This window comes from Vibrio sp. Isolate22, from assembly GCF_022398115.1.
In the GTDB taxonomy this organism is placed as follows: domain Bacteria; phylum Pseudomonadota; class Gammaproteobacteria; order Enterobacterales; family Vibrionaceae; genus Vibrio.
In genome coordinates this window covers 1-84,623 of sequence record NZ_JAKEUW010000020.1, presented here as the reverse complement: position 1 = coordinate 84,623, position 84,623 = coordinate 1, and the positions used below count along the sequence as shown (strand labels likewise).

Annotated in this window: 104 protein-coding genes and 5 pseudogenes; 86 read left to right on the top strand and 23 right to left on the bottom strand. The window is 43.3% G+C overall.

The features are described 5' to 3' along the window. Positions 1 to 210, bottom strand: a 210-nt coding sequence (locus tag L1D55_RS13625; RefSeq protein WP_239917779.1) for a transposase, incomplete at its 3' end; no start/stop codon positions are given. Between the two features lie 79 nt (positions 211 to 289). Between L1D55_RS13625 and L1D55_RS13620 the strand changes: the two are divergent. The 5 genes and pseudogenes from L1D55_RS13620 to L1D55_RS13600 all read left to right on the top strand — a co-directional run. Next, positions 290 to 430: pseudogene (locus L1D55_RS13620) on the top strand (glutathione S-transferase family protein); the annotation flags it as partial. Positions 431 to 915: 485 nt separating this feature from the next. After that, positions 916 to 1,494, top strand: a complete 579-nt coding sequence (locus tag L1D55_RS13615; protein ID WP_061031893.1) for a porin family protein — start codon at positions 916 to 918, stop codon at positions 1,492 to 1,494. A 187-nt stretch (positions 1,495 to 1,681) separates the two neighbouring features. Next, positions 1,682 to 2,935, top strand: coding sequence for an exonuclease subunit SbcD (gene sbcD, locus L1D55_RS13610; RefSeq protein WP_239917778.1), 1,254 nt, complete (start codon positions 1,682 to 1,684; stop codon positions 2,933 to 2,935). A gap of 5 nt (positions 2,936 to 2,940) precedes the next feature. Next, a complete protein-coding gene (locus tag L1D55_RS13605; RefSeq protein WP_239917777.1) occupies positions 2,941 to 6,657 on the top strand; it encodes an AAA family ATPase in 3,717 nt (1,238 codons plus the stop codon). Between the two features lie 305 nt (positions 6,658 to 6,962). Next, positions 6,963 to 7,106, top strand: a complete 144-nt coding sequence (locus L1D55_RS13600) for a DUF2256 domain-containing protein (protein WP_128160772.1) — start codon at positions 6,963 to 6,965, stop codon at positions 7,104 to 7,106. Between the two features lie 382 nt (positions 7,107 to 7,488). On the opposite strand, the gene L1D55_RS13595 is transcribed toward L1D55_RS13600, so the two are convergent. The 4 genes from L1D55_RS13595 to L1D55_RS13580 all read right to left on the bottom strand — a co-directional run bounded on the left by L1D55_RS13595 (position 7,489) and on the right by L1D55_RS13580 (position 11,770). Beyond that, positions 7,489 to 8,229, bottom strand: a complete 741-nt coding sequence (locus L1D55_RS13595; protein ID WP_239917776.1) for an SDR family oxidoreductase — start codon at positions 8,227 to 8,229, stop codon at positions 7,489 to 7,491. Further along, positions 8,229 to 9,788: a cryptochrome/photolyase family protein gene (locus L1D55_RS13590; protein ID WP_239917775.1), complete on the bottom strand. Its 1,560-nt coding sequence runs from the start codon at positions 9,786 to 9,788 to the stop codon at positions 8,229 to 8,231. The genes L1D55_RS13595 and L1D55_RS13590 overlap by 1 nt, the downstream gene beginning before the upstream one ends. Next, the gene (locus L1D55_RS13585) at positions 9,785 to 11,143 is read right to left on the bottom strand and encodes a DASH family cryptochrome (RefSeq protein ID WP_239917774.1); all 1,359 of its coding nucleotides are present in this window, start codon (positions 11,141 to 11,143) and stop codon (positions 9,785 to 9,787) included. The genes L1D55_RS13590 and L1D55_RS13585 overlap by 4 nt, the downstream gene beginning before the upstream one ends. A gap of 204 nt (positions 11,144 to 11,347) precedes the next feature. Further along, on the bottom strand, positions 11,348 to 11,770 hold the full coding sequence (locus L1D55_RS13580) for a universal stress protein (RefSeq protein WP_004739621.1): 423 nt from the start codon (positions 11,768 to 11,770) through the stop codon (positions 11,348 to 11,350). A gap of 235 nt (positions 11,771 to 12,005) precedes the next feature. Here L1D55_RS13580 and L1D55_RS13575 point away from each other — a divergent pair, with 235 nt between their 5' ends. From L1D55_RS13575 to L1D55_RS13560, 4 genes are all read left to right on the top strand, one after another. Continuing rightward, complete coding sequence (locus L1D55_RS13575) at positions 12,006 to 13,148, top strand: PcfJ domain-containing protein (RefSeq protein WP_239917773.1); 1,143 nt, start codon at positions 12,006 to 12,008, stop codon at positions 13,146 to 13,148. Positions 13,149 to 13,175: 27 nt separating this feature from the next. Continuing rightward, positions 13,176 to 13,313 (top strand): hypothetical protein, encoded by a 138-nt coding sequence (locus L1D55_RS13570; RefSeq protein WP_008223140.1) that lies wholly within the window; start codon positions 13,176 to 13,178, stop codon positions 13,311 to 13,313. Positions 13,314 to 13,390: 77 nt separating this feature from the next. Further along, entirely contained in the window at positions 13,391 to 13,858 is a 468-nt protein-coding gene (locus L1D55_RS13565; RefSeq protein ID WP_239917772.1) for a GNAT family N-acetyltransferase, read from the top strand. Between the two features lie 193 nt (positions 13,859 to 14,051). Beyond that, positions 14,052 to 14,306, top strand: a complete 255-nt coding sequence (locus tag L1D55_RS13560; RefSeq protein WP_239917771.1) for a DUF3297 family protein — start codon at positions 14,052 to 14,054, stop codon at positions 14,304 to 14,306. Between the two features lie 97 nt (positions 14,307 to 14,403). On the opposite strand, the gene L1D55_RS13555 is transcribed toward L1D55_RS13560, so the two are convergent. After that, on the bottom strand, positions 14,404 to 14,904 hold the full coding sequence (locus L1D55_RS13555; RefSeq protein WP_239917770.1) for a hypothetical protein: 501 nt from the start codon (positions 14,902 to 14,904) through the stop codon (positions 14,404 to 14,406). Between the two features lie 196 nt (positions 14,905 to 15,100). Continuing rightward, the gene (locus L1D55_RS13550; protein ID WP_239917769.1) at positions 15,101 to 15,817 is read right to left on the bottom strand and encodes a membrane lipoprotein lipid attachment site-containing protein; all 717 of its coding nucleotides are present in this window, start codon (positions 15,815 to 15,817) and stop codon (positions 15,101 to 15,103) included. Between the two features lie 571 nt (positions 15,818 to 16,388). On the opposite strand from L1D55_RS13550, the gene glpT reads away from it, so the two are divergent. The 9 genes from glpT to L1D55_RS13505 all read left to right on the top strand — a co-directional run bounded on the left by glpT (position 16,389) and on the right by L1D55_RS13505 (position 23,409). Continuing rightward, positions 16,389 to 17,759 (top strand): glycerol-3-phosphate transporter, encoded by a 1,371-nt coding sequence (glpT, locus tag L1D55_RS13545; protein ID WP_239917768.1) that lies wholly within the window; start codon positions 16,389 to 16,391, stop codon positions 17,757 to 17,759. Between the two features lie 82 nt (positions 17,760 to 17,841). Then, a complete protein-coding gene (gene glpQ, locus L1D55_RS13540) occupies positions 17,842 to 18,897 on the top strand; it encodes a glycerophosphodiester phosphodiesterase (protein WP_239917767.1) in 1,056 nt (351 codons plus the stop codon). A gap of 222 nt (positions 18,898 to 19,119) precedes the next feature. Next, on the top strand, positions 19,120 to 19,584 hold the full coding sequence (locus L1D55_RS13535) for an ASCH domain-containing protein (protein WP_239917783.1): 465 nt from the start codon (positions 19,120 to 19,122) through the stop codon (positions 19,582 to 19,584). A 97-nt stretch (positions 19,585 to 19,681) separates the two neighbouring features. Beyond that, positions 19,682 to 20,626, top strand: a complete 945-nt coding sequence (locus tag L1D55_RS13530) for a D-2-hydroxyacid dehydrogenase family protein (protein WP_239917766.1) — start codon at positions 19,682 to 19,684, stop codon at positions 20,624 to 20,626. Between the two features lie 37 nt (positions 20,627 to 20,663). After that, positions 20,664 to 21,164, top strand: coding sequence for a GNAT family N-acetyltransferase (locus tag L1D55_RS13525; protein ID WP_239917765.1), 501 nt, complete (start codon positions 20,664 to 20,666; stop codon positions 21,162 to 21,164). A 42-nt stretch (positions 21,165 to 21,206) separates the two neighbouring features. Continuing rightward, on the top strand, positions 21,207 to 21,728 hold the full coding sequence (locus L1D55_RS13520; RefSeq protein WP_239917764.1) for an HAD family hydrolase: 522 nt from the start codon (positions 21,207 to 21,209) through the stop codon (positions 21,726 to 21,728). After that, positions 21,721 to 22,323, top strand: a complete 603-nt coding sequence (locus L1D55_RS13515) for a class I SAM-dependent methyltransferase (protein ID WP_239917763.1) — start codon at positions 21,721 to 21,723, stop codon at positions 22,321 to 22,323. Before L1D55_RS13520 ends, L1D55_RS13515 begins: the two co-directional genes overlap by 8 nt. A gap of 106 nt (positions 22,324 to 22,429) precedes the next feature. Continuing rightward, positions 22,430 to 22,810, top strand: coding sequence for an STAS/SEC14 domain-containing protein (locus tag L1D55_RS13510; RefSeq protein ID WP_239917762.1), 381 nt, complete (start codon positions 22,430 to 22,432; stop codon positions 22,808 to 22,810). A 197-nt stretch (positions 22,811 to 23,007) separates the two neighbouring features. After that, positions 23,008 to 23,409: an NUDIX domain-containing protein gene (locus L1D55_RS13505; protein WP_128160750.1), complete on the top strand. Its 402-nt coding sequence runs from the start codon at positions 23,008 to 23,010 to the stop codon at positions 23,407 to 23,409. A 30-nt stretch (positions 23,410 to 23,439) separates the two neighbouring features. Here L1D55_RS13505 and L1D55_RS13500 read toward each other — a convergent pair whose 3' ends face one another. Further along, on the bottom strand, positions 23,440 to 23,841 hold the full coding sequence (locus L1D55_RS13500; protein WP_239917761.1) for a YkgJ family cysteine cluster protein: 402 nt from the start codon (positions 23,839 to 23,841) through the stop codon (positions 23,440 to 23,442). A gap of 142 nt (positions 23,842 to 23,983) precedes the next feature. Between L1D55_RS13500 and L1D55_RS13495 the strand changes: the two genes are divergently transcribed. The 38 genes and pseudogenes from L1D55_RS13495 (at position 23,984) to L1D55_RS13310 (ending at position 45,957) form a co-directional block, all read left to right on the top strand. After that, complete coding sequence (locus L1D55_RS13495) at positions 23,984 to 24,145, top strand: hypothetical protein (protein WP_198596896.1); 162 nt, start codon at positions 23,984 to 23,986, stop codon at positions 24,143 to 24,145. Between the two features lie 120 nt (positions 24,146 to 24,265). Then, the gene (locus L1D55_RS13490) at positions 24,266 to 24,655 is read left to right on the top strand and encodes a VOC family protein (RefSeq protein WP_239917760.1); all 390 of its coding nucleotides are present in this window, start codon (positions 24,266 to 24,268) and stop codon (positions 24,653 to 24,655) included. Positions 24,656 to 24,743: 88 nt separating this feature from the next. Then, positions 24,744 to 25,352 carry a sugar O-acetyltransferase gene (locus tag L1D55_RS13485; protein ID WP_239917759.1) on the top strand — a complete coding sequence of 203 codons (609 nt, stop codon included), beginning with the start codon at positions 24,744 to 24,746 and terminating at the stop codon, positions 25,350 to 25,352. A gap of 220 nt (positions 25,353 to 25,572) precedes the next feature. Next, positions 25,573 to 26,130 (top strand): cysteine hydrolase, encoded by a 558-nt coding sequence (locus tag L1D55_RS13480; RefSeq protein ID WP_239917758.1) that lies wholly within the window; start codon positions 25,573 to 25,575, stop codon positions 26,128 to 26,130. Positions 26,131 to 26,265: 135 nt separating this feature from the next. Then, a complete protein-coding gene (locus tag L1D55_RS13475) occupies positions 26,266 to 26,865 on the top strand; it encodes a glutathione S-transferase family protein (protein WP_239917757.1) in 600 nt (199 codons plus the stop codon). Beyond that, a pseudogene (locus L1D55_RS27690) lies at positions 26,831 to 26,972 on the top strand (DUF3265 domain-containing protein). Before L1D55_RS13475 ends, L1D55_RS27690 begins: the two are co-directional and overlap by 35 nt. A 37-nt stretch (positions 26,973 to 27,009) precedes the next feature. Next, a complete protein-coding gene (locus L1D55_RS13465) occupies positions 27,010 to 27,504 on the top strand; it encodes a GNAT family N-acetyltransferase (RefSeq protein ID WP_239917756.1) in 495 nt (164 codons plus the stop codon). Between the two features lie 158 nt (positions 27,505 to 27,662). Further along, entirely contained in the window at positions 27,663 to 28,730 is a 1,068-nt protein-coding gene (locus L1D55_RS13460; RefSeq protein WP_105069056.1) for a hypothetical protein, read from the top strand. Positions 28,731 to 28,843: 113 nt separating this feature from the next. Next, positions 28,844 to 29,377 carry a DUF6817 domain-containing protein gene (locus L1D55_RS13455; RefSeq protein ID WP_239917755.1) on the top strand — a complete coding sequence of 178 codons (534 nt, stop codon included), beginning with the start codon at positions 28,844 to 28,846 and terminating at the stop codon, positions 29,375 to 29,377. A 77-nt stretch (positions 29,378 to 29,454) separates the two neighbouring features. Continuing rightward, positions 29,455 to 30,276 carry an NAD(P)-dependent oxidoreductase gene (locus L1D55_RS13450; protein WP_239917754.1) on the top strand — a complete coding sequence of 274 codons (822 nt, stop codon included), beginning with the start codon at positions 29,455 to 29,457 and terminating at the stop codon, positions 30,274 to 30,276. Positions 30,277 to 30,300: 24 nt separating this feature from the next. Beyond that, positions 30,301 to 31,254, top strand: coding sequence for a transglutaminase-like domain-containing protein (locus tag L1D55_RS13445; protein ID WP_239917753.1), 954 nt, complete (start codon positions 30,301 to 30,303; stop codon positions 31,252 to 31,254). A gap of 150 nt (positions 31,255 to 31,404) precedes the next feature. Beyond that, positions 31,405 to 31,758 carry a tRNA-binding protein gene (locus L1D55_RS13440; protein WP_239917782.1) on the top strand — a complete coding sequence of 118 codons (354 nt, stop codon included), beginning with the start codon at positions 31,405 to 31,407 and terminating at the stop codon, positions 31,756 to 31,758. Positions 31,759 to 31,851: 93 nt separating this feature from the next. Then, positions 31,852 to 32,190, top strand: coding sequence for an aldehyde-activating protein (locus tag L1D55_RS13435; RefSeq protein ID WP_239917752.1), 339 nt, complete (start codon positions 31,852 to 31,854; stop codon positions 32,188 to 32,190). Between the two features lie 141 nt (positions 32,191 to 32,331). Next, positions 32,332 to 32,754 carry a GNAT family N-acetyltransferase gene (locus L1D55_RS13430; protein WP_239917751.1) on the top strand — a complete coding sequence of 141 codons (423 nt, stop codon included), beginning with the start codon at positions 32,332 to 32,334 and terminating at the stop codon, positions 32,752 to 32,754. 73 nt (positions 32,755 to 32,827) lie between these two features. Next, positions 32,828 to 33,406, top strand: a complete 579-nt coding sequence (locus tag L1D55_RS13425) for an HD domain-containing protein (RefSeq protein ID WP_239917750.1) — start codon at positions 32,828 to 32,830, stop codon at positions 33,404 to 33,406. Between the two features lie 21 nt (positions 33,407 to 33,427). Further along, the gene (locus tag L1D55_RS13420) at positions 33,428 to 33,907 is read left to right on the top strand and encodes an ATP-binding protein (RefSeq protein ID WP_239917749.1); all 480 of its coding nucleotides are present in this window, start codon (positions 33,428 to 33,430) and stop codon (positions 33,905 to 33,907) included. A 53-nt stretch (positions 33,908 to 33,960) separates the two neighbouring features. Beyond that, positions 33,961 to 34,410 (top strand): DUF3291 domain-containing protein, encoded by a 450-nt coding sequence (locus tag L1D55_RS13415; RefSeq protein WP_239917748.1) that lies wholly within the window; start codon positions 33,961 to 33,963, stop codon positions 34,408 to 34,410. Between the two features lie 354 nt (positions 34,411 to 34,764). Continuing rightward, positions 34,765 to 35,250 carry a GNAT family N-acetyltransferase gene (locus L1D55_RS13410; protein ID WP_239917747.1) on the top strand — a complete coding sequence of 162 codons (486 nt, stop codon included), beginning with the start codon at positions 34,765 to 34,767 and terminating at the stop codon, positions 35,248 to 35,250. A gap of 70 nt (positions 35,251 to 35,320) precedes the next feature. Next, entirely contained in the window at positions 35,321 to 35,710 is a 390-nt protein-coding gene (locus L1D55_RS13405; RefSeq protein WP_239917746.1) for an HIT family protein, read from the top strand. 47 nt (positions 35,711 to 35,757) lie between these two features. Then, positions 35,758 to 36,366, top strand: coding sequence for a pyridoxamine 5'-phosphate oxidase family protein (locus L1D55_RS13400; protein ID WP_239917745.1), 609 nt, complete (start codon positions 35,758 to 35,760; stop codon positions 36,364 to 36,366). A gap of 5 nt (positions 36,367 to 36,371) precedes the next feature. Continuing rightward, entirely contained in the window at positions 36,372 to 36,803 is a 432-nt protein-coding gene (locus L1D55_RS13395) for an NUDIX domain-containing protein (RefSeq protein ID WP_239917744.1), read from the top strand. A gap of 49 nt (positions 36,804 to 36,852) precedes the next feature. Then, positions 36,853 to 36,948, top strand: a pseudogene (locus L1D55_RS13390) (DUF2000 family protein); the annotation flags it as partial. A gap of 141 nt (positions 36,949 to 37,089) precedes the next feature. Further along, entirely contained in the window at positions 37,090 to 37,818 is a 729-nt protein-coding gene (locus tag L1D55_RS13385; RefSeq protein ID WP_239917743.1) for a class I SAM-dependent methyltransferase, read from the top strand. A gap of 9 nt (positions 37,819 to 37,827) precedes the next feature. Further along, positions 37,828 to 38,247 carry a GNAT family N-acetyltransferase gene (locus L1D55_RS13380; protein WP_239917742.1) on the top strand — a complete coding sequence of 140 codons (420 nt, stop codon included), beginning with the start codon at positions 37,828 to 37,830 and terminating at the stop codon, positions 38,245 to 38,247. Between the two features lie 26 nt (positions 38,248 to 38,273). Next, positions 38,274 to 38,609: a 5-carboxymethyl-2-hydroxymuconate isomerase gene (locus tag L1D55_RS13375; protein ID WP_239917741.1), complete on the top strand. Its 336-nt coding sequence runs from the start codon at positions 38,274 to 38,276 to the stop codon at positions 38,607 to 38,609. Positions 38,610 to 38,680: 71 nt separating this feature from the next. Next, positions 38,681 to 39,037, top strand: coding sequence for a hypothetical protein (locus tag L1D55_RS13370; protein ID WP_239917740.1), 357 nt, complete (start codon positions 38,681 to 38,683; stop codon positions 39,035 to 39,037). A 122-nt stretch (positions 39,038 to 39,159) separates the two neighbouring features. Further along, positions 39,160 to 39,699: a GNAT family N-acetyltransferase gene (locus L1D55_RS13365; RefSeq protein WP_239917739.1), complete on the top strand. Its 540-nt coding sequence runs from the start codon at positions 39,160 to 39,162 to the stop codon at positions 39,697 to 39,699. An 81-nt stretch (positions 39,700 to 39,780) separates the two neighbouring features. Further along, complete coding sequence (locus L1D55_RS13360) at positions 39,781 to 40,254, top strand: GNAT family N-acetyltransferase (RefSeq protein ID WP_239917781.1); 474 nt, start codon at positions 39,781 to 39,783, stop codon at positions 40,252 to 40,254. A 47-nt stretch (positions 40,255 to 40,301) separates the two neighbouring features. Further along, positions 40,302 to 40,646, top strand: coding sequence for a hydroxylase (locus L1D55_RS13355; RefSeq protein ID WP_239917738.1), 345 nt, complete (start codon positions 40,302 to 40,304; stop codon positions 40,644 to 40,646). A gap of 94 nt (positions 40,647 to 40,740) precedes the next feature. Next, positions 40,741 to 41,157, top strand: a complete 417-nt coding sequence (locus L1D55_RS13350; protein ID WP_239917737.1) for a VOC family protein — start codon at positions 40,741 to 40,743, stop codon at positions 41,155 to 41,157. A 41-nt stretch (positions 41,158 to 41,198) separates the two neighbouring features. Beyond that, the gene (locus tag L1D55_RS13345) at positions 41,199 to 41,621 is read left to right on the top strand and encodes a GNAT family N-acetyltransferase (protein WP_239917736.1); all 423 of its coding nucleotides are present in this window, start codon (positions 41,199 to 41,201) and stop codon (positions 41,619 to 41,621) included. A 45-nt stretch (positions 41,622 to 41,666) separates the two neighbouring features. Then, positions 41,667 to 42,248, top strand: coding sequence for an HD domain-containing protein (locus L1D55_RS13340; protein ID WP_239917735.1), 582 nt, complete (start codon positions 41,667 to 41,669; stop codon positions 42,246 to 42,248). A gap of 168 nt (positions 42,249 to 42,416) precedes the next feature. Beyond that, a complete protein-coding gene (locus L1D55_RS13335) occupies positions 42,417 to 42,830 on the top strand; it encodes a GNAT family N-acetyltransferase (protein WP_239917734.1) in 414 nt (137 codons plus the stop codon). 66 nt (positions 42,831 to 42,896) lie between these two features. Beyond that, entirely contained in the window at positions 42,897 to 43,289 is a 393-nt protein-coding gene (locus tag L1D55_RS13330; protein WP_239917733.1) for a hypothetical protein, read from the top strand. A gap of 162 nt (positions 43,290 to 43,451) precedes the next feature. Beyond that, complete coding sequence (locus tag L1D55_RS13325) at positions 43,452 to 43,709, top strand: hypothetical protein (protein ID WP_239917732.1); 258 nt, start codon at positions 43,452 to 43,454, stop codon at positions 43,707 to 43,709. Between the two features lie 117 nt (positions 43,710 to 43,826). Next, on the top strand, positions 43,827 to 44,273 hold the full coding sequence (locus L1D55_RS13320) for a GNAT family N-acetyltransferase (protein WP_239917731.1): 447 nt from the start codon (positions 43,827 to 43,829) through the stop codon (positions 44,271 to 44,273). A gap of 103 nt (positions 44,274 to 44,376) precedes the next feature. Beyond that, a complete protein-coding gene (locus L1D55_RS13315; RefSeq protein WP_239917730.1) occupies positions 44,377 to 45,390 on the top strand; it encodes a S66 peptidase family protein in 1,014 nt (337 codons plus the stop codon). A 111-nt stretch (positions 45,391 to 45,501) separates the two neighbouring features. Continuing rightward, positions 45,502 to 45,957 (top strand): DUF302 domain-containing protein, encoded by a 456-nt coding sequence (locus L1D55_RS13310; RefSeq protein WP_239917729.1) that lies wholly within the window; start codon positions 45,502 to 45,504, stop codon positions 45,955 to 45,957. A gap of 136 nt (positions 45,958 to 46,093) precedes the next feature. On the opposite strand, the gene L1D55_RS13305 is transcribed toward L1D55_RS13310, so the two are convergent. After that, positions 46,094 to 47,053, bottom strand: a complete 960-nt coding sequence (locus L1D55_RS13305) for an NAD(P)H-dependent oxidoreductase (RefSeq protein ID WP_239917728.1) — start codon at positions 47,051 to 47,053, stop codon at positions 46,094 to 46,096. Between the two features lie 153 nt (positions 47,054 to 47,206). Between L1D55_RS13305 and L1D55_RS13300 the strand changes: the two genes are divergently transcribed. The 4 genes from L1D55_RS13300 to L1D55_RS13285 all read left to right on the top strand — a co-directional run bounded on the left by L1D55_RS13300 (position 47,207) and on the right by L1D55_RS13285 (position 49,675). After that, positions 47,207 to 48,115 carry a LysR family transcriptional regulator gene (locus tag L1D55_RS13300; protein WP_239917727.1) on the top strand — a complete coding sequence of 303 codons (909 nt, stop codon included), beginning with the start codon at positions 47,207 to 47,209 and terminating at the stop codon, positions 48,113 to 48,115. A gap of 202 nt (positions 48,116 to 48,317) precedes the next feature. Then, on the top strand, positions 48,318 to 48,833 hold the full coding sequence (locus L1D55_RS13295) for an adenylate kinase (protein ID WP_239917726.1): 516 nt from the start codon (positions 48,318 to 48,320) through the stop codon (positions 48,831 to 48,833). Positions 48,834 to 48,964: 131 nt separating this feature from the next. After that, positions 48,965 to 49,363 (top strand): VOC family protein, encoded by a 399-nt coding sequence (locus L1D55_RS13290; protein ID WP_239917725.1) that lies wholly within the window; start codon positions 48,965 to 48,967, stop codon positions 49,361 to 49,363. Positions 49,364 to 49,450: 87 nt separating this feature from the next. Beyond that, entirely contained in the window at positions 49,451 to 49,675 is a 225-nt protein-coding gene (locus tag L1D55_RS13285; RefSeq protein WP_239917780.1) for a hypothetical protein, read from the top strand. Between the two features lie 88 nt (positions 49,676 to 49,763). Here L1D55_RS13285 and L1D55_RS13280 read toward each other — a convergent pair whose 3' ends face one another. Then, complete coding sequence (locus L1D55_RS13280) at positions 49,764 to 50,096, bottom strand: PBPRA1643 family SWIM/SEC-C metal-binding motif protein (protein WP_239917724.1); 333 nt, start codon at positions 50,094 to 50,096, stop codon at positions 49,764 to 49,766. 266 nt (positions 50,097 to 50,362) lie between these two features. Here L1D55_RS13280 and L1D55_RS13275 point away from each other — a divergent pair, with 266 nt between their 5' ends. The 4 genes from L1D55_RS13275 (at position 50,363) to catB (ending at position 53,055) form a co-directional block, all read left to right on the top strand. Next, the gene (locus L1D55_RS13275) at positions 50,363 to 51,079 is read left to right on the top strand and encodes an HAD family hydrolase (RefSeq protein ID WP_239917723.1); all 717 of its coding nucleotides are present in this window, start codon (positions 50,363 to 50,365) and stop codon (positions 51,077 to 51,079) included. Between the two features lie 41 nt (positions 51,080 to 51,120). Next, on the top strand, positions 51,121 to 51,516 hold the full coding sequence (locus L1D55_RS13270) for a nuclear transport factor 2 family protein (protein WP_239917722.1): 396 nt from the start codon (positions 51,121 to 51,123) through the stop codon (positions 51,514 to 51,516). 86 nt (positions 51,517 to 51,602) lie between these two features. Beyond that, the gene (locus L1D55_RS13265; RefSeq protein ID WP_171367226.1) at positions 51,603 to 52,334 is read left to right on the top strand and encodes a glucose 1-dehydrogenase; all 732 of its coding nucleotides are present in this window, start codon (positions 51,603 to 51,605) and stop codon (positions 52,332 to 52,334) included. A 94-nt stretch (positions 52,335 to 52,428) separates the two neighbouring features. Further along, a complete protein-coding gene (catB, locus tag L1D55_RS13260) occupies positions 52,429 to 53,055 on the top strand; it encodes a type B chloramphenicol O-acetyltransferase (protein ID WP_239917721.1) in 627 nt (208 codons plus the stop codon). Positions 53,056 to 53,089: 34 nt separating this feature from the next. Here the strand turns inward: catB and L1D55_RS13255 are convergent, their stop codons facing one another. Next, positions 53,090 to 54,268, bottom strand: a complete 1,179-nt coding sequence (locus L1D55_RS13255; RefSeq protein WP_239917720.1) for a BamA/TamA family outer membrane protein — start codon at positions 54,266 to 54,268, stop codon at positions 53,090 to 53,092. A gap of 115 nt (positions 54,269 to 54,383) precedes the next feature. Further along, positions 54,384 to 54,749, bottom strand: coding sequence for a cytochrome c (locus L1D55_RS13250; protein ID WP_239917719.1), 366 nt, complete (start codon positions 54,747 to 54,749; stop codon positions 54,384 to 54,386). Between the two features lie 204 nt (positions 54,750 to 54,953). On the opposite strand from L1D55_RS13250, the gene L1D55_RS13245 reads away from it, so the two are divergent. The 3 genes from L1D55_RS13245 to L1D55_RS13235 are packed head-to-tail and all read left to right on the top strand — an operon-like array spanning position 54,954 to position 55,949. Next, positions 54,954 to 55,205, top strand: a complete 252-nt coding sequence (locus L1D55_RS13245; protein ID WP_239917718.1) for a Rho-binding antiterminator — start codon at positions 54,954 to 54,956, stop codon at positions 55,203 to 55,205. Between the two features lie 8 nt (positions 55,206 to 55,213). Further along, a complete protein-coding gene (locus L1D55_RS13240; RefSeq protein WP_004741014.1) occupies positions 55,214 to 55,447 on the top strand; it encodes a hypothetical protein in 234 nt (77 codons plus the stop codon). A gap of 52 nt (positions 55,448 to 55,499) precedes the next feature. Next, a complete protein-coding gene (locus L1D55_RS13235; RefSeq protein WP_239917717.1) occupies positions 55,500 to 55,949 on the top strand; it encodes a GyrI-like domain-containing protein in 450 nt (149 codons plus the stop codon). A gap of 95 nt (positions 55,950 to 56,044) precedes the next feature. Here L1D55_RS13235 and gltS read toward each other — a convergent pair whose 3' ends face one another. The 3 genes from gltS to L1D55_RS13220 all read right to left on the bottom strand — a co-directional run bounded on the left by gltS (position 56,045) and on the right by L1D55_RS13220 (position 59,533). Then, positions 56,045 to 57,268, bottom strand: a complete 1,224-nt coding sequence (gene gltS, locus L1D55_RS13230) for a sodium/glutamate symporter (protein ID WP_239917716.1) — start codon at positions 57,266 to 57,268, stop codon at positions 56,045 to 56,047. Positions 57,269 to 57,343: 75 nt separating this feature from the next. Continuing rightward, complete coding sequence (locus tag L1D55_RS13225) at positions 57,344 to 58,729, bottom strand: patatin-like phospholipase family protein (RefSeq protein ID WP_239917715.1); 1,386 nt, start codon at positions 58,727 to 58,729, stop codon at positions 57,344 to 57,346. 144 nt (positions 58,730 to 58,873) lie between these two features. After that, positions 58,874 to 59,533: a glutathione S-transferase gene (locus L1D55_RS13220; RefSeq protein ID WP_239917714.1), complete on the bottom strand. Its 660-nt coding sequence runs from the start codon at positions 59,531 to 59,533 to the stop codon at positions 58,874 to 58,876. 104 nt (positions 59,534 to 59,637) lie between these two features. Between L1D55_RS13220 and L1D55_RS13215 the strand changes: the two genes are divergently transcribed. After that, positions 59,638 to 61,893: a peptidase U32 family protein gene (locus L1D55_RS13215; RefSeq protein WP_239917713.1), complete on the top strand. Its 2,256-nt coding sequence runs from the start codon at positions 59,638 to 59,640 to the stop codon at positions 61,891 to 61,893. A 106-nt stretch (positions 61,894 to 61,999) separates the two neighbouring features. On the opposite strand, the gene L1D55_RS13210 is transcribed toward L1D55_RS13215, so the two are convergent. Beyond that, positions 62,000 to 62,464 (bottom strand): acyl-CoA thioesterase, encoded by a 465-nt coding sequence (locus tag L1D55_RS13210; RefSeq protein WP_239917712.1) that lies wholly within the window; start codon positions 62,462 to 62,464, stop codon positions 62,000 to 62,002. Between the two features lie 146 nt (positions 62,465 to 62,610). Continuing rightward, positions 62,611 to 64,449, bottom strand: coding sequence for an ABC transporter ATP-binding protein/permease (locus tag L1D55_RS13205; protein ID WP_239917711.1), 1,839 nt, complete (start codon positions 64,447 to 64,449; stop codon positions 62,611 to 62,613). Between the two features lie 517 nt (positions 64,450 to 64,966). Here L1D55_RS13205 and artP point away from each other — a divergent pair. From artP to L1D55_RS13140, 13 genes are all read left to right on the top strand, one after another. After that, the gene (gene artP / locus L1D55_RS13200; RefSeq protein ID WP_004741003.1) at positions 64,967 to 65,695 is read left to right on the top strand and encodes an arginine ABC transporter ATP-binding protein ArtP; all 729 of its coding nucleotides are present in this window, start codon (positions 64,967 to 64,969) and stop codon (positions 65,693 to 65,695) included. 132 nt (positions 65,696 to 65,827) lie between these two features. Then, the gene (locus L1D55_RS13195) at positions 65,828 to 66,559 is read left to right on the top strand and encodes an arginine ABC transporter substrate-binding protein (protein WP_102424729.1); all 732 of its coding nucleotides are present in this window, start codon (positions 65,828 to 65,830) and stop codon (positions 66,557 to 66,559) included. 3 nt (positions 66,560 to 66,562) lie between these two features. After that, positions 66,563 to 67,249: an arginine ABC transporter permease ArtQ gene (gene artQ, locus L1D55_RS13190; RefSeq protein ID WP_171367241.1), complete on the top strand. Its 687-nt coding sequence runs from the start codon at positions 66,563 to 66,565 to the stop codon at positions 67,247 to 67,249. Next, positions 67,246 to 67,914 carry an arginine ABC transporter permease ArtM gene (artM, locus tag L1D55_RS13185; RefSeq protein WP_239917710.1) on the top strand — a complete coding sequence of 223 codons (669 nt, stop codon included), beginning with the start codon at positions 67,246 to 67,248 and terminating at the stop codon, positions 67,912 to 67,914. The genes artQ and artM overlap by 4 nt, the downstream gene beginning before the upstream one ends. Before the next feature lie 296 nt (positions 67,915 to 68,210). Beyond that, entirely contained in the window at positions 68,211 to 68,957 is a 747-nt protein-coding gene (locus L1D55_RS13180; protein WP_239917709.1) for a hypothetical protein, read from the top strand. A gap of 158 nt (positions 68,958 to 69,115) precedes the next feature. Further along, positions 69,116 to 69,571, top strand: a complete 456-nt coding sequence (locus L1D55_RS13175; RefSeq protein ID WP_239917708.1) for a GNAT family N-acetyltransferase — start codon at positions 69,116 to 69,118, stop codon at positions 69,569 to 69,571. Between the two features lie 73 nt (positions 69,572 to 69,644). Continuing rightward, the gene (locus L1D55_RS13170) at positions 69,645 to 70,199 is read left to right on the top strand and encodes a nucleotidyltransferase family protein (protein WP_239917707.1); all 555 of its coding nucleotides are present in this window, start codon (positions 69,645 to 69,647) and stop codon (positions 70,197 to 70,199) included. Between the two features lie 76 nt (positions 70,200 to 70,275). Then, entirely contained in the window at positions 70,276 to 70,755 is a 480-nt protein-coding gene (locus L1D55_RS13165) for a GNAT family N-acetyltransferase (RefSeq protein WP_239917706.1), read from the top strand. Positions 70,756 to 70,810: 55 nt separating this feature from the next. Then, complete coding sequence (locus tag L1D55_RS13160; protein ID WP_239917705.1) at positions 70,811 to 71,365, top strand: GNAT family acetyltransferase; 555 nt, start codon at positions 70,811 to 70,813, stop codon at positions 71,363 to 71,365. A gap of 295 nt (positions 71,366 to 71,660) precedes the next feature. Further along, positions 71,661 to 72,083 carry a hypothetical protein gene (locus L1D55_RS13155; RefSeq protein ID WP_239917704.1) on the top strand — a complete coding sequence of 141 codons (423 nt, stop codon included), beginning with the start codon at positions 71,661 to 71,663 and terminating at the stop codon, positions 72,081 to 72,083. Between the two features lie 44 nt (positions 72,084 to 72,127). Further along, a complete protein-coding gene (locus L1D55_RS13150) occupies positions 72,128 to 72,541 on the top strand; it encodes a hypothetical protein (RefSeq protein ID WP_239917703.1) in 414 nt (137 codons plus the stop codon). Positions 72,542 to 72,602: 61 nt separating this feature from the next. Next, positions 72,603 to 72,935: a YnfA family protein gene (locus L1D55_RS13145; protein WP_105024934.1), complete on the top strand. Its 333-nt coding sequence runs from the start codon at positions 72,603 to 72,605 to the stop codon at positions 72,933 to 72,935. 57 nt (positions 72,936 to 72,992) lie between these two features. Next, positions 72,993 to 73,208 carry a DUF6434 domain-containing protein gene (locus tag L1D55_RS13140; protein ID WP_239917702.1) on the top strand — a complete coding sequence of 72 codons (216 nt, stop codon included), beginning with the start codon at positions 72,993 to 72,995 and terminating at the stop codon, positions 73,206 to 73,208. A gap of 86 nt (positions 73,209 to 73,294) precedes the next feature. On the opposite strand, the gene L1D55_RS13135 is transcribed toward L1D55_RS13140, so the two are convergent. The 4 genes from L1D55_RS13135 to L1D55_RS13120 form a co-directional block, all read right to left on the bottom strand. Continuing rightward, a complete protein-coding gene (locus L1D55_RS13135) occupies positions 73,295 to 74,797 on the bottom strand; it encodes an efflux transporter outer membrane subunit (RefSeq protein WP_239917701.1) in 1,503 nt (500 codons plus the stop codon). Positions 74,798 to 74,809: 12 nt separating this feature from the next. Continuing rightward, positions 74,810 to 77,920, bottom strand: coding sequence for an efflux RND transporter permease subunit (locus L1D55_RS13130; protein WP_239917700.1), 3,111 nt, complete (start codon positions 77,918 to 77,920; stop codon positions 74,810 to 74,812). A gap of 9 nt (positions 77,921 to 77,929) precedes the next feature. Further along, on the bottom strand, positions 77,930 to 79,039 hold the full coding sequence (locus L1D55_RS13125; protein WP_239917699.1) for an efflux RND transporter periplasmic adaptor subunit: 1,110 nt from the start codon (positions 79,037 to 79,039) through the stop codon (positions 77,930 to 77,932). A 99-nt stretch (positions 79,040 to 79,138) separates the two neighbouring features. Then, complete coding sequence (locus tag L1D55_RS13120; RefSeq protein WP_239917698.1) at positions 79,139 to 80,017, bottom strand: LysR family transcriptional regulator; 879 nt, start codon at positions 80,015 to 80,017, stop codon at positions 79,139 to 79,141. A 362-nt stretch (positions 80,018 to 80,379) separates the two neighbouring features. Here L1D55_RS13120 and L1D55_RS13115 point away from each other — a divergent pair, with 362 nt between their 5' ends. The 4 genes from L1D55_RS13115 (at position 80,380) to L1D55_RS13100 (ending at position 83,772) form a co-directional block, all read left to right on the top strand. After that, positions 80,380 to 80,817 (top strand): curli assembly protein CsgF, encoded by a 438-nt coding sequence (locus L1D55_RS13115; protein ID WP_239917697.1) that lies wholly within the window; start codon positions 80,380 to 80,382, stop codon positions 80,815 to 80,817. A gap of 1 nt (position 80,818) precedes the next feature. Continuing rightward, on the top strand, positions 80,819 to 81,565 hold the full coding sequence (locus tag L1D55_RS13110) for a CsgG/HfaB family protein (protein ID WP_239917696.1): 747 nt from the start codon (positions 80,819 to 80,821) through the stop codon (positions 81,563 to 81,565). Positions 81,566 to 81,579: 14 nt separating this feature from the next. After that, positions 81,580 to 82,374 carry a hypothetical protein gene (locus L1D55_RS13105; protein ID WP_239917695.1) on the top strand — a complete coding sequence of 265 codons (795 nt, stop codon included), beginning with the start codon at positions 81,580 to 81,582 and terminating at the stop codon, positions 82,372 to 82,374. Positions 82,375 to 83,046: 672 nt separating this feature from the next. Next, on the top strand, positions 83,047 to 83,772 hold the full coding sequence (locus L1D55_RS13100) for a hypothetical protein (protein ID WP_239917694.1): 726 nt from the start codon (positions 83,047 to 83,049) through the stop codon (positions 83,770 to 83,772). Positions 83,773 to 83,904: 132 nt separating this feature from the next. Here L1D55_RS13100 and L1D55_RS13095 read toward each other — a convergent pair. Next, a pseudogene (locus L1D55_RS13095) lies at positions 83,905 to 84,006 on the bottom strand (IS5/IS1182 family transposase); the annotation flags it as partial. 161 nt (positions 84,007 to 84,167) lie between these two features. Next, entirely contained in the window at positions 84,168 to 84,302 is a 135-nt protein-coding gene (locus tag L1D55_RS27585) for a hypothetical protein (protein WP_275665305.1), read from the bottom strand. 141 nt (positions 84,303 to 84,443) lie between these two features. Here L1D55_RS27585 and L1D55_RS13090 point away from each other — a divergent pair. Continuing rightward, positions 84,444 to 84,605: pseudogene (locus L1D55_RS13090) on the top strand (transposase); the annotation flags it as partial. Positions 84,606 to 84,623 lie beyond the last annotated feature (18 nt).

The following is an 84,623-nucleotide window of genomic DNA, read 5'->3' as shown; positions in this document are numbered from 1 at the left end:
TCTCAATGGCATAGAAAAAACTCGTTTGACCATGAGTGCTGTCGTGATAGCTAAATCACTGAACCGACGCGGCCTCCCACGCTTATTCTGTTTGCTTTGCGCCCACCCGCTTATTGCTTCTTCATCAATCCAAAAGGTCAGAGAACCACGGTTAATGAGTGATTGGTTGTATTGCTTCCAGTTGGTTGTTTTGTAACGAGGCTTAGGCATAGGACTACGAGAGAGAGTGGAGGTAGCTGCTCAGATCGTAGGTTCTGGATTTAGTTCCATTGAATTACGCAACAAAGCCTTTCCTAAAGTGCAAGCGTGGCAGAGCGCTTTGATTAAGTCGGGCTTAACGGAGAAAACGGTACCTCAAGATTTTGTGGAAAAGTTTAGTGGCTTCTATTTAATGAATACCTATTTGGCAAGCCTTGCTGAAGCTCATTAATATTACATTCACTATTTTAAATATATTTTAATAGTGTTTTGTTCTGAATAATTTGAAAGGATAAATTAAAGCTCACTCTATTAAAAAATAGCGTGAGCTTTTTTGTTTTCCGGAAAGGGGAGTATCAAGTAATAGCTAGAATATACAAACCACTCTATATGATTGATTTTTCTATAACTGTCTGATTTATATTTGTTTTATGATCATTCATACAATGTTGACACTGTAATTCTCACTCATCTTTAAGCTTTTGCTCTATTTTGTCTCATAAATAAGACTCTATAAAATTTATTAACTATTCGCTTGGTGAATGAAAATTGTCGTGATAATTTCCCAATCACTTCGTAAATGAACAGTGTTGTATTGTTTTTTGGAAGTCGCTTGAATAATTTATTTTAAACAGTATCGCAACCGTTGGAATAGTGTCGGAAACCTATTAATAGTTGATGAACGGTGCTGTGGGACAAACTAAAAAGGGTATTTTCATGCTTAAATCAACATTTCTATTAGGCCTAGTTGGCTTGGTTTCACTTCCTACCTTTGCTGCTGGTATTGAGGGCGGTCCATACATTGGTGCTGGCCTTGGTGTATATCAAGATTCAGACACGGACGGTGGCGCTAATTTAGATTCTGACGGCATGGGTTACAACCTTTATGGCGGTTATCAGTTTAACCGTATTGTCGGTATCGAACTAGGCTACACGGACTACGCTGATTATGAGTTGTTTGGCCAAAAAAAGCTTTCACCAACGTCTCTCTCAGTAGCTGCGAATGTTGGTTACACTTTCGATAACTCAATCCGTCCATTTGTACTAGCGGGTTTAAGCTACGTAGATTTGAACTCGAGCAACAGTGCTTTCTATGGTGATGACTCTGGCGCAGGCTTCCACTTCGGTGTTGGTGTTGAATACACGCCAGTAGAGAACCTAACACTTCGTCTGATCTCACAAGCTGACGCCGTGAACGTTGAAAACTTCGCTTATATTAACGGTAATAAAGTACGTCTAAGCAGCCGAGACGTAGCATTTAGCACAGTAACACTGGGTGCTTCTTACAATTTCTAACGCATGTTGATATCTGAAATTGTTTATAGTTGATACGAAAGCCGCTCTGATTATGAGCGGCTTTTTTGTAGCTATAACCTATGATGCGTTCATGCGTAAAATTAGTTGCTTTTCACAAGCTTATAAAAGGGAATTGTATGGGCGATTTTGGTAGATTATAGGTATAACCGACTTCCAGTGAGCAGCAATGAAGATTCTTCACACGTCCGATTGGCACCTTGGCCAAAACTTCTACAACAAAAGCCGTAAGAATGAACATGAACGTTTTTTACAATGGTTACTTGAGCAAGTTACTGAACATGACATCGATGCGATCATCGTTGCTGGTGACATTTTCGATACCAGTACGCCACCAAGTTACGCTCGTGAGATGTATAACAAGTTTGTCGTCGATTCGAACAAGATTGGCTGTCAATTGGTACTGCTAGGCGGAAACCACGATTCCGTTTCGGTTCTGAAAGAGACCCAACAACTGCTCAAATACATGGGTGCTGATGTCATCCCAAATACCAACGAAGATCATGCGACTCAGGTTGTTGAACTCAAGGGTAAAAAGGGCGATGTAGAAGCGCTCGTGTGTGCTATTCCTTTTATCCGCCCACGTGATGTGCTGACCAGCCAAGCTGGTGTTACTGGCGTAGAGCGTCAAAAACAGCTTGGGGATGCCATCAAGCAGCACTACCAAAGTGTTTATGAGGCGGCAGTCGCTAAGCGTGCTACCTATGAAAACCATGAGCACATGCCAATCATCGCTACGGGTCACCTTACTGCAATGGGCGTTCAACAGTCAGATTCTGTACGTGATATTTACGTTGGTAACCTAGATGGCTTTGCTGCGGATGGCTTCCCAGATGCTGACTACATTGCTCTTGGTCATATTCATCGTCCTCAGGTGGTGGCCAAGCGTGAATACATTCGTTATTCCGGCTCTCCAATCCCACTTAGCTTTGACGAGCTTAAATCCCAGAAGCAGGTATGCGTGGTCGAGTTTGTTGAAGGTGAACGAACCATTTCTCAATTAGCCGTTCCTACTTTCCAACCGTTGGCCGAAATTAAAGGCGACTTGAGCGAGATAGAGTCTCAACTGAATCAATATATTGGTTTGGATGGCGAACAAAGCGTGTGGTTGTCGATAGAGGTTCAGGCTCAAGATTACCTATCTGATCTACAAGAACGTATGCGTGCATTGACTGAAGGCTTGAATGTGGAAGTACTTCAACTGCGCCGTGCAAGAGAGCGTCGCAACCAAGCGTTGGAGCAAGAATCAGCAGAAACTCTGTCTGAACTGAGCCCAATGGACGTGTTTACCAAGCGCATTGCTTTAGAAGAGTTCGAAACTGAATCTGAAAAAGCCCGCTTAGAGCGAATGACGGTGAAGTTTAAGCAAGTCATGGTCGAAGTGTCTGAAAGCGCTCAAGCAACAAACAAAGTAGAAGAGTAACGAGTATGAAGATTTTAAGCCTAGAATTTGAAAACCTGAACTCTTTGAAAGGGCGTTGGAAGCTCGATTTCACCCAATCACCGTTTGCAGAAAATGGCCTGTTTGCAATCACGGGCCCAACCGGTGCGGGTAAAACGACTATTCTGGATGCAATTTGTTTAGCGCTATTCCACCGCACGCCTCGTTTGAAAAGCATAGCGAAGGGCAATAACGAGTTGATGACTCGCGGTACCGGTGAGTGTTTCGCTGAACTTGAATTTGAAGTGCAGGGCAAAACTTATCGTTCTAACTTTCATCAAAAGCGAGCGCGCGGCAAGCACGATGGTGCACTGCAGACGCCAACATGTGAATTTGCAGGTGCAGACACTGATAAAGTCTTAGAAACCATGCTAACCAAGAAGACCAAGTTGGTTGAGCAGGTGACAGGTCTCGATTTCTCTCGCTTTACGAAATCAATCATGCTTTCTCAAGGCGAATTTGCTGCCTTCTTAAATGCTAACGCGAATGATCGTGCTGAATTGTTGGAAGAACTTACTGGTACTGAAGTCTATAGCCAGATTTCAGAACGTATTTACGATCACTTTAAATCGAGTGAAGAGTCGCTTAATCACCTGAAAGCAAAAGCTGAGGGTGTGAGTTTACTGTCTGATGAGCAAATTCAAGAGCTGACAACAGAGCGTGAGACGTTAGAAGCTGAACAGAAACGTTTAGCAGAACAACTAAAAGAGTGGCAAGCTCACCTTAGCTGGTGGAAAGACGTGACCAAAGCGCAGTATACTGTTGCGACAAGTGAACAAGACCTAAAAATAGCGCAAAGCGATTTAGAGCAAAATCGACCATCTTTGTTACGTTTGGCAAACAGCGAGCCGGCTGAGAAATTGCGACCGCTGCACAAAGACTTGAAACGCTGTGAGCATGATCTCAACCTTACGCAAATTAACCTAGATAACAGTACTAAGTTACTAGCAGTGCGCGAGGCCGAGAAGTTAGATGCCCAAACTAAACTGACTCAAAGTAGTGAAGCGGTTGAAAACGTTAAAGCCGAGCAACAGGATCAAGAAAAGATCATTGAGCAAGTCCGCCCACTGGACAACCAAATATCGGTACTCAAAGACAAGCATACCTCGGCGGTTAACGCCGCAAATACGTTGAATGAACAACACGCACAGCAACGTAATCAACAGCTTATGTTGGTGCAACAGATTGACGAGTTGAAACAGCAAGAAAAGCTGAGCGCTGACTATCTAGAGGCGCATCAGGCGGACCAACACCTCGAAAAGCACCTAGGTCAGTGGCAAGCCAAAGTTGAGCAAGTGCGTACGTTAGAGTCTCAGCATTCACAACAACTTAACTTAGCGAAGCAAACCGTTACGGCGTTAGAAGCTCAACAAGCTGTGATTAAAAACGCACAGCAAACCAAAGCATCGCAAGATCAAGCTCTAGCTGAATTGTTGCTGGCCGAGAACAATACCAAGCAGCAATGGGAAGCATTACAGGCGAGCTCCAGTGAAACAGCATTACTTGCTCAAAAAGAGTTGTTGGAGTTTTGGAATCGCAACACCCACTCGTTATTTGAAATCAATCGTGGTTTTTTGAATGCACAGCAACAGCTCGCTGTTAAGACACAAGCCCACCAAACTAACGTTCAGCAGGCTGACAAGCTATCGAAAGAGCGTGAAGTACTGGTAGAGCGATACAAAGAGAAAGAGACATCACTTGAGCGCTTAACCTTGTTAATCGCACAAGAGGGAGAGTTAGCTAAGTACCGTGCGAAGTTGGAGTCTGGCTCTGAATGTCCGCTATGTGGTTCTACTGAACATAGCGTTGAGCAGTCGCAAGATATTGCGAACTTGATTGCTCAGCAAGAGCGAGAAAAACATGAGTTAGCGGTCATTAAGAAAGATGGTCAAGAGCATCGCCAACAGTTGGATTCTCTTGCTCCTATGATCACAGCACTAAGCGATGATATTCAACGTGCACAAGCGGATATTCAGCAAGCGCAACTTAATTGGCAATCTGTAATAGGTAAGCTTCAACAGAGTTTGTCTGACTTTCCAGCTGTGACGCTGGAGTTAACACCGCTTTCTGTGACTGACCTTGGGAATGAAACGAAGGTGACGGCATTTGTTGAACAATGCGAGCTTCACTTAAATCAAACCCAGCAGCAGCTAAAAGTCTTAGTAGATGCAAAAAACAGCTATGCCGAGGCGGAGAAACAACGTTTATCTGTGAGTGTCATGGCTGATAAAGCGCAAGCTAACCTTGTGTTAGCGGAGGAGCGCCTCAACGACCTCAATAAGCAAAACCAAGCTGCGAATGAACAAGCAGGTCAAACCGCGCAAGCCAAAGAGCAACAATGGCGCTCACTCAAAGAGAGTATTGTTGAAACCTCTATCGAAGCTCCTGAACTTGAGCACATTGACGCTTGGTTCGCTGAAAAACTGCAAGCCTCAAATACATGGTTGCAAACCAAACAGCAACAGGCTGAGCTAGAGAAGCGTTTGATTACCCAATGTGCTGAACAAAAAACACTGGATGACAAACTCAGCAGTGCACAAAAAGAGCTAGATGCGTTAAGCAAAGAAAGCGAATTGTTAACTTCTGAACTGGTTCGTATTGGTGGTGAAAGAGCGCAGTTGTTTGGCGAGCAAGACATTCAAGTCGCAAGCCAAGCAATGAAGCAAAAGGTAGCAGATGCAGTTACAGCGTTAGAGGCGGCTCAGTTGGTACTTAATCGCTGTGAATTGGAACATCGAACCGAACAAACGAAACATACAGGCTTTTCTGATGAGTTAACCACGAAGCAAACAAGCCACACGCAAGCGACCAATGCTTGGGTTGAAGCTTTGCAAGCGAGCCCATTTGAAGGGGAAGTTGATTTTGAAGCGGCACTGCTCGATGAAGAGGTGCGTACTCAATTACAAAATCTTAAGAAGTCTCTGGATGAAGCGATAGTCAGTGCTCAAGCAAGGCTGAATACGGCAAAAGCAGCGCAAGTGGAACTCCAAAACCACGAAAATGCGCAAACATGGCAAGAACAAGATCAACAGCAAGTGGAGCAGGCGACAGCTGATTGCCAAGAAGCTCAACAAAGCCATGCGAGCAAGATTGGCGCAATTTCTGCCAACCTTGAAACGGATCGTCAGAACCGAAGTAACCAGCAGGATTTATTTAAGCAGATCTCTGAACAACAAGTTGAGTTCGATGATATCTCTCGCTTGAACTCGCTGATTGGCTCTAAGAATGGCGATAAGTTCCGTAAGTTTGCACAAGGCCTAACACTGGAAAACTTGGTGTACTTGGCAAACAAGCAGTTACAGCGTTTGCATGGTCGATATGAATTAAAACGCAAAGCCGACGATGGCTTAGAGCTTCAGGTACTCGATACCTGGCAGGGTGATGTAATGCGCGACACCAAAACTCTGTCTGGTGGTGAAAGCTTCTTGGTGAGTTTGGCGTTGGCACTCGCGTTATCTGATCTTGTTAGCTACAAAACCAGTATTGATTCTCTGTTCTTAGATGAAGGATTTGGCACGCTTGATAGTGACACGCTAGACATCGCATTGAACGCACTCGATAACTTGAATGCATCAGGCAAAATGATTGGCGTCATTAGCCACGTTGAAGCTTTGAAAGAGCGTGTGCCTGTTCAGTTGAAAGTAACCAAGCACGCAGGCCTTGGCGTTAGCGAGATGGAAAAGCAGTACAAAGTGGTTGCCTGATATCTTCAAGATTGGTCGGTGGTATTAAAAGCCTAGCGTGTTGAGTTGAAATGGTTTCAGCTTCAACAAAAGCAGATCCCCAACTCAGTCGTTCCTCCTTCTTGGGGATGACGGAATGGGGCTCTGATTTGTATACCAATGCTGGAAGAGATGGTCGGACGCTAGAGAGTTCCGACCATTATTTGAAGTTGGGTAAGTTAGCTTGGGTATCACAACTATCACCATTCCCTGTAGCGATGAACGAGCTTAATAGGGCATCTTTTTGTTAGAACTTCAATTGATAGGCCAAAACACAAGGAACATTCATGCACAAAAAGCCGCACCTACCGACAAAGACATGCCCTGTGTGTCAGAAGCCATTCGCATGGCGCAAGAAGTGGGAACGCTGCTGGGATGAAGTCGTGTATTGCTCTGAGCGTTGTCGCCGTAATAAACCTAAGCAAAGCTAGACTGTAGCAACGCTAGATTTTGCTGGCGAACACTTCGTCATTCCCTACAGCGAGGGGCGAGCGTGATAGGGAATCTCAATAACGTTTAGCGAATATCTTAATGAGATTCCCGACTCAATCGCTCCTCCTTCTCGGGAATGACGAGGAAGGTTATGGATTGGACTATTGCGTACACTTCCTACTTGTACAGTACTTACTAATCGTTATGTTCATGTATTCGGATGTTCCGAGTGAGTGTAACTGACTTTGGATGCTCAACTGCCTTTTGGTTATTTATGAAAGGGATCCAAATACTTACAATTTCGTCATTCCCTACAGCGAGGGACGAGCGTGATAGGGAATCTCAGTGCGGATCCGATCTTCCCAACTTTTTATTTCTGTTTTACCAAGGTAACTGTTCCCCGTTATACCCGTAGAAATGTCCGCTTTGCTCTGGTGTGGCGGTGCGAATAATGTCGACGAGTTGATGTGCCACGTAAGCTGAATCGAATAGCTTGCCCTCCGGTACATTTGCTTGAAAGGGTTTCGATAACGCAGTATCAGTCGTCCCTGGGTGCAGCGCTAATATGGTGCCTTTCTTAATTGTTCGACGCCATTCAATCGACATGGTTTTAATGAACATGTTGAGGGCAGCTTTTGATGATCGATAGCTATACCAGCCGCCTAATCTGTTATCTGAAATACTGCCAACCTTAGCGGACACCACCGCAAACTTGGGGTTGTCACTCGTTTTGAGAAGTGGAGTGAAGTGCTTAGCGAGTAACAAGCTTGGTAGGGTATTCACAGACATGTTTTTGAGGAAGAATTCTGGGTCGATGGACGACAGGTTCTTTTCAGGCCCCAGTTCTGGCGTATGTAACATCCCAACGCAGTTAATCAGCCAATCGAGTTGATCAAATTGAGAACGTAATTCGACGATATCGGATTCTTGAGTCACGTCAACCTGGTGCCAAGTTAGGCGTTTATCATCAATCTCAGGTTTTTGGGAATGGTAAGTTGCCGCAACATGAATATCGAGAAAATCAAAGCGAGACAGCTCAGACAGTAGGTGCTTAACCACGGCGAGACCAATGCCGCCACTACCACCGATAACCAATATGTGTAATCTGAGTTGCTCCACCATTATAAGTTCTCCAAATTCATCAGTCGTTGTTCCGCCGTATCTAATATCGCTTGTTGTTCTTGTGCATCCATGTTGTCCCAAGAACGATAAAGCATACCCATGCGAGGGTTTCGGTTTAAGGCGTCGCGGTGTTGATTCATAAAGCGCCAGTACAAACTGTTAAACGGACACGAGGACTCACCACTGCGCTCTTTAATTTTATAATGACAACCTTTGCAATAGTCACTCATGCGATTTATGTACGAACCGCTGGCAGAGTATGGTTTGGTTCCTACGATCCCGCCATCCGCAAACAGTGCCATACCTCGCGTATTTGGCATTTCAACCCATTCAATTGCATCTACGTAAATGCCGAGGTACCAGTTGTCGACTTGGTCTGGTGCAATGCCTGTGATTAAGCAAAAGTTGCCCGTTACCATGAGCCTTTGAATATGGTGGGCATAAGCATACTCTAGTGATTGATCAATCGCGTGCTTCATGCAATTCATCTTAGTTTGGCCATCCCAAAAGTAATGCGGCAACGCTCGGTCTGCTGAGTAGTGGTTCTTGGTAGCGTAAGCCGGCATGTTCGCCCAATACACTGCACGTATGTACTCACGCCAACCCAATATCTGACGAATGAACCCTTCGACCTGTGCAATATCGATAGTGGGTGCATTTTGCTTAGAAGAAGCGCGATAAGCAGAAAGAGCGGCATCAATAACTTCGCTAGGGCTAAGAAGCTTGCTGTTTAACGAAAACGAGAGTCGGCTGTGATACAAGCTCCACTTTGAGTCGTGTTCCACTGTCATTGCGTCTTGAAAATGACCAAATAGCGGTAGACAAACTTGGCAGAAGTGAGCGAGCAAAGACAAACTTTGCGCTCGAATCACAGGCCAAAGCAGTTGGTCACCAACTTGTCCTATGGTCGCAACTTGGTGTCGTTCAATACGCTCTAGGATGGATGAGATATCGTTGGCAAACATCAAGGGTTGTGGCAGGTTTTCGATGTCCTGTTTCTTGAGTTTTTTACGGTTGTTCGCATCATAGTTCCATTTACCGCCGACTGGTTTTCCATCGTCTAAGAGAATATCGAAACGCTTTCTCATTCGGCGATAGAAGTGCTCCATCATGATGTGTTTATCCTTCGGAAACTGCTCTTCGATTTCTGCAAAAGGAAACATGAAGTGCTCCGAGTCGCAGCACCCTTTGACGGTGTTAGGTAGTTTGAGTTTGTTGAGCTGTTCTAATAGGCGATATTCGTCTGGTCTTTGGTATTCAAATTTCTCGGCGTTAAACTCGTTTGTGTAGTGCTGTAGTACGGCGTCGAGATCTTTAAACTGTGCCGTATCATCCAAGGTCAAATGCAACACTTGGTGCCCACGTTGTGTTAGCTCTTCAGCGAAATAACCCATTGCAGAAAAGAACGCCGCCACTTTTTGGATGTGCGAGGCAACATAGTCGGTTTCCTGCTTGAGTTCGGCGATGATGTAGATCACCTCATCACTGACATGACCGAACCAAGAGTGCTCAATATTGAGCTGGTCACCTAAAATTAGTCGTACAGTTTTGTATTTCATATTACGTCCTGATATCGAGTTGACGCTGAAGCTTTATCTTCCCGGTGCCATTTGTTGATAAAGGCGTGCTCTGGGTCATACATTTCTGTTTGCTTAACAAGATCGAAATGACGGGATTTAGATTGTGATTGATTGGCTGCATTTTGTTTGTTGGTGTTTTGCGTAGCCTGTGGATTTAAAGCTCCGGCGATATAAGCCCAATTCCCCCAATTCGACGCGACATCGTAATCAATGAGTTGGCTTTCGAAGTAGGCGGCACCGTGGTGCCAATCAATACCAAGCTCGTGAATCAAGCAGCTTGCGACTAGCTGTCTGCCTCTGTTAGACATATAACCCGTTGCGTTAAGCTGGCGCATGCAGGCATCAACAATAGGGTAGTTGGTGTTGCCGCTTTTCCATTTAGCAAAGCTCGCTCCCGCAGTGGTATCAAGCAATTGTTCATTGGAGAGATTGTTAGCATCTCGACCGAACAGCGATGCCCCTAGCGTTAAACACTTCCAATAGAAATATTCACGCCACAACAACTCAAAGTAGATCCAGTACGTCGAATCGTTCGTGCCACGATGCGCTTCGAATTGTTTTAAGTGGCGGTAAATGGTTTTTGGCGATACACACCCTAGCGCTAGCCATGGCGAAAACTTGGTTGAGTTCTCGATGCCATCTAATGCGTTTCGCGTCTGTTTGTAGGTTCCGGCATAGTGATGTGAGAAGTAGTTTTCTAAGTGAGTTAACCCTGCCGTTTCGCCGCCTACGTAGTCACGTGTATCTGAGGCTTCCGATTCAAGTATCGGCTCTCTATATGAGTAAGTAGCGGTTTGAGGTGCTGGTGGCAGGTAAGTTATTACACTCTCTTCTATCTCAATCTCTAAACGTTCAACTTGAAGACGGAATTTCGTAAACGAAGCAGGCAGCTTGGTAAGTTCAAAGGGGAACGCATCACTCTCAAACAAAGTTGTGTGATGCTGCTGATAGATGAATAAATCAGGACACTGCGTTAGCGTATCATTTATTAACTGTCGCTCGTCATGGGCACAATGCGAACTGGCAAAAAAGTGTGTCACTTGCTGAGATTTGACGAGTTGAACTAAGTCCTCACTCGTATTTCGCTCTAATACAAAAAGGCGTTGTCCAAGACGCGCCAAACTCAAGGCTAAATCATCTATAGCTTGATTAATGAAAAGGTGACGATGCGCCCCGTTTTCCTGTTCTTGTGAAAGTCGAACAGAGTAGGTAGAAAGCCTTGGTTCGACCGCGACACATAGTAGCTCATCGACGCTCTGCGACGCTTGATGAAGTAGTGTGTTGTCGTTGATTCTTAAGTCATATGTAAAAAGATAGAGACCAATCTTTTTCATGCTTACACTCGTGAATTGTTAATTATTAGACGCTTACGAGTTGATACGCTAACAAGATCACAAATGATGTAGGGAAATCGGTAGTACTTAGCCAGAGAAAAAGGGACGAGTACAGAAGGGTATTCAGCCAACCGAAATATGCCAACCAATAATACCGATAGAGGTTGGCAATGCTGAACGTTTTAACCGTTTAACAGAAAGCTGCTATTCCATCGGAACGACCAAGATATCAATCGGAGAGGTGTCGATTATCTGTTTCGAGTGGGAGATAAGCTTATGCCAAAAATCATGGTGATGGCCGCACATTAATAGGTCAACGTTATTTGCTGAGATCGTGTTCTTGAGCTTATCGTTCAAATCGCCCGTACCTACAAAAATATGCTTAATAGGGTGTTTTGCGTAAGCTTCGAACTCCTTCAAGTGGTTAACGGCATCTTGATTGATGGGTAAATCCCCGTCGTTTGCTTGAATATCAACTAGCTCAGGGTAGATTTCTCCATGCGTACCATCGATGTAAACAAACGAAATACCCGCATCGAGTTTATCCGCGAAGAAAGTCGCTCTATCAATCAGTACTTTGGTGTCGTCAGACAGTTCAACCGCGACTAGAATATGTCGGTATTCCATAATTTAAGCCTTTTGTTGTGGGTTATGTAACAAGCATAGTTTTTGTTGGCGCAAATGATATCGAAGAGGTCTCATATTAAGGAAAATCATCATTCAAAGATCTTATAAAGGCTATCTTGTATATAGCGCTTTGATTGATAAGAAATTTACAAAAGGTTGATATAGTGGATGAAGCGCTAGCTTATGCTGTTATATAGGCTTGAAAGATCAATGCGCCACCAATGAAGAGGCATCAATGACAGCACTACTCACCATTCCCACCCGAACACTCGGCTTTGATTACGATATCGAGATTCGTGATTGGTCACAAAAATTGGTTGGCTACCATGTGTTTGAAGACGGACGACGTCCACTCGATGGTGGTATTGGGTTAAGCCTTAATCTCATAGAGCAATTTGATGTTAACGGGCGATGGTTAGAAACTCTGCCAGCACGCTACCGTGAAATCACAGATAACTTTCCAGAATATCAGTACCAAATGTTATGGTTGGCGGCGAACACTTATGAAGCGGCACAACTATTGGAATTACGGCCAGTGATTTTGGCGTTGATTTGCATGAAATACAGTGTTGATAACCAGAAAGCTTTGGAACTAAGCCGTTTAGGGCAAAAGAAGATCCTAGCTAAGCTTGGTTTAGACAGCAGCAAAGCGACGCTAAAATTTATCGACAAGCTTGAGTTGCACTATAACGTTGGTGATGAACTCGATCATATCGTGCGAATTTTAGAGCCGCTGCAAAGACGTGTTCTTAAGTTTAAGCACTACTCGAAGGTTGGCTACACGGCACTGCGTTTGGACCAGGTACACCCATTTTTAACCGGCAGTCGATTGGGCATTGCAATGGTTGAAGAAGGTAGACTTAATTCTCCGTCAAAGATGGCGATGTTCCAAGACGCGATATTGTTAGGGCAGGATTTAGAAATTGATGATCCTTTACGCTCAATAACCAGCCAGAACTCGTTCGCAATGTTCGAACAACTCCACGACCGTTGGACTGAGCAGCGTCAATTGCGACGTTTAGAAGGCAGTCGGCCCATGGACATGGATATCCCGTATCCGGTCCCTTTGCTGGGGAATGAAAACATTCACCCAATTACGGATTACTTTGATCTTGAGAAAGAGGGCATTGAACAAAAGCACTGTATTGGCGTGTATCATAATCGCATTATGAGCGACCGCTATGTGGTGTTTCGAATGATGAAGCCTCAGCGCTTAACCATTGGTTTACGTCGTGTTCCAAGTAAAGCGTTTCCGTTTGAGAACGACCAAATCTGCGGAAAAAGAAACGCGCCACCGACTGAGGCAGCTCGCCAAGTGATTCACGATTGGTTGGAAGAGAGCAAGCAAACGTACCCTAACCAACATTGGTTAAAGTAGACTGGGTAAAAGTAGAAGGGAAGCTTTATGTATCAACAAGGCGATTTGTGCCCACATTGTGGTTTGATTATTGCGATGCCCACGGACTTACAAGCGGAATGCTTAGGGTGTGGAGAAGAGATTAATCAAGACGCAGACTATGATCATTATGAGGAAGAAGAGTAGCGTAATACTGATTTTGAGTGAGTTGTTTAACTCACAGGCTCTCATTCCGATCGTTCGTATTTAAAAAGGAAGTTTAAATGCAAAAAGTCGTTTTTAGACAATGTGTCCAACACTCTCCACATTGGCAAGAGCTCGAACGCCTTTTTCAAAGTGAATGGGCGGACTTTGAGTTTAAATCGGCCTATCCAGAGCAGTCGGACCCAACCAATGCTCATCTACCGCCAGTTATTGTTGTCATTCGCGAAAATGTTGTTATCGGTGGCTTAGCGTACTCCCATTTTCAAGAACCTCATCAAGTAAGGGATGTTGTTTGGATTAATGCTGTTTATGTTGATGAGAAATGGCGAGGACAAGGCATTGCCAGTGAGTTGATTAAGCGAGCGGTTGAACAGATGCCAGCCTTCTACCAATCGAAAACTGCAGAAGATTCTGCGTCTAAGCTTTACGCCTATGCCAATATACCGTCCTTGTACCTATCTCTCGGTTGGTCGAGCGTCAATATTGATACCGACCCAGACCATCATGTGATGTGCGTTTCTTTTTGAGTGAAGGTATCGGCTTACGATGTTAAAAGTGTTTAGTTTTATGTAAGAAATAGGGCAAATATCGCCAATAAATCAAACAACTAGGCGCTGATTAAAGCTATCAATACAATTTATTACGGCAGTTGTTGAGCACAAAGCCTATATTGACTAGAATAACGCACTTTTTTTATTTACGTACATACAGGTAATGAACATGAGCGATACTAATTCAAGACCAGCTTTACCAGATCATCTTGCAGGCAACCCACGCAGCCCACACCACGTGGCTGAGTGTTTCGAATACCCAATCGGTATCCGTCTAAATGGTAAAGAGCGTACTGATGTTGAAGAATACTGCATCAGCGAAGGTTGGGTGAAGATTCCTTCTCCTAAAGCACTTGATCGTTTCGGTCATCCAATGCTTATTACTCTTAAAGGCACTGTAGAAGCTTACTACATCGAAGAATAATAGATTGTTGTAGCTGACTCAGCTGCGGAATACTGTTTATATAAGGGTCTAGAGAAATCTAGGCCCTTTTTGTATGGATAGTTTGGATTGGCAATGTTTACCAAGCAATACCTGCACCGATGGAAAATTCTAAATCTTCTCCTTCGGCCTTATCAAAACCTGCGGTCACAACGAAGCCAGTGTCCGTAATATAGGTTGCATCTAAGCCACCCACTTGTTTTGTTGTGCTATCAGAAAGCTCGTGTCCTTCAAAAGTAATATCCGTGTGTGTTCGTTTTATTCCGTAGCCGGGAGTGATATACAAGTTATCGGTAATACCAATCGGTGCATGAAACTGATATTCGTTGTCGCGTTGTTTGTACTCGTAAGCCCCGTCATCCTCGTTATATGCCGAGCGTGTAAACTCAACACCATAACCAACTGTTCCCGGACCACGATATTTCACATAAGAAGCAGACCAATCTCTCCAGCCTCTTTCAGCAGATAAGCCAAACGTAACGGCTGTTTCTTCTTGAGTCTGTTCGAAAGCGTTAACATGAGATGTAGAGAACAAAAGAAGAGAAGCTAAAACTGTAAGGGGAAGGGCTTTGATAGTCATTGGATCGCTCGCTTATGTGTACTTAATAGAGGCGCATATCGGTGATATGGAACGCCAGTAAATGAGTAACCTAGTCGGGATCGTCCTTGAGTTGTTTTTGTAATCTGTTTCCGTTGTTCTTGTTCTGAACAGGCACTCTCCAATTGAAAGAATGCCAGCTCAATGGGATGTCACTATCGTGAGGAGTCAAAGTGCACTATTTTAAAGTGCGTAGTTTGTTTACCTGCATCTTGGTACGGACTTTTGTCACTTCAGCATGAGTAGGCAGTTTGTCTTTAACTTTGTTCTTGATATCGGCAACTGGGATAAAGTTCCACTTACCATGATGATATTTAACAACAAATGTTTCACGGTCTATTTCTTCACGGAAAATCCAAACACCATCGTCTACACGTTTAAAGTCTCCAATGACGTCGCCGTTGGTGTCTCTCACTGTCCAAAAGGTATGATCTTGCTGTCGATAATCGATGGAATCTTTTTGTGCAGTAATCATTTTGTCACCTGCGGTTACTTTTACATGTCCATCGCGAACCAAGATTTCACCGACACGTCGCTCGCCAACGTAGATGCTGTATAGCGTTTCGCCATCGTGGTCTCGTTCCTTCACCGCACTGATGTTTGCTTCATCGTTACCTTTATTAAAGAAAGGAATATCGCCTAGCTCTGGGATGTGTATAAACCCGAGATCCGCTTGAGCGATTTTGTCTTTCAGTGTTGGTGCGTCAACGCCATACTTTGGGTCTGCGTTGTCATAACCGCCATCGTCATCTGTATCGTCATATCCAAAGCCTGGGTCGATATTTTCATAGCCATGATCCCCATCGAATTGTGGTTGAGCTGGTTCTGAGGTTCCGCCAGATGAGCAACCCGCAAGAACGGCAGTAAGGACAAGCGCGATAAGTGATTTGTTCATGATGTTTCCTATCGTTGGGTTTGTTCTAAACAGTTGATGCACAGAACGTGTTTATTGAACGCCAATAACTTTGACTTAGTTGCTCTGCTACATCGCTTGAAGTGAACGATACGTAAACATGAATGCTCAATAAATAAACTGGATCATAGTTGTCACATCACGACTGGTTATGTATTAGGTGCGCAAAAGAACGCTGGTGGGGATGAGTTGTATGTGGAGGGTAGGAAGCTGCGATCGGTTGTTCGCGGTAATAACTCATAAACGCAGTATTTAATATGCAGCTAGGACAATAATACGACGTACTGTGCTTGCTTAATGCTCGATTGCTCACTGCTGGCTAGTGCTTGCTCGATTTACAATTGGTTGAATAATCAACTAATGGTCAAAAATATGAAGCATGATCTAATTAAATGAAACTAATTTGCTGTATTTAAACAAATTTATTGTTAATAGCTATATGCATCACAGAAATTATTCCTGAAGCACATACAATCCCTCCTGTTTTCGAATGAGCGTTAATTCTTTCGTTCGAGCATTTTATTCTTCCTTCGCCCAATAACATGAGGTTCCTATGTTTGGAATATTCAAACCTATGGCGCATATCGATCGTTTGTCATCAGATAAGATCGATAGCACATACACACGATTACGATGGCAACTGTTCATCGGTATTTTTGTTGGCTACGCGGGTTACTACCTAGTCCGTAAAAACTTTAGTTTGGCAATGCCTTACTTGATTGAACAGGGTTTCAGCCGTGGTGAGCTGGGTGTGGCATTAGCAGCCGTATCTATTGCTTACGGTCTATCTAAATTCTTAATGGGTAGCGTTTCTGACCGTTCTAACCCTCGTTATTTCCTCAGTGGCGGCTTGTTAATGTCGGCACTGGTTATGTTCTGCTTTGGTTTCATGCCTTGGGCAACCGGCAGCATCACCGCAATGTTTATTCTTCTATTCCTGAACGGTTGGTTCCAAGGTATGGGTTGGCCAGCGTGTGGACGAACCATGGTGCACTGGTGGTCACGTAAAGAGCGTGGCGAGATCGTGTCAGTATGGAACGTTGCTCACAACGTGGGTGGTGGATTGATTGGTCCAATGTTCTTATTGGGTCTTTGGGCTTTTAACGACGATTGGCGAACCGCTTTTTATGTTCCTGCATTTTTTGCCACTCTCGTTGCTATTTTCATTTGGTTCACAGTAAGAGATACCCCTCAATCTTGTGGTCTACCGCCAATTGAAGAGCACAAAAACGACTACCCAGATGACTACGACAAATCTCACGAAACTGAGATGACAGCGAAAGAGATCTTCTTTAAGTACGTATTCAATAACAAACTGCTGTGGTCTATCGCAATTGCAAACGCGTTCGTTTACCTAATTCGTTATGGCGTACTGGACTGGGCTCCTGTTTACCTAAAAGAAGCGAAAGACTTCTCTGTAGATAAATCTTCTTGGGCTTACTTCTTGTATGAGTGGGCAGGTATCCCTGGCACGCTATTGTGTGGTTGGATCTCAGATAAACTATTTAAAGGTCGCCGTGCTCCAGCAGGTATCTTGTTCATGGTATTGGTGACTATCGCGGTGCTAGTTTACTGGTTTAACCCGGCAGGTAACCCAACTATTGATATGATGGCATTGGTTGCGATTGGTTTCCTAATCTACGGTCCGGTAATGCTAATTGGTCTATACGCACTTGAACTTGCACCTAAGAAAGCTGCGGGTACAGCTGCTGGTCTAACAGGTCTATTTGGTTACTTAGGTGGCGCAGTTGCAGCAAACGCAGTACTTGGCTTCATGGTTGACCATTACGGATGGGATGGTGGTTTCACTATCTTGGTGGGTGCTTGTGTTGCTTCAATCATCTGCCTGTTGTACGCGTTTGTCGGTGAGCGTAAGCACCATAAAGAGAAAAGCCTTGAGCGAGAGAAAGAGGCAATAGCTTAATCATTCTTTAACTCAACATCATCATACTAATAATTAAACGAGGCAGGGATAACCTGCCTCTATTTTATCAAGGAATAGAACAATGAAAACAACGTCACTGTCCCTGGCTCTATTGGCTCTAAGCTTATCGGCTAACGCCTTTGCCGATCCTTTGGTTATTGCTCACCGAGGCGCATCGGGTTACTTACCTGAGCATACTCTGCCTGCTAAGGCTCTTGCATATGCAATGAAACCAGATTACATCGAACAAGATGTTGTGATGACCAAAGACGACCAACTCGTCGTACTTCATGATCATTATCTAGATCGCGTTACCGATGTTGCAGAGCGCTTTCCTGACCGTGCGCGTGAAGATGGGCGCTACTACGCGATAGATTTTACACTCGCTGAGATAAAATCATTAAGAGTGACAGAAGGCTTTAAGCTTGATGAGCAAGGGAACAAAGTCGCAGGTTACCCAACACGCTTCCCAATGTGGCAGTCTGATTTCCGAGTACCAACGTTTGCAGAAGAAATCGAAATGATCCAAGGTTTGAATAAGACCCTTGGTTATGACGTTGGCATCTACCCAGAAATCAAAGCACCATGGTTCCACCGTCATGAAGGCAAAGACATCTCTAAAGCAGTACTGGCTACCTTGCACCAATATGGTTACCTATCAAAAGATGATAAGGTTTACCTACAGTGTTTCGATGCGAACGAACTAAAACGCATAAACGACGAACTCATGCCTGCGATGGAAATGGACCTCAAGCTGGTTCAGCTAATGGCTTATACGGACTGGAATGAAACCATGACTTACAAAGGCGATGTAGCGACGCCTTATAGTTATGATTGGATGTTCGAGAAGGGCGGTATGGCAAAAGTGGCGACTTATGCTGACGGTATTGGTCCTTGGAAACCTATGCTGGTGGACGATGCATCAACCAAAGATAACATCATCATTAAGCCATTGATGAAGTCAGCGAAAGACGCAGGCTTAGATGTTCACCCATATACATTCCGCGCTGATCCAGGCCGAATTCCAGGTTATGTCGATAACTTCGATGGTATGTTGGACGTGTTTTATAACCAAGTGAAAGTCGACGGTGTTTTTACCGACTTCCCAGATAAAGCGGTAGACTTCTTAAACCGTTAATTGGTTAATCCACAATAAAATACAAAGAGTTAAAAGCACTGCCTGAAGGTGTTTTTAGCTCTTTTTTTGATCTAAAATCCTGCGTTAAATCTGCTCTCTTAACACACTTTCATCTTTACTTGGTTTACACCGTTTACGCTCCTTGATAGGTTACGCGCAATGCAGTCAGTTGCTCAATATGTAGTGATTCTGGCTGAAACGAATATTGAAAATGGACCCATCATGGAAGAAAGAAGCAAAGCTTATCTAGATAGCTATCTCAATACACTGCCGGCTGAAGTTGCCAAACAATACACCTCATTCAGTGCTGACTATTACTGTGCGGATGAATACAACGCCAATCTATGCGCGCAGCTGATACTGAAAGGTGAAAAGCAAGCCTCATGCAGCATGGAATATTGGTATAGCCTTGAAGGCGAAACCATGCCCGTTGTTGGACATTTACAGGTGGTCACTGATTGGAACGGTGAGCCTGTCTGTATTGTTGAAGTTACCTCGGTGTCATTGTGCCCATATAACCAGGTGACGGCTGAGTTTGCTGCCGCTGAAGGCGAGGGGGACAAAACGTTGGTATGGTGGCGAGAAGCCCACTGGAACTTTTTCTCTCGCGAGTGTGAAGAGTTAAAGATTACGCCTAGTGAAGACATGATGTTGGTGCTTGAGCGTTTCAAAGTCGTCCATCAATAATTGGTTTGATTTATACAGAGAGCTACAAGTTAAATGAATCTTAACCCGTGGCATTTAACGCTCAAAAATAGCAAAGCAATAGAACAGGGAGTGTGTAGTGAAAATTGCGATATTGGATGATTATCAAAATGCAGTAAAAAGTCTCGAGTGTTACCGAAAGTTGGAAGATCATGACGTAACCGTATTCACCGAGACCTATCCAGAAAATGAACTAGCGTTGAAGCTGTGCGACTTTGAGGCGCTTGTGCTGATCCGCGAGCGTACCGAAATTACGGAGTCGCTGCTATCTAAACTACCAAACTTAAAAGTGATCAGCCAAACCGGAAAAGTCAGTAATCACATAGATCCTCAGCTGTGTGAACGTTTCGGTGTGAAAGTGCTAGAAGGGCGAGGTTCACCTGTCGCGCCTTCTGAGCTCTGTTGGGCATTGATTATGGCGGCATCTCGTCACATTCCTACTTACGCTTCAAACCTTAAACAGAATCAATGGCAAAGTTCAGGCGCACTCGGTTTAGGTAGAACGCTAAGGGGGTTGAAGCTTGGCATTTGGGGCTATGGAAAAATCGGGCGCTGCATCGCGCAATATGCCAAAGCGTTCGGGATGGATGTTATGGTGTGGGGTAGCCAGAATTCGCGAGAACAAGCACAAGCCGATGGATTCGAGGCGGCAGCAACTAAGCAGGAATTTTTCGAGCGTGTTGACGTACTCTCATTACACCTCCGTTTAAACAGTATCACTAAAAGCTGTGTTACTGCTAATGACCTCAGCGTGATGAAACCTGATTCGCTATTCGTGAATATCAGCCGTGCGGAGTTAGTCGAGCCTAATGCCTTATTTGATGAACTCACCAAGGTACCAAGTAAACGAGCAGCAATTGATGTGTTTGATATTGAACCTGCGACGCCGAATAACGAACCTCTGTTATCTCTACCAAATGTGACTGCAACGCCGCATTTGGGCTACGTTGAACAAAATAGTTACGAACTCTACTTTGATATCGCTTTTGATAACATTCTGTCCTATCAAAAAGGTGGCATATAGAGCTAGAATCTGCCCATACAAAAAAGGTCGAGAAAGTATGAACTTAACAGTCAGACAAGTCGTGGTAAGCGATGCTCAAGGCATAATCGACGTATTGAATCCAATTATCACTGAAGCGCGTTACACTATCTTGGATAAGACGTTTACGGTCGAAGAAGAAAAGGCATTTATTGAGTCGTTTCCAGAGCGAGGTGTATTCAGTGTTGCTGTCAATCAAACGACTGGTGACCTGCTTGGTTTTCAAAACGTAGAGCCGTTTGCCTCATATACAAAAGCCTTCGACCATGTGGGTATTATTGGGACTTATGTTGACGCAAACAGCCGTGGGCAAGGCGTTGCAAAGTATTTGTTTGAACATACATTCGAAGTCGCAAAAGCCAAAGGCTACGAAAAGCTTTTTGCTTATGTCCTAGCAGATAACGAGCGCGCATTAGCGGCGTACCTCAAACAAGGCTTTGAAACTGTCGGAATTGCAAAGAAACACGCCAAGATTGGCGAGCAATACTTTGATGAGATTCTTATCGAGAAATTCTTGTAAGTACGGTAAAACATTCGAAACATCATCGATGCAGGAGGCATGATGAGCAAAGGCATAAAATCAACGGCTGCAACCAAGCTGACCAAAACAGTGTTATTTGATTGGGGCAACACCTTAATGATCGATTTTCCAGACGCACAAGGGAAAATGTGTGACTGGGAAATCGTACAAGAAGTGAGTGGAGCACAAGCTTTACTCGCTGAATTGTCCAAGCATCACAACATCTACATCGCTACCAATGCGGCCGATTCAAGTAAAGCTGACATCATCTGTGCGTTTGAGCGAGTTGGCCTGTCGCAATACATCGATGGTTACTTCTGTAAGGCGAGTATTGGTTTATCTAAATACGAACCGGGCTTCTATCCTGCGATCATCTCTCAACTCGGGATAAAGCCACAAGAGATCACCATGATTGGCGATACCCTAGAGAAAGATATCTACCCTGCGCTTGAGGCTGGCCTGCAGGCTGTTTGGCTCAACACTGAAGGTGCCATCGCAGATACAAACTTACCTATTGTTGAGGTTCAAAACCTGACCGAACTGCTGGAGTTATGCAATGGATGATCATTCAGAGATTTGGCGTCAGTATTATCAAAAAGCCTTAGATAAGCCTCATTCAAAAAGAACAGAATTCGCTATGAAGCTGAACGAGTCAGGCTTAAATGTAGCGATTGATTGCGGTTGTGGTACAGGAAGTGACATTGCGTTTTTAGAACAGCCAGGCCACCAAGTTTATGGCTTCGACGTTAATCCTGACTCAATATCGATATGTCGAGACAGGTTCGGTCAAAAAGCTTGGGTCGAGATATCTCAAATCGCATTTGAAGATTATGACTATCCCAAAGCCGGGCTAGTGATTGCGAACTCCAGCCTATTTTTTGCAGAGCCAAATCAGTTCGATCAGACGTGGCAACGAATCATCGATAGCATTGAAATCGGTGGTGTATTTGCGGGCGATTTTATGGGGGTGGACGATAGTTGGGCTTATGGTTACCGAACCTCTACAACGCCTCTCACAAAGGCAAAAGTACTGAGTCTATTTGATGCGTTCGAAGTTATCCGTTTTCACGAGCGAGACGAACAAGCGCTTACATCATTAGGCAAGATGAAGCATTGGCATACTTACTCTGTTGTGGCGATTAAGCGACGTTCAACCTAGTAACGTTAAACTAAAATTTTCTGTGCTTTCATTTTGAAAGCAACCTCTCATTTGTTGCCTAATTAATACTCTAAGCTAAGCCTATATTTCTAAGAAGGGCTAGGTTATGAGTATCGAACGTCATGGAATATCGGTTGGAATTGAGCGTGTTAGCGGCGAAACCATTATCGTGTTCAAAGCGAAAGGGAAACTAACGCACGACGACTATCAAGCAATGATACCTATGTTAAAAACCACCATAAAAGAGATCGATTCATCAGCATTAAAGATGATGGTCGATATCTCAACGCTGACGGGGTGGGAACTGCGTGCCGCATGGGATGATTTCAAACTCGGTTTAGAGCTCAACTCCAAGATAGATAAAATCGCTATTTGTGGCGATAAAAGCTGGCAAGAACTGGCATCAAAAGTGGGGAGCTGGTTTGTGTCAGGTGACATCAAATCATTCGAAGACCACGACTCTGCCATAGAGTGGCTTGTTGATTAGATTCATCACATCTTATTTCAAATGACAGCCAGTGGTAAGCGTTGACCTTTAACCAACCACCAGCTGTCATTCATCGACTCCCAACGTCATTATTTATGTAATTCAATAGAATATGCTGACGGCTGTAGGTAACATACCGCCCATGCGATATCGTCGCTTTAATTAGAATAAGACGCACAATAACAAGGTTTAACAACATGAATAAGGTAATTGATAAGCTCGCTTGGATATTCATTCAAGATGGCAAGCTGCTGATGGTGAGATCAAAAGGCAAAGAACTGTTTTACTTACCGGGCGGAAAACGCGAAGCGGGTGAAAGTGATGAGCAAGCATTGCTTCGTGAAATCAAAGAAGAGATTTCAGTCGATTTAGTACCTGATTCAATCAAATACGTTGAGACGTTTACTGGCCAAGCTGATGGCAAAGCGGAAGGCATTTCTGTGCAACTGACTTGTTACGCTGCTGACTACACAGGTGAGCTATCGCCAGACGCTGAAATCGAAGAGCTTAAGTTTGTCGATGGCAATGACAGAGAAGTATGTTCATTGGCGGCACTGGTTGCGCTAGATTGGTTAGAAGAGAATCAGTACTTGTCGTAACGACGAGGTCAGCTCCCCCAAAGATCACAATTATGAAAAGCTTGAAGGGCGACTTCCTTTCATTAAAAGGTCGAGCTTTCTTTGAGCTTTTTTCGTATCTTGCAGATCCACCACTTCAATCATCTCACACTCATCCCTGACCGTCTCATTGATTAGGCTAGGGTAGTGTCGGCAATCCTCTGGGCGGTCTAAGTAAATACTGCATGTGTATTTGGCTTGAGCGTTCGTGTTTTTATTCGGGACGACCTCTAGAAACGGACAACGAGTTAAACGTTCGCCGGATTGAGGATCGAACCAAATTTCACCACCGCGAACATATTCAAAGATGTCCGGGTTGAACAGTTCCCACAAATCAACCTCTTCTTGAGTTGCGGCGAGGTCGCCATCCCCATATTTGATGCAACATTTTCCGCATTGATTACAATCTTTCATTCTTGGCTTCTTCGTTGGCTGACTCTTTTAATGTTACCACTGATACGCGTGGCACGTTGATTTTGTTGTTCAAAGTATAAAAATGGCGCGATAAACAGTGATACAATTTGGCTTTATAAGTGATTAATACTAAAGGCTTCAAATGAGAACTATCTACACCACTGAAGGCGATATAAACGCAAAGAAACAGAAGGACGCTTACCCAAAGCTAGCATTATGTGAAAGTTGCGTGCGTGATTACGTGGTAATTGAACAAGGCGAACGTACTTACCAGCCTTGTGCAAAATGTGGTGCTGACGATTAACTCATATTCAAACCCTGCACGTTCAATGAGGTGGTTGTTACGTGACAATGTCACCTAACATTTACCTCATTGCTGAGCTACACATAAATCACAAAGGAATGGCCCGTAATGGAGAAGGAAATGTCCAACGTAGAAAACCTGAAAGTCACTGAAATAAAATCGTTTGTTCCCGCAAAGGATTTCGACCTATCTAAGCGTTTTTACCAAGCTCTGGGGTTTGAACTCATGTCTGAGTTCCATGATATTGCCTATTTTCGTCACGGTGATTATGCATTCCTTTTACAAGATTTTTACGAACCTGCGCACTGTCACAATTACATGATGCACTTGCTCGTAGAAGACGTAAAAAGTTGGTATCAGCACGTACAAAACTCTAATGTAGTGGCGGAATTTGAAGTAACCGTTACCGAGGTTGTTGAGCAGCCTTGGGGAATGCTTGAGTTTTGTATCACAGACCCAAGAGGCGTGCTATGGCGTGTTGCCGAGAACATAAGCCCGCGTAACTCGTAACTTGTTTTAAGGCCAGTGAAACGCTTCAAATTATCCATATGTCGCTTTATGTATGCCGTTCTTCGGTAATTATCAAATAGGTTCAAACATGGATATAAAGGCAAAAATGCACAACCAAGACGTTTATTACTGTGATGACGTCGATCTGGTCGCCGAGCAAACGCAATGCTTAGAAGTGCTGTACGATTTCAACCACACTCGCCCGAGTGAGGGTAAAAAACGCCAACAAATTATGAAGCAATTGTTCGCAGAAGTCGGCGAGGGTTGTTACATAGAGCCGCCACTACACGCTAACTGGGGCCGTCACACTCACTTGGGTAACAACGTATACGTAAACTTCAACCTAACGCTGGTTGACGACACCGACGTATTCATCGGTGATAACGTAATGATTGCACCTAACGTCACCATTGCGACCGGCACACATCCCATCAGCCCTGAACTCAGGCTCAAAGCCGCCCAGTTCAATGTTCCTGTCCGTATCTGTAACAACGTATGGCTTGGCGCACACACGGTTGTGTTACCGGGCGTTACCATAGGTGAAAACTCGGTAATTGGCGCTGGCAGCATAGTCACGAAAGACATCCCAGCGAATGTGGTTGCGGTAGGCAACCCTTGTAAAGTTGTGAGAGAAATCAACGAACGCGACCGAGAGTACTACCACAAAGACCACCGTATTCCAGAAGAGCTGAAGTAAGCTTTAATGACCAGATTCTTTATGTTGGGAATTTGGTCATACTAGACAGAAAAATTCCTTACTTTCTCTAACACCAAGTCTAGCTGTGATATAAGTCGTTGTTATATAATGACTAGATTGCATATGAGGTGTGAACGGTAGAAACTAGACAGAATTAATCTGCATTTAAATACAGAATAATTCTGTCTAATAGAGCTGTTAGCTTTCCTAGGAGATCATCATGACTAAATTACTACTAGTTATTGATATGCAAGAGGACTTTTTCCAGCAGGGTAGACTCGCTGAAAAAAGAACGGAATTTACTCGCTCATTGAACGAGTTGGTGCATGCCTTTCGTAGAGAACGTCAGAAGATTATCTGGGTGCGGCAAGTCTTTAAAGAAGACTTGTCGGATACATATTTAGCGTTACGACAATCGAGTCAAAAGTGGACTATAGATGGTACTAACGGCTGCAAGCTATTAAGTGAGTTGTCTCGACATCCTGAAGAGCATGAAGTTATTAAAAAGCGCTATAGTGCTTTCTTTGAAACAGAACTCGATGAAATCTTAAATGAAATGCCACCTAGTGAAATTGTAATTGCTGGTGTAAATACTCATGCATGCGTGAGAGTCACCGCTATCGATGCGTATCAACGGGACTACCATTTGTTACTGGCCCAAGAGTGCATCGATTCGTATGACCAAGGTTGTCATGATGAATCATTCGGATACATGGTAAATAGTGGTATCGGAGTTCCATTATCCAACACTGAGATCGTCGATAGATTGAAAAGCTAACAATAAATTTAAGAGTGATTCACAACGCTTGGCACTTTCAATTCAAGCCAGTTTAGTGTTTATGGCACAATGGTTTAGATTAGGTGTAAGCGTTGTTCACACCTTAATTTGGCGTTATGCTTTTCGGGAGGATGTATGGAAGTTTCGCTGTATAGCGCACAAGGTTCGAATAGTTCTGAAAGGGTGGAGTGGGTACTAAATTTTAAGGGTATACGTTACGATAGAATTGAGGTCAGCTCTGACGAACTAACGACCACATACCTAGATGTAAATCCTTTTGGCTATGTCCCATCTCTTTGTGTCGATGGCTCGCTATTCTCTGAATCAATGGCAATTATTGAGTATTTAGAAGAACGCTTTCCCAATCCAAGCTTATTTGGTAAAAGCCTCAATGAAAAAACTCATATCCGCAGAGTTTGTGAGTATGTAAACTCCAGTATTCACTCTCCCCAAAACAGAACAGTGTTAAGGTTTATGCGTCCAGAGTTAGATGAGATGTCAAAGCGAGCACTTCGTGCGAACTGGATTATGCGTTGCTTAGAAAAGTTAAGTACATCGATCTGTTGTGATTCAGGATTTGCAGTGGGTAACGACTTTAGCGTAGCCGATATATTTGTGGCTTCAATCTACAAAAAAGCGTTGCAACATGGTTGTGTGAGAAACGACTTTTACGACAAGCATTTGATGTACATAAGGGCAAATGACAGTGTTGTGGTTTCAGAACCACAAGCATAACAAACTGTTCAAGAGGGATTCGCAACGCGTGGCATTTTTACTATGCGTTGGTTTTAGTGTTTAAGGTGGTATGCGGCGGCTTTGGTATTGCGTTGCTCACCCCTTAACAGAGCGTTATAAGGCTCGAAGATAAAAGGGATTTACGTGGAAATCAGAGTAGGGAAGCTAAGCGATGTCGCAGCCATCACCGATATCTTTAACTTTTACATAGAGCATACTAACGCTCGTTTTGAAGAGCAGGCATTTACGCAAGAAAACCGTCTAAATTGGTTCTCTCAATTCTCATGTAATAGTAAGCATCAACTTTTCGTTGCTATCGAAAGTGGGGAGTTGCTAGGTTTCGCATGTTTCCAGCCTTATAGGGACATTTCAGCATTTGAGGATACAGCTGAAGTTACCGTGTACCTTGCTTCAACAGCAAAAGGTAAAGGTGTTGGTTCAAAACTGTATTCTAAGCTGTTCTCATCAATTTCTGGTTACGGAGTCCACAGGGTGTTGTCAGGTATCGCATTACCTAATGATGCTTCAGTTGCCTTACACAAGCGTTTTGGTTTTAGAGAAATTGGCGTATTCAATGAATATGCAAAGAAAAATGGTGAGTACATTAGTTCGGTTTGGTTGGAAAAGGCGCTTAACTAAAAGTCCGCCTTATAACAAAGCGTTTAAGACAGATTCCCAACGCTTGGCATTTTCGGTTTGCTTTGAATTTAGTGTTTACGGCACAATGGTTTAAGCTAAGTGGTCTGCGTTGCTCACTACTTAACGCGGCGTTATGCCACAGGAGTAAAATGAGAGATATGGCAGAAATTAGAAATATAGAAAACCGTCCAGAAGAGTTATTCGAACTCCCTTATTACAAAGAATTGCCAGAACTACCTGTGACCATTGATATGTCTGGAAGCATTGGTAAATTCCTAGAGTTTGACTTATTCGATTTAGATGGAGTTCAACCGCTCGAGATGAGGCACATGCTTGCTAACGACCGATTAGTTCATGTAAATCCATCTGAAAAATCAATCGAAATCTATAAAAAAGAGAAAGTGACGTTTCAGTTGGTATTTGTTGTAGTTAATGCTTACGGCTTTGAAGAGAAAGACGGTGTTTTAGTTGGTAAGCCTTACAATATATCTTTACAACCCGCTAGTAAAAGGGGAGAACTTTCCATAGTTACTCCTGAATGGATTGAAAAAATTGATTTGGAAGAACAAAATCGAGCACCAAAGATTTACCGTGGTTTCAACCCGTTTGCAGGAGCTTATGGGTTACATATGATGGGATATACCGACTACACAGGTATTGAATCAGATATGATTGGTTTTGTTGTTGGTACATATGCATTGGCTATGCCTTTTAAGCATCATGAAGTTTTGAGTCCTGCCGTCCCTGAGCCTCTTCGTAATAACAAGCAAGTTCGCCAAGACTACGAAAAATATCGGAAAAGTTGGTACTTTAAGCCGTTTAAAAAAGTTAAGCCTAAACGTATTTGGGGGTGTGATTCCCCTATTGAGTTATTCCTATTGCAAGCAATGGACTCTATTGGTCTTTACCCTGAGTTGCAGACAATTATTTGCGAAGACGGCTTCACTGTACCGGGCTTCCATAAATTATGGGAAAACTCTAAGTCTCGACGTCGGTTGAAAACAATTACTGATGCTGACTATTACTTTCCAGAGAAAAAGCTAGCGGTATTCTGTGATTCAATAGCTCATCACTCGTCGCCAGAGGCTATCGCAAAAGATAAAGCCATTGATGACAAACTGCAAAAAATTGGTATTACAAGCCTTAGAATCTGCGGTAAGGACATTGCCAGTTCTCCAATTGAATGTGCGAATAGAATTCGTACCAAACTTGACGAAATGGCATAACAAAGCATTTAAGAGTGATTCCTCACGCTTGGCAGTTTCGCTTCGCTCAAGTATAGCCAAGCGTGTATCACACCTTAATGCGGCGTTATGCGACCTAAAGGAAATTGAGGTTTATGGATAAATTTTTAATGCTTCAAGAGCTTGGTGCGGGTGATTTTCAGCACCTTAACGGTTCATTGGAAGCACACCTGAAAGGAACTGAACAAGTTCTAATTAACTGGGGTAGTAGCAAGTTACTTCAAATCGCAGGTCTCTTTCATGCCGCGTATGGAACAGCGGGTTTCGATGAAAATATGGTGTCGCTAAGTCAGCGCCAAGAAATAGCGCGAATTATTGGTAATGATGCAGAAGCATTGGTTTACTTGTATTGCTCATGCGACCGAGACTATGTATTCCCTCAATTTGGCAAGGTGCTAGAAATCCAATTTAAAGACAGATTTACTGGTTCAATATTCAAACTCGAGAGTGCAACGGTGAAGTTGTTTTGCGAGTTAACGGTCGCTAATGAGCTAGAGCTTGTCTATAACAGTGAAGAGTTCAAGCTCAAATATGGTTCTGAGCTATTTGAACTGTTCCAAGGTATGGACAGCTACTTAAGTACCGAGGCTAGAAAGGCGTACAAATCAGCATTGTCGAATTTCGCATAACAAGCGTTCAAGACGAATTCCCAACGCTTGGCAGTTTTGGTTCAAAGTGTTTTGTGTAATCGAGAGCTAAAGAAAGAATGAAAGTACTGATAGCAGGATCTAATGGGTATATTGGTAGCCACGTGACTAAGTTGTTTGTCGAATGTGGCTTTGAAGTTTCGACATACAGCAGGACTCGCGGTGTCTTATCTTCTATTTGGAGGCTTAACCAAGCCCCATCAGATTTCTCTGGTTACTTTGATATCGTTATAAATTGTGCTCGCCCACATTGGTCAGAATTTTCGCCGGAGGAAATAGCTGATTTAGAGTCCAAGCTGCTAACTCAGTTGGATAGATTCGCAGCTGAAGGAGCGACAAAAATCCACACATCGGGTGTTTGGCTATTCGGTAATGCTTCGTGCCATGACCTCAAAGAGTTTAGGCTTAGGCCTCTAGAGGTGGTGAAACCGGACACGGTTACAATAGGCGACGCTATCAAGAAAAAGTGGCATGTCGTTTACTGTCCTAGTTTGGTTTATGGTGGTGAAAACTGCCAGCTAAAGCGAATTGTAGATTCTTTATCCGACCAAACTCTCCAAATAGCGATACCATCTAAAGGCAATAACCAATATATCCATGTTGATGACATCGCTAAATTTTATTTGGCACTAGTTCGAGGTAAACGTCCCGCTATACAACATTTTATTGCAGAGATTGAAGGGTATAGTCCTGAGGCTTTTTCCCAGCTGTTACTAGACTGTCAAATCGTAAAGCGGGTTCATAAGATCAGTTGGGGTGAATTTGAGAGGCAACATGGCGCTTCAGCATCCGAAATTGAAAAGCTAAATCTTAACCTTCCAATTAGTCCTTTGTTTGAACCGACAGAGTCATTGAGGAAGTATATAGAAAATTATACATAACAAACTGTACAAAATTGATTCTTAATGCATGGCATTTCTTACCTCACATCATCACTAGACGCCATGTATACGCACGCATATCTACATAGGCTTAAACCAATGGTTATCAACGACTATATACAAAATACGGAGTTTACAGAGCTCCCTAATGATTTGCTCGATATCAGTAGAGTGCCTGATGATATAGCGGGTATATGTAAGTTTGTTCAAGGGAACCTTATTCACTCGTATTGGCTTGAGCACTATGGTGTTGAGGCTGACCCGCTAAACAAACTGACAGAAATGCAGACTCGGCATGCTAAAGACTTAGTGTCTTTGGCAATGTTGAAATCAGCTGAGCCTGCGCATACACTCAAGAAGTCAAACCACAGAGTTATCAGTATTTGTAGAGATTTTTCACTACTGGTTTGCGCTATTTTGAGGGCAAAAGGAGTACCAGCCCGGCTAAGGAGTGGGTTTGCGACTTATTTGGCTCAAAATTATTTTGAAGATCACTGGGTATGTGAGTATTGGAACGAAGGGAAAGGGTGGGTATCCGTGGATGCTCAGCTAGACGATGTTCACCGTCAAGTGTTGCAGTTTGAATTTGATTCGTGTGATGTACCGTCAACAAACTTTATAGTGGCAGGACAAGCTTGGAAGTTGTGCCGCGAAAACGTGGAGTCTTCTGATAATTTTGGTTTTCGAGATTTTAAAGGCTTAGCGTTTATCAAAGGGAGCCTCATTCGAGACTTGTATGCATTATCAAAATTTGAAATGCATACATGGGATACAGGGTGGGGCATACTGCCTAAATTCATGAGCCCGATTTCTGGAGAATCTGAATTAGCTTTACTGGATGAACTTGCGGAGGTTAGTTGCTCTTCAGATAGCGCCAAAGCTGTTGAGTTAGTTAAGTCGTGTAGTGAAATAAAGCTTCCAAGTGATTGGGAATGCTCGAAGTTCCCGACTTTAACTGAGCTCTATGTGTCACTATAGCTGCAGAATTTATACAAGGCTTTAATAACTCGAAACTTTCAACTCATCCTAGGGTTTTGTGTTTATGGCATAGTGCTTTATGTTAGACACTAGTACTACTCACTACTTGATGTAGCTTTATACGTTCCGAATATATTTGAGGACAGATGCATTAAACACGCTCCAATTAAAGATGAAATCACATTTGATGACTTCGCAAAAATCGACATTCGTGTGGGTTTAATCGTTGAGGTTTCCGAGGTTGCTAAATCCGATAAGCTGATGAAGTTGACGGTCGACTTTGGTGACCATAAGCGTTCGATCTTGGCTGGCATAAAGCAAGAGCGTGAAAACCCGAAGGAAATAGAAGGTAAGCAAGCATTGTTCGTTGTTAACCTACCTGAACGAAAAATGGCTGGTGAAGTGTCTCAGGGTATGTTGTTTGATATCGGCTATGAAGACAAATTGCAGCCGTGTTTAGCTTGCCCTGAGAACGAAATGCCAAACGGCGCTAGAGCAGGGTAAACCTCACAGCAAGGTGTTGTGAACGGATGAGGGTTGATTTGTTCTAACATTTCTAATCCTCTATTAGGTTTAAGCCAGTACAGGGAGCGTTGCATGGAGTTAAAGTGTCACTGTGGGAATGTAAGTTTGATATTAAGTTCGCTACCAAAAGAAGTTGGTGAGTGTAATTGTTCTATTTGTCGTCGCTATGCAGCGGCTTGGGCGTACTTTTCTCCCGAGCAAGTTCAAGTCAATACGAAGGAAGATACGGACTTTTATTGTTGGGGCGACAAAGAAGTTGAGTTCCATCGTTGTAATAATTGCGGCTGTTTAACACATTACGTGACAACGCAGAAATGTTCTGAAGATATCTTGGCTGTAAACATGAGAATGGCCGATATTGAAACGCTTTCGAGAATTCCTGTTCGAAAGATCAATGGCGCATCGTATTAAGCCCCAAAGAATAAAATGGAACAGATTTTCAAGGTTCGGCAATTTTGGTCTGAATCGGCTTTTAGCGTAGTTGTTTATACCACTCTTATTTACTTAAGCTGTCAGCAGAGTACACACGTAAATTGAGTGTTCGGGGGTTCAATGATTTCGTACCAGCAAACAAAAGATCTATCCGCTTCGGCGAAGATGACTTTTTTAAATATGCGTTCTTACTATGAGCAATACTCGGTCGAATGGGATTGCGTTAAGATCGAAGAGCAAATTCGCGATTTAACTAACCTCGACATAATGCTCAACGGAGAAATAGTTGGTGCTATCCGCTTAGTTTTTGATGATGACAGTTGTTACATTCGAGACTTACAGGTCAGTGAGCAGCACCAAGGTAAAGGCATTGGTGCACTTGCCTTTACTGAATGCGAGCGCTTAGCGGTTGAGGCTGGTGTAAATCGACTTAAGTTACGAGTCTTTAAAATTAGCCCTGCATTCCGACTTTATGAAAGAGTGGGCTTTGTAGTAGATAGCGCTGATGACAGATTTTACAACATGTCGAAAAAGCTCTTCTAGCTAACTGTTGGTGTTAAATGTAGGTCCTCACACTTGGCACCAAGTGCTCTATGAATTCACCGGATATAATGTGATGAAAAATATAGAAATAGAAGGCGTCTTGGAGTTTTTAAGAGGTGCTGAGCAGCTTAAGAACACATTGCGAACAGCTCGAACTTCAAATGGTCGACATGAAAGTACCGCTGAACACACTTGGCGTTTATGTTTGATGGTAATGATGTTCTCAGAGCATTACCCACATATTGATTCGCTCAAACTGACAAAAATGTGCATCATTCACGATTTGGGTGAGGCCATTGGTGGTGATATTGCCGCCATCGATCAAGTAGAAGGTTCGAATAAAGGAGAGCAGGAAAGGCGTGATCTGATTACGTTAATTGCGCCTCTTCCTGATTACTTGCAACAAGACATTCTCTTGCTTTGGGATGAATACGAAAACGCGTCATCAGAAGAAGCAAAGTTAGCTAAAGCTCTCGATAAAATTGAAACCTTGCTACAGCATACTCAAGGGCAAAACCCAGATGACTTTGATTATGGGTTCAATTTGGCTTATGGCAGAAAGTACACTGACAGCGATGAACTGACAGCTTCGATACGCGAAATTATAGATAAAGACACAGAAGCTTTAGCATCTGCAAACAACACGCTTTAAAGACTAAGGTAACGAGGAATTATGGCTAAAATCTATTTCGTATGTGGTTTCATTGGTTCCGGTAAGACGACTTACTCCAAGCAGCTTGCAGACCAACATAACGCTTTTAGTTTCTCGATTGATGAGTGGATGATTCCCCTATATGGCGAGCACATGGATCGCGATGTCTTCGATAAACGGCTCGCTACGCTACAAGACTTGTTTAAAGAATCTGCGCTTCAGCTATTTTCTCTCGATGTCCCTGTTATTTTCGACTTTGGCTTTTGGAAGAAAGCAGACCGTGATGCTTTTATAACATGGGCATCGACTGTCGGTGTTGAAAGTGAAGTTCATTACCTCGATGTATCGTTTGAGACATGTAAGCAGAGGGCATTGAAGCGCAACGCAGATCTGAACGGAAAGTCGTATGAAATGACGCCTGATATGCTAGCGTTGTTCTGGTCTTGGTTTGAAATACCAACCTCAAATGAAAATGTGGTCTGGGTTCAGCAGACAACCTAGGCATTAATAAAAGGCTTAATGGTTCCATCATAATCATTCAAGGAAGAAGTATTGTGAAACTCGCTCAATTAAATATCGCTCTCGCGAAATACCCTTTAGATGCACCAGAGATTAAAGACTTCGTCGATAATTTGGAATTGGTAAATGGCATTGCCGAAAGTAGTGAAGGGTTTGTGTGGCGTCTTAAAGATGAATCTGGCGATGCAACCAACATAAAAGCGTTTGATGATCCGAACATGATCGTCAATATGTCTGTCTGGGAATCGGTCGACGCCTTAAAGAATTTCATGTTTCGAACTCACCACCGCGACTTTATGCGAAGAAAGGGCGAATGGTTTCATCGATTAGCGGAAGACACATATGTGCTTTGGTGGGTTAAAGATGATCACATCCCAACCCTTGATGAAGCGATTGAACGTTTAGAGCACCTCAGAGAAGTGGGAGACTCTCCTTACGCATTTACCTTTAAAACCAACTTCACTGAGGAAGAGGCTCCTAATTAGCCTGTTTAACCTTAATCGCGCTCGTGAGCCGTTCGTTTGAATCGTTTACTCGCCTAAGCACGTAATCATTAACAGATCTTTGTTAATAGCGTGTATCACTACGCACTTCCACATCTATTCGCGTTGGTGGCATATTTGCTAAGGTAGTCAATATGTTACGAAAGCCTATCAAGTCGCAATTACAGAACTACTTTTCCATTCAATGCCTGGATGTCGGGCTAATGTTGTTCGGTTGAGTTACATGATGCAATGGTCACTCGTAGGATGGCTAGAATAGAAATACGCAGTACATCATTGTAGAACTTGGCAATGGTAGAACCTGTGTTGCGGCAAGTTTGGTTTAGGAGGAAATTCATGATCAGGGAAATGTCTAAATCTGACTTTGAGTCATTTTGGCCTACTTTCTCGGCTGTGATTCAAGCACAAGAAACCTATGCATTTGATCCGGAAATGACGATGGAACAAGCTTTTTCGGTTTGGTGTGAACAGCCATCAAAAACTTATGTCTATACCGAGAACGACGTTGTTTTAGGCTCGTACTACATAAAGCCTAATGCAATGGGTCCAAGCGGTCATATTTGTAACTGTGGTTACATGGTTTCCGAAGAGGCAAGGGGGCAGGGAATCGCTCGGTCTTTGTGCGAACACTCTCAAAAAGTCGCGATTGAATTAGGCTTTGAGGCGATGCAATTCAACAGTGTCGTGTCGACGAACAAAACTGCAATCAAGCTTTGGGAAAGGCTTGGCTTTAGTATTATCGGTGCCATCCCCAAGGCATATAAGCATCCTAAATTTGGTCCAGTTAACAGCTACATCATGTACAAGTCACTCAAAAAATAATGAAGCGCGATGTATGGCGTATAGCCCTTTAAGAAGGTTAATACTCAAAACTGAAACTTGGAGATTTTAAATGACAATTGTCGAAAAAATTGTTCGCCGCGAAATGGAGGCTGTCATCGTTTATGAATCCGATGACGTGATTGCTTTTGCTGACCACAATCCTATCAACTTTGGGCATATTTTGATTTGTCCGACACATCCGTACGCCAACTATATCGATCTACCAGAAGGTGTTCTTACCGAAATTCATTCTGTCGCTAGGCAGGTGTATAGACGTATTGAAGAGGCGTTTAAACCTGATGGTATTTCATTCTTGCAAAATAATGGTGAGTTTAATGAGTTGTCTCATTACCACCTGCATATCTTTCCAAGATTTGAGGGCGATCAGTGCGGTTGGCAGAGTAGTGAACTCGGCATTCAAAGTATAGAGAAATTGCACGAGTCATTAAAACACTGGTAATTTTTAGTAAAAATTAGATGCACAAAAGAGCACGAAAAGGCTTAACAATGAGTGAAATAAAAACACTAGAACAATTAAATGAGCTTTATGCCGAGCCGAGTAAAAGGGCTCAAAATAAAGTACTTCCAGCACTGGATGCCCATGCGATTACTTTGATCAATCATTGCCACTTCGCTGTATTGGGGACGACAGACTCGCACGGCTTTGGCGACCTTTCTCCAAAAGGCGGCGAGCCCGGTTTTATTAAGGTTGTCGATGAGTCTACGATCCTAATACCTGATAGTTCGGGAAACAATCGAATTGATGGTTTAAAAAACATCATCAATAACCCTGAAGTTGGATTACTGCTGATGGTTAATGGGATTGATGAAGTGGTACGTCTTAAAGGTAAAGCCAGTATCCATACCGATCCAAATTTGCTTGCCGCTTGTCCTGATGGGAAGAAAGCCCCAAAAGTCGTGATTAAAATCGCCGTAGAGTCTATGTACTTTCATTGCGCTAAGGCGGTAATGAGAGGCAAGCTTTGGTCTGATACGTTTAAAGTTGAGCGTTCTATTCTGCCTTCACTGGCACAGATTATGAAAGATCAACAGAGCCTAGAAGGCCCAGCGATCAATCAAGACGATATGGTCAAATATTACCAATCGACACTGTGATACTCATGAAGAATGTAGTCCAAATTATCTTTGTTTCGGGCTCTAAGTTTCTGCTCGGCTTTCGTCAAAACACAGAAGCATTCGACCAATACTGGGGATTTCCTTCCGGAAGAATAGAGCAAGGGGAGTTACCTCGGACAGCAGCAGAGCGAGAAGCGCGAGAAGAGGTCGCGGTTGACGTAAGTAACTTGGCATTGTTCGCGATTGTCTCTGACCCAGAGCTACCCATTTGTCACTACTTCTATCTATGCCATGAATGGGCTGGCGACATACAGAATGCTGAGCCCCATTTATGCCAAGAGTTCCGTTGGTTTGAGCGTGATGAGCTACCCGAAAATTGCACACCGATAACTTACTTGATCACTCAGCAATTGAACGATGCGCCACGTGTCGAACACTTAGATCGAAATGCCAGTCACCATTCATTTTGTGCGTAGTTCAGAACTAGTATGGTGAGCGTTGACTAGTGGTTAGTGAACGGTGGTTACCGAAGAAGCGGATTTGGAATACCTCGGGGTCTGTTTGTTCGGTAGCACCGATATTCTGCGTGAATTTACGAAGAAGTTCAGTCTGTACAAATAGGCCTTTGTGCTACAGCGCTCAATACCTCCAGTGACAACTAGGTTATGCATTTAAATAACAATAATTTAGTGCTAGTTTTACGAGTCTAAGATACTAAGAAGTATTATTCGATGTTGGTCATTTTCATGGAGTAGATTCGGCATGAGCGATGAATACAGTGACGAAATTTCTAAACACTATGCGGCGTATCGCCCTCCAATTCATCAAGAAATCCTGGGCGTCGCCCTTCCTAAAGGTTCTGATTTCGAACTAGGTTTGGATATAGGTTGTGGAACCGGCGTTTCGAGTGAAGCACTTATTAAGTTTTGCAGCCGTGTGATTGGTATTGATCCAAGTAGCGCGATGCTAGCACAGGCAAGTCATGTTGAAGGTTTGAGCTACCTCCAAGGTACTGGCGACAATATTCCTTTGGACAACAACTCGGTCGATGTTGTCGCGTTTGCTGGCTCGTTATCTTATGCAAAATCTGAAGCATTGATCGATGAGATTGTTCGAGTTTGTCGAAACAATGCTTGGGTGATTGCTTACGATTTTGAAGTTTTGCTCGACGTGCATCTTGAGTCACTTGGCGTTACGCTTCCTTCTAGAATTTCAACTTACAATCACGCTGAGAACTTCGAAGGAAGTAACAGCATGGTCGAACAACAAGTTAAGCAAGCAGCAATTACGTTAGAGGTGAGTTCAGAGCAACTCGCTCATGTTTTGTTCTCATCATCAAGACGTTACTCGGCACTGTCCGAACATTATGGTCCAAATCACGCGTTTGGTGCGGTAGTGAATGCTTTGAGTGAAATTAATGAACGTCACGCAATTTCTGTGGATACATACTTCTCCACGTATCAAGTTAATGTTTCGACACCACCAGTTTAGGGAAAATTAATGGAATATACGTTAGATACCGAACCTTCAGATAGTGACATAAACGAAGTTCGCGCTGGCCTAATTAAACACAATACGCCATTTCTTGAAGGCATACCTAAATCTCAAGTGGGCTATTACGCCATGGAAGAGGGTGTTAAGGTTGGTGGTGTTATTGCGGATCTTTGGGGAAACTGGCTATTAATCAAGTTTCTTTGGGTCGATGACTCAATGCGAGGCAAGCAGGTCGGTAGCCAGTTACTGCAACGCCTAGAAAAGTACGCACAGTCCCAAGGCTGCACGTCGTCATTGGTCGACACGTTGAGTTTTCAGGCCAAACCTTTTTATGAGAAGCACGGCTACCAATGCCAAATGGTGCTTGAGAATTACCCTCTAGACTCATCATTAGCGTTTCTCACCAAGTCGCTCACAAAGCAGTAAACTGCACAATTATTAAGGAGCAAGATTTGCCACATTGTATTATCGAACACTCGTCGACGATTAACGCCGAGCAACTGAATAATAAAGTGTTTCTAGGAGCGCTTAACTCAGAGTTATTCGAAGCAGACGGGCGAGACATCAAAGTTCGAAGTATTGCTTATGAGAACTACCAAACGGGTACAGAAAAAGAAGATTTTATCCATGTGACGGTGCGTATATTGTCTGGCCGAAGTGACACAGACAAAGCAATGCTATCTGAAACAGTGATGACGCAATTGCTGTCTTTGTCCCTTAGCAGTGCATCGATCACCGTTGAGGTGGTAGATATGGACAGAAACAGTTATGCAAAGGTCGTTGTTTAACAGGCTGGAAGTCGCATTTTATACGCTGCTCTTTGTATCTTCACTCCAACTCGCTACAGGAATATTGGGAAATGTTGTTTATCCATAAATCTCAACCATTGGTTCATGGCCCAGAACTATGCTCTGAGCTGGCCGGTTTTTTAGCTGATAACAAGAGCATATTTGAGGACAAACTGGTTCCAGACCTGTCGTACATCGATGATATGGCACATGTGGTCAACGGAATCAAAGTCAAAAGTGTGCAACATGTGAATCATAACCAGTATCGCCTTGAATATGCGTTCGACTGGGAACTCTTCCTCGGATGTTCTGATAGAAATGAAACGGGCGTCGAAAATGGGCGTGTTCTGTTTATCTTGGAAGATGATAATAATCTGAATTTTGACTTTCCGGATAGGTGCTCTCGCGATACCTGTGACGAGTTTTAACTGACCCGAGTGGCATTGTTTTGTAATGGTGTCGATTCTTTAGATTTGGCATTAACGATATTCAATGTCTAAGGCGACAAAACATTTCTGCCATTTGAGGCCAAGTTTGAATAGGAGTAGTAATGAAAATAGTAGAAGCACAATACTCTGATTTAGAGAGTTTGTTCGTATATCTGGATACACAGTTGTCAGAAATCGCATTAGAAGAGACACCGCTATTCCAACCAGTCTCAAAGTCAGATTGTAAAATGTCGGAAGCACATAAAGCTCGATTTTCTGATGGGTTTAAGTATGAGTTTGGAGAGAATGGTTGGCGAAAAATTTGGTTAGCTAAAGATTCGAATGGTGCGATTCGCGGCCATATTGACTTGCGCCACCATAATGGTAATTACTGTTCTCACCGTGTATTGCTTGGCATGGGGGTCGACAGCAGTGTGAGAAAGCAAGGCTTAGGCTCCAAGCTAATGAATGTGGCGACTCAATACTGCCAAGAGAACGAAGCGATTGATTGGCTAGACCTCAACGTGTTGTCAAACAACGTTCCTGCAAAAAACCTCTATTTGAGAAAAGGGTTTACGGTTGTCGGCGAAATGGAAGACTATTATCGAATAGATGGTCAGTCGGTGTCTGAGCTAACAATGACGTTACAGACGAAAGGGTAGTCACTCTCTCTGCTCGGCTTTGATAAAGCCCTTAAAACTGCAAAACTTGCAGTCAAAGATTGAATCATGAAAAGGAAAACAATGATCACTATCGAAAGGCTTAATGATACTCATATTGAGCAAGTTAACGAAATTCAGCTCGCGGATGAGCAGGTTAAATTCGCAGGAACAGCAACGGACTTTTTGTCAGACGGTAGCGAGACCACGCATCTACATATTATTAAGTACGGCAGTGAGGTGGTGGGCTTCTTTAAGCTTGATGTTGCTTACCCGGCTGGCTACAAATTTTGCCCTGAAGGTAGTGTTGGCTTAAGGGCGTTTGCTTTAGATAAAAATCAACAAGGAAAGGGGCTAGGTACTGACGCAGTGAAAGCGCTATTTCCTTATCTAGCAGCCAATTACGAAGGGTATGATTGGATTTACTTAACCGTCAATTGTAAAAATCCAGCAGCCTATAACTGCTATGTTAAAGGTGGTTTTGAAGATACCAATGAACAGTACCTAGGCGGCGCTGCTGGCCCACAGTTCATTATGCGTGGAGCCATCAGCGCTTAACTTAAATCTGTTTATCAAAAGGCAACTGGGAATCAAAAGGAAAGGCCATGAAAGTTCAATATCTTGAAATTGTTACCCCTGAAGTAGATACGGTTTGTGCAACTTACGCACAGATCTACGATGTGAAGTTTAGTGATGCGGATGTGAACTTAGGTGGCGCTCGTACCGCTAAGCTCTCAAATGGTGGAGTGATTGGTGTGAGGGGACCACTTCGTGAAACTGAGGAGCCAGTCGTTCGTCATTACACACTGGTGAAAGACATAGAAACTGCAGTAAACGCCGCTGAAAAGTTGGGTGCTGAAGTCGCAGTCCCACCAATGGAGTTACCACGTCACGGAATGTGTGCCATTGTCATTCAGAGTGGTGTTGAGCTCGGTTTTTGGCAACTGTAGCGGTCGTTTGACTAAGAAGTTTAAAATTTAAAGTGGCATTTGTTCTAAGGAGGGAACATGTCAATTACATCCAACACCCTCAACAAGGTACGTTATGAAACAAAATATTGTTCATATTGCACTTGTCGTAAAAGACTACGATGAAGCCTTAGATTTCTACGTAAACAAACTCAAGTTTGAACTTATCGAAGATACCTACTTACCAGAAGAAGATAAGCGTTGGGTTGTTGTTGCTCCACCCAATTCACACGGTGTAAGCCTACTATTGGCGAGAGCATCCAAGCCCGAGCAACTGGACTTTATCGGCAATCAAGCTGGTGGTCGCGTATTCCTATTCCTAAATACCGATGATTTTTGGCGTGACTATGAACGTATGGTGTCTCTGGGAATCAAATTCGTTCGACAGCCGAAAGAGCAAGCCTATGGCACTGTGGCGGTATTCGAAGACCTTTATGGAAACCTATGGGATCTTCTGCAATTAAATCCCGATCACCCGATGGCGAATCGATAAGCCTGAATCTTACAAGCCACACCAAATGGTATCGGAGCAACATGGACATAATTAAAATTTCAGCGGCTGATGTGCTGCCCATTCGTCATCAAGTACTGTGGCCAAGCAAACCAATGTCGTTTTGTGCGGTAGAAGGCGATGAGCATGCCTCGCATTATGGTGCCTATATTGATGATCAATTAGTTTGTGTTGCGTCTGTTTACGTTCAAGAGAAGCAAGCCAGACTGCGTAAGTTTGCCACGTTGCCAGAATACCAAGGGCAGGGTGTTGGCTCTAAGGTTATCGAACACATCATCAAAGACCTACAAGCGGATCAAGCGAGTTATTTTTGGTGTGATGCCCGTACAACCGCTTTGGGCTTCTATCAAAGGTTTGAGATGCAGGTCGAAGGCGTTGAATTCCAAAAATCGGGAGTCTCTTACTACAAGATGTCGGTTCGGTGGGGGGAAAGACTCTCCCTGTAACCCTGTGCATCACTAAAACATCAATTCAAGTTAAGGAAGCGTATCGTGGAAGAAATCAAAGGCATTTTGGAATTCATGGTTGAAGTGGAAAAGTTGAAGGATGTTCATAGACAAACGAAGCCAGTTGGCCTGGATCGCTATGAAAACTCCGCTGAGCATAGCTGGCATGTCTGTTTGAGTGCTCTGATGTTGAAAGACTACGCGAATGAAGAGATCGATATTACCCGAGTGATGAAGATGTTGCTGATACACGATCTCGGTGAAATCGATGCAGGTGACACGATTATTTACGCCAGTGAAACGGAAGAAAACAAACTTAAAGAGAGAAACTGTGTCGAGCGTTTGCTTGAGTCATTGCCAAGCCATTTAAGATCCGAATATTTGGAGTTATGGCTAGAATTTGAAGCGGGTGAATCACCGGAAGCAAGATTCGGTAAAGCGATTGATAGAGTGCCCCCTTTACTTCATAACATCCATGGCGGCGGTCATAGCTGGAAGAAGCACAATATATCTAAAGATAAGGTACTGACATTTAACGGTGAACGCATTTCTAAAGGCAGCAAGGCACTGTGGAGCGAACTAGAAGTTCAACTCGAAGCCGCCGCCGACCGAGGGTTATTGAAGTAAATTTAAATCAAGTGTGCCAAGGGTGATGGAGAAGGAATGACACCATCTCTTCCTTTTGGGTTCTAATACACCCTTTAGATTGTGACATTCTCATCAAAATATTGAGATGCTGTTTATTTATACAGTTATGGTGTGTATTCTCACTGCTCATCAAAAGGAGCTGTAAAAATGGCGTTCAAATACGAAGAGAAAGTCCCTAATCCAGACGAGTTTTGTGAGATGCGGGTGAAAGCAAAATTGTCACCGAAGTCACTAAAAGCAGCCACAATCGCTTTACCAAATAGTTTATACGGCATCTCAATTCGAGATGGTGACCAACTCATTGCGATGGGGCGTGTTGTCGGTGATGGTGCATGTAATTTTGAAGTGGTTGATGTCGCTGTCGATCCAATCTATCAAGGGCAGGGCTTAGGTAGAAAAGTAATGGAATACATCGACAATTACCTATCTTCTGTTGCACTGGAAGGGTCGTATGTTTCCATGATAGCTGATGAACCGGCGTTTTATGGGAAACTCGGTTATAAGCTTGTATCTCCTTCTAGCCAAGGCATGACAAAGAAGTTTCCACCCAAGCATATGTAATAAAACTTGTGGCTCTACCATGACGTTATGCAAAGAGCCCCAAGTTTAAAAGGAACACATCAATTAATGAAAAATAGAATCTTAGCGTTATCGCTGCTTTGCCTATCAAGCAGTGTATTCGCTAACAGTGAATTACCAAGCAGTAGTTATGAAATGACCGTTGTAATGCAAGAGCAATCCCTAAAGCGCGACTTTCCATCGGTTAAATTTGATTACCTTGGCCAGACGCTTACCACGAGCGTTGATGAGTGTTCGTATACAGGAACGCTCTCTGAACATGACGACAACACGATTCTTCTATCGGCCACGATGTCATGTACTAATGAAAGTGGATCAAGCTACAGTGAGATGCCAGATTTCGTGCTCAAGCCTGAGGGTGGTGAAGCGAGTATGAATTTTGGTGATGAAGAGATTGACGTGTGGACATACACCGTCACAGTAAAGAAGCTCGATTTATAGTTAACCTTCTCTAGCAAGTTGACACATTAGCCACGGCACTCTCGTCGTCTTGTGTAGCGTAACTACATGCCATGAGACGTCGATCAATATAATAGGTTAGATTATCCAACGTTAGCTTGTTACTTTGCAATCAACTTCATAAATACACATTGGTTTATATAAATGATTGATAGTAAGTACATTAAACACCCATACTACTGTGAAAACTGTAACTCAATGACTCCACACCTTGCTATGAGCAGCTCTGTTGAGGGGCAAAAGGAGCAAGCGGAATCAGAAGCAAGACAGTGGAAAATAGGGATGTTGGTGGAGTATATCGTAAACTTGTTCTTTAAAGACGACAAAGACACGCCTGGATTTTTCATAGACCAAGAATATCAATATCAGTGTGAGAAGTGCGGCACCAAGTCATGGCATTGATATTATTGGATTTGGTTTCATTCGACACCTAACTTTTAGCAGCTAAAGCTTCAGCTGTTCAGTATCTTAGATTACAGTAGCCTGACTATGTGAGTGTGCCTATATCTTGAGGTTAAAATGGAATATGTCGTCGTCGATGCTACGCAAGTCCCAATGTCATTGTTACTTGAAGCGGTCCCGTCTGAAGCAAGTATTGCATCGTACTTAAGCCAATCATGGTGTTACGCAGCGAAACGAGATAACCAAATTCTTGGTGTCTGTGTTGTTAAACCAATCAGTGACGATACTGCAGAGATTTTTAATGTGTCAGTCTGCCCTGAACATCAACAGCAAGGCATTGGGTCTCAGGTTTTAAAGTTCGCTCTAAAGCAAGTGGTTAATCAAGGAATTAAGAGGGTTGAGCTGGGAACGGGTACGTTCGGTTATCAACTCACTTATTATCAACGAGCTGGTTTTAGGGTTGATAGTGTGGTTAAAAACCACTTCATCGACCATTACCCAGAACCCATCTTCGAGAACGGTATTCAACATCAAGACATGTTGAGGCTGTATATCGAATTTTAATTGTGCTGGATGCACTGTTTAAGCAGAACAAAGACAAGCCCAAATAACCTCGTCTAAAAAGGCTCATTATGCCATTACCTTTTTGTTATGGAGGACAAAGGAAGTGATTTACCCAAAGGCTTTAAACATCGGTGACAAAATTGGCTTTTTCTCGCCGTCTTCCCCTGCGACAGTGTTCGCTCCCAATCGGTTTGCTCGCGCTAAAAATTACTTGGAATCGAAAGGTTTCACCTTAGTCGAAGGCTCATTGACGGGGAAGTCTGATGGCTACCGTTCTGGCTCTATTCAAGCAAGAGCCGAAGAGCTAAACCAACTCATTCGAGATCCTGAAGTTCGCTGCATTATGTCTACAATTGGCGGCAATAATAGCAACTCGTTATTACCGTATATTGATTATGAGGCACTCAAAAAGGATCCAAAGATCATCATCGGTTACTCCGACATAACCGCATTGCTATTGGCGATTCATGCCCAAACTGGCTTAGTAACGTTTTATGGCCCAGCACTTGTTGCCTCATTTGGTGAGTTTCCACCGCTGGTTGATCAAACGTTCCAATCATTCAGTGAGTTGTTGTGCGAGAGTACAAGTCAACATCAATACACAATGCCCCAGGTATGGACGGATATTAAACACGATTGGGAAACTCAGAATTCCGCGAAGCCAGTCTATGACAATGAATGGAAGTTTATCGGCAAAGGAAAAGTCAGTGGCCGAGTGATTGGTGGTAACTTAAGTACGATGGCTGGGATATGGGGTAGCCAATATATGCCCGAAATTCTCGATGGAGATATTCTCCTTATCGAGGACTCATTGAAGGGTATCGAAACCGTAGAGCGTTCTTTTGCACACCTATTGGCTTGCGGAGTGTTTGATAAGGTGGGCGCTATCATCTTAGGTAAGCATGAGCTGTTCGACGATAAAGGAACCGGACGAACGCCACTTGATGTGCTTCTTGAAGTATTAAACGGTAAAAGCGTGCCGATATTGTATGGATTTGATAGCTGCCACACTCATCCAATGTTAGTTACGCCACTTGGCGTTCAAGGGAATATCGACTTTGATAATCAGACCTTTGAGCTGCAGGGACCTTGGGTAAAAATACCTAGCGAAAGGTGATCCTCTCAGCAAACTCAGTTTATAAACCTGTCTATACTGAGTTAGGTTACGCCACGACGTTGAGATGGCGCGATAAACGTATGTTCGATTCGGTAAACTTCAGAGGTCACAATGAAAAAACTACTACCGCTATGCGCCATTCTACTTTCTGCATCCTTTTCCGTTGCTGCGTCTGACGGTTTGATAAAGTACCAAAGCAATTATTCCGTGAAAGAAACAGCTGACCGTTTTGAAGTGATCGCGAAGAGCAAAGGTTTGACGTTGTTTGCGAGAATCGATCATCAAAAGAATGCCAGCAAAGTGGATCTTGAATTAAGACCCACTCAAGTCATCATTTTCGGCAACCCCAAAGTAGGTACGCCGTTAATGCAATGCTCGCAAGAGGTGGCGATTGATTTACCTCAGAAGGTGTTAGTGACTGAAGATGCAAACAAAAAAGTGTGGTTGTCTTATAACGATCCTAATTACTTAGTCAATCGTCATGCGATTAATGGCTGTGATGAGGTAATTAAGAAAATTTCAGGTGTGCTTAGTAAGTTATCTGAAGCAACGGTTGCGAAAAACTAGCACACAGGGCTTATAACGTGCAGTTTAAGGTTTGAGAACATTACTCAGCTTGGTCACGGCAATGGATGTTAAAGGGGGCAGCAGCTACTTATCGCTGCTGTCCTTTTTGATCAATGAGGCTATTTTTAATTACACACTAAGTGAGTGGAACCACTTCATATTCGTGAATCTTAACGCTGGTGTTTTCATCAACAGAGACTAACCAAGTCTCGTTCACGACAAAATCAACTTGCTGACCTTTCATTGTTGAATCGGTGTAGGTGTCTGCTTTTACCCTTACATGCAGGCTCACTTGATACTGCGAACCTAACGGTTTTACTTCGAGTTGTTCAATGTCATGAGAGCAGTTTGGCTTAAAGGTCGAGCGTAGCAACGCATACCAATCTTTGAACCCGGCATGACCGATAAAATCGCCTTCAGGAACTTTAAATACCGCATCTGGCGACAGTGACTCAGTGAAGATGTCAGTTTGTTCTGACAGAGAGTCCATTTGTTCAAACCATTCATTGGAGAACTTACGAATGATCTGCTCGTCCGATTGTGTGACCTTGCGAATTTCGCCGATAAGACGTGAAGCATGGTCTTCAGCGCGCTCTTGAACCTCTTCCAATTTGTTATACACATTAGGGATATAAACCATTCGGTGTGTATAAACCGGCGCATGGTAGTTCATGTTCGCTAAGTAAGCGGTCTGCTGTAGAGGGTACATGAACTGTTCAATCGTAAAGTGGTTGTAGTTTAAAGGATCGTAAGACTCTTTAGGTCCACCAACCGTGAAAGAGAGGAAGAAATCTTTGCCTTTAAGCTTGTTTCCTTCTGGTCCGTAAGCAAAGTTAAACGTCATCACATCGTCTATCCACTTTTTCAGCAAAGCTGGTACTGAATACCAATAGAAGGGGAACTGAAGAATAATCACATCGGCTTCGATGAGGGCAGCTTGTTCTGCTTCGACATCAATTTTGTAATCTGGATAGAGTGTATCTAAGCGGCGAACGGACACGTCTTTCATCTCGGTTTCTAACGTGTCGATGATTAACGTGTTTGTGTATGACTCAGCTAGGTTAGGGTGGCCTGAAATAACAACTGTTTTGCTCATGATGACTGTCTCATTGTTCGTATTTGATGAAGCAATCATAAACGTGTTGAGTTGTTAGTTTTAGATGACTAATGTCTAAATAACTATTAGGCTAAACCAAATAATAGACTGTGGTAATCTAGATTTATTCAATCAAATAACGGGGAACGAACGATGAAGGGAGCCACATACAACCAGCTAACCATGTTCCATGCGATTGTCACTGAAGGTTCGATCTCTGGAGCTGCACGTCAACTGGAAGTTGCGCCTCCTTCCGTCAGTCAGGCACTAAAGACGCTAGAAAATGAACTAGGGTTACCGCTTTTTACTCGCACCACACGAAGAGTTGAACTGACAGAGGCGGGGCGAACCTTATATGCGAAAACGGTAGATGCCATTAGCGATTTAAGTAGTGCGATGGAAAGTGTCGCAGATCTGAGTCGTAACCCTTCAGGGCATGTTTCAATCACGGTTCCCCGTTTTGCTTACAAAAAGTGGATAGAGCCCATCTACGCTGAGTTTTGTGTTCAATACCCAGACATACAGCTTGAAATATCTATTTCAGATGCGACGGTGGATATCTTGAAAGATGGAATTGACCTTGGTATCCGATTTGGTGACAAGGTCGAAGAAGGGATGGTGGCAAGGCCAATAACCCCGCGGCTTAAAGAAGCGCTATTTGCTTCACCAGCTTACATAGAAAGACATGGTGTGCCCAAAAGTATTGAAGATCTACAAGAACATAAGTTAATCCAGTACCGATTTATCACATCCAATAAGCTTGCTCTATTGCCTTTAATGGATGGTACCAACACGGTTCAGGCAAATGTTGAAACGGCAATGATAGTCAATGACACCGATATCATGGTGGATGCGGCTCAGAAGGGTCTTGGTATCGGGCGTTTACTTGAACCTATGGTCGAGCGAGAGCTTAAGTCCGGTGAACTGGTACCCATTCTAGAAGATTGTTGGAGTGATAATTCTGGGCTCTATTTGTACTTTCATCGTAATAGCCAAAAAGCGCGTCGTGTCCGTGTACTCATAGACTTCTTACATGAAAAGATAGTCGGCGGCTCGCTCTAATTTCGCTTCTAGAGAATGTTGACAATCTATTCGCAATATATAAAAGTGGTTTTATGAAAATGAATTTAGCGCCACTTAACCAACGAATTATCATCATTCCATAGGAATGGTGGGATGCTTGATGCGCTGTATTTATCGAACCCACCCATAAGGTGGTTTTTTTGTATCTGTCTTATGGGTTTACCTCAATTGAGGAAGTCATATGAAGAAAATAGCGGTTTTTGGTAAGCCTGGGAGTGGTAAATCTACGGTGAGTAAGGCGCTAGCGCAGGCGACAGGGATAGACTTACACCAACTTGATTCGCTGGTTTACAAAGCGAATGGTGAGTTTGTCGATAGCGAGGTGTTTTCACACATGCATGAGCGCATTCTTAGCTCTGAAAACTGGATTATCGACGGACTTGGCCCTATAGAATCGTTTAAAAAGCGCCTAGATACCGCAGACACGCTAATTTATATCGACCTTCCTTACCCTGTGAGCTATTGGTTTGTGACTAAACGTTTACTGAAGGGCTTGTTTGTGAAACCTGAAGGTTGGCCTGACGGAAGCTCAGTGATCAAAGGAACGATACAAAGCTACAAGATGCTCAAGCTCAGCCTCACATTTTGGAATGACGACTTTAGGTCGCGCTTAGAACTACGTACGAAAGAGCAAGAGGTTCACATCATCAGAAGTGTGAGCGAGTTAAACAGCTTTGTGCGTAACCATGTAATCTGACCACTATTGGAGGAACTAAGTGAAATACATTATTCAAATAAATTGAATAACTCTATCAGCTTCGTCAAGTTGTGCTGGTTATATCATTAACTTAAAGTTTTATTCAGGTTAATTAATAAGGTAAGTAAGATATGGCAGCACTAACAAAAGGTGTACATCACGTAGGACTCACTGTTTCAAAGTTGGAAGAGAGTGCGAAGTTTTTCGTAGAACAGCTTGGTTGGAACGAGGTTAAAAGAAACCCTAACTACCCAGCTATTTTTGTCAGTGATGGTAATATTATGCTGACACTTTGGGACGCAAAAGCGGATTCACCTGTCGAGTTTGACCGAAAAGCTAATGTCGGTTTGCATCACTTAGCTTTGCTTGTCGAATCTGAGGGGCACTTAGATGAGCTACACAAACAGTTTCTAAACTCTGACGTAACCGTTGAGTTTGGTCCTGAATTAGTTAGAGAAGGGCCTGCTAAACACCTTATGTGCTATGACCCAAGTGGAATTCGTATTGAGTTTTTCTGGAGTGGTGTGTAAACAATTAAATTCAAAATCAATCCTAGCTTAACGCGTGAACACTCCGTCATGCGTTGAGTGTTTATGAGCAAGAAGGTTGCCGAAGTCATGTATGGAAGTGAACAAACACGAGCATTTTGTTGTAACTGCAAAGCGCTAACATTGCACAAATACACCTTGTTCAGTAACCAAGCACAAAAAGCACCGCAAGATGAGAAGAAACCAGGCTTGCTGATGCAAATCTTGTCTGGGTTTATTTCCAATGGTGCAACGGGAGATTACAAATGCACTCGATGCGGTACCTACCTAGAGACGCCGGACCATCTAGATTGATGAAGGGTTTGAGCAAATAAAAACGGGAAGATCTCAGCGATCTTCCCGTTGTCTTTCGTTTTGCTATTGGCAATTCAATTCAGAAGCCTTAAGCGCAACACTTCTTATATTTCTTACCGCTACCGCAAGAGCATGGGTCGTTGCGGTTCGGCGTCTTTTCAAACGTCATCGTTTTTGGCTTGTTTAGGAATGTATCAAGCTCGATGGTGTTCTCTTCTTGTTGCGCGTCTACTGTGATTTCTATAACGAACTCCTGCTCTGCAGCCAGTGTTTCGATCTCAGCTTTGCGAGCTTCGTTTTGAACCGTTACTTTGATTGGTGCTTCTTCAGTACCCGCTTTTACATCGCGGTTTACGTTGTAGCCTGCAAGGACGTGGTTTTGTCTTGTTTCGATACGGCCTTTGAAAAATAGTTTCGACATGGGGTACTCATTAAGAAATAGTGTTTTGGCGCTAATGTTTATGTTGATAGCGCATGGAGCGGGGGATTATACGCATATATTCCAATTGATAAAGCAATGATCTAAGCAAAGCTTATTAGGCTTGTCCTTACACGGAAATACCTAGTGTGATCCGTTAAATTTTTGCTTTTGTGTGGATTAGGTTTGAAGTTAGAGATATTTATATTTCACTCTGCAGCCATAGGAGTGTTAAATTCAAATATCTAATCTAAACAAAGAGATAAATAATGAAGTTAGATGCTATCTTGTGGGACTATGATGGAACCTTAGTCAATTCGGTGCCAAAGAATATCGCCATAACGAAGGACATTATCTCTGTGGTTGCACCGCACTTATCTGGTGAAAACTTGCCAAAGTACTTAACGAGCGAGGCGCTTTATCACGAAGCAAATCATGGCGCTAAAAACTGGCAAGCTTTATATGTCGACTACTACGGCATGTCTCATGATGAAATGTTGGTTGCTGGTGGGATGTGGGCAGAACATCAAGAGAAGAATCAAACGCCAGTCGAGTTGTTTGATGGTATGGACGCGGTGATAAACCGGTTTGCACATCTTCCCCATGGCATCTGTTCTCAAAACTCTCAATTGAATATTCGCGGTGTACTCGATAGCTATGGTATTGGTGAGTTGTTTAAAGCGGTTGTTGGTTATGATGACGTATCAAATGGCAACCAAAAGCCACATCCATTTGGTGGTATTAAGTGCGTTGAAAATATTTTTGGTGAAGGTCAAACCGACGAGCTTTGTTTAATGTATATCGGTGACCATGAAGCGGATACTCAATTTGCCCGTAACATCGAGGCTGCACTTGGTGGGAGAGCTAAAGTGGTTGCTGTTGCCGCGGGTTACAGCCGTTCTGAACCAGAAAAGTGGCAGACTAAACCCGATTACATCGCTGGTAATGTTGATGATCTTTTGGCGATCATTGGCAAGTATGCGTAATCAAAAAGTACCAAGTAATTCGATAAATTTAAGGAAGAACAATGACACCGAAAGAAGTGGTATTAGGTTTTTGGGAAGCCATGCGTACCAATGATTTTGCAAAAGCGAGCGAATGGTTGGCGGAGGATTTCCAAGGTTATTGGCCACAGTCAACTGAGCTAACCGTCGGGCGAGATAACTTCACAGCGATCAACTCTGAATACCCAGCAAATGATGTATGGAAATTTACGCTCAACTCGATTGTATGTGAGGGCGATACTGTTGTTACTGATGTGTCGGTGACTGACAGTGTTCTTAATGACCGTGTGATTACCTTCCATACCGTGGTTGACGGCTTGATTCAAAAGCAAACCGAGTTTTGGCCAGATGGCTTTGCTCCGCAAAAATGGCGTTCACAATGGGTTCAATTAGTCAGCCCTGAATCACTGAGTCAATAACATCAAATGCCACAACACGAGCTTACAGTGGCGTACGTACATAACAATAATCAGATAAACAAAAAGTCAGCAAGTTAGGAGAGTCCATGAACAAGGTCGTAATTGTTACCGGTGGAAGCCGAGGTATTGGTGCAGCAACATCTAAGCTTTTAGCAAAACAAGGCTATGCGGTTTGTGTCAATTTCATCCAAAATGAATCAAGAGCTGAAGCGCTAGTTAACGAAATTAGAGAACAAGGCGGCACTGCTATCAGTGTACGTGCGGATGTCTCGGTTGAATCAGACGTTAAATCCTTGTTTGAAATTGCACGCAATAAACTCGGGCCTGTAACTCATTTGGTTAACAATGCGGGCATCTTATTCACTCAATCTGCATTAGAAGAGATAGAACTCGATCGCTTTGAAAAGGTCATGAAGTCAAATGTATCGAGCTGCTTCCTCTGTAGTAAAGCTTTTATCAAACAAGCGGATGGCGCTGGCTCGATTGTGAATGTATCGTCTGCAGCGTCACGTACCGGAGCGCCATTTGAATATGTAGATTATGCGGCTTCGAAAGGTGCAATGGACTCCCTTACTAAAGGCTTATCTCTTGAACTGGCATCAAGAAACATCCGTGTCAATGGTGTAAGACCTGGCTGTATCTATACTGAAATGCATGCCGATGGCGGCGAGCCGGGTAGAGTAGATAGGTTAGCTTCACAATTACCTTTGCAACGAGGCGGTACGCCAGAAGAAGTCGCAAACTCTATCGCTTGGTTACTGTCAGATGAAGCTTCTTATGTGACAGGGTCATTTATTGATATTGCCGGTGGGCGTTAAGATACGTAAGGCTTTTACGCAAAAATAGAAATTAGTTAGAATCATAGCGCAATAAATAGTACCCAACTAAAAGAACGAAACTAAGAGTACAAATATGAATAACTATTTTGAAAGCCCATTCGTGGGTAAATCACTTAAAGAGCAAGTAACCAACCCAAATATCATCGTGGGTGAGCACAGTTACTATTCCGGCTACTATCATAACCATAGTTTTGATGACTGTGCGCGCTACCTGCTTCCTGACAGAAGTGACATCGACAAGTTGATCATCGGTAGCTACTGCTCGATTGGTTCTGGTGCCGTGTTTATGATGGCAGGCAATCAAGGTCACCAAAACCAGTGGGTGAGTACATTCCCATTTTTCTACCAAGATGATGAAAAATTTGAAGGGGCAATCGACGGCTTTGAACGTTCTGGAGACACCGTGATTGGTAATGATGTCTGGATTGGCATAGAGGCGATGATCATGAGTGGCGTAAAGGTGGGCGACGGTGCCATTATCGCCAGCCGTGCCGTCGTAACCAAAGACGTTGAGCCATACTCAATTGTCGGTTCTAACCCAGCTCGTCATATCCGCTATCGTTTTAGTGAAACTGAAATTGCACAGTTGCTAGAAATGAAGTGGTGGGAATGGAATGAAGAGCAAATCAAAGGTGCAATGACCTTAATGTGCTCTTCTGATATCGATGGCTTGTACCAGTATTGGAAGACCTTTGCTTAGCATCTTCTGATTGGTAAGTTGAATCGTGATTTAGCTAGATACCGGCTCCGACTTGAAAGTAGAGTGCGGTATCTTCTTCGCTAAACGCAATATCAATCCCTGATATTAGGCCATAACGTCTTGCGATAAGGTATCGGAAACCAACGCCATACGCTGAGTGTGAGCTTTGGTCGAACATATCGCTGTCACTGTCGCCTGCATAGCCAATCCCGGTAAATACTCCTGTTGACCAACGTGGCGTCCATTGTTTGCTTACTTGCACCTCTGCAGCAAAGGTATGCTCTCCTTGATAGCGATTTCTCGCAATCCCCCTTAGTTGAATGTCTGGATAGTATTGAGGCGATAGAAAGCGTTCATCAGTCGACAAGGATTTGTATTGACCGCGCAATGCGAGATTCCATTCTTTGTTGAGCTCCCAATAATTCAGTCCCTCTAGATTGAACGTTTGGTAGTTGTAATCACTGCCAAGTCCATCACCAAACCATAGATACTCAGCGACATAGTTATAGCCTTGAGTTGGATTTAGAAAGCTGTTTTTGCTGTCGTATTCCGCGATTAAGCCTAAGCCTGACGAAGTAGGCGAGGTATTCCCAATATTGTTTAGGATCTCTTGCGCTTTAGGGTGGTTATTGAGTGACAATTTAGGTGCAAAAAATTGTTGAGATAGGCCAACTAACCATGGCGAGTCTTGGATTCTAAATTGAAGCTTTTGAATCCCTCCCATGCCTTTTAAGCCAAGCTCGATACCTTCGTTTGGATCGAGTGGCGAAAGGGCATTAGGAGAACTTTGTCGGTAGAAAGTCATGTTGATATCGCCATAACCCAAACCACCAAGGTAACGTATCGAATCTTCTTTCCAGCTGCGCTTGTGACCAATAAATGCCATCCAAGTGCCATTTTCTGTCGCGAAGCCACCGACTGCGGTGATTGCAGGTGTTAAGAGTTGTGCGCCTCCATCAAGGGACTTCTCCGCCAGTGCTTTGCGTGTGTTATTCTGTTCTTCTGATTCATGAAGGAAGATACCGGTGAAACCACCACCGTAGCCAACCGCTGGTTCTGTAATCAGAATCGGGACGGGTAAAAAGCCATAGGCATTTTCAGCTAGGTATTCACCCATGTCCAAGTGACCATCAATTTGGTCTATAAAACTCACCGCACTTGCTGTTGTAGAGACGAGCACGAGAGTACTTGTGGCTAGGGGGTTTAAGTTCATAACGTTCCGTATTATTCACTGTCCAATAACTTCAGTGTAATCAAACGAATTGATAGCGCAATAAAACGAACGTTATTAAGTAAGTTCAGCGTTAAAAAGTTGAATCGATTAGCAATTATCGTTGGATCATTTCGACATAATCAAGAATATCAATGGCATCTTGTCTTGTAATCACTCCCTGCCACGATGGCATCCCTTCTTCCGTGTCGCCTTCTAAAATGTCATCAACCAAGGAGTTCTTTGTCGTAAAGAATTCACCGAGCTTATTTGGAATATTGGCGGGTTTACTTGGCAGAGATGCTGCTGTTGGTCCATCACCTAAACCTTTGTCACCATGACACGCTTGGCAAAGCTGACGATATTTGGTTTTGCCGTTGACGAAGTGGCTCGCATCATTCGCTGTCGCGGCACTTGCGGTGAATGACATGATTGACGCCACTAAGCAAAAAATGAAAAGGGATATGTGTTTGATGGTTTTCATTGTCTGGTACTCGGTTGTTACTGAACAATGAAAGCATAAGCAGAGGTGCGTAGAAGAAACGTGAATGGTTAAAGAGCGGCTATGCTTAAATTGACGCTGCTCTAGGCTGGTGCTGTATTCATGTGATCTGAGTAAACGATTGATTATAAACAGTTTGCATAGAATAGCGTGCCGCATTAGCGTGGTGGAAGAATGGGAGGCACTATGATTAGTTGCAGTGATTACGATTATATTGAAATTGTGTGTATGCACAGGTACCCAGTTAAGCTCACTTTACGCTCTGGTGAACAGATCGAGGGTGTTGCTTTAGATACCCAGCGAAACCAAGACAAAGATGAATGCATTAAGCTAAGTGTCGCTGGTCGAGAACAACTTGTTGTGTTGACCGGAATTAATGAATTAGAAGTGTGTGTCGACAACCCTCATTTTAAGCAAATCTCTTTCAAAACGTCATAGGGTGACATATGAATAATTCAATAGAGCAAAGCTACTGCACATCTTGCCGTGAACGTACGCAACACGTTGTCGTTTTGGTGAGAAAGGAAAGTGAATTTGCGGGCAAACCAAACCAAAAGCGGCTTGAGTTTATCTCCGGTCTGGTCAAAGGCTGGTTTCTTGGCGGCTTTGTCGCTGCCATGGATGAATTTTCTCGCCATGTTGTTTGTGAAAAGTGCGGACATAAAGAGATCCAAGACTAGAATCGAGTTGGCTTAACAGTTGACGCAATAAAATGGCTTAGGAAATAAAAGAGTGAAAGAACAAATATTAGAAGCGGTAAAAGCGTATGGCTTTGTGGTAAGAACCAACAATACCGATGAAGTTGACCCAGCTAAGGCGAAAATTGGCGAGTTGTGGCAAGGCTTTTTCGAACAAGCTTTTCCTAAGCTGACCCCGGACTCAAAGGTATACGGCGTATACACAAACTACGAGTCAGATTTTACAGGTGACTTTGATGTGATTGCTTGTACAAATGTACTCACTGATAACGGCATTGACCAATTGGTCGAAACAAAGATTGAAGCAGGAAAATACCTGACGTTCTCTGCAGAAGGCGAATTACCACAAGCGGTGATCGATCTGTGGGGAGAAGTGTGGGCGTATTTTAACGCGCCTGATTGCCCACATACGCGAACGTACACAACCGACTTTGAACTCTACAAAGGCGAGACTGAAGTCGAGATATCTATTGCGATTCAATAATCTTTAAGCACCGATATATCGTGTAAAAGTTTATGAAATAAAAGAGCCGCTCGGTATGAGCAGCTCTTTTGTTTTAGCAATGTAAAGTGCGCTTGTTACATCATTCTCAGGAAGTAAGGGATGATGAGCGCGTTAGCCAAATCGATAAAGAAGGCGCACACCAAAGGCACGATGATAAAGGCCTGTACAGAGTATCCATATTTTTGGCTAACGGCCGACATGTTGGCCATGGCCGTAGGTGTTGAACCCAGCGATATCCCGCCAAAGCCCGCACATACTACAGCAGCATCATAGGTTTTACCCATGGCTGGAAACACCACGAAGATGTTGATGATCACGGCGAGTAGAAGCTGCATCGCCAATATAGCGAAGATTGGGCCTGCTAAATCAATGAGGGTCCAAAGCTGCATGCTCATTAACGACATCGCTAAGAATGTGCCTAGTGAAATATCTGCAATCAAGGTGATGGCAGGTGAGCGAGTTGGCCACTTGGAGCCCGATATTCTTGGGTAAGCGTCAGGAATGACATTAGTAATAACAATACCTGCGAACAGACAAGAGACAAACAGTGGAAGTTGTAACCCTGTTTGGCTTATTAGCTCGTTAAGTAATACGCCAAATATCACGCAAATGTGGATAGCTAAAACGGCATCTAAGAATTGGAAAGAGGTCAATTGCTGTGTCTGACTCTCTTTGACTTCACTTTTAATTGTTGAGCCTGAATCTGAAGATTTTAGGTTGTGTCGTTTAATTAGGAATTTAGCAATAGGACCACCCATTAAACTGGCCAATATAAGTCCAAAGGTCGCACTAGCGATACCGATTTCCATTGCGCTTTCTAATCCAAACTGTTCTCCCACTTTAGGTGCCCAAGCAATAGCGGTCCCGTGCCCGCCGATCAAAGAGATACTTCCGCTTAACAAGCCAAAGACAGGCTCAAGCCCAAACATCGACGCTACCGAAATACCGACAATGTTTTGCATGATCATAAAGAAGATAGTGATGACCAATAGAATCACTAGAGGTCTACCGCCTTTGAACAAGTCACGTAAGCTTGAGTTGATACCTATAGTGGTAAAGAAGTACACCAGCAACACATCGCGGGCGAACAGATCAAACTGCACTTCAATGGATGTCGTTGCGTAGAGCACGCCAAATAGAATAGACGCTAAAATGCCACCAGAAACGGGTTCGGGGATACTGAACTCTTTTAAAAAGCCGATGACTTGATTAAGCCTCCTTCCGACAAATAAAACCACGATACCCATGGTCACCGCGAAGAACGAACCAAGGTGTAGGATGTTGTTTTCAAATTCCATAGTGCGCCTTGTATAAATAAAATTCTGACGTGATGTAACGGATAGTTGCTTGATTTATAAGCAACCAGATTAGCATTATTTGGTGTTTTCAAACGATAAGAAGGCTTGAAATGTAGGGTCCGTCGTAAGCTGTTGGTTACCTTCTTCGATCAACAGGTCAACCTTGTCTTTGTCTATCGTAAAGTCGGTCGGGACCTGGTTTAGTTGATAGCGTTTTTCGTTGTCGCTCACCTTGCTCAAGCTGACTTCAATAAAATACGGAACGACTTGATGTCCTTCGTAAGATGCGAACTCCGACCACGAGGCCAACTGATCCACGATCAAGTCTTTGGTGGTGTCGTTGTATCGGTGCAATTGAATGTCTGTAATAACATCGACAGTCTGCTTAACGGTTGGTAACTCAATTGAACTACCAATGCCGGATTCTGGTTTAGTAGCCGCATCTACCGAGATGATGACAATAGGGCGGACAGGTTGATCTTTGTGTAGCACTTTCAATTTTCCTTCATCGTTATAACGTAAGTATTCCGACATCTCATAAAGCGACAGCAGCCCCAAGTTGTCTGTGATTCCACCATCAACTAAATGAAGATACCCCACTGCGTCTTTGTCACTGTACGATTCCAATGATTGGATGAGATTCTTGTTCCGATACGTGGTGGCTTCAAAAGAAGGCTTGATGTGGCGAGTTTTGTCACAGTCACTTCTGTTTTCAAGCACGACAGGGGTAAAAACGAAAGGCACAGCTGAAGATGCGGCCACGGAGCTGGACACGGAATAACGATTTAAATCAGAACAGATCAAATCGAAGTACTCTTGTGTGAAAGAAAAGCGTGAACCTGTTGAGATGTCCGTAGCGTTGATCACTATGTAAGGCGCACCTTCTCTTTGCATATCAGCAAATGTGCTGTCCCCAAAAATGTTCGCGTCATAATAATCGGTCGCTTTGTCTGTTCTTGTCGCGTAGGAGAACCAGTAGCTTGGTGACAATAGAATGGAGATAAGATCCTCAGACACTTTGTGATAAAGAAACGCGTCCTCGTAGTCATCAAATATCTTGTCGCCATAAAGGCCGTAATACGCAGCCGTAAAACTCCCACCCGATACTGAGCTGATCATGTCGACTTCTTCTAGCAGATTGATGTGTTGTCCATCGATCTCCATGTCGGTATCACGCAGTGCCTGTAAGACACCATAGGAAAGGGCTGCAGCACGAGTTCCACCACCAGAAAAAGCGAGGATCACAGTGACTTTGTTGTCTTGCTTGTAAAAGTTCTCAGCGGTATAGGGTTGTTTTGCTGAGTTGAGTGCTGAAGCATTTGATGGGGCGGTGTTGGTGGCTTTGTTCTTAGCACTGCAACCTGAGAGGTTAAGCGAACACGCGACCAACAGCGACACTTTTGCTAATCCCGTTAGCCAATCTATCGGATTGTCTAGGGTGTTTCTTTTCGTTTTCGCCATAGCGCCTTTCAAACTACCGTTGTATCGAATTGAAAGGCTATTTTGAGTGAGATCTAATATGCCATCAATGGCACGGCGTGCGACACAGTGTCATGAAATTCGGCACAATCTTTTAGATAATGATGGCTTTTGTGCGGTTTGGTCTTATCCAAAAAGACAATCTTGCTTGGTGTCGTTCCATAATGGGTACTGTTTCATTACTTGGGTATAGAGTTTACTTTCGAGGTGCGATCGCAACCAACGCCCAACGTTCTGGTATTCAGACTGCACAAACCATTTCTTTTCTACTCTGACAAACTGGCTGACGAATGGCATTACGGCAAAGTCGGCTAGGCTAGGGGAATCTCCAAACAAGTAGTCATGGTTGGCGAGCTTAGCCTCAAGCTCTTTGATAAAGGCTTCACACAAGTTTCTACGCTGCTCGATGTCGTCATTGCGATAGCGAACAGAAGCGCGATATTTTTCTAAGTGACCAATAAACTCATTGTCATTTTGTTGAATGAGCTGGTGGATTTGCTCACTGAGTAGAGGGTTACTCGAACGAAGCAGATCTTGAGGATCGTTTTGTTGCAGCGCCCACATCATCACATCTAAGCTCTGCTCAATAACCTTTCCATCGGGTAACACTAGAACTGGAACCGTACCTTTTGGCGAACTGACCAATAGTTCACTAGGCTTGTCTTTGGTGACGATTTCTCTCAGTAGTACTTGTTGTTTCGATAAGGCGATGCCCATTCTTCCACGCATTGCGTAAGGACAGCGACGGAGAGAGTAAAGGACAGGTAAAGCTGAAGGATTAGGCATTGTTGAGGTCATTGAGTTTGAAAAGTGTTGTACGGTGGTAAACAGATCGTGATGTGGGTAGAATACGCGGCTTAAAAATTATAAGTAAGTGAGCGACTTCAAAAATGAGCAGAAAAATTGAGTTATTAGCCCCTGGTGGCGATGTAGAAGCGATCAAAGCAGCCATCGTAGCCGGAGCCAATGCAGTTTATTGCGGTTTAGACACCTTCAACGCTCGTAACAGAGCTTCTAACCTATCGTTAGATGAGTTGAACGGGGTGATCCGCCTTGCTCATGAATACGGTTGTGAGATCTTTCTAACGCTTAACGTTGTGCTGCTGGAGCACGAAACGAAGAGCATCACTAAGCTATTAAACCAGCTGGTGAACACTAAGGTAGACGGCATCATTGTCCAAGATTTGGGCTTGTTTAACCTAGTGAAGAAGCACTTCCCATCGTTAGATGTTCACGCTTCAACTCAGCTAACCACACACAACGAAGGCCAGATTAAGTTCCTGTCTAAGATTGGCGCATCGCGCGTTAACTTGTCGCGTGAATTAAACCTGCCTGAAATTAAAATGCTGACTGAAGTTGCACACGACCATGATGTACTGACCGAAGTATTCGTACATGGTGCGCTGTGTATCGCGTTTTCGGGTCAATGTTACTCAAGCTCAGTGAGTGTGGGTAACTCAGGTAACCGTGGTCGTTGTAGCCAAGCATGTCGTGATGAATATGAAATCACCAATGCGGGTAACCGTTTCCCACTGAACCTAAAAGATAACTCTGCGTACTATGATCTGCCTGAATTAGTCGATGCAAAAGTCGATTCGCTCAAAGTTGAAGGTCGTATTAAAGGCGCACACTACGTTTACACCGTGGTAGATACATGGCGTAAGCAGATCGATAGCTTTGTACAAGAAGGCTTGTTGCTTGAAGACGATTCTAACCTACACAAAGTATTCAACCGTGAATTCACGAACTCTTTCCTTAAGGGCAACCTAACGAAAGACATGTTCATCGATAACCCTCGTGATAACAGCATTAACTATGCAGTTGAGCAGGCGAAAGAGAAGAACAACGAAATTTCAGTGGTTCAGATTCAAGAAGCGACAGTACAGCTGCATGAAGCGAAAGATGTACTTGGTGACGAAATGCGTGACAAGATTAAGTTCCTTGATATCCGCAAGACGCCGGTTGCTATGTCTTTCAGCGCAAAAGCAGGTCAGCCATTTACGGTGACAGTGAAGACAGAAAAAGAGAACTTCACCTTGCAATCCAAGTCGCTGCTTACTGCAACAGAAGAGAAAGCGATTACTCAAGAGCTACTTGAGAAGCGATTCAAGAACGTGAAGAGTGCGGTTCACACACTAGAAAGCCAAGATTTCAGCGAAGTGGACTCTGGACTTGTGATTCCGTTGAAAGAAATTTCTGATATTAAAGACGAAATCGACTTCATTCTAAACGGCTCTGTTGAAGTGATTAAGCACGTTGAAGTACCAGCACTGCCACAGCATCCTAAAGTAAACGAGAAGCCGACTATGTCGATGCTTATCGCTGACGTTGCAGACTTGCACCTATGTGATGTGACGGACGCGGACGTTTACTTCAAGCTCCCAGAAAGCTTTAAGAAGCGTTGTAATAAGTACATCGATATCTTAGCGGCAAATCCACGTTTGATTCCGTGGTTCCCAGCAGTATTGATTGGCAAGGACTACGACGAAGCCGTTCGTATTCTTGAAGTCGTTAAGCCAGCTCGCATCGTGACTAACAACACGGGTATCGCATACAAGGCTTACGAAATGGGTATCGAGTGGGTTGCTGGTCCATTCATGAATACGACAAACTCTCACGCATTAGTGACGCTTAAAGAAGAACTAAACTGTGCGGGCGCGTTCATTTCTAACGAGATCAACAAAGGTCAGATTCGTCATATTCGCCGCCCAGAGAACTTCAAACTGTTCTACAGCATTTACCACCCAATCTTGATGATGACCAGCCGCCAATGTTTCTTCCAAAGAACAGTGGGCTGTAACAAACCGAGCATCGAAGCGGGTTGTATGTTGAAGTGTGAGAAAGCAACTACGATTACTAACGTGAAAGGTATCTCGTTCGCGGTTGACAAACAGAAGGGTGGCTACCCAAGTATTTACAACCACGAGCAGTTCTTAAACCATGACGCTGTAACGGATTTCTCTGGCCTGTTTGACGAATTCTTCATTGATCTAACCAACATCGGCGCGGGTTCAAAAGAAGTTCAAGACAAGGTAGAACTGATCAAGCACTTCGAAGGTTTAATCAACGGCGTTGAAGGCTCACAGCAACACCTAGAGCAACTTGTAGAGATTCGTACTAACGCTCAGTACGTCCAAGGTTTATAAGGCTTACCGCTTATAAGCGCTGTGAACCAAGAAACAAAAAGCCACTCAATCGAGTGGCTTTTTTAATGCGTGAGATTTTCTGACTCGATCTGAATTAACGAACCGTTTATTCCGTTACTGCTTCTTGTTTGAAGCATGGGCTTTTAAGCGTGTTCATGCGTTCAATTTCACTGGTCAGACGCAGTGACAGTAGTGCTTTTTGGTTCGATGCAAAGTCGAACATCACGATAGTCGCGGTACCTACAGTAGTCAGCTTTTGCTGCGCTTTACTGACGATCGCGTATTCCATAGTAAAACGGTCGTCTTGAATATCGGTGACTCGTGAACCCACTATCAAAGTATCAGGGTAGGTGACAGGTCGGAAATATTTACAATAAGTGTCGACAAGAACAGGGCCAACCTTGGTGATTGCCATCTCTTCCATCAGCTCTACGTGCTTAAAGAAATCTAAGCGAGCGGTTTCAAAGTAGCGAAAATACACAGCGTTGTTGACGTGATTGAGTGCGTCCATTTCTCCCCAAGCGACTGGGATTTCTGTTACTACCGGGTAGTCAGATAATAATGCTTCCATGCGAACTCTCTTATTGTTATCTGCTTATCCTTCATCGGGATAAGTTGTTATTGGAATAAAAACCCTACCGCTAATTTAACAAAACTGCAACACGTGTGATTTAAGTTTTTGAAGCTAGAAATCACACGTTGTCAGAGACTTGGCTGTTAGCTATTAACGGGTTCGTCACTCAGGTGTTTGAATTGCAGTTCAACCAAGCGTTGGTATAGTTCACAGCTATTGATGAGCGACTGGTGGTTGCCGATGTCTACAAGCTGTCCTTGATCGAGCACCGCAATTTGGTCTGCGTGTTTGATTGTCGATAAACGGTGGGCGATGATGATCGTCGTTCTGCCACGCATTAATTCTTCCAATGCTTGCTGAACATGATGCTCACTTTCGCTATCTAGAGCGCTAGTGGCTTCATCCAATAGTAAAATGTTTGGATCTTTCAAGATGGCACGCGCGATAGCAATACGCTGACGTTGACCACCAGACAGCCTTACGCCTCGTTCCCCTAGGAAACTATGATAACCATCTGGTAGGTTCTGAATGAACTCGTGTGCGTGTGCTTTTTTCGCCGCTTCAATCACTTGTTCATCGGTCGCATCTGGGTTGCCGTAGCGAATGTTATGGAACACATCGTTACTGAACAGAGCGGGTTGCTGAGGAACAAGCGCCATCTGCTTTCTTAGTTCGTTTGGGTCAAACTGGTTCAGTTCCACACCACCTAGCGTCACTTTACCCATTTGAGGGTCGTAGAAACGTTGCAGCAATTCAAATAGGGTGGTTTTACCTGCACCGGATGGGCCAACTAACGCCAATACTTTACCTTCGTGGGCGGTTAATGACAGGTTGCTTGTTGCTGGTTGATCCGGTCTAGAGGGGTAACAGAAGGTCACATCATCAAAAGCGACTTCTGGCGTTAGGTTATCAAGTGATGTTGGATTCTCGACAGGGGCAACGATGTGGCTTTCCACTTGCAGAATCTCGATTAAACGCTCTGTAGCACCGGCTGCGCGTTGCAGTTCGCCCATCACTTCAGAAATTGTACCTAAAGATGAAGCGACCATAATCGCGTAAAAGACAAATGCAGCCAGATCGCCGGCGGACATAGTGCCGTTGATGACATCAGTACCGCCCACCCAAAGCATGCCTGCAATCGCACTGAACACAATAACAATCACTCCAGAGATCAGAATAGCGCGCTGTTTTACGCGTTGACGACCAATTTCATACGCCTTTTCTACTTCAAGTGCGAACGACGCTTTCTCTTGGGCTTCTCGGCTGTAGCTCTGAACGGTTTTGATGTGCTCAATCGCTTCGCCCGCATAAGAGCCAACGTCTGACATCGAATCTTGGCTTTTACGTGATAGCGCTCTTACACGACGCCCGTAAACCAAAATTGGAATCAAGATAAACGGCACCGATGCCAGTACGATAAGCGTGAGTTTAATGTTGGTCGCAAACAACATAATGATTGCACCAAGACACATCAGCGCGCTACGCATCGCCATCGAGAACGATGAACCAATGATACTTTGAAGTAGCGTTGTGTCTGTGGTGATGCGCGACATGATGTCGCCACTGCCATTGGTTTCAAAGTAACTCGGATGCAGTGTCACAACGTGATTGAAGACGGATAGGCGGATATCCGCGCTTACACGTTCACCAACTGAAGAGACTAAGTAGAAGCGGAAGAAGGTACCAATAGAGATCAATACCACCACGACCATGATGAATTGGATTGCGCTACCTAAATCAGACAACGATTGTTGGCTAAACCCCTGGTCAATGAGAAGGCGAATACCGTGTCCCACTGAAAGGGTTAAGCTCGCTGTGAAGATCAAAGCAATCAACGCTGCGATAACACGACCTTTATACGGCTGAATAAATTTAATCAGCTCAAGCAAAATGCTGAGGCTTTTCTTCTCTGGTTTTGATTCTGGATTCTGTTGAGTCTGTCGCTGAGTTGCCTCAAGCGTAGAAGAGACATCGTTTTGCATATGATTGCCTTAGTGTTTGTCGCTTTAAGAATAGATGACTGGTTACTTGTAATACGTCTTGTTCGCTGGCAAGTGCTAGTTATTGAGAATAGATGCCATTAAAGCATTTATTGGAGCATCACGCTTCCTAGGAAACTCAATTTTCAATAATTGCTGTGTATTCGATGTGCGCATAGAAAGCTAAATAAAAGGAATATTAAGCACTCTTGTTCGCTGGTGTTAGGGCAGAAGTTGAGTGGTTATCCATGAACTTTATGCAGGTATATAGCTGCTATTAAGAATTTACCACCATTGCAGAACAAGTGAGTTTGGATTTATAAAAACGTTTGCTTTTTGGTGTCATGTTCGATTTTTCAATAACTTGGATGACAAAGAGGTAAGAGCAGTTAATGAGGCTGTTTTTTGTGCAATATTTGTTACAAAAATTCAACAAATTAATTTTTTATACATTTTTCTTGCATAAAAGTTCAGTTTAAATAGAATAACCAACAAATGACAATTAATGCAGTAATTTGGCATGAGTATTCAAGTAAAGAGCATCAACAAATCATACGGCGATATCCAAGTTCTTCACGACATCAGTTTTAACTGTGAGAGTGGCGAAACCTTGGTACTGCTTGGCCCAAGCGGTGCTGGTAAGAGTTCACTACTGCGTGTTCTGAACCTGCTAGAAATCGCAGACGATGGCGAACTGAACATTGCTAACGAGCAATTTGATTTCTCAAGCCAGATCCAAGAGAAGCAGGGGCTTAAGCTACGTCGTAAAGTCGGCATGGTTTTCCAACAATACAACTTGTGGCCACACATGACGGTAATGGAAAACTTGATTGAAGCACCAACTAAGGTTGCAGGCCTAGATAAGCAAGAAGCGATCAAACAAGCGCAAACGGTTTTGAAAACTTTACAGCTTGCAGATAAAGCAGACGCTTGGCCGTTACAGCTATCAGGTGGTCAGCAACAACGTGTCGCTATTGCTCGTGCTCTTATGATGAAGCCAGATGTATTGCTGTTTGACGAACCAACTGCGGCTCTTGATCCAGAGATCACTAACCAAGTTGTTAGCATCATTAAAGAGCTAAGCGGCACTGGGATTACTCAGGTGGTAGTGACTCACGAAGTTGATTTCGCCAAGAAGATTGCTAGCCACGTTCTTTACCTTGAGAAGGGTTACATCGTGGAACACGGCACCAGCGACGCATTTATTAATCCGCAGACTCCAGAGTTTGCTGAGTATTTGACTCACTAAGTAAGTCGCTCATTAAACCTAAGCTGACTCACTAAGTCACTGACGAGATTTACCTAAACACAACATCGATTAAAACAATCAAATTATAAGAATGGCCACAGGCCGCTATTACACAGTATTCGGAGTAACAAAATGAAAAAGATTCTACTAGCTTCACTTATCGGCCTTGCTTCTTTCAATGCAGCAGCTCAAGAAGAAATCAAATTCGCAATGGAAGCGACTTATGCACCATTCGAATACATGGATGAGAACAACCAAATCCAAGGCTTCGACGTTGATCTAGCAAACGCACTTTGTGAAGAGATGAAAGCAACGTGTACTTTCCACAACCAAGCATTCGATAGCCTGATCCCAGCTCTTAAGTTCAAACGTTACGATGCGGCTATCTCTGCAATGGACATCACTGAAGCACGTCTTCAACAAGTAAACTTCTCTGACGCTTACTACGACAACTCTGCAGCATTCATCTCTATTGAAGGCAAAGTAGCAGACCAAGCAGCACTAGAAGGCAAGCGTATCGGTGTTCAAAACGGCTCTACTCACCAAAGCTACCTTCTTGAGCAACTACCAGGTGTGACAGCAGTACCTTACTCAAGCTACCAAGATGCATTCATCGACATGAAAAACGGTCGTATCGATTCTGTATTCGGTGACACAGCAGTAGTAGCTGAATGGTTTAAGAAAGAAGACAACCTAACGTACGTTGGCGACCAAGTAACAAACCAAGAGTACTTTGGTAACGGTTTTGGTATCGCAGTAAACAAGAGCAACCCAGAGCTAGTTGCACAACTGAACACAGCACTTGCAGCAGTTAAAGCAAATGGCGAGTACGACAAGATCTTCAACAAGTACTTCGGTAAGTAATTTATGGAATTAACGGGTTACTCTTTAGGGCTCGTCGAGGCAAGCTGGATGACTATTCAGCTTGCATTCGTAAGCCTATTGGTTGGATTAGTTTTAGCGGTAATGTTTGCAGGCGGTGAAATGTCTCGTCGTGTTGCAATCAAATGGCCGACAACCGCGTTCGTGACAATCGTACGTGGTCTACCAGAAATTTTGGTGGTTTTGTTTATCTACTTTGGCTCAACACAAGTGCTCTTCATGATCACTGGTGACTTTGTTGAAGTTAGCCCGTTCTTATCTGGTGTTGTTGCGTTGTCACTTATTTTCGCTTCATACGCTTCACAGACTATTCGTGGTGCGTTGAAAGCGGTAGGTAAAGGGCAGAGAGAAGCGGCGAGTGCATTGGGTATTCCACAATCGCACGCATTCTTCAGGATTGTATTACCACAAGCAGTAAGACACGCACTACCAGGCTTAACGAACCAGTGGTTGGTTCTATTAAAAGACACTGCACTGGTTTCTCTGATTGGTGTCACCGATCTACTGAAGCAAGCGCAATTAACATCAGCAGCAACGCACGAAGCATTTACTTGGTACGCAACGGCGGCAGCTATCTACCTAATCATCACATTGATTACGCAAAGAGCAGTAAAAGTGATTGATGGTAAGTTCTCTATTCAAGGTTTGGGTAACAAAGGTGCAATGGCATGAATCAACAATACCTCTCTCAAATGCTTGAAGGTTTAGCAACCAGCCTTCAACTAACAGGCGCGTCACTGCTTGTTGGTTGTATCTTGTCGCTGCTGATGACAGTAACGTTGATCCTAAGATTACCAGCGATTCACTGGTTAACACGCGGGATCATCACCTTGTTCACTGGTACACCATTGCTTGTTCAAATCTTCTTGGTGTATTACGGCCCTGGTCAGTTCGATTGGATTCGTGAAAGCTTCATGTGGACATGGCTGAGCCAACCTTGGTTCTGTGCAATGTTGGCACTGGCTTTGAACACGGCGGCATACAGCACGCTACTGTTCAGAGGCGCATTCAACGCGATTCCAGCAGGGCAGTGGGAAGCATGTCGTGCACTAGGTATGGACAAAATCGCGACCCTTAAAGTGCTTCTGCCATACGCATTACGCCGCGCTGTTCCAGCTTATTCGAACGAAGTGATTCTAGTCTTCAAAGGAACGTCACTGGCGAGCACCATCACAATCATGGATTTGATGGGCTACGCTCAGCGTATTAACGGCCAAACCTACGACACACTGACTGTGTTCGGTATTGCTGGCGCATTCTACCTAGCAGTAAACGGCATCTTAACGCTGATCTTCCGCCAAGTAGAAAAGAAAGCCCTAGCATTTGAAGCGGCGTAAGCTAGCCAGTCAAAAGCTTAACTAACGTATAAAGCCTGCCATTTATGTTCGCATAGATGGCAGGCTTTTTTGTGTTTTCAACATAGCTCGGAGGGCTGTGGACACATACAGTACGAGAGGGATTTCGCTAGATTCATACCATATGGAAATATTCTGTATTTTCTTATTTAACGACTTATCTATGTTTTAAGTCACTGAAATCATGAGATTAATTGTGGTAAAGTGCCATGCATATGATTCGTATTTAAATGCAGAGCTTTTCTGTCTAATAGTTGGTTATGTGCTTTGGGGTAATAATGAAGAATAACGAAAAGTTCAAAGAACAAGTTGAATCAGTAATGAAAGAGCCTATGGCAATTGAACCTACTGATTATGAAGAAAAAATAAGGCGAAACTTGATAATCGCTTCAAGCATTACCTTAGTAATGATTAAACTTGGGCTTATGCCCGCTGCTGATTCAAGGTTTTTAGGGGGAATGAAGTTTGACAACTTAACCCCTGATACAATCTATACGATTCTGTTAGTTATTGTTGTATATGAGCTTGTCCATTATTCATGGCTACTAATTAACAAATTTTCATACTGGAGAATAAGACTGACAGGAACCAAACACGCTGAGTTTCGAGGGAACAGAGGCTCAATGGGAAGTACATATGAGGAGCTTGATTTTACGGGTAAAAGCGAAAACTCTAATCTGTATGTTTGGATGTTAGAGAATAACTCTGCTTCGAATTCACTTATTGAACAACTAGATAAACGTTGGTTGGAAGTTGAAAGTTTTTGCCAAAACATAAAGTCTGATTCCTCCGAACAATCAAACCTTAATGGTTTGTTAAAAAAATTGAATGATATAGATAATATTAGTAAAGGCTTGGAGCAACATCTTACGAACATTCGTATTTCTGCTTCACTACATAGATTTGATAATTGGTATCACTTCTTAGTTCGTAGTCAGAGCATTAGGTGGTTAATTCTCGACTTGGTTTTACCTACTTCAATCGGTATATACAGTTTATTTTGTCTGGGTGATGCTTTATTTTGAAAACGCATATAACAAAGCCTTTAAGACAGGTCCCCAACGCATGTCATTTTGCATCCAATAGTTGAGTTCGGCTTTTACGGTGGTATGGTTAAGCTTTTTCGTCGCATTGCTCATACTTTTATGCGGCGTTAGTAGTCAGAAGTAAAAAGGATTTATAGATGGAATTAAAGTATCGTTCAGCTGAATTTGAAGATTTGGAAAGCCTTGTTGCTTTGCTTTCAAACGACCCACTTGGTAGTAAAAGAGAAGATGCGTCTATTCCGTTGAATCGTGGTTACATTGAAGCGTTCGAAGCGATTGCACGCGACCCAAACAACGAATTATTGGTTGTTGAACTAGAAGGTGCTCTAGTCGGAATGCTTCAACTAACTTTTATTCCGTATCTAACGCATATTGGTAGTTGGCGTTGTCTTATCGAAGGTGTTCGAATCCATAGTGACTATCGTGGACAAGGTTTTGGTGAGCAAATGTTCGGACACGCTATCGAACTGGCAAAAAACAAAGGCTGTACAATCGTTCAGTTGACAAGTGACAAGCAGCGCCCTGATGCCATCAGGTTCTATGAGAAACTTGGATTCAAAGCAACACACGAAGGGTTCAAACTCGCGTTGTAGGCTGTTTGCTCGCAATCTGCGTCAGTGATTCATTTCAATCTTCTTCACCTTTAGCGTGTTCTAATTGGCCAGTATGAACAAACAGCTTGAATATTTAATCCATCAAGTTCCTGAGTTAATTGATACTGCTAAAGTGTGTCGAGAAGTAGGGTTGCCAAACTTCTATATTGCTGGTGGCGCTATTACTCAAGTCGTGTGGAATAGCATTGAAAATAAACCACTTCTCGATCAGGTAAAGGATTTTGATATCGTTTATTTCGACAGTTCTCAGATCGCCAGTGAAGATGAGTTTAAAAGCCGCATTCGCTCACGGTTAAGTCATATCGTAGATATCGATGTAAAAAATCAGGCAACTATCCATGAGCGCTATTCGACGAAGTTCGGATGTTCCATTCAGCCATATGAGTGTGTTGAGCAAGGTATTGAATCTTGGTTATCTGCTTTTGCTATTGGCTTCACTATAGACGGGTTAGATCACATCCGAATATTTGCACCTTACGGATTAGAGGACGCATTTAATATGTTGATAAAGCCAAATAAGCGAGCAATGACTGAAGAGAACTACAGCAAAATGACAGCTAGTTACAAAGCTAGATGGCCCCAAGTGCGAGTGCTATCTTGGGTTTAACAACCAATTTCCGGTGCATCTAGAGGTCATGGAAGGGATAACTTTCATCTTTAAAACGTTTGGAGCTTAATGGTTCATGAAAATCAGAGAAATGGATTTAGCTGATCTACCAGCCTTATACGACATTTATACCGATAAAGAAGTCGTGAACAACAATCGCTATTCAGCGGATATCAAACGGGAAGAGTTTGATGCGATGTTCAATGATAACCAACGCCATTTCGTTGTCATTGCTAAAGATGGCAATCTTTTAGGGCATTTAGCGTTAAATCTCTCGACAAAACCAAGATTAAAACACTCTGCTTCTTTTGGGGTTGCGGTAGCAAAAGCTTCCCGTGGAAAGGGCGTAGGTCGTTTTTTATTAGAACACTTGGTGTCTTATTGTGACAATGAGTTGGATCTAGCACGCCTTGAATTGGAAGTTCATGCAAACAATGCTGCTGCGTTGTCGTTGTACAAGTCATTTGGCTTTGAAGTCGAGGGGACAAAGCGCAAGGCGGTGCTGGTTGAAGGTGAGTTGATAGACATCATTATCATGTCGAGGGTAACAAGCTAAACGGCAATACATTCTTCCATCGCTCAATTAGAAGAAAGGATAATCAGAGGTAGTAATGGAAATTAGAACTGCAAAGCTTGAGGATATCAGGCGACTAGTCGCATTGCAGGAATCGTGTCATGTTTCAAATTTGGATGAGTCGGATAGGTCAGATGGTTTCTTGAACACTGTCCTAGATGAAGGCTTACTCAAACAAGTAATCCAGCAAGAAGAGGCGGTTTTTGTTGCTGAAATCGATCATGTCATTGTTGCGATGGCTGTGTGTGCTTCATGGCAATTTTGGAGATGTTCCGAGGGGCTAACATCAGTAGCGGCTAAGCTTTCTACTGTGACTATTGAAAGCACTCAGTTAAATACAACCAATTCATACTTCTGGGGCCCAGTTTGTGTGGGTAAGGGGAGCCGTGGCCAAGGTGTGTTTGAGAAGCTGTTTCAGTTTAGTTGTAAGTCAAAAAGTGACGAGTTCCCGTATGTTTACACCTACGTACACCAAGATAACGCGCGTTCTTTTTCCGCTCATACTCAAAAAGCAGGCTTTACATACGTTAAAGACTTCGAATTAAACGGGCAAATCTTTCAGGAAATGGTGCGACCAACAAAAGTTGCCTAACGTATGAGTTCAAAGACAAGTTTCCTTACAAGATTAATCAGTCGAATCGAAATACGCGGTACTTTTCGTTGTGATTGTTTAACCAATACCCAATTAAATTCTGATTAAACACTTTATGTTTTGCGTAATGCAGCAACCAACGTAAAACTGCGTTACATGAAGTTCACCGAAGACTGAGTTTTCTATCGAGTTATTGAGATATAAGTGCAATTCAGATGTGCAATTTTTGGTAATTAACGTTCCCTGACGATTATCGAATTTTTCTTCAAGCTAACTACTAAGACAGGGAACTGAAATGAACAGGTTAACATGGACTGCACTTGTGCCGCTTTTGCTATCAATGGCCATGGTGTTTAGCACTTATAGTTACGGAAGCCAGAGTGGGTTAGAAGCGTTCACTGTCTCTTTGGTGTTGTCTGCGCCTTTAATTTTTACCTTTTTGCTCGTTTTCTCATTTTGCCGAGATGGCGCTGCTGACAGGCATGCGTTATTTGGAACCATTGCCATTTGTATGCACTTATCTACGGTATTGTTACATGTTTGCTGGAACGGGTTCATGTTCACTGATGTGACCAGAAACGATGGTTTAGGGCCAGCACAAGGGTACTCTGGTTTGATACTTTGGCTGGGTAGCATCAAGGCAATGATCATTGGCGTCGCTGTTGGAGTCTGCGCACATTTTGTGACTCGAATGGTTAGAAGGCTGGCCTTTAGATAAGGTTACGTAGCTTACCAACACCTCTAGCAAAAGGAGTTTGACGTATGTTTTATAGCAAGGAGCTTAACAAAGGCTTGCTGCTGATCCTCATTGTGCTTAGTGTGTTTATTGTATTTACATCTGACGACGGCTTCGGCGCCTTGTTTGCCCTGTCGATAAACGCTCTAATTGCGATTCTCTTTTTCTCCATGACGATTGAGCTCAAAGGCGATACGCTGACTTGGTATTTCGGCTTTGGTTTTTGGCGAAAGGTTGTAAAGGTATCTGATATCGTCGACACATCGTTTTACCGAACTAAGTGGTATCAAGGTATTGGTATCCGAATGTTGAGCGATGGTTGGTTGTATAACGCATCGACAGGCTCCGCAATAAAGCTAAGCTTAAGCGATGGAAAACATATCTATATTGGTTGTAAAGAGGCACAAGGTTTGAAGGCTGCCTTGGGTAAAAGCAATTAGCGGAGAGAAGTGGCTAATTGAGTGAATGAACTGGGTTGGTTTTAGTGGGTAAAGGTAAGTTGTGATTGAATTTAAAACGGTAGGTCTTTTTGTACTTACGGCGATAGCGGAAATAGTAGGGTGTTATTTACCTTACCTTTGGCTAAGGGAAGACAAGAGTGTCTGGTTACTTATTCCGGCGGCATTAAGCCTTGCAGCATTTGCTTGGTTGCTGACTCTGCACCCTACAGCAACAGGGCGTGTTTATGCGGCTTACGGTGGTGTGTACATCTCAGTCGCGCTGGTATGGTTATGGCTTGTCGATGGTGAGAAACCAACAACCTGGGATTTAGTTGGTGGTTCGGTGGCGCTGCTTGGTATGGCGATTATTATGTTCGCACCAAGAAACGTGTAATCAGACGCTGTTGTGGCATAATTTGAATCGCTTATTTTCAAGGAGGAATTAGAGTACATGGCAAAGGTTGATTGGCACAAAAATCAGATAGATGAGAATACCTTAATCACAGATAGCTATAAAACGACTCAGAATGTCCGTCGATACTTTAAATCCCAACTTGGTGAGCAGTTTAAGCTTGATCGTGATTTCATGCTTTGGATGAAAAGCTCAACGGGATTAACGATGGGTGATGCCGTACAAGAGCGGGCGAAGCGCAACCAAGCTAAGTAGTCACGTTTGTATGAATAGACAAATACCGCTGATTGATTCAGCGGTATTTTTTTGCTTATTGCTTCGGTGAATTGCGTGTCGGTCTTTTAATTTACAGCAGCTAACTCGACATTTTCTGTATTGTTAAAGACTTTCCAATCACCACCGAGTGCTTTGTATACAGCGATAGTGGTGTTCGCGGTTTGCAGCTTGGCGGCCACTTGGCGGTCTTGCATCATCTTTTGTTGTCTTTGTGCATCTAACACAGACAAGTAATCAACAAGGCCAGCCTTGTACAAAGATTTTGCCTTGCTGACGGCGTTATCAACGGCAAGGGTGGCTTCATCAATGCGCTTTTGATTCTCTTGGCTTCGACCATATGCGAACAAGCTTGAATCTACTTCAGCGAATGCGCTATCTACCGAATGTTGGTAATTAAGTGCTGCTGAGCGGAATCTCGCTTCATTCATCTCGACCATGGCTTCACCGCGGCCACCATCAAACACATTCCAACTAATACCCGCTGACGCAGCCCAACCGAATGAATCGCTGCTGAACAAGTCGTCAAAACTTCCAGCGGTAACGCCAGGCGTACCTGTTAAGAAGAACTTTGGATAACGATTGGCAATACTTGCCCCAAGTTCTTCGTTGATAGCGGCCATTTCACGTTCTGCGATGCGAATGTCTGGGCGCTGCTCCAATAAATCTGAAGGGATACCTGTCGGGATAACATCTTTCATTCTTGGAAGAGTATAGTCACCCGCCAAACGCTGATTAACGTCTGAAAGCGACTCACCTAGTAACACCGCCATACGCTGCTTGTGAACTTGTTCTGCAATTTCTAGTTGAGGAACAATAGATTCCGTTGCTGCTAGCATTGCTTTGGCCTGTGCCAGATCTAACTCAGAGCCATAGCCACTTCGAACCACTTTAGTTACTAACTCAAGTGTGCGTTGTTGGTCTTGTATGTTCTCCATTGCAATTGCTTTGCGTTCTTGCGCGCCTCGGTATTGAAGGTAGTTGTGGATCACGTCTGCGGTGATTAAGGTATTTAACCCTGATTGGAAGATTTCGGCTTGTTCGACACGAATCGAAGCTGCGTTTGCTTGTCTGTCGATGCGTCCAAACAGGTCCATTTCCCACGCGATGCTCGCGCCAAGAAAACCGCCATCATGTTGTGCTTCTAACAATGACATACCGGTTGCTGATTCAACCGCATCAGATGCACCAAATACAGGGCCGAGTAGGGAGTCATTCTCACTCAGTTGGTAGTTGTAGTAACCACCACCGACATTTACGGTCGGTACTTTAAAAGATTCAACAACACTCTTATAGGAGTTGGCCATATTGATCCGTTCAGCGGCTAGTTTGAGTGGTATGTTTTGGCTTTGCACATCAGAAACTAACTGGTTGAGTGTCGGATCATTGAACTGAGTCCACCAATGGTTCTGCTGTTGATTCGTCTCACTGTGGCTTTCACTGTCTTGGCTGTACAAGAAGGTTTCTGCCATTGTGGTTTGTGGCTCCTCGTAATCTGGGCCAACCGCACAACCGGTAAGTAACAAGGCTAGGGCAATAGGAGCCACTTTAAACTTAGGTAATCGATACATGTTTACTGCTCCTTATTGAGTGACGTTAGTTTGTTGGTTGTCTGTTTTGCTAGGCGTCGCATCAAGCACAACAACAGCGTCTTTTATCGCATCTGAAATACTCACCGTTTCTTCGGCACGATAGAACAGTTTGTATAGCGCGGGCATCACGAACAGAGACAACACGGTTGCTGCCGCCAAACCGCCAATAATCGTTGCTGCCATCTGGTCGAATAGTAGGTCCGTTAGTAGCGGGATCATACCAAGAGCCGTTGTTAGTGCGCCCATTGAGATAGCCATGGTACGGTTCACGGTTGCTTCTTTGATTGCATCCGACAGTGTACGACCATTGGTGCGTTCCAGTTCAATTTGGTCCATCAGTACAATACCGTTTTTGATGATCATGCCTGTTAGAGTGACTGCACCAATCAAAGCCATGAAGCCGAAAGGTTTATCCAATAACAACAAGCTGAATGTTGCCCCCGTTGCTGCAAGCGGTAATGTGGTGAAGATAATCACAGGTTGCTTAAAGCCGTTAAACATAGCGACTAGAATGATCACCATTAATAACATCGCTTTTGGTAGTTGTTTGAGGATGTCACTTACTGCTTTATGTTCGTCGTAGTATTCGCCACCCCATTCAAGGCTGTACCCCGGTGGAAGTTCGATGGCTTCAATATCGTCAATGACGGCATTCCTTACTGCAGCCGGAGTGGTGTAGCGGCCCACACCTGCTTGTGCGGTAATGGTTTTGACACGATCACGACGCCAAATCATGGTCTCTTCACTTGTTAGTTCAAACCCATCTACAACTTGGCCTAGAGGTACGCTATGTAAGCCCAATAGTGAGCGAACTGGCAATGTTTCTAGTGATTGAAGGCTGCGATCTGTACCTCTTAGTTGAATCGTAATGAGTTCATCGTTGAGGTTCATGCGTCCTAGTGGCATGCCTTCCGAAGCACGCTTCATTGCAAATGCGATGTCGGCGCGGTTGATACCAGCTTGGCGAACCTTGTCTTGGTTGATGATCGGTTGAAGCACTTTGCTCTTTTGTCGCCAGTCATCACGCACATATTTGGTATCAGGGTGCGCTTCAAAAATCGCTTTGGCTTGGTTAGATAGGTCATGCAGTACAGCCACGTCAGGGCCAGAGAAGCGAGCTTCTACGCTGAATTTATCTGATGTCGCAAGCTTCAAACCTCTAAACCTTGGGTTTGCGTTTGGAAACTCTCTGGCAAGCCATTTGTCTCCACGAGCGATTAAGGTACTGAGTGATGGATAATCGGTCGCGTTAATCAAGATCTGACCATACGCAGGGTCGAACGGCTCAGGCTCGATCGTTACTGAGAATCGCGGTGCACCAGCGCCAACATAGGTAGAGATGCTGGTTACTTCTGGTTGTGCTAATAACCAAGCTTCAATACGCTCCATGTCTTTTGACGTTTGTTCGATCTTTGCGCCATTCGGGAGCCAGTAATCAAGGAACAAGATTGGACGGTCCGCTTGCGGGATGAAGTTAATCGCAATGCTTGGAATCGCTAGCGCGGTAACCAGAATCAAAGGTATCAGTGCTGACAGGGCTTTAATTGGATTATCGACGGTCCAGTTCACGCTCTTTCGGTACAAGCTGACTTTTGTATCCGTTTTTTGCTCAGTTGGCTTAATGAACATCCAGCACATTAGCGCGGTGAACGTCATTGCCACAAACCATGACAGCAGTAGTGAAGAGGCGATGATTAAGAATACTGAGCTCGCAAATTCAGCGGCATCTGTCTGGGAGAAGATAACCGGGCTTGCACCCATAATCGCAATCACGGTCGCGCCAAACAGTGGTGTTGCCGTCTCTTTTACTGAGTCGATAGCTGCAACCGTTCGGTCGATACCTTTGTTGATCTTCACGATCATCATGTCGGTAATCACAATTGCATTATCAACCAACATACCTAGGGCAAGGATAAAGGTACCAAGAGACACACGGTGTAAATCGATATCTGCGATGTTCATATAGATGAGCGTCAGCAGAATCGTAAGTAGTAGGCTAGAGCCAACAATGGTTGCACTCTTTAAGCCCATGAAAACGGATAGTACGACAAATACAATCGCAACACTCTCAAGCAGGTTGCTTACGAAGTTATCTATCGACTTTTGAACTTCTTCAGGCTGGTTGGCAACGGTTGCGACCTCTACACCTAGAGGCAGCGATGCTTGGAACTCATTGACGATTCGATTGATGTCATCGCCTAGAGATACGACGTTCACACCAGACACCGGGCTCATCGCAAGCGTCACGGCTGGTACGCCGTTGTAGCGGTTTTCTGTCATCATCGGCTCTTGATAGCCCATGGTCACATCAGCAATATCGCCAAGACGGATAAGGCCAGTACCTAAATCACTTACACCACCTTTGATCATCAGGTTTTTGATGTCTGCTAAAGAAGTGAATTGGCTTGATTGCTGAACACGAATTCGTTCGCTACCCGCAGAGAACTTACCTGCGTCAAACGTGGTGTTCTGCGTGTTTAACTGGCTCCATACCTGCGCCATAGATAAGCCGTACTGCGCCAAACGTTCATCAGGGATATCGATATGAACAACGCGCGGTTGGACACCATGCAATTCTACTTTCTTAATCCCAACGACGGTTTTAATGCGGCGTTGTAACTCTTCGGCATAACTACGAAGCTCTGATGGAGTCGCGTCTTTACCGTAAACTGAGAAAAGCATCCCGTACACTTCAGAAAACTCGTCTTGTACGATGCTGATTTGCGCAGTGCTTGGTAGCAGCATTTTCATGTCTGATACTTTACGACGAAGTAGATCCCATTCTTGTGGGAGTTCTTTTGAGTTTAGCGACTCTTTCAAATCGACAAACACCATTGACATCCCTGGACGAGAAAGCGAGCGCAGTCGGTTTAAGGTCGCCATTTCTTGAAGTTTGGTTTCAACCGTATCCGTGACTTGTTGCTCTACTTCTTCAGCTGAAGCACCAGGATAGAGAGTGACGACGACAGCCGTTTTTACGGTGAAGCTTGGATCTTCAAGTTTTCCTAGGTCGAAATAAGAATAAAGCCCAGCAATCACGCTTAACGCGGTGAAGAACAAGACAAAGGTTCGTTGCTTTATTGCAAAGTCAGCTAAGTTCATGGTGTTCACCTACAGTTCTTTAACTTGGATGGATGAGAAATGCTGGCCTTCCTTGATGTATTGAGCGCCGCTCACGACGACATAGTCACCATCATTTAACGTTGAATCGACACAGGCGCTGCTTTCTCTCACAGAGGTGATGTTGATAGGCACGGATTCAGCTTGTGAGCCTTTGATAACAAACACTTGCTCATTGCCAGACTGATTAACAATCGATGAGTACGGTAGGCAGAAGTTGTTGCTACTTTCACCTAATTCAGTGGTAAGCGTCACTGCTTTACCAGGTAATAGGTTTCGAGTGTCTGTATTTGTTAAATCATCCAAACGATAAGTCACAGAATAGGTCTGTTTTATTGGGTGAGGGAGCGTCGAGATTTCAGTCGCATGACCAGTAATAGACTTTTTTGCGTGATACCAACTGATGGTCGCTTGTTGCTCAGCTTCGAATTGGTGAATCAAGTTTTCTGGTACGTCGATGGTCACTTCAAGCTGTTCCGGCTTATGAATAGTAAACACAGCTACACCCGGCAGCACTTGTTCATATTGATCGAAGTTTGATGAAGCGATCACACCATCGAAAGGTGCTAATAAACGGGTGTAGCGCACCGAATCTTTCGCTCGACGAATGTTTTGTTCTACCACTTTAACTGCGGCTTCGCTGCGTTCGTAACCGCTGATTGCACGGTCTAGGTTTACGTTGGCAATGGCATCGTCAGCAATCGCTTGTTTCACGCGAGCCAATTCAGCTTTTGCTAACTTATGTGCAGATTTCGCTTCTAATGCGCGAGCTTGCAGCTCTTCTAACGCGACTTGATAATCGTGTGGATCGAGTTGCGCGATAGGTTGACCTTTTTGCACGCGATCGCCCGTTTTAACAAACAATTCTTGTATAGTGCCGGGAACACGAAATGCCACGCCTGCGGTTTCTACTGATTGAAGCTTACCTGTGAAGGTTTTACTCGATTGTTGAGATGCAGATTCAAGTTGGATGACTTGAATAGGGCGTTCCTGCTTTGCTTTTGCTGAATCAGCATGTGATGAGGTAACAGACGCTTGGTTGCAACCAATAAGAGATACAAGGCTGGCAGCGAGTAGAGAGTAGCGATAGATGGACATCATGAATTGCTCCTAAATATTAATGGAGCAATTCTATCGAGATGAAACGCAGAGATAATCAGTGCTAACGGTATAACACTGTCATGAAAATTGAGACAATTACTAGAGTTTTGGTAGTTCTTGTAACAAGAAATCAATCAATAATTGACTCGCATGGCTCAACGCTTTTCTTTGTGGGTAAAGCAGCCAAGCTTCTTCTTTTTGCAACGTTTCGTTCGGGAAGAGGTTAACCAACGTGCCTTCTTTGAGCTCTTGCCTGACCATGAGCTGCGGCAATAACGCAATGCCTCGGTGTCGCGCCGACGCTCCTTTCACAAAACCAATACTGTCACTAACAATAGATGGCTCTACTTTGACGACTTGATTAGATATTTCCCACTCTTTATCGATATCACCACTTGGCCAACGAAAACAGACAAACGGAAATTTCGCTAATTCCTCAAGAGTGGCTGGTCTACCTGTTTTAGCGATGTATTCTGGGCTAGCAACGAATATACGCTGTAGATCCATTACCTTACGTGCGACTACATTTGAGTCGCTTAAACGACCGCCATGCATTGCAAGGTCTAACCCTTGTCGATACATGTCGATAAACCCATTACTGATGCTGCGAATATCGAGCTCGATTTCTGGGTAGAGGTCTTGGAACTTGAATAGGGTGGCTTGGACGATATCACCGGTCTCTGGAAGCAAACCGATCTTGACTCGCCCGTGAGGCACTTCTAATAAGTTTGACGCCACGTGATTGGCTTTTTCCAAAGCACTTAATGCTTTCAACAGCTCGTTGTAATACAACTCGCCAGACTTGGTAACCGATAGGCTGCGCGTTGTACGGAAGAAAAGCTGTATATTGAGTGATTTCTCTAAATCATTGATTCGGCGACTGACATTTGCTCGCGGAAGATCCAGTGCGTTCGCGGCAGCGGTAAAGCTTCCAAGCTCAACGACGGTAGTAAATAATTTAAGATCTTCAATTTTCATAGCAAAGCGGCATCGAATATAAAGTGGGAATGTTTACGCGGCATCGTATATCAAATGGTATATAAAATCTAAATGTTTATTAAACTAACGGGTCTATTAGGGAGTTTTTCGTTGATCCTTAAACGGTTTGTTGACTAAATGACTTGAAGGTTCCCTAACCCCCGAGGTTTATGTGAATTACAAGTTATTTTTTATAAATATTCTCAAATTAGTTCTCAATCTGAGAACTAATTTGAGAATATTATGTTTGTGCTTTTTTATATTTAAATTAATTCAATGAAAACAAAAACTTAAAATAACAATGCTATTGGCATTGTATTTGCTTTACTTAATTTACTGGTTGCATTATTAAAGGATTAAAGATGAAATTACCATACATGTTATTAATTATTTCTTGGAGTGTTAGTTCTGCGCAAGTTACTTATAACTTGACAAACCCAGCGTTTGGGGGATACAACCCAGGTTTTGTGAACGCAGCTAAAGAAAGAATATCAATCGTAGAAAAAAACAAATCTCAAGAACAAAGGATACTAAAAGAAATTAAAAGAAAAGAGGCTAATGAAAATAGAAATAACCCTTCTAAACAACTTGAACGAACACTTGTTAATTATATTAATGCTCAGGTTTCAGAAAAAATAGCGAGATCAATTTTCGACGAAAATAAAGGTGAAGGTAGCATAAAGGTTTCAGATAGCTTAAATCTAGATTATGAAAAAACTGGTGACATTTTAAAAATAAACATTTCTGGAGAGGGGGGTGACCAAAATATTGAACTTTCAGTTCCAGGAATTGGAGGTTGAAATGAAAACTATCATTATATTATTTTTTGTTATATTTAATTTAGGTTGTTCTAGCTTGGAAGATAATATAGTAGAAAAACCATATTCTGATAATACTGTCAAGTTTAGTGATAACATTATTTATCCACATAATTCAAAACCTATGAATGTGACTGTATATCGATTTGCTGATTTTTCCGGACAAAGAAAACAAGGTTTGTTGTATCAGGAAGTCTCTACTGCCGTCCCTCAAGGTCTTGACTCAATGTTAATGCATTCTCTCTCTACAATAAATCAAGGAAAACTTTATAAGGTTATCGACAGAACTTTTCTTTCTCATATGTTAGATGAAAGACAATTAGCTTCTGTATCGGTTAGCCCAAAAAATTTAGGAATATTGAAAGTTCCAAGTATTGTATTCACAGGAGGGGTTATAGCTTATGATCATAATAACAGGCAGGCGGCTGGGGGGATTTTCTTTAATGATTTTTCATTGTCTAGTGAATATTCTGTAGACACCGTAACTGTGTCTTTAAGAGCGGTATCTGTTAAAACCGGAGAGATATTACTCAGCAGTATCTCTAAGAAAAGCATAGTATCAGTCTCTTCGGGTATAAATTCATACAAAATTTTTGATGATAATTTAATGCAACTAGAACTAGGAGGAGCTTATAACGAACCAGTGAGTGTCGCAACGAGGTTAGCAATCGAACAATCTATTCTAGATATAACGGAGAAAGCGTTAGAACTAGGATGGTGGAATATATAAAGAAGGAATTTACTATGAAAACCTACATGTATACAACGACCGCTTTAGCTGTAATGGTATCACTAAATGTCAACGCGAATGAAATTAGAATCCAGCAAACTGATAGTGGGGAGTTACTAAATCAAGTAAGTATTACACAATCAGCAGGCACGGGAAACAAAATTCAAAAGGCAGACTCAACCACTGTTCCTGAAAATGCAATTTTGAATGGTCTCACATCTTTCACTGCAAGTCAAAATGGCAGTGGCAATAGCGCATACATTAACGTAAATGTAGACACCGTCCAGACAGATTCGAGTAGTTGGAATAGTCTTAATATATATCATTCTGGTGATGACAATACTTCCACTATCACAGTCGGTGACACTGTTCAGCCTAGAGGGCTAACAATGACACATAATGTTCAAGGTAATAATAATCAATTAACCTCGAGCTATAACGCCAATGGTGAAATTAACGCTTACATGTCAGTTAATGGCGAGAGCAATACTGTGAACCATGTAATTAATGTCAGTGATACATCCGTTATTAGTGATGCTAGTCTTAATCTTAATGTGAGTACAAATTCAAGTACGTATAACCTAAATCAAAATGGTGTAGATACGAATCTAAGTCTTAACTTGTATGGTGATGCCTCGTATGTAACGACGAATGTTAATCAAAATGGTGATAACGCTTATGCATACGTTTATGCAAATAGTCTTCCCGACAATGCAACCATTACTGTAAACCAGTCCAATGATAATGCTCATTTAACGGCATCAATCAATAATCCAGGGACGACGTTCTCGATGAATGTTTCACAATAAAGTAAATGACGCGAGGTTACTTAACCTCGCGCATTCAAAACCACCCTAGATATAAGCAAGCGTTAGAACTAGGATAGTGGAATATATAAAGAAGGAATTTACTATGAAAACCTACATGTATACAACGGTATACACAAATAGTCTTCCCGACAATGCAACCATTACTGTAAACCAGTCCAATGATAATGCTCATTTAACGGCATCAATCAATAATCCAGGGACGACGTTCTCGATGAATGTTTCACAATAAAGTAAATGACGCGAGGTTACTTAACCTCGCGCATTCAAAACCACCCTAGATATAAGCAAGCGTTAGAACTAGGATAGTGGAATATATAAAGAAGGAATTTACTATGAAAACCTACATGTATACAACGACCGCTTTAGCTGTAATGGTATCACTAAATGTCAACGCGAATGAAATTAGAATCCAGCAAACTGATAGTGGGGAGTTACTAAATCAAGTAAGTATTACACAATCAGCAGGCACGGGAAACAAAATTCAAAAGGCAGACTCAACCACTGTTCCTGAAAATGCAATTTTGAATGGTCTCACATCTTTCACTGCAAGCCAAAATGGCAGTGACAATAGCGCATACATTAACGTAAATGTAGACACCGGCCAGACAGATTCGAGTAGTTGGAATAGTCTTAATATATATCATTCTGGTGATGACAATACTTCCACTATCACAGTCGGTGACACTGTTCAGCCTAGAGGAGCCTCAATCAGCAGGCACGGGAAACAAAATTCAAAAGGCAGACTCAACCACTGTTCCTGAAAATGCAATTTTGAATGGTCTCACATCTTTCACTGCAAGCCAAAATGGCAGTGACAATAGCGCATACATTAACGTAAATGTAGACACCGGCCAGACAGATTCGAGTAGTTGGAATAGTCTTAATATATATCATTCTGGTGATGACAATACTTCCACTATCACAGTCGGTGACACTGTTCAGCCTAGAGGGCTAACAATGACACATAATGTTCAAGGTAATAATAATCAATTAACCTCGAGCTATAACGCCAATGGTGAAATTAACGCTTACATGTCAGTTAATGGCGAGAGCAATACTGTGAATCATGTAATTAATGTCAGTGATACATCCGTTATTAGTGATGCTAGTCTTAATCTTAATGTGAGTACAAATTCAAGTACGTATAACCTAAATCAAAATGGTGTAGATGCGAATCTAAGTCTTAACTTGTATGGTGATGCCTCGTATGTAACGACGAATGTTAATCAAAATGGTGATAACGCTTATGCATACGTTTATGCAAATAGTCTTCCCGACAATGCAACCATTACTGTAAACCAGTCCAATGATAATGCTCATTTAACGGCATCAATCAATAATCCAGGGACGACGTTCTCGATGAATGTTTCACAATAAAGTAAATGACGCGAGGTTACTTAACCTCGCATATTACTTAATAGATATACCGGCAATCATTGCAGGCGCTTGATTTTAGATAAGAACAGGTTTAGGGCGTAACCATTAAAGTGACGCTTTCCGGCTCTAGCCACTTATCGCACCTTCATCAATACAAAAGGTCAGAGAACCGCGGTTAATGAGTGATTGGATGTATTGCTTCTAGTTGGTTGTTTTGTAGCGAGGTTTAGGCATGGGCTACGTGGGGTAATGAATGTAGCTGATCAGAGCGGGTAAATTTAGTACAATTTAGTGCCATTGAATTACGTAATAAATAAAGCCGTAAGGATGGTTCATCGTTTATTCATCAGCTATTACAAACTTAACGAAATTCCCTTTGAACTTACTATTTTTAATTAAACAGGCTTAATGGCTTGATCAATATCGTATTCACTATTTTTCGCCAAGATGTGCGATGCTACCCGACCGAGTTTGTTTGCAAGAGCGACAATCGCTTTTACTTTGCCTCGGCGTGCAATGACTCCACTCAACCATGCTCCCATAACATCCGCTTTGTTAGCTCCGCACCGAACCACTGCGCGAGCACTGTGAATGGCGTTGTTGACTAAATCAGTTGGAACCTTTTCTCAGTCCTGCGATCTGATCCCATGTAGTAGAAGCATGGTGTTGTTATGGGTAAGTCGAAGAAGAAGATAGCGAACTGGAGTGAGTATAATGAAGCCTTGTGCAAGCGAGGCTCAGTAACGTTTTGGATTGACGACTCAGCCGTTGAAGCATGGCAATGTAAAAGTCACCATGGTAAACGAGGTAGAGGCTTTCAATTTTCTGATACTTTCTGATACTGCTATTGA

Excerpts from the sequence above, each read along its gene's own strand:
- L1D55_RS13505 (WP_128160750.1), top strand. The coding sequence starts at position 23,008 with ATGAATAAGGTAATTGATAAGCTCGCTTGGATATTCATTCAAGATGGC.
- L1D55_RS13585 (WP_239917774.1), bottom strand. The coding sequence starts at position 11,143 with ATGAAAAAGATTGGTCTCTATCTTTTTACATATGACTTAAGAATCAAC.
- L1D55_RS13580 (WP_004739621.1), bottom strand. The coding sequence starts at position 11,770 with ATGGAATACCGACATATTCTAGTCGCGGTTGAACTGTCTGACGACACC.
- L1D55_RS13250 (WP_239917719.1), bottom strand. The coding sequence starts at position 54,749 with ATGAAAACCATCAAACACATATCCCTTTTCATTTTTTGCTTAGTGGCG.
- L1D55_RS13110 (WP_239917696.1), top strand. The coding sequence starts at position 80,819 with ATGAAAACTATCATTATATTATTTTTTGTTATATTTAATTTAGGTTGT.
- L1D55_RS13605 (WP_239917777.1), top strand. The coding sequence starts at position 2,941 with ATGAAGATTTTAAGCCTAGAATTTGAAAACCTGAACTCTTTGAAAGGG.
- L1D55_RS13345 (WP_239917736.1), top strand. The coding sequence starts at position 41,199 with ATGGACATAATTAAAATTTCAGCGGCTGATGTGCTGCCCATTCGTCAT.
- L1D55_RS13555 (WP_239917770.1), bottom strand. The coding sequence starts at position 14,904 with ATGACTATCAAAGCCCTTCCCCTTACAGTTTTAGCTTCTCTTCTTTTG.
- L1D55_RS13310 (WP_239917729.1), top strand. The coding sequence starts at position 45,502 with ATGAAAAAACTACTACCGCTATGCGCCATTCTACTTTCTGCATCCTTT.
- L1D55_RS13410 (WP_239917747.1), top strand. The coding sequence starts at position 34,765 with ATGATCAGGGAAATGTCTAAATCTGACTTTGAGTCATTTTGGCCTACT.
- L1D55_RS13515 (WP_239917763.1), top strand. The coding sequence starts at position 21,721 with ATGGATGATCATTCAGAGATTTGGCGTCAGTATTATCAAAAAGCCTTA.
- L1D55_RS13220 (WP_239917714.1), bottom strand. The coding sequence starts at position 59,533 with ATGCCTAATCCTTCAGCTTTACCTGTCCTTTACTCTCTCCGTCGCTGT.
- L1D55_RS13520 (WP_239917764.1), top strand. The coding sequence starts at position 21,207 with ATGAGCAAAGGCATAAAATCAACGGCTGCAACCAAGCTGACCAAAACA.
- L1D55_RS13495 (WP_198596896.1), top strand. The coding sequence starts at position 23,984 with ATGAGAACTATCTACACCACTGAAGGCGATATAAACGCAAAGAAACAG.
- L1D55_RS13435 (WP_239917752.1), top strand. The coding sequence starts at position 31,852 with ATGGAGTTAAAGTGTCACTGTGGGAATGTAAGTTTGATATTAAGTTCG.
- L1D55_RS13560 (WP_239917771.1), top strand. The coding sequence starts at position 14,052 with ATGAGCGATACTAATTCAAGACCAGCTTTACCAGATCATCTTGCAGGC.
- L1D55_RS13105 (WP_239917695.1), top strand. The coding sequence starts at position 81,580 with ATGAAAACCTACATGTATACAACGACCGCTTTAGCTGTAATGGTATCA.
- L1D55_RS13550 (WP_239917769.1), bottom strand. The coding sequence starts at position 15,817 with ATGAACAAATCACTTATCGCGCTTGTCCTTACTGCCGTTCTTGCGGGT.
- L1D55_RS13195 (WP_102424729.1), top strand. The coding sequence starts at position 65,828 with ATGAAAAAGATTCTACTAGCTTCACTTATCGGCCTTGCTTCTTTCAAT.
- L1D55_RS13215 (WP_239917713.1), top strand. The coding sequence starts at position 59,638 with ATGAGCAGAAAAATTGAGTTATTAGCCCCTGGTGGCGATGTAGAAGCG.
- L1D55_RS13480 (WP_239917758.1), top strand. The coding sequence starts at position 25,573 with ATGACTAAATTACTACTAGTTATTGATATGCAAGAGGACTTTTTCCAG.
- L1D55_RS13420 (WP_239917749.1), top strand. The coding sequence starts at position 33,428 with ATGGCTAAAATCTATTTCGTATGTGGTTTCATTGGTTCCGGTAAGACG.
- L1D55_RS13510 (WP_239917762.1), top strand. The coding sequence starts at position 22,430 with ATGAGTATCGAACGTCATGGAATATCGGTTGGAATTGAGCGTGTTAGC.
- L1D55_RS13535 (WP_239917783.1), top strand. The coding sequence starts at position 19,120 with ATGGAAGAAAGAAGCAAAGCTTATCTAGATAGCTATCTCAATACACTG.
- L1D55_RS13290 (WP_239917725.1), top strand. The coding sequence starts at position 48,965 with ATGGCAGCACTAACAAAAGGTGTACATCACGTAGGACTCACTGTTTCA.
- L1D55_RS13150 (WP_239917703.1), top strand. The coding sequence starts at position 72,128 with ATGTTTTATAGCAAGGAGCTTAACAAAGGCTTGCTGCTGATCCTCATT.
- L1D55_RS13455 (WP_239917755.1), top strand. The coding sequence starts at position 28,844 with ATGGATAAATTTTTAATGCTTCAAGAGCTTGGTGCGGGTGATTTTCAG.
- L1D55_RS13425 (WP_239917750.1), top strand. The coding sequence starts at position 32,828 with ATGAAAAATATAGAAATAGAAGGCGTCTTGGAGTTTTTAAGAGGTGCT.
- L1D55_RS13245 (WP_239917718.1), top strand. The coding sequence starts at position 54,954 with ATGATTAGTTGCAGTGATTACGATTATATTGAAATTGTGTGTATGCAC.
- L1D55_RS13210 (WP_239917712.1), bottom strand. The coding sequence starts at position 62,464 with ATGGAAGCATTATTATCTGACTACCCGGTAGTAACAGAAATCCCAGTC.
- L1D55_RS13140 (WP_239917702.1), top strand. The coding sequence starts at position 72,993 with ATGGCAAAGGTTGATTGGCACAAAAATCAGATAGATGAGAATACCTTA.
- L1D55_RS13170 (WP_239917707.1), top strand. The coding sequence starts at position 69,645 with ATGAACAAACAGCTTGAATATTTAATCCATCAAGTTCCTGAGTTAATT.
- L1D55_RS13175 (WP_239917708.1), top strand. The coding sequence starts at position 69,116 with ATGGAATTAAAGTATCGTTCAGCTGAATTTGAAGATTTGGAAAGCCTT.
- L1D55_RS13475 (WP_239917757.1), top strand. The coding sequence starts at position 26,266 with ATGGAAGTTTCGCTGTATAGCGCACAAGGTTCGAATAGTTCTGAAAGG.
- gltS (WP_239917716.1), bottom strand. The coding sequence starts at position 57,268 with ATGGAATTTGAAAACAACATCCTACACCTTGGTTCGTTCTTCGCGGTG.
- L1D55_RS13445 (WP_239917753.1), top strand. The coding sequence starts at position 30,301 with ATGCATGGCATTTCTTACCTCACATCATCACTAGACGCCATGTATACG.
- L1D55_RS13565 (WP_239917772.1), top strand. The coding sequence starts at position 13,391 with ATGCAAAAAGTCGTTTTTAGACAATGTGTCCAACACTCTCCACATTGG.
- L1D55_RS13280 (WP_239917724.1), bottom strand. The coding sequence starts at position 50,096 with ATGTCGAAACTATTTTTCAAAGGCCGTATCGAAACAAGACAAAACCAC.
- L1D55_RS13285 (WP_239917780.1), top strand. The coding sequence starts at position 49,451 with ATGTATGGAAGTGAACAAACACGAGCATTTTGTTGTAACTGCAAAGCG.
- L1D55_RS13300 (WP_239917727.1), top strand. The coding sequence starts at position 47,207 with ATGAAGGGAGCCACATACAACCAGCTAACCATGTTCCATGCGATTGTC.
- L1D55_RS13270 (WP_239917722.1), top strand. The coding sequence starts at position 51,121 with ATGACACCGAAAGAAGTGGTATTAGGTTTTTGGGAAGCCATGCGTACC.
- L1D55_RS13225 (WP_239917715.1), bottom strand. The coding sequence starts at position 58,729 with ATGGCGAAAACGAAAAGAAACACCCTAGACAATCCGATAGATTGGCTA.
- L1D55_RS13120 (WP_239917698.1), bottom strand. The coding sequence starts at position 80,017 with ATGAAAATTGAAGATCTTAAATTATTTACTACCGTCGTTGAGCTTGGA.
- sbcD (WP_239917778.1), top strand. The coding sequence starts at position 1,682 with ATGAAGATTCTTCACACGTCCGATTGGCACCTTGGCCAAAACTTCTAC.
- L1D55_RS13355 (WP_239917738.1), top strand. The coding sequence starts at position 40,302 with ATGAAAGTTCAATATCTTGAAATTGTTACCCCTGAAGTAGATACGGTT.
- L1D55_RS13275 (WP_239917723.1), top strand. The coding sequence starts at position 50,363 with ATGAAGTTAGATGCTATCTTGTGGGACTATGATGGAACCTTAGTCAAT.
- artM (WP_239917710.1), top strand. The coding sequence starts at position 67,246 with ATGAATCAACAATACCTCTCTCAAATGCTTGAAGGTTTAGCAACCAGC.
- L1D55_RS13165 (WP_239917706.1), top strand. The coding sequence starts at position 70,276 with ATGAAAATCAGAGAAATGGATTTAGCTGATCTACCAGCCTTATACGAC.
- artP (WP_004741003.1), top strand. The coding sequence starts at position 64,967 with ATGAGTATTCAAGTAAAGAGCATCAACAAATCATACGGCGATATCCAA.
- L1D55_RS13570 (WP_008223140.1), top strand. The coding sequence starts at position 13,176 with ATGTATCAACAAGGCGATTTGTGCCCACATTGTGGTTTGATTATTGCG.
- glpQ (WP_239917767.1), top strand. The coding sequence starts at position 17,842 with ATGAAAACAACGTCACTGTCCCTGGCTCTATTGGCTCTAAGCTTATCG.
- L1D55_RS13360 (WP_239917781.1), top strand. The coding sequence starts at position 39,781 with ATGATCACTATCGAAAGGCTTAATGATACTCATATTGAGCAAGTTAAC.
- L1D55_RS13350 (WP_239917737.1), top strand. The coding sequence starts at position 40,741 with ATGAAACAAAATATTGTTCATATTGCACTTGTCGTAAAAGACTACGAT.
- L1D55_RS13365 (WP_239917739.1), top strand. The coding sequence starts at position 39,160 with ATGAAAATAGTAGAAGCACAATACTCTGATTTAGAGAGTTTGTTCGTA.
- L1D55_RS13395 (WP_239917744.1), top strand. The coding sequence starts at position 36,372 with ATGAAGAATGTAGTCCAAATTATCTTTGTTTCGGGCTCTAAGTTTCTG.
- L1D55_RS13180 (WP_239917709.1), top strand. The coding sequence starts at position 68,211 with ATGAAGAATAACGAAAAGTTCAAAGAACAAGTTGAATCAGTAATGAAA.
- L1D55_RS13615 (WP_061031893.1), top strand. The coding sequence starts at position 916 with ATGCTTAAATCAACATTTCTATTAGGCCTAGTTGGCTTGGTTTCACTT.
- L1D55_RS13385 (WP_239917743.1), top strand. The coding sequence starts at position 37,090 with ATGAGCGATGAATACAGTGACGAAATTTCTAAACACTATGCGGCGTAT.
- L1D55_RS13205 (WP_239917711.1), bottom strand. The coding sequence starts at position 64,449 with ATGCAAAACGATGTCTCTTCTACGCTTGAGGCAACTCAGCGACAGACT.
- L1D55_RS13130 (WP_239917700.1), bottom strand. The coding sequence starts at position 77,920 with ATGAACTTAGCTGACTTTGCAATAAAGCAACGAACCTTTGTCTTGTTC.
- L1D55_RS13265 (WP_171367226.1), top strand. The coding sequence starts at position 51,603 with ATGAACAAGGTCGTAATTGTTACCGGTGGAAGCCGAGGTATTGGTGCA.
- L1D55_RS13380 (WP_239917742.1), top strand. The coding sequence starts at position 37,828 with ATGGAATATACGTTAGATACCGAACCTTCAGATAGTGACATAAACGAA.
- catB (WP_239917721.1), top strand. The coding sequence starts at position 52,429 with ATGAATAACTATTTTGAAAGCCCATTCGTGGGTAAATCACTTAAAGAG.
- L1D55_RS13590 (WP_239917775.1), bottom strand. The coding sequence starts at position 9,788 with ATGAAATACAAAACTGTACGACTAATTTTAGGTGACCAGCTCAATATT.
- L1D55_RS13430 (WP_239917751.1), top strand. The coding sequence starts at position 32,332 with ATGATTTCGTACCAGCAAACAAAAGATCTATCCGCTTCGGCGAAGATG.
- L1D55_RS13255 (WP_239917720.1), bottom strand. The coding sequence starts at position 54,268 with ATGAACTTAAACCCCCTAGCCACAAGTACTCTCGTGCTCGTCTCTACA.
- L1D55_RS13525 (WP_239917765.1), top strand. The coding sequence starts at position 20,664 with ATGAACTTAACAGTCAGACAAGTCGTGGTAAGCGATGCTCAAGGCATA.
- L1D55_RS13595 (WP_239917776.1), bottom strand. The coding sequence starts at position 8,229 with ATGGTGGAGCAACTCAGATTACACATATTGGTTATCGGTGGTAGTGGC.
- L1D55_RS13405 (WP_239917746.1), top strand. The coding sequence starts at position 35,321 with ATGACAATTGTCGAAAAAATTGTTCGCCGCGAAATGGAGGCTGTCATC.
- L1D55_RS13155 (WP_239917704.1), top strand. The coding sequence starts at position 71,661 with ATGAACAGGTTAACATGGACTGCACTTGTGCCGCTTTTGCTATCAATG.
- L1D55_RS13485 (WP_239917759.1), top strand. The coding sequence starts at position 24,744 with ATGGATATAAAGGCAAAAATGCACAACCAAGACGTTTATTACTGTGAT.
- L1D55_RS13400 (WP_239917745.1), top strand. The coding sequence starts at position 35,758 with ATGAGTGAAATAAAAACACTAGAACAATTAAATGAGCTTTATGCCGAG.
- L1D55_RS13125 (WP_239917699.1), bottom strand. The coding sequence starts at position 79,039 with ATGATGTCCATCTATCGCTACTCTCTACTCGCTGCCAGCCTTGTATCT.
- L1D55_RS13370 (WP_239917740.1), top strand. The coding sequence starts at position 38,681 with ATGTTGTTTATCCATAAATCTCAACCATTGGTTCATGGCCCAGAACTA.
- glpT (WP_239917768.1), top strand. The coding sequence starts at position 16,389 with ATGTTTGGAATATTCAAACCTATGGCGCATATCGATCGTTTGTCATCA.
- L1D55_RS13100 (WP_239917694.1), top strand. The coding sequence starts at position 83,047 with ATGACAATACTTCCACTATCACAGTCGGTGACACTGTTCAGCCTAGAG.
- L1D55_RS13135 (WP_239917701.1), bottom strand. The coding sequence starts at position 74,797 with ATGTATCGATTACCTAAGTTTAAAGTGGCTCCTATTGCCCTAGCCTTG.
- L1D55_RS13115 (WP_239917697.1), top strand. The coding sequence starts at position 80,380 with ATGAAATTACCATACATGTTATTAATTATTTCTTGGAGTGTTAGTTCT.
- L1D55_RS13460 (WP_105069056.1), top strand. The coding sequence starts at position 27,663 with ATGGCAGAAATTAGAAATATAGAAAACCGTCCAGAAGAGTTATTCGAA.
- L1D55_RS13240 (WP_004741014.1), top strand. The coding sequence starts at position 55,214 with ATGAATAATTCAATAGAGCAAAGCTACTGCACATCTTGCCGTGAACGT.
- L1D55_RS13325 (WP_239917732.1), top strand. The coding sequence starts at position 43,452 with ATGATTGATAGTAAGTACATTAAACACCCATACTACTGTGAAAACTGT.
- L1D55_RS13335 (WP_239917734.1), top strand. The coding sequence starts at position 42,417 with ATGGCGTTCAAATACGAAGAGAAAGTCCCTAATCCAGACGAGTTTTGT.
- L1D55_RS13500 (WP_239917761.1), bottom strand. The coding sequence starts at position 23,841 with ATGAAAGATTGTAATCAATGCGGAAAATGTTGCATCAAATATGGGGAT.
- L1D55_RS13330 (WP_239917733.1), top strand. The coding sequence starts at position 42,897 with ATGAAAAATAGAATCTTAGCGTTATCGCTGCTTTGCCTATCAAGCAGT.
- L1D55_RS13160 (WP_239917705.1), top strand. The coding sequence starts at position 70,811 with ATGGAAATTAGAACTGCAAAGCTTGAGGATATCAGGCGACTAGTCGCA.
- L1D55_RS13320 (WP_239917731.1), top strand. The coding sequence starts at position 43,827 with ATGGAATATGTCGTCGTCGATGCTACGCAAGTCCCAATGTCATTGTTA.
- L1D55_RS13490 (WP_239917760.1), top strand. The coding sequence starts at position 24,266 with ATGTCCAACGTAGAAAACCTGAAAGTCACTGAAATAAAATCGTTTGTT.
- L1D55_RS13600 (WP_128160772.1), top strand. The coding sequence starts at position 6,963 with ATGCACAAAAAGCCGCACCTACCGACAAAGACATGCCCTGTGTGTCAG.
- L1D55_RS13450 (WP_239917754.1), top strand. The coding sequence starts at position 29,455 with ATGAAAGTACTGATAGCAGGATCTAATGGGTATATTGGTAGCCACGTG.
- artQ (WP_171367241.1), top strand. The coding sequence starts at position 66,563 with ATGGAATTAACGGGTTACTCTTTAGGGCTCGTCGAGGCAAGCTGGATG.
- L1D55_RS13305 (WP_239917728.1), bottom strand. The coding sequence starts at position 47,053 with ATGAGCAAAACAGTTGTTATTTCAGGCCACCCTAACCTAGCTGAGTCA.
- L1D55_RS13295 (WP_239917726.1), top strand. The coding sequence starts at position 48,318 with ATGAAGAAAATAGCGGTTTTTGGTAAGCCTGGGAGTGGTAAATCTACG.
- L1D55_RS13575 (WP_239917773.1), top strand. The coding sequence starts at position 12,006 with ATGACAGCACTACTCACCATTCCCACCCGAACACTCGGCTTTGATTAC.